Here is a 115,343-nt window from a genome sequence, read left to right on the forward strand (position 1 = left end):
CTCCAGTTCTGCCGGCTCCCAGCCGCTGCGATGCGTTTGGAATTTCTCCCCGTTCAGTCCGAAGTGATCCACATACTGCTGCGGGAAGAAACCTCGCGGCGTATATATGATGACATGGTGCTTGGCAATCATTTCTGCCTTCTGCAGGAGCAAATGGGCATCATGCTTGGTGAAATGCTCGATGGAATCGATGAACGACACCGCTGAGAACGACTTTGGCACAAACAGCTTATTCATCTCCCTGGCATCCGCATTTAAGGGAATAATATGACTGGCATTCGTTGCCCGGTTAACCAGATAAGGCCGATGAATCTCAAGCGCGACAATATGTGCATAGGGAAAAGTGTCCAGCAGGACACAAGGCCCACTCCCGATATCGAGCAAGCTCTCCCTATTCGTAAGCTTCTGATGAAGCATTGCATTGAAATCTCGATCCGTTGTTTCGTATGCCACTTCTGCTACCTCCTTCGCCTGACAGCTCTTCTGTTAGTTTATGAGCATGTCCTTGCAATGTAACGGCACATGTACAAGAATAAAAAAACAGTCCCCGTACACCAATAGGCGCATAGGGACTGCTGTGTAACAGGATTGAGGTGCTAGTATCCGGAACCGGAAGCGGATAAGCCCGAGCCGCAGGACACGCAAAACTTGGCATTCAGCTCGTTCTCGGTTTTGCAGGTGTTGCAGATGACGACAATTTCGCCGACAGTCGTTTCACTCTTCAATTCATCACCCAGTGCAGATCCGCAATCCGGGCAGAACTTCGTATCGAGCGCTACGACTTTGCCGCAGCTGCAAGTTTTCTCGAAACGGATCATCTTGATTCGCTCCTCAAGCTGACCGACTTCTACATGCAGCTCATCTACCTGTAAGCAGCAATTTGACACTTCATGCTCGGCAGAAGCCAAGTCATGCGCTTGATGCGCACGGTAAACCGCTGCTCCGATTGTTGCATACACTTTGTCGATTTCTCTTTCTTTACCGGAAATCTGCGCTTTCAGTTTCGTGATTTCAACGGTTTGCTGTGCTTTCTTCGCCGCTTCCGATGCACCTTGTTTGACTTTATCGAAAAAGGACATTTACGATCGACTCCTTCAACTATTCATCTACTATTGTCATTTTAACATAAACCGCCCTAACTGGTCATGCACATCCAAAGTCCTAATAAACGACAGAACCCTACAATAGGCTATTGCTATAGTTTATGTGCCGGACAAGTGCGCAAGAACATATATCGCATCACATAGCAAAAAAGGACTGCCGAGAAGCATCTCGGTCAGTCCTTTCGTCATATATGCGCGATGTAATGGATATAGACTATTCGGCTGGGTACATACGCTCGCGAATCGCTTTAACTTCAGCGCTCTCGAGGTACTCATCGTAGGACATCATACGATCGATTATACCGTTAGGCGTAATTTCGATAATGCGGTTCGCAATCGTTTGAACGAACTGATGGTCATGCGATGTGAAGATCAGCGTTCCATCGAAGTCGATCAAGCCATTGTTAAGCGCCGTAATGGATTCGAGATCCAAATGGTTCGTCGGTTCATCCATAAGAAGAACGTTCGAGCTGGACAGCATCATCTTGGACAGCATGCAGCGAACCTTCTCGCCCCCGGATAGTACGCTTGCTTTCTTAAGCGCCTCATCACCGGAGAAGAGCATACGGCCAAGGAAGCCGCGGATGAAGCTCTCATCTTGATCCTTCGAATACTGGCGCAGCCAGTCGACCAGGTTCGTATCTACACCGTCGAAATATGCTGAGTTTTCTTTAGGGAAATACGCTTGTGTCGTTGTAATCCCCCATTGGAACGTACCTGCATCCGGCTCCAACTCGCCTGTAAGCAATTGGAATAGGATCGTTTTCGGCAACGTGTTCGGTCCAACAAGTGCGATTTTGTCGCCTTTGTTGATTGAGATCGTCAGGTTGTCGATCAGATTCACACCGTCAACGGCCTTCGTTAAGCCTTCCGTCAGCAGCAATTGTTTGCCTGCCTCACGCTCCGGCTTGAAGTTGATAAACGGATATTTACGGCTCGATGGACGAATGTCATCAAGCGTGATTTTGTCAAGAAGCTTCTTACGGGAAGTCGCTTGCTTGGATTTGGATTTGTTCGCGCTGAAACGTTGAATGAACGCTTGCAGCTCCTTGACTTTGTCTTCCTTCTTCTTGTTGTTATCGCGCATGAGCGTCAGCGCCAATTGGCTGGACTCGTACCAGAAGTCGTAGTTACCGACATACATCTGGATTTTGCCGAAATCGATATCAGCAATGTGCGTACATACTTGGTTCAAGAAGTGACGGTCATGGGATACTACGATGACAGTGCCTTCATAGCGGGAGAGGAAATCCTCAAGCCAGCCGATGGATTGCATGTCAAGATGGTTGGTAGGCTCATCGAGCAATAGAATGTTCGGTTCACCGAACAATGCTTGTGCCAAGAGCACGCGGACTTTCTCGTTACCGGAAAGCTCAGCCATTTTCTTGTCATGCAGATCCGGCGTAATACCGAGACCGTTCAACATACCTGCTGCTTCGGACTCCGCTTCCCAGCCGTTCATGTCTGCGAATTCCGCTTCCAATTCGCCTGCACGCATGCCGTCTTCATCGGTGAATTCCGCTTTCGCATAGATCGCGTCTTTCTCTTTCATGACTTCATATAGCTTCTTGTGACCCATAATAACCGTTTCGAGTACGAGGAAATCATCGTATTCGTAATGGTTCTGCTTCAGGACCGCATAGCGTTCGCCTGGTGTAATATGAACCTCGCCGCTCGTTTGCTCTACTTCGCCGGAAAGAATCTTCAGAAACGTCGATTTGCCTGCGCCGTTTGCACCAATCAAGCCGTAGCAGTTGCCAGGCGTAAATTTAATATTTACATCTTCAAATAGCGCACGCTTACCGAAACGAAGCGTTATGCCGCTTGTACTAATCATTGTAAACAATCCCGTCCTTCACTAAAAGTTCTACTCATCACACCATTATAGCATAAAATCGCGAAGGATTGCCTACTTGTTATCATTTAATCGAACGGTTTCCCCATGAGGCAGGATCATAACGGTTCCTCGCGGCAGCGAAAGCCGCTTGCTCTCTGCCTCCAGTCGATCCAATGCTTCACGCGGTGTGTCATCGGCTAATTTATACGAGCCGTAATGCATCGGAACGAACCGCTTGGCACGCACATCGAGGAAGGCTTGCAGCGCCTCCTCAGGCGTCACATGCTGCTGTCCCATGAACCATTCCGGTTCATAAGCACCGATCGGCATCAGCGCAACATCGATATCGAAACGATTTCCAATTTGTGTAAAACCGTCGAAATACCCGCTGTCCCCGGCAAAATATACCGTAGGCGCCAGTTCAGATTCGATGATGAATCCGCCCCAGTGCGACTTGTTCGTGTCCGTCAAGGTACGGCGTGTCCAGTGCTGTGCCGGTACAAAAGTAAACGTAATGCCGCTGATTGAAGCCGACTGCCACCACTCGAGCTCAATAATGGAGGAGAAGCCTTTGCGACGCAGCTTATTTGCCAGCCCGACAGGTACGATCAACGTTTTGCTGCCTTTGAGCTGTTCGAGTGATTTCATATGAAGATGATCATAATGAGAATGAGAAATTAATACGACATCGATTGGCGGTACATCTTGAATCGCGAGACCCGGCGTAGACAGACGGCGTTGCAACGCAAGCTTCTCGGCCCAAATCGGATCGGTCATTATATTAAGACCAGCGTGCTGGATTAGAAATGTAGAGTGGCCGATCCATGTCAACGATGGCTCAGCCGAATTGGAATGCAAATAAATCAAGTCCGGATCTGCGGTCGGGACGGTATAGGAATAATCTTTGTGCTTGATTTTGCCTGCGCGTTCCCGGCGCCATTGTCTGACTTCCTTGAACGTCTTCGGTACGGCTTCCGAATTCATATTTTCAAACCGCATGGTGCTCACGTCTCCCGTCGTGTTGTCAGTTACCTGTCTCTATACGGCTGCATGATACAACCATTCTCTATTTTCAAAGATACCAAGCTTAAATCGATTACGCAAACAGCGTTCAGCAGTTTGAATTTCAATTGTGGTACCCTTGCCAAATGGTTTACAATATAGTCTAACAATGAACGGGAATGGGGGAAAACCATATGAAATTACTTGGTATTGAACCGACGCCAAGTCCAAATACAATGAAATTGAATGTGAACGAGAAGCTTCCTTCCGGGCAGCGCTTTAGCCTTGCCCTAAGTGATGCCGACAGTGCGGCTGAACCGCTGCGCAGCCTGCTTCGCATTGACGGCGTGCGCGGCTTGTTCCGCACGACGGATTTTATCGCGCTTGACCGGAAGCCGGGGGCGGACTGGGAGCGGATTCTAGCCGAAGCTCGGCGCATCCTCGTGAGCGGCGATGAGGCCGGCTCGGCCGAAGGCTCTGGCGCGGGCACTGGCGCAGCCGTGCCCGGCGCAGAGAGCTTCGGCGAGGCGCACGCGTTCGTGCAGCTGTATCGGGGCATTCCGATGCAGGTGCGCGTACGCACGCCCGGCGGCGAAGCGCGTGCGGCGCTGCCCGCGCAGTTCACGGAGGCGGTGACGCGGGCAGCCGCCTCTTCGATGATTCGCGAGCGAATACTGGAGGAGCTCGGGGTCCGCTACGGCGAGCCCGATGAGATTGCAGCGGAGCTCGTGCGCGAGCTTGAAGCCGCTTATCCGCAGGAGCGGCTCGAGGAACTTATCGCGGCGGCGATCGCGCTCGGCGCCGCGCCTGCCGATGCGCCGGCGGCCCCGGCTGCGCGGCCTGCGCCGCTGTCGGCAGAGCAGCTCGCCGAGCGGCTCGCATCGCCGGAGTGGAGCGTGCGCTACGAGGCGCTCTCGCGCACGGCGCCGGAGCCGGCGATGCTCCCGCTGCTCGCCCAAGCCATATCCGACGACAACGTCTCCATCCGGAGACTGGCCGTCGTCTATCTGGGCGAGCTGCGCCTGCCGGAGGCGATGCCGCTCCTCATCGCGGCCCTGCGCGACGCTTCCGCGTCCGTGCGGCGCACCGCCGGCGACACGCTATCGGATCTTGGCGACCCCGCCGCGATCCCAGCCATGATCGAAGCGCTGCGCGACCGCAACAAGCTCGTCCGCTGGCGGGCCGCACGCTTCCTCTATGAAGTCGGCGACGACTCCGCGGCAGAGGCGCTGCAAGCAGCTGCGGCTGACCCGGAATTCGAGGTCAGCCTGCAGGCGCGCATCGCCCTGGAACGAATCGAGCGCGGCGAGGAAGCTGCCGGATCGGTCTGGCAGCAGATGACAGCACAAAGAAGTAGCAAACCACAACCTTAATTACTTGGTCTGCTAACTTCGGCTTTGGCTTTGGCTTTGGCTTTGGCTTTGGCTCTGGCTTTAGCTTCGGCTCTGGCTTTAGGATAAGCTTTAGCTTTAGCTTTAGCCTTTAACCTTTAGCTTCGGCTTCGGCTTTGGTGTTATTGTTGGTATCGGTTGGTGTTGGTGTTGGTGTCGGTATCGGTGTCGGTGTCGGTGTCGGTGTTGGTGTCGGTGTTGGTATCGGTGTCGGTATCGGTGTTGGTGTTGGTGTCCGTGTCGGTGTCCGTGTCGGTGTTGGTATTGGTATGTGTCGATGTTGGTGTCGATGTCGATTTCGGTGTCGATGTCGGTGTTGGTATTGGTATTGGTATTGGTATTGGTGTCGGTGTCGATGTCGGTGTTGGTGCGGGTATTGATGTCGGTGTCGATGTCGATGTCGGTGTCGGTGCGGGTATTGGTGTCGATGTCGGTGTTGGTGCGGGTATTGATGTCGGTGTCGATGTCGATGTCGATGTCGGTGTTGGTGCGGGTATTGGTGTGGTTGTGGGTGTTGCTCAAATCGTGATTTGGAGACGATAATGTTGCATAAAGTGCAACATATCGACCGATTTAATGCCGAAACTCCGATTATGTTGCATAAACTGCAACATTTCTCAGAAGTTGAGGCCCAAATCGTGATATGGAGACGATAATGTTGCATAAAGTGCAACATATCAACCGATTTAATGCCGAATCTCCGATTATATTGCATGTAATGCAACATTTCTCAGAAAAGGCGCGAGGGCGGCCATAGAGTAGCGCCGATCTAGCGGTAATCTGTCTCAAAAGCGCCAGGAATCTAGCAGCTATCAGTTACCTATTGCCTATTGCCTGTTGCCTATTGCCCGTTGCCTGTTACCCGCAGTCCGCACCAGGCCACGATGGATGCCACAAATAAAAGGAGCTAAGCACTTTCAGATGCTTAGCTCCTTTATTTCAATCAAACGAATTTGCGGTGGGAAAGCCCCTACTTGTTTCTCGCGCTGAACCCGCTATCGCGTCATCGGATACGCTTTATCCCAGCTGTGATCCTGCTTCATGAAGCGATCATTTTTCAAGAAATACGTACGACTGACTTCACCGGGCCGATCCGGAAGCGGATCATCCCAAGTCACGTCCATATGATGCCAGCCGTTATTCAGGCGTACCAAATTCCAAAGATGGCTTCCGGAATTCACCTTGCCTTCCACGATTCTCGACTCCACACCTGCATGCGACAGCATACGGTAGGCAAGCAGAGAGTACCCTTGACAGACGGCCGTACCAGTTTCAAGCGCATCCATCGCCGTGTATCGCTGCAGCGTTGTATCGTACGCCACATGCTTCACAATCCAATCGTGAATGTAGGTCACCTTCTCGAGCGGATCCATTTTGTCCACGACAATCGAAGGCAATGCTTGAGCAATTAATTGATCCACGCGTCTCGTTTGCTCTGCTGTCTCACGATAGGTAATGGTCAGCTTAATCTTCGCATTCGTGCCCCATGTGCGAATCGTATAGAGATACGAATCCACAATATAGGCAATATAATCGTCGGCCGCGAAGGTATCGCGTATAAGCATCGGGAATTGCTCGGACAACGCTGTGCGATTCCCATCGTAGGATATGGAGATTTCCGGCTTCTGCTCGAGCAGCTGCTGCAATATTTCTGCTTTAAGCTCTTGAAGTGTCGTGCTATTCGATGCCGCTTGGACGACTTTAATTTCTCGAAAATCCGAACCAAGTCCCACGAACAGAATCAAAGAGACGAGGGCCAATCGTATCATCAATCGGTGCATGTCCATTTGACTCCCTTCTACCTGCCTCTTGGCTTACCTAAATCCATTATAGCAAAGTGGAATGGATGGAATAAAGCAAAGAAGGAAAATATGGGAAATTAGTTCGATTTTCGATATTACACAACCGTAACTCTATTAAGCGTCAATAAAGCCGATTCTTCAATCTCCAGCCCGCTGAAAAGAATGCCCTCTGTCATCAATTGCTCCCCTGTACGCACTACCGGTTCCTCATGATTCTCGCTGGATAGGTACGTCAGTTGATAGGCTGCAGCCGCGTCCAGTCCCTGCATGTGAATCGAACGAGTCGCTTCTGTGCCGGGCAGACGGAACACGAACAGCAAATGCTCCTCACCGCTTTGTTGACTGTATTGAAAAGCAGACCAGCAATCGCCAAGGCCGCCTCTTACCGGCTGCCCGGTCAACCGATACATATCAGCCGAGCGGACAAAAGGCTTCACCGTTTGTTGGTAGACATCAATGTGATGCGCAAGCCGTTCACTCATCCACTCCGGCATCTGCGGAAGCTTCTGCGAAATGCCGAAGCCGCGAAGCATCGCAATTCGCGTATAATAGTCGAATTGATAGGACTTCAAATCGGGTGAATTCGGGTGAAATTGCTGCTTCTCATAATTCCATAGAAATTCGGAATAGCTCCAGTGCAAGCAGACATCCGCCGCCAGCATCGTAGTTGCTCCCCAGAAAACTTGCAGACTATGCTCCGGCCAATCCGGATCGCTTAAGAAGGTTGTATGGGTATGACTCATCATCCCGAGATCAATACGAAGCCCGCCGGAGGAGCAGTTTTCCAAAATCACCTCAGGATGTTTAGCACGAACGCGATCGAGCATCCGATAGTAACCGTTGTAATGCTCGAATAGTCCGTCTCCGGCACCGTGACCATGGTCGGTACAATTACAGCCCGCTTGCGGATCCAAGTTAAAGTCCAGTTTGATCCACTGACAGTTGTAGCCTTCGATCAAACCATCCAATGTGCTTAAAGCCCACTCCTCTACTTCCGGATTGCCAAAGCAGAGATAACCAAGCTGCTCTCCATCTCTGCGTGCGGGGAAGGATGGATGGCGCTTCGATAAATGCGCGGATTTGCCCAGCGCTTCGATCTCGCACCACAGTCCAAAATTCATCCCGAGCTCATGCACGTAATCCGACAACGCACGAATGCCGCTTGGAAAACGCGTCGTATTCACCATTTCCCAATCACCTCGGTTCTCGAACCATTCTGAAGCTGCTTCAGATGGCCCGAACCAACCGGCATCCAGCGTACAAATTTCAATGCCGAGCTTCGCCGCTTCAGCCGCATTGGCACGGAATACGTCCTCGTTAATCGTCTTGTCCTCGTAGCTCCACCAATGATTCCATTCTGCCGGGAGAGAACGGGAGAATTCATTGCTCACATACCAATGCTTGCGTCCCACTCGAGCAAATTGGATTGACGTACTGTTAAGCTCGCCGCCGCTTCCTGCCGCAATGGCGACATGAATGCCCTCCATGGTTTGTCCCGGCTGCAGCACTTTGGCGAATTCCCAATCATTCAGCCCCCCGCTCACTTCAAAAAGCTTACGTCTTGCGCTTTCTTCGCTCACCTCAGCTCGTTCACAGCGCAAAATCCAATTGCCGGACCACATCGGCGATACCGTTAACAAGTCGCCATCAATCCCTATGAGACTCATCCAAGGGTGCATGTCCTTCGACGAGCGTCCTTGCCTTGTTTGCAAAATAACATCCTCATCCGCCAGCAGCATGCGAACCGGTTCGAACTCGGCTCCCCACTCGCTCTTGTAGTGCATTAGCGTCCACGAATCCTCGGGAAGCCGCAGCCGGAAGGAGTCCACTCGTTCAATGGTCACGGATTCCATTCCTTCATTACGCACCGATACCCAACGCTCCACCAGTGAGGTTTTCTCATAAGCCAACACATGACTTTCTATGACCAAATCCAGCGCGCCGCCATAATGATAGATGGACACGTTATGCAGCGCACCATCTGCCGCAGCTCTCTCTTCTGTCCCTATTGATCGAATACCATCCGTTTGACCATCAATCCTCAGGCTATTCACAACTACCGCAAAATCCGTCCCAGCAATCACTTGCGCCAATCTATTCACCTAGTACACGCTCCTAGTTATGTCATTGCAACAACTGCGCCTATCTCTTCAACCGCAAGCAAAAGGCCGCACCTTAAAGTAGAAATTCTACTTTAAAGCACAGCCTCCTCTTCCCTATTTCTTCGAAATAATTTCGTTCACTTGCTCATCCATTTTCTGCAGCGCTTCGTCGACTGTTATCTTGTTTGCAAAAATTTGATCGACCAGCGGCGTAATCGCTTTATCTTGCGCTTCACGCCATCTGAGGTGATAGATATCGCCGATGTTGCCGTATTTCATCCAGTCGAAGCGAGCCGTTTGGTAGCCTTCCGGCGCCCATGCCGGTGTTTCCACCTTCGAGAGTGCTGTTTTGTTGATTGGAATCCACGATTGCTGCTTCGCCAGCGTTTCTTGGTTCTCGGTCATCGTCCATTTAATGAATTCCCATGCTTGATCCGGGTGCTTCGACTTCTCCGTCATCGCATAACCGCCCATCCAGTATGGAACGACACGTTTGTCTTCCCACTTCGGCATTGGCGCCATATCCCAGTGCAGGTCCTTCTTCTCTTTGAGGTTACCCAGATCCCAGTCACCGCCAACATACATGGCAATTTTGCCTGTCAAGAAGTCGCCGCCAAGGGCACTCGATTGTGCCGCATCCGGCGCAACATGATGCTTGTAGATCAGATCCTGCAAGTATTGCAGCGCATTCTTCGTCTCCGGAGTATTAAATGTCAGCTTCTCCGGATCGTGAATGTTCGGTGCCAATGCCCCGCCTTGCTCTTGGCTAAGCGCCATCCAGCCCCACCATGCGCCAAGGGACATGCTCGTGCCGAACTGCACCGTTTTGTCGCCTTCTTTGATTGTCAGCTTCTGAGCGGCCGCGAGGTAATCATCCCAGTTCCAGTTCTCGTTCGGGTATGCGACATTCGCTTTGTCGAACAAGTCTTTGTTATAGTACATGACTAGCGTTTGATAGTTTTCCGGTGCAACATACATGTTGCTGCCATCAAATTTGAACGGCTCGAACAACTTCTCGTCGTAGTCGGCCATCTTAAGATCGCGGTCGAAGTATGGCTGAAGATTTTTCATAAGTCCTTTTTTGTACCAGGCATAGGCAGGCACATCCCAGTAGAACAAATCTACAGGCGAGTTCGAAGCAAGGGACATCTCGATTTTCTTGAACGTTTCGTCCCAAGGCAGGAGCGTCATTTTTACTTGAATGTTCGGGTGTGTATCGTTAAAGCGTTTCACTTTATCTTTCTCTTCTTCATCTAAAGCGGGGCCGTTCGACCAACGGATGAAATTGAGTTCAACCTTCTCATCCTTGCTGCCTGTGTTGCCGTTGTCATTCCCGCCGCAGCCATACAAGACCGTGGACAGTGCCATGACGAGCGTCATTACTAAAGCCAGCTTACGTTTGCGAAACATACAGATCCCTCTTTTCTCTGTTTTACGTTATGGTTGTCAACCTTTAACGCCGGTAAATACCATGCCCTTGACGAAAATCTTCTGGCAAAGGAAGTACAGAATGACACATGGAGCGATCGCATAAAGCGATGCAGCCATCAGGAGATGAAGATCAGGTGCGCTTCTTGCAGAGCCTTGGAAGTAGGACAGACCCAGCGCCAATGTACGCTTATTCTCATCCGTCAAATAAATGAGCGGCCCCATAAAATCATTCCAAGTCCCCATGAACGTGAACACGCCTACCGTAACAAGCACCGGCTTGCTGAGCGGAACCATGATCCGCGCCCATATGCCATACGTGTTGCATCCATCGATTCGCGCCGAATCCTCGAGCTCGTAGGGGATACCCATGAAGAACTGCCGCATCATGAAGATGAAGAAGGCGCTTCCAAACCATGCAGGAATGATGAGCGGCAGGAAGGTATCCACCCAGCCCAGCTTGTTGAAGAACAGATAAATCGGCACCATCGTTACGGCGCTCGGCAGCATCATCGTCGCCAGCAGCACGAGGAAGATGAAGTTGCGTCCGGGCGCATTCAGCCGCGAGAAGCCATACGCGGCGAAGGAGCAAGAGAACAGCGTTCCGATCATGACGAATACGACAATGAAGAGCGAGTTCTTCGTATATAAGCCAAACGGAAAGGTTGTAAAAGCTTCCACGTAGTTATGCCATTGCATCGGCTGCGGGATCCACTGCGGCGGGAAGATGTAGACGTCCGCTTTGAGCTTCAATGAAGTAGACAGCATCCACGCGAATGGAATCAGAATAATGATGGAGCCGATGCAGAGCAGCAGATAGCTGAATAGTTTGGACATGAGCTCTGACTGACTGCGAGAGAGCTTTCTACGGACAGGCGCATCTGTTTGTGTGATCGTGTTCATTATTTTCCCGACCTCCTGTTCCCTTCGTAGAAGACCCACATCGGCGATGATTTGAAGATGATTAACGTGAACGCCAGAATGATGAGGAAGAGCACCCAGGCCAGCGCGGACGCATAACCCATTTGCAAATAGTCAAAAGCATTACGATATAAGTACAGCACGCTGAACAACGTAGCGTTGTTCGGCCCGCCTGCCGTCATGATGAAGCCTTCCGTAAATACTTGAAGCGCTCCGATAATGCCGGTAATCAAATTGAAGAAAATAACAGGTGAGAGCATAGGCAGCGTAATATGCCGGAATTGCTTCCGTTTGTTCGCTCCGTCAATCTCCGCAGCCTCATAGAGATCCGTTGGAATGCCTTGCAGGCCGGCCAGATAGACCAGCATGCTTCCGCCAACGCCCCATAGTCCCATAATAATGATCGGCGGCAGTGCCCACTGTTCATCGATGAACCATTTCGGTCCCTCGAAACCGATTAAGCTGATGGCCCAGTTGATTAACCCGAAATCCGGATTGAAAATCCACTTCCACAGCAAGGCAACCGCAACACCCGACATGACCGCAGGCAAGTAGAAAATCGTTCGGAAGAAGAAGATACCCTTAATGTTCTTGTTAAGCAGAAGTGCCAGCGCCAAGGAAACGACGAGTCCCAGCGGTACGCTCACGACGGAGTAGATCATCGTTACCTTAAGCGATTGCCAGAACAAGGAGTCCTTGAACAATTCGATATAATTGTCCAGTCCGACCCATCTAGGCGTGCTCAGAATATCGTAGTCCGTAAAGCTGAAGTAGGCAGATGCCGCGATTGGTCCCAGCATGAAGAATAACAAGCCGAGTATCGCAGGACTCATAAACACGTAACCGTCGAGCGCTTCACGTCTGGACCGGGTCCACCATCTTTTCTTTGTGTTCATACTCGTCGTTCACCTCCAAGATCGATTGGAATTAAACTTATTTTCGGTTTTCCGAAACGTTTCGGATGCCCATCTGAAAAAGAGCGCTGCTGCTCTCCTCAATTCGCTCCCTACTACTAGCTTCCTAAGGTATCGCTCTCGTGCTCTCGCGGATAATTAATTCATTTTGCAATACGATTTTGCGGTCCATTTGGCGGTTCTCCATCATATCGATGACGAGCTGCGCTGCCTGGTAACCCATCTCGTATTTATCTTGACGGATAGTTGTCAGCTTCGGCGAGCAGTAGGCAGCTACCGGGATGTCGTCATAGCCGACGATGGACAACGTTTGCGGGACTTGCCGCTTCAGCTTCTCCATTGCGCGGAGCGCGCCGAGTACCATCAAGTCACTCGCCGAGAACACCGCCGTTACGTAGGGATGATTGAGCAGGATGCGATACATCGCCTCGCAGCCGCCGTCTTCTGAGAAGTTGCCGTCGAAGACGAGTTCCGGATCGTAAGGGATTCCGGCTTTCTCCAATGCTTGCTTGTAGCCCTGCAGCCTTCTGATGCTGACTGCCGCTTCGTTATGGCCGTTGATCATCGCGATCTTACGATGCCCTAGCTCAAGCAGATGATTGACCGCAAGCGTTGCCCCGTACACATTGTCCGTTGTAACATGGCCTGCGTTCTTGCTCTCGACCGGAATGTCGATCAGCACACACGGGTAATCGGCTTTGCTCACAATTTCCTCCAGGTACGGATCATTCACCCGTAAGCCGAACACAATTGCACCGTCCACGCCGCGCTCCCTGCACAGATCCGAATAGGATTTCTTCAGCTGCTTCTTCGAGCTCGTGCTGAATAGCAGAATATCGTAATCGAGCATCGTCGAGCGGTCATTAATGCCGCACAAGATCTCGTAGGCGAGCGCATCCTTGACGCCTTCCCGGTTAATATCCGAGATGATGACGCCGATCGTTCTTGATTTCTTCATCACCAGACTTCTGGCAGCAGCGCTTGGTCGATAATTCATTTCTTCGGCAGCCTGCTTAATTTTCTTGCGCGTTTCCTCATTGACGTCGCTGTATCCGTTAAGCGCTCTTGATACAGTCGTAACCGACAATCCGGTTGCTTTAGCCAGGTCTTTAATGGTGGTCACAACTTGCACATCCTCTATCGAAACGTTTCGGGTTGATTATGGACTCAGTATAGGTCAAAATGACAGCGTTTGCAAGAGCAAAATTAGGGGACAAACGCGGGGAACGACCGGCTGCTTGTACGTTAATTCGCCGCTGATGTGTTGCATTGGGAGCTACACATTTGCTAGATTCGGTGGCTTGTCGCTGATGTGTTGCTCTGAGAGCTACTCATTTGCTAGTTTCGCCGACTAACTGCTGATGTGATGTGTTGCCCTGGGGGCTACTCTTTCCCCACTCCCGCAGATTTTCCGCTGGATAGTTACACTTAGAGCCACTCTTTCTCTATATTCACCAACCAACCAATCATGTGGTGCCCTGAGGACCGCACATTGCCGGTTTCCCGCCAATGTGCGGTACCTACTACCTCTCTTGATGCTACTATGCCGATTTCCCGCCAATGTGCGGTACCTGCTACCTCTCTTGGTGCTACTTCCCTGGTATTCTCGCCAGCACGCTCTTCCCCACCGGTTAAACATAAATAAGAGCCATCTCAAAAGTTGCCGTGCACACTTTTGAGATAGCCCTTGAAGGACATTTTATACCTCCTGCCGCCAGTCCAAAATGACCCCTAGGCATGGGCTTTTCGGGGCAGTAATCAGCTCCCAAGCTTCGGCAGCATCTTCTGCAGGAAACCGATGTGTGATCAGCTGTTCAGTCGTCAGCCAACCTTCTCGAATGGCCGCTATCGTAGCTGCCATTCGATCTGCCGACCAGCCTGATGGGGCATGCAGCGTGATCTCCTGCTCGCGAAGCTTCTGGATATCGATCATCCCCGCTTCGCCTAGGTAGCCTGCCGAAACGAGGTGGCTGTCGTGTTTCATATGCGGCTGCAGCTTGCGGAAGGTATCGAGGCTGCCCACCGTGTCAATCACAATGGCGAGCTGCTTGTTCTCACTCTCCAGCACTTGCGCGGGATCGCTGATATGGCCATTGATCGGAGTGGCATAGCCTCCAGCAACGGCAAGCTTCAGCCTCTCCTCCCGATGTCCGAGCAGATAAACCTGCGCACCGCGATGAGCCAGCGTCTGTGCCGCCCATTGGCCAACGAGCCCGTCGCCGATTACAACCGCAATGTCTCCCTCTGAAACTGGCGGCCGCATGCCGCAGTTATAGCCGACCTGCGTCAGCACCGTACCGGAGTAAGCCAGCGGCTCCGGCCCCTCCTCCGATAGCTTCCACACTTGGGAGCCGTCTGTAACGGCCGGATTGATGTGACCGCCAAAATCAAAGTACATACCGTCTACTTTACTGACCGATGCGAATACGCGATCCCCTGCTTTTACATGAGTCACCGCGGCTCCGGTTGAAATAACACGCCCTACCTTCTGATAACCGGGTACATGCGGGAAAGGCCATGGCCCCCCATCCGTGTATGGAACCTCGCCTGAAATACGCTCCCCACGGAAGAAAGACGATTCGGTTCCGATGCTGATCCAGGAATATTCGAGCTCAATGACGACATCACGATCAGTAGGTTCAGGCACCTCTACGGTCCGAACGCTCACCACTTCTTTTGTTTCGAATACGACTGCCAATGCTTTCATATTAAAAACCCTCCTGCAGGTTGAAGCAAATCTTGATTGCTTGCTGCGTTTTAAGAAGCTCGACGCCGCCTTTGTATTCCCTGAAAGAGAGCTCCACCGTTTGCAGACATTCCGTGTTGAAGGCAGGATTGCTTAGTGCATCCAGCAGCAAGTGTCGGTCCCGCTTCGTAACGGGGTGATAGCGGTAAGATTCCAGCTTTGTTCCTTTGAACCAATACGATTCTGGGTACGTAATATTGCCCTTCAGCACGCCGAATATGATCACATGTTCGTCGGTACGATCAAGCACGTTTTGCACCGATGCTGCATAGCCCACGCAATCGTATCCAAGATCGAATCTACGATCTCCGAGATCATCCGCATGTACTGCTTCGCCGTTCAGGGACAGCCCATTTACGAAATCAACGCGCTCTCTATTCACATCGATCGCCGTCACCTTTGCTCCCCAATGTGAAGCGAGCTGCATCGCCAAAATACCTGCAGGCCCAAGTCCTGCAACTAACATCGTCTTGCCTTGCATATCATCAAACTGATCTAGTCCATACATGACGCATTTGAGCAGCTCCGACGAAACCGCGCGCTTATCCGAGATGTTGTCCGGAAGCTTCAACAGGTCGTTTTCCCGGTAAGCCATGTATTCTGCATACGCGCCAAAGCCTGGCGATACATGCTCCAGCGCCACTACGCGATCACCGGGAGCGAAGCCCTGTACGCTCGCGCCGACTGCCTCCACCACACCTACCGCTTCATGTCCAGGGAAGCCCGGGGGCAGCGGATAATCCGGCTGGCGATTCTGGATGAACATATCCTTGCCGCCCATCATATGCAAATCCCAGCGAGGACAGGTTGCTACAAGATGGATGCGAACTAGCAGTTGATCATCCTTGATTTCGGGAACCGGCACTTCAATGGATTCATACTGGTCAACGCCTGTAATCTGTATCGCTTTCATGTGCGTCATCTCCTTACGGACTAGCCATATTTAGCTGGTCCTGCTACTTCTTAGGATAAGCGCTTACAAGAAGGATGTCTTTGCACTCCATAGTGATGGTGGAGGTAATGCAATGAAATTCAACCGTTTACGGGCATTGTGGTGCATGATATGATTTGCACATCATTGACATGTTGAGAACGGGGGCATATGGTGAGGATCCGAAAACATGGCTTAGCTGCAGTTGAAGGCGGTATTGGCAGCCGCGCCGGGGGCGTACATCCGTATGGTGAGCTTCTCTGCATTACAGAGGGTGAAGCTGATTTGGAATGGTCGGGGATGACATATCATGCTGACGGAACTGCCTTATTTGTTATTTTACCGAATACGCCCCATCAGCTGGTTCAGCGATCACATCGACTATGTTATTGGTTTGTTGAATTCCATGAAGAGGATGCCGCTGCGCTGCCGAGTGTTGATCTGATTTATCGCTGGAACAGCATGCAATCGGACATTAGTTGGAGCAGTGCGCCTTATCCGGCGCTTCGTGCTGCTTTTGAGGCAGTCCGGATGCTGATGATGGCGGAAACCTCGCTTGCCCCGGCTATTTTTCAAGAAGCGCTCCTATCCGATCTGCACAAACTGCTTGTGTTCATCCCTAATATCACGGCATTGACGCCGCAGTCTCCCAGCTACTCCTCGGGTGAGATGCTCGTCACAGAGGTGCTGCGTTTCTTGGAATCGGTATTCCCACAATCGATTTCGCTGCAGACAATCGCCGATTATACCCACTACAATCCCTCGTATCTCGTGCGCCTTTTCCGGCAGCATACCGGAAAGACACCATTCAGTTACTTAAACGAGCTCCGGCTTGCGGCCGCCTCCCAGTATCTGCTGCATTCGGATATGACCGTACAGCATGTCTCACAGGCATGCGGTTTCCAGAGCATTCATTACTTCAGCCGGACCTTTAAGAAACAATTCGGCGTGTCGCCAAGCGAGTGGCGAAAGCCGGCGCGGACTTGACTGGGTAAGAATTTGTTAAGGCATTGCTGCTGGGAGTCGGATTCCCGACTCCCAGCAGCCTCGCGCTGACTCATGAGCACCATCAGTTGCCGCTATACCTCTAGATCAGCTACTTTCTCCCATTTCCCCGTATTTCCGCCAATATAGACCTCTAGATCAGCTACTTTCTATTAAGCATCAGTGAGGGTTGTTTGCTATTCCGAATTTTGGTGCGATGTATCCCCACCAGTGAGTTACTTGTCTATCGACCATCTGCGGCGTTTATTTGCTCCTACGAGTTTCGCCCAATTAAAGCCTAGGTTAGCTACTGTTCCGTTCATGAGCGGTACCCAGCACACGCCAATGTGCGGTACGCAGCACCTCTCTTCAGCCCAAACCCACCATTCCACCTCAATGAACGGTACTCAGTATCTCTCTTTCCTCCAAACCTACCTTTCCACGCCAATGTGCGGCACCTCGTACCGCTCTTCGGCCGACAAACGAACAAAAGGCTGCCCCCCTTCATCGATCGAATCAGATAACAGGCGCAGCCTTCAACAGCTAGATTCGCTCCAAGACCAGCACCCAGTCTTGGAAGATTTTAAACGCGCCGGTGCTCCATTTGCCGTCCGCATCTGGGACAATCGTCGGCCCGAAATCATGTTCGTCGCCTGTGGCCGGATCGAACATGAACGCGCGATAAGTCACATCCTGCTCGATGCCGAGCACTTCAACACCGCTGAAAGCGAGCAGGAACGGTGCATAGATGACGCGAACCTGCCCAGGAATGCCCGCCGCATAAGGCCTCGCCGTCACAGGCACGTCCTCTGCCACCGCATTCAGCCACTGCGGCTGCGGCTCGAAGGACCACCACGCGTACCGCTCGAGCAGCTTCCTCCCCAGTCCGACTTGCCGTGAGCCCGGCAGCTGAGCCGCTTCTCGCCAGAACATATGCCCCCATGCCACCCCATGCGGGGACGCGCCGTAAGGTTTATCCTCCGCATTCACCTGCCATATTCCATTCGCGCCATAGGTATGACCGCATGCTCCGCCGAGCATGCACGTCCAGAACGTGAAACGCTGAATATCTTGATAGCTTGTTCCGCCGATGCCCTCGTAGCATACCTCGGAATTGATAACTGGCGTACGCGGCTCCCTGGCAACCGACTCCTGAATCATACGGACCGTCGGCTCAAGCGAGATATAGGCGCCATGCCCGGTTTGCAGCATATCCAAATCCAGAACAGCAGCATCCTCCACCATGTTGTGCCCGTATTGCGTAGGGTGGATTGTGAGCAATCTGCCAAAAGGATCGGTCTCTTTGACATAAGCCGCCATAGCAGTCCATTCCTTGCGCAGCCGCTCCACGTAGAGCTGTTTCTGATCCGGATTCTTGAACGCATCCCACTGATAATACGGCATATCGGCCTCACCGCAGAGGCACCAAGCAACCGGATAAGCACCATATCGGGCGATCAAATACTCCCACTGCTTCTTGATCACATCACGTCCGGCAAAATCAAAATAATACCCCCAGCATGCCACAATACACGGAAGCAGTCCGGATTCCACCATCCACTCAATCTTCGGATCGGCAGCGTCGAAGAACGCCGGATTGATGCGAGCAAAACCTTCCTCCCAAGCCTGCCCGCCTTCATTGCTGCCGCGTGGATCGAATGGTCCCATGTCCGGATAGAGTCCGGCAACGACTTGTATGACGGTGAAGCCTTTCTCTACACGATCCTGTGACAGCCATTTGACATCCTCCGGCCACTTCAGCCGATCCGTCAAGGACATCCACCACGTATCGCCGAGCCAGAAGAACGGCTTGCCATCGGCATGCGCCAGATAGCTGCGACTTGCAGCAGCCCGCGGACTGCCATGCAGATACAGCGGATTATCGCCCGTATAGGCCGTAACCTCAATTGTTCCCTCTTGCCCGTGCAGACTGACATTAGTACTGTCCGAGCAAATCGTACGATACCGATGCACACCGACTTGATCAGAGGAATAGCGAAACTTCCACGTCTGCCCTCCGCCCCAGAACCCCGGCACCGCACGTTCCCTGCCGTTCGGAGAGGTAATAACAACTTGCATGCCGATATCGTTAAAAGGATCCGGATATGCCGTACCAGAGCGATACTCCCATTCCGTCACTTGATTTTGCATGATGCTGCTCGCCATTACCTCGATCAATCCCTTCATCAATTGAATTACCGCTCGATCACTGCTGCCTGTTGATGCGAATCGTCAAATCATACTGGAAATCCGGCAGCCGAATAACGGTTCCTGCCCCGCCGCTTATGCGCACAGATGGAGAATACTGGCCTGTTGCCGGATCGAAGCAGCGAATACGATAACTGCCATCCGGTAAATCAACAATCAGCTCCTCCGATACAAGCGGTGAGCCTGCACCGTCATCTGTCAGCTCTCTCTCGTCTGCCACGTAGATGTTGTACTCTTCGCCCGGAATCCCGAGCGTACATGTAACCGAATGTTTCGGCTCCCCAAGAACAAAGTCCGGCAACGGTCGCGCGTCTGCAAGATCGATAGAATGTACATATGCAGACAAATGCTTCATCCAAATCCGAATATGCCGCTGAGAAGAAGGCGTTCCGGCTTCAACGTAATTGATAATGGAAAAATCGATATAGTCATAATGGCAGCCGCTCATGAGTGTCGCCCACGCGCGCTTGCGATGAATCGTCCAACCGTCCGGATCCTTATACTGGCTGGCAACGTTATCTTCATCGAGATTAAGCGGCTTGCTCTCGTTCCGCGTAGCCAAACAAAAGTCCCGTACCTCGCGCAGCCGAAGCTGCTTCGACATGAACTCACCCATATGGTAGCCGCGTCCCCCGTAGGTCGTGTTCGGCAGCGGATGCATATTGACGATATCGATGCCGAAATCACCAAACGACAAGTCCGACGATTGCTCCCAAGGCTCATAGATGAACGCTTCTTGCCCTGCGATCATATGTTTGTTCGGCAAAAGAGCTTCCGTCTCGCGGATCACCTCGGCAATCGCCAACTGCCACGCATTGACCTCTTGCGACGTTGGCGGCGGATGCTCGCTGCTTCCCGAGAAACTTCCGCCTGGCTCATTGCAGATTTCGTAGAAAATATTATCGTAGCGGTTCGTTTCCTCTACGATCTTCCGAACATGTGCGAGCTGGCGCTGAAACAGCTTCGGTGCGCGCATCGTATTGTAATCGGTCCACGGAATGGACTCCACGTCGCTGATATTGTTCGCGGCGTTAAGCGGATTGAGATTCCAGACGCTGTCCCCATAAGTATTGCTCAGCAGCACAACCTCTACGATAATGCCATAATCGGATGCGAGTGATAGAAAACGGTGAAGGCGATCAAAGAACTCCGGATTCCAGGCATCCAAATCATACTTTGGCTGCCAATCTAACGCTTTCTCCGGCCCCACTCGAGGATAAGGGGCGATATAATCCGGCGATTCCGGCTTGCAGGTGGAATAGGGATTGCAGTGACTTTGCTGCTCACGAAACAGCATGAATAACCTCGTGAGTGTCTGCTGCTTCTCATGAGCATCTGCCAGATATTTGGCGAAGTCGAACGGGCGGTTGATGACCGCGCCGTAATGCTCTGTTGCGCATACGAGAACCAGCGGTTTGCCGCGAAACTCGAACACGCGGCTGTTCCTCGGATGTTGGCGAATCGGAATAGCCACTGCACACACAGCTCCTTTCATCCTCGCTCAAATGTGGAGAATCGTTCCAGCTTCCTTATGAAACCAGGGCGCGCAAGCACTTCTCTGTTCACAACATTGACAGGCGCTGTGCCGCTTGCAGCATCCATAATGGCATTTGTGGTATCCGCCCATAATCCTTCAACCATCTCCTCCGTCCAACACAGACTGTGCGGCGTAACAATCACATTGTCCATATGAAGGAGCGGCGAGTCGCTGATAAACGGTTCTTCCTCGAATACATCCAGCCCGGCGCCGCCAATCCAGCCTTCTTGCAACGCTCTCACCATTGCTTGCTCATCCACGATACCGCCACGCGCCGTATTGATCAGGAAAGCAGATCGTTTCATAGCCCGCAGCTGATCGTATGAAATGAGGCGGAACGTCTCCTTAGATAAGAAACAGTTGATCGTCAGATAATCCGAACGTTCGCATAAGGTCTGCAGGTCAACAAGCTCCACGCCATACGAGGCAGCCACTGCCGGATCAGCATAGGGGTCGTAAGCGATCATCTTCATCTCGAACCCTCGCGTCATACGGAACAATTCCTTCGCTATGTTGCCGAGTCCGACGGAGCCAAGGGTCTGGCCGGTAATGCGGTAGCCCGGATAATCAATTCGATCCTGCCATCGTTTCTCCGCGATCAGCCTGCTCTTCACGGGGAGTCGATGAGCAAGCGCCAGCATATGCGTCATGATGGCATACGCCACCGGCTTGCGAATGCCTTGAGGTGTAATCGTGACTGCGATGTCAGCCTCCGTGCAAGCTTGCACATCCACCATGTCATAGCCGACGCCATAACGCGCAATGACGATCAAGCGATCTGCGGCGGCAGTCAGTGCATCCGCCGTGTAACGAGGCGTCAAGCTGATTACACCATCGTAGTGCTGCAATTGCTCGACAGTCACCGAGTTCAGGTGCTCGTCGAAGTAAGACTGCTCAATATGCTTGATCCGAGAAATTCGCTGTGTACCTTCAAGTCCGAAGGCCGGCTCTCCTCGGCTGTTCAAGAAATCACGCGTGAGTCCGAGCTGAAAGGTCGCCACCTCGCGTCGCCTCCTTCCTACTCCATTTGGAATACGATGCGATCCAGCACTTCCATGCCGCCTGTCGTCACATCTGTCACCAGCACATCCGACATGTACGCTTCCCATCTCGCGGTGTCCGGATTAGCTTGAAACCGCGCCCATGCCGGAGCAAAAGCATCTTCGGATTCGATCGTCGCATACAGCCTGTTTTCCTTCATAAAGGTAATGAAATTGCTGAAGCCTGCCTCTCGCAGGGCGGCGATAACCTCGGGCCAGACAGCTTCATGACGCCGGATGTACTCCTCTTCCATCCCGCGCTTGCACTCGTAGAAGAACATATACTTCGTTTTAGCCAATGCGCTCGACCTTCTTTCCGATTTGGTAAGCAGCCTCGATAATCTCCATCGTCTTCAAATATTCCTCACCCGAGGTAACAAACGGCAATCCGCTCTCAATGCCTTCGATAAAATGCTGATGCAGCCGATTATGCGACTCTTGAAAAGCTTCCTGCGGACGCGGGATCTGTTCCACAGTGCCATCCGTTCGAAGCAAGAGCATTTCGCCGTCTGCGTTCAAGCGAAGCGTTGCCTCGCTCCCCTCGATCACCACGTACTCCATCAAATTCTCGCCGCCCGGCAGCGTATAGCTCCCGTCCCGAAATTCCCGCGAAGCCCATGAAGCTTCCAGCATGCCGGTCATTGCCGCATGATGGAAGATGACAATCGCCAGATCATCGCCTTTAATATGGGGGCTGACCCTCTTCGTGACGGCGGTAATACCATCAGGCTCTCCGAACAACGACCTGTAGCTGTCGATGTAATGCGGCCCCATCTCATATAGCAGCAGACGCTCCATATCGCGGAAGTAGGGCTGCGTCATCTGAGCGGGATCGTCGAAGCGCGGAGTGAAGAACCATTTTGCGCTGATTTTGGCATACGACACCTCACCAAGAACGCCGCTCTCCAGCACGCGCTTCATCGCAAGATAATGGCCCTGCCAGCGCCAGCCTTCGGCTACCATGAGCCGAACTCCGTTCTCTCGGCAGATGGCAACCATCCTGCGGCATTCCTCGAGCGTAGGGGCAAAAGGCTTCTGGCATAACACATGCTTGCCGGCGCGAGCCGCTATCTCCACCATCTCCAGATGCGTGTTGGGGCGTGTGATAACGTCGACAATATCGATACCCGGATGCCGGACGGCTTCGTGCAAGGACGCGTAGAGCTGATCTTGAGATAATCGGTACATCAGAGCTTTCCTCGCCAGCTTCGGCGGATTGCGATCTGCGATTGCCGCAATGCGAACATTGCTTAATGAGCCCCATGCTTGAAAATGAACATCGGACCAGTAGCCCATGCCCACCATACAAACGTTCCATTTTCGCTCCATTTCAACCTTGGCTCCTTCTCCATTCGTTTCGATTTCGCATTAGAACCACAGATGGGGCTTCGGGTCTCGCCCGACTGCGCGCATCGCGCTTTCCATGGATCGGATCATGAGGCCGATGTCGGAGCCAAGCCCCACCATGTTGAAGCCTTGCTCCTGCCTGAGCTTCGCATCCTCCGCGTTCATGCTCATGATGCCTGAAGCGATGCCCAGCTTGGCTGCAGCGGTTCGCACATTCAGAATGACCTCAGCTATGCCGGGTCCTTCCCAATCCCCTAAGTATCCGTAGGATGCCGACAAATCCGCAGGTCCGAAGAAGATGGCTTCAAGCCCCGGAACCTGCAAAATCTGCTCGATGTCGTCCACTGCATCCTTCGTTTCGATCAGCGGGATGATGAGCGTTTCCTCGTTCGCATCCTTCAAGTAATCCTGCATCCCCATTCCCCATTTGACGGACCGTTCGCCTCCGATGCCTCGCACTCCCTCTGTTGGATAACGGCCGTAGCTCATGCCTTCCTCCATATCCTCTCGACTTCGAACAAGCGGAAGCAGCACGCCATGTGCGCCAAGATCGAGTACCCTCTTCACGATACCCTGCTCGATACTCGGTACCCGAACAAGCACTGCTGTGTCCGAACCTCGGACCGTTCTCACATGCTCCATGACTTCCTTCAAGTCCAAATGTCCATGCTCCATGTCCACGCATATCCAGTCCGTGCCCATCATGATTGCCGCCTCGGTGATGGACGGACTTTCAAGCGTTATCCATACACCTGTTGTTGGCTGGTTTGCTTGCAGTTTACGACGTAACGGGTTCCGCGCCGTTCTATTGACCGCCAAACGTACTCCTCCTTACCTTTACAGCAATTCCTCGATTGCTGCGCGGCTTTCTGTGTGTATAATCTAATTGTAGCGCTTTCAACACCGCTGTCAGTGACGATTCTTTACCTGTTATCTACGCTATTTGACTTTAGAGAAGGACGGGGAGCTGCGGTATGCGAACGTCGTATTATTTTGACAATATCGAGGAGCCTGTTATCCTTCCCTTCACACCGCTCGCTGTCTCGCGCAAGCTGCCGTATCAGCTGTGTACGGTGGGGCATGTTCATTTCGCCGAGAAGTTCTACACCGAACGGGAGAAACAGAAAAACTACCAAATCATCTTCACCGATGAAGGCAGCGGCATCCTAACCTATGAAGGCAAAAAGGTTGTGCTGGACCGTGGCAAAGTCGCCTTAATCAACTGTTTCGGCCATCATCATTATCAAACCGGCGATTCCGGCGTATGGAAATATCGGTTTTTACATATCAAGGGCAGCGGCGTGCCTGCCTTCTACGATACGATCAACCCGAGCGGCTTGACCCCGATCACGCTGCAGCATTCTTCGGAGTTTAATAGCTGTTTTGACAAAATCATGCGGTACGTCGAGGCCGGCGATCATCAGAGCGATCTTGCGATTCCGGTGCTTATTATGAGAATCCTGACGGAGCTGTCCTTGAATCGCAATCGCGGCGAAGGCGCCCGGAAGACGGAATATCACCAGCAGGTGATTGAGTCTGCGATCCGTTTCATGGAGGAGCAGCTGAGCCGAGGCGATTTCAGCGTAGCCGAGGTCGCGAGACATGCGGGCTTCAACGAGAGCTACTTCTCCCGCCTCTTCAAACGAATGACCGGCACCTCGACACAGGAGTACCTGATGCGGCTGCGTATAGACCGGTCGAAGCATCTGCTGAAGAAGTCGATGTCCTCCGTCTCCGAAGTCGCTTATGAGGTCGGCTTCGAGAACGTGAACGTGTACATCCGAGATTTCAAGAAATTGACCGGTGTAACACCGCTCAAATATCGATTGTTCGCGGATGGCGTGTAGGACAGGCTGGGTCGCTCACGCTAGTATCCGCCTCCTCCACACCTTTCTCCTTGTCCGATTGTAGGAGCTATCTAGGCCTGTCCTCTCTTCCGGTCTGACAGAGAGCTACCTGCTCCTCCCCTTTTCCAGTCCGACAGAGAGCTACCTGCTCCTCCCCTTTTCCTGCCTTTAAGTAGAATGTTGCATATTGTGCAACATTCTACTTACATTCGTACCAGCTTGAAGGCAAATGTTGCATTTTATGCAACATCATCCCCGTAATTGGCCCATTTTCTGCTCCTATACTGTAAAATTTTGCATTCTATGCAACAATCTGCGATATCAACCTACTTTCACCGTGAAATGTTGCATTCTATGCAACATTCGGAAACTGCTCAACACGTTCATCAAGCAATCCTGACGAACAGCACGCAAAAAAAGCACCCGACCACATGGTCAGGTGCTTCTAGATACTGTCTCGGCTTGAAGCTGCTATTAGTACGGGTTGATGACTTCAGAACCGATTTTCTGCTTGCGAACGAGCTGCTTCGCGCGATCCGAGAACTGATCGTACGTCTCTTGCGGGATTTGAAGACCGCCTTGGTAAGGAGCAGTTGCAGTAGACGAGTAGATCAAAGCAATGTTTGGTCTTGGCTTGTCCGAACGGTTCGGCGTACCGCGGTGCCACATGCGGTCGTCACGAATCATGATGGAGCCGGCAGGCATGTGAGCCTTGAAGGAAAGCATATGCGGAGCAAGCTCAGGTTTGTTCAACACTTTCGAGCTGTACCAGTTATCCGGATGCAGATGCGTACCGCCGGGCCATACTTCCATCGGGCCGTTCTCATCATTGACGTCTACGAGCGGGTAATTCACGACAAGATTGGTAATGGGTACGTTCACGCCAAAGCGGCTGCCGAATCTAGCGCCCATGTCAGCATGAACGTCTTGGGACTTCGTGCCTTTAGGCATCGACGTGTTCGAAGCAAAATAAGTAAGCTCGCAATCGGAGCCTAGAATTTGATCCACAATATCCGTTACAAAAGGGTGCGCAATAAGCGACTCATCGCAGAATGGCTGCTCAAACGGCAAATACATGCCGATATGGTTCGTCCCATCATGGAAGCCTTCTTCGAGGCTGAATCCGTTCTTCTCCATGAACCCTTCGAGGTAGTCACCGATTCTGTTGTTCAATTGATCTATCTGTGTCCGTGGCAGCACTTCTTCAATCAAGACGTAACCATTTACTTGAATCAACTGTACAGCCAGCTCGATTGTCGAGGGCAACAATTTACCGGATGCTAATTCTTCTGCACTAACTTTCACTTTATCCCATCCAATCTGTTTAGCTTTGGTAAGAATGCGCTTGCTAAGCTATAAAATAACAAATTCATTCCCACTTGGAAAGCTTTAATTGGTGAAACGGCGTTCACCAACTTACAGATGAGACATCGAATTGAACTCCTATTACGTTAAAGCCAAGCGAATCTCATCTACTTCTATCGTGCCATCCTTTACTTCAACAAATACTTCACCGCCCCGAATTCCGGCAATTCCGTATCCGGAGGCTGTGCACAAGAAACTGCTATAGTCTCCCGAAACCTTCGGTGAAACGTAGAGTACGCGCTCCACCGCATCGTACCGAATACCGCTCCAGCCTTGGAGGATGCCATAAGAGGCCATTGCTCTAGCATACCAATGCCCGCACTCGTACTCATCGAAAGGATTTCTTACGCTTCCGTCGTAACGGTCGCGGCAAACACGTACAATATCCATCCCTTCCTCCACACAGCCAACCGACATTAAATGCGAGGCGACTTGATATTCGATACCGGTCCAGACTTCGTTGCTATATACGAACGGGAGCGACAGCTGCCCCCCCTTCGGCCACGTGCAAAGCAGCAGTCCGCCATCTCTGCCGAGCGCAAATCCGGATCGCTGCGGATTGGCATGCTCGGACAAGTCGCGCTTAAGATTGTACGTATAGATACTTAGCAAGTGAGACTTGATCATATCGCGATCCAAGATATCCCCAAGCCCGCACATTTCCGCGATCCACGCTCCGATGACCCCATCGGACAAGCAGCCTTTTCCATATTGATATTTCGGCCCTTCCTGCTGCAGCAGCTCTTGTGCCTCCCTGGAGTAGTTGACATTCCAAGCTTCAGGCCCTTCCAATGTCTCGGCCGCCTTAAAGTTATCATTCCCTTGAGGAACCAATCGGGCAGGATTCGGTGCACGAAGCCCTTGCCAAATAATCTTTTGCTCGAAGTATTCGCCGTTGAACAGTTCTTGCTCCATATACGTCCTGCCCTTGCGATATAGCTCTTCGTATTCGTTCGAAGTGTCTCCCAACGCTTCGCCCATGAGCGAAGCTGCTTTAAGCGCGCCAATATAGATGGAAGAGCACATGCCGTCCGGTCCCCAGAATTCGATGTCGTACGTATTGTGATGCGGCTCGATTAGAACGCCAATGCCATCGGGGTCCCAAAGCTCCTTGCAATACGTCAAGCTTTGCTTGATTTGCGGCCAATACTTCCGGAGCCACTCGGTATCCCCGCTGATTCTCCATTCACGATATGCCTTCATGATGCCGCCTAACTGGCCATCCGAAGCCGCGTGATACTTGTGGCTTGCCGGCTGAATGGGCAATGGTACCCGGAAATTCTGATGCCCGCGTTCATCCTGTCCATCCGTAAATTCCGTAACCCGTAAGCTGCGCTCCAAATCCGGAAACAGATGCGGCACCGCTTGCGCGTAGTTCCAGACATGCGTACATGAACCGCTGCAGCTACCTTCATGGAGCTGCTGCCCTTCCCAGCCCCACATCCGGCCATCCGTCTGGCGCAAGACGGTAGGCGACTTCAGAATCGTCAAATTCGCGGTTATGGCATCCTTGGCTTCCGCAGGAAGCGAGGTTCCATAGAACGTATCGCTAAATTTCAAGCTTCTTTCACGAAGCGAATCATAATGGCTGAACCAGTACTCGGAAACTTCCGAAATGGCAGCGAATTTACCGGCGTACCAGGGCTTATGATATTCTCCGGTCCAATCCGCATGTTTAGCTCCTTCTACACCTTCAATTAGGTTTGTCTCCGGCACATACCACGATAGCATGATTCGAACGACCTGCCGGTCATGAGGCGCTAGCGTTAGTGGAACGTACAGACTCCCACCCGGACTTGGCTTCCCTTCCGTTACCTCAGGATTTTCCACACTTTGGCCTTCTTTAATCGCGTTCCAAACCATCGTTAACGAATCAAACCACCCACCTCGGAACCAAGCGCAGTCGGCTGTGGCGTTCGGATGATCCGTGAAGGCACTGAATGATCCTTCTTCCCATGGCTTTCCTTCTGCCGCCGATTGCTCAAGTACAAAACCTTTGCCTGACTTCGAGCTGTATACCCGTTGTTTCGTCGATTTATTAAATGCCATAAAGTTGGATGCATGAAGGGAATACACGAGCTCGACAGGATGATCCGTCCTGTTGGTCAGCGTAACTTCGAGCGCCGCTGCGGGCAAGCTCGAGTCATCTGCATGTAAGGGAATAAACGGACTCCAACCTGTAATCGACGCCTCGACAGGCAGCCGATCATCATGCAGCTGAGCAGTGCCAAAAGGAAACCTTGCATGAAACGTGCTGTAGTCAAAGCGCGGCAAGCCGAAATGTTTAGCGAACAACCCGCTGCCGGGATTCATCGACTCCGCTTTATTGCCGTAGATCTTCCAAGAAGGAACCAGGCCTTCCATGACTCTCGCAATATTGCCCTGCTCCCCTTTGACACATACGGCGGAAAAGATGATAGGCTCGTGCGTGATATCTGGTGCATGACGTAAAGAGAAATGGGACATTGCCCCCGTTCCCTCCAGACAGAACATCCCCGCTCCGATTCCGCCAAGCGGAAAAGCGATATGAGAATTATGACTCCCCGAATACGATTGACTATACGATTGCTGGCTCATACTGATTCCCCCTTAATGAGTCTCCATCCATCATAAGCGCTCTCCTATCCTATGAATACGAGTTTCATGGAACCGATTACAAATCTCACCCTAATTGAATAAAACTTTCTCCTGGAGAGGTCTCTAGACATTTCCCTCGCTATTCTAACGAACCGTAGAGGCCTTATTTGAGAGAAAAGGGCGCCTCAATTATTCTAACGAACCACAGAGACCTTATTTAGTCGAAATAGCTGATATGCACGAGATTTTGTCAAAATAGCGCCTGTACGGTTCGTTAGAATTTCAAACCGCTACTTTATGATCAAATAAGGCCCGTACGGTTCGTTAGAATTAAAAAAGGCCAACCTGTAAATTAAGGTTGACCTAATAATACGAAGAGCGACAACTTTACGGCTCTTTGAGCGTTTCTATTTGCTCATGAGTTGAGTTTTATAAGCGTACTACCGTCTTCGTCTCACTCGCACGGATGATTGCATCCAGCACCTCTTGATTGCGGTAACCGTCCATAAAGCCCGGCAGACCGTTTGGCTCCTTGCCTTCCAGCATCGCTAGGAAATCTGAATATTGGGAGACTTTGCACGAGCTCGGCACATCAAGCGTCGATCTGGACAGCTGACCCGGCTCCTCCTCGCGGATCCAGATCAGTTTATCCGGATTTTCCGTGGAGGCGTGGATGGTGCCGAAGTCGCCATAGATGGATACTTCGTGCTGGTTGCCCGAGCCGATCGCGTTACGCGATGTTTGGAAAACACCCATCACGTCACCTGTCATCCGCGCTTGGAAGCTGGCAAAGTCATCGACTTCGATGGGAACCATCTGTCCTGTCGCCGCATCGGGACGTTCCGTAATAATCGTCTTCAGCTGTGCAGACAGCTCCTCGAACTCGCCGAACAGAAAACGCGCCAAGTCGATCATATGCGAACCGAGGTCGCCAAGCGTACCTGTCCCGGTAATGTTCTTATCGAATCGCCAAACATAAGGAACCTTATACTGCGCCGCTCCCCAGCCCTGCAAATATTGCACAGAGAAGCTGCGAATCGTTCCGAGCTTGCCCTGCAGCACGAGTTCACGGGCGTATCGGAAAGCAGGCGTGTAACGGTACGTAAAGCCAATCATTGCCGCTACCGGCTGCTGCTTATACAGCTCAAGCAGCGGTCCCGCTTCCTCAAACACGCGTGTAAACGGCTTCTCCGCCATGAACGGTTTGCCCGCCTTCAAACAAGCATGAATGATAGCCGCATGAACATGGTTCGGCGTTGCCGATACGATGGCATCTACTTCCGGGTCCTCAACCAGCTTGTTGAAGTCGGCATATCGTTTGCCTTCATCAAGGCCGAGTTGACTGCCGACTCGCGTCAACGCCTCCGAACTTACATCGCTCACAGCCACGACTTCGAACCGCTCGCCTTCATCAGCCAACCAGCGGATATGAGCGTTTGCCATGCCGCCAAGACCTATCAAACCAATGCGAAACTTGCTCATCGCTGCTCCCCCTTTCCCGTAACCACTATGCCTTCACCGAAATCGGCTCCAGCGGTGCCGAATGACCGTATACCGGAGCAGCCGTCGCGCTTGGAGCCGCCCAATGCACGCCATTCTTGATAACACGAAGAATTTCTTCGTTGTAGTAGGTCGGATACGTTTCGTGACCCGGACGGAAGTAGAAGATTTTGCCCTGACCGCGATTGTACGTAACGCCGCTTCGGAACACTTCTCCGCCCTCGAACCACGAAACGAATACGAGCTGATCCGGAGCCGGGATATGGAAATGCTCACCGTACATTTCTTCTTTCTCCAGCTCAATGTACTCCCCGATTCCCGCTGCGATCGGATGCGCAGGATCGATGACCCAGATGCGCTCTTTGTCATCGGCTTCACGCCACTTCAATTGCCCTGTCGGGGTTCCAAGCAGCTTTGCGAAAATCTTGGAAGCGTGGCCGGAATGCAGAACAATAAGTCCCATGCCTTTCAAAACCCGTTCGTATACCCGCTCCACAATCGCATCGTCCACTTGATCATGCGCCAGATGTCCCCACCAAATAAGCACATCGGTATTCGCCAACGTTTCCTCGGACAAGCCGTGCTCCGGCTCCGCAAGTGTCGCTGTCCGAACGCTTATTTGCTCACTGGACAAGCCTTCCGCCAGTGCGCCGTGAATGCCTTTCGGATAAATAGCAGCTACATTGGGATTATTGATTTCATGCAAATATTCATTCCAAACGGTTACTTTAATCATCTATGAACACCATCCTGTTAGTTATACCGGTGAAAGGATTGTATATGACCGGTTTGAAAAGTGAGGGGGTATAATCACTTGGATTATACCCCCCTGGTTGTAATCCTTACTTTCCGTTTGCTGCACGCCATTCGTCTAGCTGTTTTTGCGCCTCGGCAATGATTTTGTCAATGCCTGCGCCTTTGAGCTTCTTGATCAGCTTCGGAATTTCAACCTCCGGATCAAGCTGACCCGATTGCAGACCCGGATCGAATGTGCTTTGTACTTTGCTAACGGCAATCAGCTCGTTCTTCACAGGCTCAGAGTTAAACACGAAACCTAGGATTGGCGAAGGATTGCTCGATACCTTCTGGTTAAATTCTTCATAGTTTTTGTACTTATTCGGATCTTCGCCTACACGAGTGTAGTTAAGCATTTGGTTCCCGATCTGCCACATATTGTCGTGATAGAAGCCGACTGTATCCTGTGTTTTGCCATCTGGCAGCGCAACCTGACCGTCTTTCAGCACATAATGTGTACCTTCCACGCCGAAGTTGAACAGACTCAGCAGCTGCTGATCTTTGTAGAACAGGTTAAGCAGCATCATGGCACGGGCAGGGTCCTTCGAGGTTTGCGAAATCCCTTGCATCGTAGCAGCCAGCTTCGTTGTTTGCAATCTATCGATATTAAGCGGTACTTGAATGATGTCGCTGCCTACGCTGCTTGTTTTGCTTGGCATCAGCTGTGGTAAGCCGATTTCGGTGCCTGCCAGGATATCCAAGTCACTGCCGATGGACGCGAATGCTGTCTTGGCTTGGAACTTTTTCCAGATATCTACGCCAGGCGTTGTTGCATCCTTATTGATGTAACCCGCTTTGAACCATTCACGCGTCAGCTTTGCAAGCTCCATATAACGCGGCGTTGCATAGGTATTCACGACTTTGTACGTGTTGTTCGGATCGGCATCTCTCAGATCAAGCCCGATCGGGCCAACAATATTCGCTGTGCTGCCGGAACCATAGTAAGCGCCGAGTGGGAACGAAGGTCCAACAGCAGGCGTTACGCCGGGCTCATTTTCCTTGATCGTTTTCAAGATAGGCCCGAGATCTTTGAACTCGCCGGATTTCAGCGCGCTTAGATCCAGATTGTACTTATCGACGAGTGCTTTGCTGATTGCGACACCTTGTGGATTGCCCAGCTCTTGATGCACGTGAACGCCGTAGATTTTGCCGTTGCGCAGTGCGCCATCATGGAATTTACCTTCGATTGCCTCAATATCAGGCGCGTTCTGAGCAAGTAAATCATCTAGCGGAAGCAGTCCACCTTTGTTCACCTGTGCATCAAAGTTCATCCAGTTTGCCGTCCAGATCAAGTCGAACTTCTGCCCGGAGGACATCATCAGGTTCGTCTTGTCGGCGTAGGCGCTCCAATCGATCGGGTTCAGCTTAACCGTCATATTCATGTCCGGATAGGTTTGTTTCAAGTAATCGTTCATTGCCGTTTGCACGACGCCAAGGTCATTTTGCTTGCCATCGGGATAAACCATGACAACCTCGTACGGCTCCAGCGCTTTCGGTGCTTCGGTCGTATTAGTGGCGCCCGTGTTGGTGTTCGTGCTCTCTTGAGCCTGATTCGCCGGCTTCTCGTTGTTAGCTGCATTGTTGTTGCCGCTGGAGCAGCCAGCCGCTACGAGTGAGAGCGAAAGGAGCAGCGATGACAGAACGAAGGATCCTTTTGATACACGTTTCATTTTCTGTAACCTCCCATAATGAATGCTCTATATGATGTCTATATACTAAATCGGCTGCTGCCGAATTCAGCCTTTCACAGCGCCTACCGTTAGGCCTTTCACAAAATACTTTTGCAAAAACGGGAACACCATCGCAATCGGCAGCACCGCGATAATCGCCATCGCCATCTGCAGCTCTTCCAGCGGAAGGATTTGCGTGGATGACGCATCAATATGCGCTTTGCTCGCAATAGCCTGCAGATATTGGGCATTCATGAGCGTGTTGTAGAGGAAGTATTGCAGGTTGTACAGCCTGTCATTGTTGATAAACACCAAGCTTGTGAACCAGTCATTCCAGTACGTCACGATGACGAATAATCCAATCGTCGCAAGCACCGGAAGCGACAGCGGCAAAATAATGCTGAAGTACGTCCGATATTCGCTAGCCCCGTCGATCTGCGCCGAATCCACTAAGGATGGCGGGATGCTGGTCGTGAAATACGTCCGCATAATGAACACGTTGAATCCGCCGAGTAAACCGGGGATGATGAGAGCCGGAAGCGTGTCTTGCAAATGCAAGAACTTCGTATATACGAGGTACCATGGGAGCAATCCCCCGCCGAATAGCATCGTGAACAGTACGTAGAAGCTGAGTAAATTGCGGAACGGAAAATCATTCCGCGACAAGGTATACGCTAACGCCGAGGTAACGAACAAACTCACGAGCGTACCGACAACGGTGACGAATATCGAAACGCCATATGCACGAAGGATCGGTTCCGCATCATGCATGAGGAAGCGGTAAGCGGCGAGATCGAAATCTTGAGGCCAGAAGCTGTAACCGTATTTGACTAGTGCATTTTGACCCGTAAGCGACACCATGAGGATGAGCCAGAACGGAAGCAAGCTCGCCAGACTGACAATGATAAAGAATACGATGATGATCGGGTTCGTCCGATTGCTGTTGTTCATGCTCTCCCACCTTTAAAATAAAGCTTTATCACTGCTGACTCGTTTCACTAGCATGTTGACCGACACGACCAAAATAAATCCGATAACCGACTGAAGCAATCCGGCCGATGACGCTAAATCGGTATCTCCGGAGACTAGCAGCGCGTTGTACACGTAAGTATCGATAACCTCTGTGACATCCTTCAACATGCCTGAATTCATGGTCACCTGATAGAACAATCCGAAGTCCGCATTGAAAATTCGGCCAATCGACAGCAGCGTGAGAATGATCATAATTGGGATCAGAAACGGAACCGTTATCTTCGTCATTTGTTTCCACTTCCCGGCTCCGTCAATCATTGCCGCCTCGTAATATTCCTTATCGATTCCGACGATCGTCGCCAAGTAGATGATCGAACCGAAACCTACCGACTTCCAGCTGTTCACGATGATCAGAATATACGGCCAGTACGTAGGTGACATATACCACGAGACGGCCTCATGCCCCGACGGCTCCAGAATCGCTTTGTTAATGAACCCGAGATCCGGGTTGAGGAAGCCGAACACGAGATAGGCCACGACCACCATCGAAATGAAATGCGGCAGGAGCATTGAGCTTTGGAAAAACTTCGACAGCACCTTGCTTCTCACCTCATTGAGCAATAGCGCGAGCAGAATCGAGAGGGCCGTATTGATCACGATAAAAGCGATATTGTACAGCACCGTGTTTGCGATAATGCGCCAAATGTCATTGGTAGCAAACAGAAACTTGAAGTTATCGAAGCCGACCCAGTCGCTGCCCCAGATGCCCTTGGAGAAGTTCAAGCTCTTGAATGCGAGGAATATGCCGAACATCGGCATGTAATTATTAATCAGCAGCAGTAATATACCGGGTAAGGCTAATATCCAGAGCGCGTGATATTTCAGCAGCGCCCGAAACGTATGGCCCGCTCTCCTTTTAACTTTCTTACTTGCCGTCGCCGCTGTAAGCGGCTGATCTGCTCCCATGCTGTTCACCATCCTGTTGCTTGTTGATGTGATCATCATACCGAGAATCCGATTACGCCCCTACCGTTTTTGTCACCCTCGCCTAGTCGATTTGTGACATCTTCACATGGACATGCGAAAAAAACGGCTGATGCCGTTTGGTGTTGGTGCTGCTCATATTTCGGGCTGTAAAAGCCCACTGACATGTTAAATATTGCTTTCTGTGCAGCATTTCCCGGTAATTGGCGCGATATCCTGCGAGTTGTTGCACAATCTGAAACATTTTTGCTTTTTCTCGAATGTATAAGCCCATTGGTGCTGGAAATGTTGCCTTTCGCGCAACATTTCCCAATATCGCGCACGATTCCCGGCCATATGCTGCTTTTCCGGCAACATTTCCACTCGCCCAGCCCCAGCCTACAGCCAAACACATAAAAAAACATGGCCAACATCGGCCATGTCTCTCTAATCCCCTATTTGATTGATCGACCGCTCGCTCTCCACTAAGACTGCTTCCGGTACTCCTGCGGGTTCACGCCGGTATGCTTCTTGAACGTCCTCGTAAAATGCGAGAAGTTCGAATAGCCGACCTGCTGGGCGATTGCACTGACGGTCATGTCCGTTGTATCGAGCAGATGCTTCGCGCGGTTCACCTTCGTTTCGATCAAATAATCGATCAAGTTCCGATCCGTCTCTTTCTTGAAGAGCCGGGAGAGGTATGCCGGATTGAGATTCACATAAGCGGCCACATCCTCGCGGGAGATATCCTCCTCGACGTTCTCGCGCATGAAGTAAATCGCTTTCTGCACGAAGCCGTCCGCTTCCTTATCGCGAAACACGGTATCCATCACTGCGGATACCAGATGGACAGCCCAATACTTAAACTGGGCGAGCGTCCGAATCTGCGCCGTTGACCACATCGTGAAATTCGGGATCTGGCTGACAGCGATACCGCGGCCGTATAGGAAATGATAGATCACCTGCAAAAACGCATGCAAATACGCCTCAAGCTGCTTCGGCGAGCTATTCGGATTTTGCTCCAGCTTCGCCACATGCTGCCCGATTAATGCAATCACTTTATCGCGGTTGCCGCTCGAGATCACACCCATCCACTCGGCAATATTGATGCTCACCGACTCATTCGATGACGAAGCAGCCACCACCGCCGCAACCGCAGCCTTATTATAAAGCAGCACCGAATGCGGTTTTGTCACATTGTTTCGCTCCATATCCTTCAAACCGTCGCACAATCCCGGCAGCTCCTGCAGCGGCGCACGATACCCGATATAGCAGGAAATCTGACAGTAGAAGAAGGACAGGCAAGCCGTTTTGAACCGCTCCGCTGCTTGAACCCAGCCATCCGGACCATCGTCATTATCATTGTCGTTGCCATCTCCGTCACCTTGATCACAGTACACCAACACGAACAGAAATCCATTCCTGTCCATGACCGCATGTCCGCGCCGGCCTTCCAGCAGCATTTCTTCCGCCGCTTTCTTTACCGCATACTCCAGAATTTCCTGATCCCGCTCCGGCAGCACCTTCGTCCACTCTTCCAGGCTGATCAGAATAGGCTGCACATAATCGCCGGATGACAGCGCGACTTGAGCATCCTGCAGCGCCCGATCCAGAAAATCCCCGAAAGACATAATCCGGCGCGATAGCATGTCCTGCCAGAAATGCTCGACCAGCAGCGGCTGCTGTTTGTTATATAACGCGTAATATTTTTGGTACTTCTCGTTATAATCCGACTGCTCTCTTCGTTCTTGGATAGATTCGATCATGCGCTCGACAACCTGCGCCAGCTCATCGCTGTCCACCGGTTTAAGCAAATAATCGAAGCTCCCAAGATGCACCGCCTGCTTCGCATACGTAAATTCACTGTGGCAGGTCAGAAAAACAAATTCCGTCAGCGGGTACTGCTCCTTCACCCAGCGGACCAGCGAAAGTCCATCCTCATCAGGCATCTCGATATCGCAGATCAGAATATCGACCGGCTTTTCCAGCATGAGAGCCCTAGCCTCATCAGCGCTGCCGGCCGTATAAACCGCATCAATGTCGAGCGCCTCCCAATCCTTGCAATTCATAATGCCTTCAATGGCGAACTTCTCATCATCGACAATCAGCATCGTACAACGTTTCACTGCAAACCTCACTCCTCCGCATAGTCAATCGGCAGCAGGAGACGAATCCTTACGCCATTTCGTTCATTCGGATAAAATCCCAACTCAGCCTTGTTTCCATATTGCATCGTTAATCGCTTCTTCACGTTCCATACCCCGATATGATTATCTTCCGAATCCGGGGCGTACCCGTCATCGTTCAATTCAGCTAACTTCTCGGCCGTCATGCCTTTGCCGTTATCTTCAATAGCAATCTCCATCATCTCTTGCTCGCCTTGTACGCGCCGTGCCGACAACTGCAGGATGAACGGCGCGTTCTTCACGCTCATGCCGTGAATCATCGCATTCTCTACGAACGGCTGCACAATTAGAGAAGGCAGTTTAGCGCGCAATAAGTCATCCTGCACGTGAATCTCGAAGGAGAACGAGTCTTGGAATCGCATTTTCTGAATCTCCAAGTAGTTGCTAATATGCTCCAGCTCCTGTTCGAGCGTAATCGCATCGCGCTTCGTCCGCAAACTGAACCGGAAATATTCAACCATGTGCCGAACGGTTTTCTTCACCAGTTCATTGCGCTTCAAATCTGCCAATTGGAAAATGATATTCATTGTATTCAGGAAGAAATGCGGATTAATCTGCGTTTGCAAATGCTTCAGCTCGGCTTGCTGCGCCCGCAGGTTCTCCTCGTACACGTCGATTTTCAAATGGGTAATCTCTTCGACCATGTTGTTGAACGTATGGTTAATGATCGCAAATTCCGCAATTTGCGAATTCGGCAGCCGCGTGCTCATGTCGCCTTCTTTAATTCTCCGAATGGCGCCAAGCAGATGACGAATGGGATTGAATAGTATGTTGCGGAAAATAAATAAGTAGAGCACCAATATCGCAAAAACGAGCAGCGGCAGGAAGTTAATGACGGCTTGAAAGCGGCTCAAACCGCTTAGCAGCTCTGAGTTCGGAACCACGACTGCGTAGCTGATGCCTGCAGTCCCCGAATGCTTGTTCACCGCGAGCAGCTTGGACGCTCCATCCTCCACGGTGAAAGAACCGGTTACCTTGATATTGTCCGGAGGCAGCTTCGTAATCGTAGAAAGCGGTGCGGAAGGGTTCGATAGTACGCTGCCGTCATCGCCTACAATTAAGACGCCTGCGCCGCCTTTTACATCCAAGTTACCCAGCGGCGTCTTCAAGCTGTTGATGTTGATAATGGCGCCGATGTAGGCATTGTTCGTTAAGTCATCGCTGACCAGCCGATACAGGAAATATTGGTCTTTTATTCGAATAACCGACCACTTGTACAAATACTGCTTGAGCAAATCCGGACGCTGGAACGAGCTGTCGATCCACGCCCTGACCGGTTCATAATAACCCGAAGCCGCGCCGACCAGGTTCGTGGAATAAAGAGCAGCATTCGGCATCGAATAAACGAAGAACATATCGACCGTATGATAGTACGATTGATAGGTCGAATTGCGGTGGATCAATTCCATTTGTGCAAAATAATAATCCGAATCGGTTAATCCCGGCTGGCCGAATCGCTGGAACTCATCGCTGTTATTCACGATATCCACCATATTCGTCGTAATATCCTCCAAGCTTCTGTCGATCATATTCAAGTTGGAGTTCACCAGATTCTGATAGGAATTCGCCACCTGGGTGAGCACGACGCTCTTCGCGTAGCTCCCTACGAGGAACAAGATGATTAACAGCGGAATCGTAATCGCGCAGAATAACAAAATAAATCGGGAACCGAGCGTGTTCAATTTATTCATTCCGATGAGTCCTCCTATCCGCAATCACTAGGCATTCTTCCCATAATTACTCTAGGAATGATCATAGCGGCATGCTCCGAATCAAGCAAGACAAATAGAAGCCCACAGTGCAGACCGCAACTGTGGGCTTCATCTTAACCTTCCGTCATCGCCAGCAAGTTGACAGCGATCGCATCCGGCATAATCGCCATCCCGCCATACAAGCCGGTGACCGAATTATGCGTATCCGCGAAGCAATCATCGAGCAAGCCCCGATCGTAATACACCTTCGTATGCTGCAAATTATGCGGCATCCACGTCGCATCCCGGTGATCGATCATCCAGCGCATCGCGGCATTCGTGATCCCTTCCCGGTAACGCGTCCAATCGATGGCCGGATCAATGGCCGCCCAGTCGATGCCGAGTCTATAGGACTCCGCAAACGTTTCCAGCACTTCCCACTGCACATGATCGCGCACCCAATTGGCAAAATACCAATCGCTTGAGCAAAAACACGGCTTCGTGTTGTACAGCATGGGTTTATCCGCAGGCTGCCATAGATGGGTGAAAGGGAGCACAGAACGAATCCAGTACACAGCCTTGTCCCTATAGACTTGCTCGCCTGTTGCCAGATGAGCAAGCCAATTCGCGATAGCGGCATGGCCTGCCGCGAACAGGTTCGGACTATGCAGAGGCGTCTCCCAGAAATCGCCGCCTTCCGGCCTTGTCATCGGCAAGCAATAGTCGATGGCACGCAGCGCGCCTTCCTTTAAGCGCTCATCGCCGGTCGCTTTCCACAGGCGAAGCAGCTCGATCGCTGGCGTAACGCACAGATCAAGCGCCGTATCCCCGGCATGACCCATCGGTTCCAGAAAGGCCCGCGCCACGACAAAATCATCCTTCATATAATGCCGCCCATCCGGATCGAAGGGAAATGCACCGTCTTTCCTTTGATGGGAAAGCAGCTCCAGACCTTTTTGCAATAAACGGTCATCGGCCGACAATTCACTTGTGTCGACCGTACTCCCGTTGCTCCCCGAAGCCGCCGCCTCCATCGCCTTGCATTCGTTGACTTTCTCCTGCAGCGAAGAGGCTATCGCCGTCCCTTTGCGGCGTTCTATGTAAGCTTCTGCGAAACGCGGTACTCGGTGCGAATATCCCTTCTCGTACTGCGGTGTTCCGAAGCCTTGTCCTTCCTGCCAATATCGCGCATTATAGGCTTGTGCGATGCGATCAAGCGTTTCCTCATAGGACCACCTAGGCGTGGCAGGTGCAGGGAGCCCTCCGGAGCGAGTGATCCAATCCGTCATCACATCGAGTGATCGCCCCGGAATGACGACAAGCTCAGCGTTCCAAGCAACCACCTGCTGCGGATGGAGCTCCAATGGTTCTGCAGCATAAATTTGATTCTCCGCATGCTCGGTTTGAGCATCTGGCACCATTAGCCCGAGCAGATGATGATTCCGTCTGTCTATGAAATTCGGAGATGCGAATACAGGCTGCTGCACATGTGTGCGGTAGTTGAACCAGCGGGTTGCATGCAGCGCCGGGTCCCATGACAGGCCAACTGCCGTACCTTCATGACTGACCGCCATCACCGGGAAAGCCACCTTATTCGGATGCGGCGCGACTCTGAGCGCCCACGGGTCCTTGAACCAATCAGTGCCGCTCGACCACTCCTCCCCCTCCAGCCATTCCACGCCGGGGAAGATGGCATCTGTTTTGTTCGCTCCGAAAGAATCCGCACCGACTTTAACCCACGGCCCTCTGACATAACGGACAAACAAGTTATAATGCGAGACAAACGAATAAGCCAGCTTCAATACAGGCTGATCGCGCAATAACGTCAGCTTTACTTCCCCATCCATCAACGCCGCATCGAAAGGATACTGAATCCAAGTATCGAACGAAGTGCCTTTCAGCTTCTGCTGCACGACGAGCGCCTTCACCTGAAACGTCAGCGACTCCCCTTCATCCGATTGTGTCCGCTCGTACGACTCCGATTCCATCCGAATCGGAATCTCCTGATCTCGCAGCAGCACCTCACCGAAATGCTCCAGCACCCCCATAAACCGTTCATCTGCCGAAAATACTTCCGCCCATCCCCATCCGGTCAATCTCTTATGCACGTCAATCCGCATATGCTCGTTAGCTAATCGTATGGATTCTCCACCATAGCTGCCCTGCGTAAATTCCGGCACTTCCGATCACTCCTTCAATGTGAGGAAATCAGGTCGTCCTCTATCCCATCCTATTCGAGCACCGGAAGTCCATTCCTGCCTAAGCAATTGTCCGAATAGACCAACCCTGAGCGCTTACAAACGATAGCCCCGGTTTGACGAAGCCTAGCTTAAAGCATAGTATTAGAGGTGAAAAAATCAGCCGATAGGAAGTGCTACATATGAGTGAACATCAAGCTCTGCTAGAGCAGTTGCAACATCAGGAGAACGAGCTTCAATTCTCCACGTTTACGAACGAAACCGCTTTTGAGATCGGTACTAAGATCATTGAAAGAGCGCAGCAAGAAGACAAAGCGATCGCGGTCACAATCGTAAGAAACGGCGAGCTATTATTCCATAGTAAAATGAACGGAACAAACGCAAACAACGATCAGTGGATTCAGCGTAAACGTAATGTTGTTCATCATTTCGGTCACAGCTCTTACTTCATGCATGTCGAGTTCAAAGCAAACGGTAACTCCATTGAATCCTCTCACCTTGATCCTAAGGATTATGCAGCTGAAGGCGGCTCCTTTCCGCTTATCATCAAGAATGTCGGTGTAGTTGGGACAATCACAGCCTCCGGTCTGCCGGGCGAGCTGGATCATCAGATTATCGTGGATGTATTGGGAGAGTTTCTACTCGGAAAATAATCGCTTCACAAGGAGTGTTACCGCAGTGATTACGCGTATTGCAGCAAGAGACGACGCCCCGGAGGTTATTCCGCTGCTGCTCGAAGCGATCGGTGAGATTGCTTATCTGCTTACAGGCGCATCGGATGAAGTCGAGGCGACAGCGCTGTTGACCGACTTCTACAAGCAGACGGGCAATCGAGTCAGCTCGGGCAATGTCATCGTCGCCGAACAGGATGGCCGCATAGCAGGCATGGTCGTGGCTTATTCCGGTAACGATGCTGCGCAGCTGGACGAGCCTTTCCTGGCGAAGCTTCATGGCATGCCTGGCCAAGAACACAGCGTTATTATCCGTGAGGCAAGAGACGGCGAGTTCTATCTGGACGCGTTGGCCGTAGCGGAGCAATTTCGCGGACAAGGGATTGCCAAGCTTCTGATGGCAGCCGCCGAGCAGCGCGCGGCTCAGCTCGGCTTCGAGCGCGTGGCGCTAATCGTCGAAACCTATAACGAGCGGGCTTACCGGCTTTATCTCGCAAGCGGCTACGAGGAAGACGACATGCTGCGCATCGGCGATAGCGACTACCGCCGCATGGTGAAACGAGTATAAGAAGCAGCTACAAGAGGACCGCCTCAATCGTGCACATGGCACTATTGTGGCGGTCCTTTTTGGTGCATATGTGCAGGCCTGATGCGACTGGTGGTGCCGCCCTTCACCCACTAAACGCAGCCAGCTCAATGACGCGTTTCTCTAAACGAGATGCCTCCGCAGCAAATGCCATCATATGGCTTTGCACCGATTTGGCTGCAGAAGTGAGACTATCGCCCGCACCGCCGCCCGACTTCAGGATTCCGATAAAGTCGCTCATTAAACCATAGTCTCCACCGCCATGACCCGCATGTCCGCCGGGCATTTCAAGTGAAATCTTCTCCGGTGCAAGCGCTCCGAAGCGAATCAGCTCGATCTCATTCTTATCCATAGCTGCACGGATCTCGCCCTTCGTACCCATCAGCTTCAGCGTTCGGCTGCATTCTTGCGTAAATGCACTCATCGTGAAGACAGCGGTCACTTCATTCGCAAACTCCATGTTCACGACCTGGTGATCCACCACATTATTATCGCAATGATACACACAGCGTCCATACGGCCCCTCTTGCAAAGCTCTAAGCCTTGCTTCAGGACTTGGATCATCACTAATGGCCGCCGCCATCCAGCTTTCCGCGTCCCCGAGGTAGACATTAGGCGCATAATATAAGCATTCATCCGCCACCGGGCAACCATCCGTACATCGCTTCGGTGCGCCTTCCGGAGCTTTGGAAGCATTGAAGTAAGAGAGGGAGCCGAAAGAGGACAGGCGTGTACAATCATCTCCAGCCAGCCATAACAAGATGTCCATATCATGGCAAGATTTTGCCAGAATCATCGGACTCGACTCCTCGGCATTGCGCCAATTGCCGCGAACGAAGCTATGTGCCTGATGCCAATAACCTACATTCTCATTATGCTGAATCGACATCAGCTGACCGATCTGACCTTCGTCGAGCAGCCTCTTCACAGTACGGAAGAAATTCGTATAACGAAGCACATGGCAGATCGAGAAGATGAGCCCCGACTGCTGCGCTTTCGCCCCCATCTCCAAGCATTCCTGCAGATCCGGCGACATCGGCTTCTCAAGCAGAACATGATAACCCGCGTCAAGCGCCTTCATCGTCGGCTCGTAATGCATCTTGTCCTGCGTACAGATCAGCACGGCATCCGCAAGCTTCGGCTGCGCCAGCAATTCGCGCCAGTCGTCGTAACCCATGCGCTCATCTACCCCATGACGCTGCATCAAACGACCTCGCCGATCATGGTTGGGGTCGGCTACCGCTACAACTTCCATCTCGTCCGGATGTGCCAGCGCATAATCGACGTAATTTTGTCCGCGCAGTCCCGCTCCGATTAAGGCAATCTTCACTTTGCTCATCAGACGCTCATCTCCTACTCTTTTACACTACCAACCGTAATCCCTTTGATGAAATAACGCTGCAGGAACGGGTAAACCAGCATAATCGGCAAAGCGCCTAAGAAAATTTGCGCAGTTCGTAATGTTTTCTCACTGACTTCTTCGAGCCGCTTCAAGTCGTCGATAGATATCGCTGCTTTATTAATAGATGTCACCAGTGTCGATAAGTATGTCTGAAGAGGATACTTCTCCGGTGAGTTCATGTACAAGATGCCGTCAAACCACGAGTTCCAATGACCGACGATCGTGAACAATAATATAGTCGCAAGCGATGGCAGCGACACCGGAAGATAGACGCGTAGAAGAATGGCCCACTGGCCTGCTCCATCAATGGTAGCCGCTTCTTCCATATCCTTCGGAATGTTACGGAAGAAGTTTAACAGCATCACCATGTTCCATACATTGAGTGCACTGGGGATAATCAGCGACCAGATGCTATTAATCAATCCGGTTTCTTTGACGACAATATAAGTCGGAATCAAGCCGCCGCCGAAAAACATCGTAATCGCGAAGAACCATACATACAGCGTTCGGAAATCAAACTGTTCTCTGCTCTTCGATAACGGATAAGCGGTGATGATCGTCAGAAACATGCTGAGTGCCGTGCCGAGAATAACGCGCTCCAAGGATACTTTCAAGGAACGAATAAACTCCACCTTTTGCGCTAAATATTGATAGGCATCTAATGTAAATCCGACGGGCCATAGCTTAACCTGTGCAGCCACTGCGGCGATGTTAGAGCTTAAACTGACTGAAAGCAGATGGATGAACGGTAATATGCCGAGCAGTGTCACTGCAATCAACACGATCGTATTCACAACCATGAACAGGACTCTGCCCCATGATGCTCGATAAACCATGTCATCTCCCCCAGTCTCTTAGAAGATTCTATACTTGGTGAACCGATAAGCCAAGTAATAGGATAAGCCTACCAATCCTAAAGAAATCGCGGATTTAAACAGTCCGACAGCCGCTGCAGGCGCGTATTGCTGGTTGAAGATTCCGAGCCGGTAGACGAACGTATCGAGAATATCCGCACTCTCATAGACGACCGGGTTGTACAGGATCAGTATCTGATCGAATCCGGCATTCAGAATATTGCCTAAGCTAAGCGTAGCGAGCAATATAATAATCGGCGCCATTCCCGGCAGCGTGATATGGACAACCTGCTTCCATTTTCCCGCTCCGTCCACTTCGGCCGCTTCATACAAATTTGAATTGATCCCGGCAATGGCTGCCAGGAAAATAATCATATTGTAGCCCATGCCCTTCCAAACCTCAGAACCTACAATGATGGCCCGAAACCAATCCCCTTGGCCCATGAACATAATCGGTTCGATCCCCGTGCCGGCGAGCAAATCATTGATCGGCCCTTTCAAGGAAAACAGCTCCAGAATGACACCGCCAAGCACCGTCCACGAGAGGAAGAACGGCAGAAAAATACTCGTTTGAATGATGCGCTTAAACCAGTCTCTGCTAAGCTCGTTAAGCAATAAGGCAAGAATAAGCGGGATAGCCAGCCCAAAAGCGATCTTGAGAACGGATATAACCACGGTATTCCAGATGACTTGATTCATATCCGGCAGGTGAAACATGTATCGGAAGTTTTTCCAGCCGACGAATTTGGATTTCCAGAAGCTAAGCACAGGATCGAACTTCTGAAAGGCCATGACGATTCCGAACATCGGGCCATAGGCATAAATGAGCGTAACGATGATACCGGGTATAAGCATGATATGGAATGGCAATTGCCGTATGAACCGGCTTCTCCGCATTGTCTGCTGTTTCATCAAGGTTCCGCCTCCTGTAAGAAGCAGCGGGGAAGACGCTCGATAGTTCGCTCACGTACCTGCTCACTTGCGTTAGCGTCTTCCGCCGTTTCTGCCATTCTCATTATTTCGATGCGTTGCTGTACCAATCGTTCACTTCTGCCGTTACATCGTCACCGCCGAGCGCTTTCCAGCTGCTGACGAATTTATCGAAGCTGTCGATCGATTCGCCCATAATGATCTTCGTAAACGTTTCATTCATCAGCTTATCCAGCTGCGCGCCGTTCTCGACCTGCGATTCCGTTGCGGAGCCGTAGAACTCGTTGTAGACAAATTGCTGACTATCGCGAATTTGACTCGTAAGACCCCAGCCTCCGTCTTTGGAAACACGGCTGGAATAGAGTCCCCATCCGGTTTTGTCGCCTGCAAGGAATTTCTGCGTGGCTTCGAGCGGCTTCTGAATGTTGACGTAATACGGAATATCCTCACTTACCGAATTCAGCTTGTTTGCAACCGCATTGTTGACTTCATCATGGATCGTTTGAATTTCAACCGGATTGTAAATTCGCGGCACGAACCAGTTATACACGTAGCCATTCTCCGGCTTGTTCGTGTCGTAATGCGCCTTCGTGTTCATCTCGATATAGAAGTTGATCATCTTAATGGCAGCTTCCGGGTTGCTGAACTTGCTGTTTACGACAACGATATGTCCCATGCGCACTTTCGGTACAAGCGACTTACCCGGGGAGCCGTCAAGGGACGGAATTTGTACGCAAATCCATTCTGCATTCGGATCCGCATCTTTGTTCAGATTAAGCGGCCAGTTCGGGAGCCACCATTCGCCGTACAGCATGCCGACTTTACTGCTGACGATATCTTCGACGACCTTGTTCTCGTCTTTGAGCGCGAATTCCTTATCGAGAATGCCGTTCTTATACCAGCTTTGCAGCTTGCTCAGCGCAGGCTTCATCTCCGGCTGAATCTCGCCCGGCACCAGCTTGCCGTCGGTGCCTTTAATCCATCCGCTCGGATACGCATTAAAGCCGAAGAACAGGCCGCGAGTATCGAATCCCCAGTTGACGATGTTCTTCTGCAGCGCCAGGCCGTACGTATCCTTCTTGCCATTCTTATCCGGATCATTATTCACGAAAGCGGTTGCGATTTTCTCTAAATCATCGATCGTCTTAGGAGCTTCCAGGTTCACGTTCTTCAACCAATCGGCGCGAATCCATAGAATCTGCGTCGATAAGAAGGGCTCTTCGAAGCCCGGAATACCGTATAGCTTGCCATCCGAGGTCAGTGACTTCATCGCTTGCCCGCCATCGGATTCCATAAACTTTCTCAGCGTCGGTGATGCATATTTCTCGTAAGCGTCCGTTAAGTCAGCCAGGACACCCTGCGTCTTAAACTTCTCGAAGTTGCGAATGTCGACATCCATGATATCCGGCAAATCCCCGGAAGCAATGGATAGCGAGAACTTCTGCTCGTACTGGTCCGTTGGCACCGTCCATTTGTATTTCAAATCGATATTCAGCTGTTCCTTCAGATCCTTCAGGTACGCATTCTGTTCCGGCGTCAGACCGGATGGTGTCTTCGGATCTTCCGGCGGACCGTACCCGAGTACTTCCGTTACCGTTAATGGTTCCGCATATTTGCCCAGCGGGTCAACGTTCTCCGTAGCTGCATCGTCAGTCTTTTCAGTAGTTGTTGTAGTTGCATTGTCTGTCGCGATTGCGTTGTCTGTCTTGTCGGCTTGATCGTTTGCAGTGTTGCCGTCATTGCTTGAGCATGCGGTCATGGTGGCGATTAATGAGATAATCAGAAAAGAACTTGCCCATCTGTTCATTTTGTTTCCCCCCATAGAAATTGTTGTTCACTGCGTTTGACCTTGCTATTTCATCATAAGGTGAGCGGCAGGGGGCTCGCTCTATAAACATCTTTACATGCTTCTGTTTTCTTTACGATCTCTTCGCAATAGGACCGATTCCCGATATTCTTGCGGTGTGCTGCCCGTCATTTTTCGGAAAAAGGCCGTGAAATACGACGGAGATTCGAAGCCGAGCCGCAGCGCAATTTCATTCACTTTCATCTGCGTTTCCTCCAGCATGTGCTGCGCGGCATCTGCTCTTGTCGCATTCATATAGTCAGACAGCGTCCGTCCTGTCAGCTGTTTATAGAACCGGGAGAGATACGAAGGGTTAAAATAAACCGCCTCCGCTATTCTCGCCAGCGACAGATCACGGCCTAAATGCTCGGCGATAAACCGGTGAATCCGTTCAATAATGAGATGCTCGCCTTTATTCTGCTGTTCCTTCTTCTGCGCACATAGCTTATGGACAAGCGCTAATAGCTGCTCCTCGGACGCGCCAAGGTCAAGTGTCCATGCTTCTTCATCCTGTTCTCCCGAGGGGCGAACCTGCGTCATTTGCGTAATAATAACGAGCACGAATTGATAATATCGTTCCATGCCAATAAGGGAATTCGAAGAGAGATTCACCTCAACATGGGCATAGAGCTCCGAAGTCAGCTTTGTAGCTGTCGCCTCATCACCGATTTCCAAGCTCCGCTGCAAGGCATCGAGCTGCTTGTTGAACATCCCCGTGGACAGCTCCGCTGATGGATGCGGCCGCTCTGCCTGAATGACTTCATCCATATCGCCCAGATGAATAATGGACATGGGCTGACCGAAGAGCGAGCATTTCTTCATCGACGACTTCAATCGTTCGAATTCCGCTGCCGCCCCGTCCCATTCCACCGCTGCGCGGCTGATCGCAAACGATACGTCCGCATTCAATGCGATGCGGCATTGATCTTGAACGGGCTCCAGCATCCCTTTTAGATACTCCGAGATATCTGCCCATTGCGTGAACCCCTCACCGTTCTTAAACATGCCCGCTTCTTCCGCAGGCTGAATAAACCATACGAGTAAAGAGGAGTCATGCACAACCGACTCCACATGAAAGTGGGATGGCAATTGCTGCTGCAGCACCTCTTGAATGGACAGGTGCAGATTTAATTTATCGGTGTAGGTGGGCACGTGATCATAACGATCCATCCTTCCGACGATCATCATCACATTGTCCGGCCTGCTCAATCTCATGGTCAGTCCTGCAAAATAAGGAGCCTGCCAGAGATCGAGTGCTTTCTCCCCGAGCAGCAGCGCTTCAAAAAACTGTTTCTTGAGATGGGGCTCTGCGACCGTTAACTGCTGCTTGGCCTGCTCAAGCGCTGCCTGCATTTGGTTCGCTTGATCCAGCTTGTCGATCGCAGCATGAACTGCGGCCACGATCGTTTCGATGCCTTCGGTTTTCAGAATGTAGTTGTCTATATTCTTCTGAATGGCGCTATACACATAGTCGAATTCGCTATATCCCGTTAACAGGATGATTCGGCAAGCCGGCCAGTAGAAGAGAATATCATCCGACAATTGCAAGCCGCTCTTCCCCGGCATCCGAATGTCGCTGATAACCAGATCGATCTTGGTTTTCTTCACAATGGCGAGTGCTTCAAGAGGCGAATACGCTTTACATACATCGAGCTCTAACGATTCCACATTCTGAAAATGCTGCACAAGGCCGTCAACGATAGCTGGTTCATCGTCTACAATGAGTAATCGATACATGGAATCTCTCAAACTCCCATCTCGTTAAAGTGAATGATAATGTCAGCCTTTAGCCCGCCGAGTGCGCTGCGAGACACAAAGATGCCGCTGCTCTGCCCGAATTTGAGCCGGATGCGCCGGCACACATTGAATAATCCTGTCTTCTCTTGTGTCGCAGAAACATCGTCAAGCCGTTCGCGAAGCAGTTGAAGCGCTTCGTCCGATAAGGCTTCACCGTCATCTTCGACGGAAATGCACAGCGTATTGTCCTCGTATCCCACTGTGACGGCGACATTCCCCCGTCTCATGCCATCCTCGAAGGCATGCTCAAAGGCATTCTCCACAACCGGCTGAATCAATAACCGTGGTACCAACAGAAACTTACATGCCTCAGGAAGTACAGCAGCTTCAATGTTTATACGATTCGAGAACCGAATTCCCTGAATGTCGCAATAATCCACCGCATGCCGATATTCTTGTTCCAGCGTGACCTCGTCACTGCCGCTGCGTGTAATAAATTGATAGTAGCTGCCGAGCCTTTGTGCCAGCGTCGCCGCATTCTCAGCATCACCGCTTCTGCTGATCATGTAGATATTGAAGAAGCTGTTGTATAGAAAATGGGGATTGATTTGGGATTGGAGCTGCTTTAATTCGGATTGCTGCAGGGCGATTTTCTGTTCATAATTTTCTTGAATGGAGCCTCTAAGCTTGTCTACCATACGGTCGAAGCTTCGGTAGAGATAACCGAATTCAATATCCCCTTGCGGACGAATGGATATATTCAAATTATCGGTTTCCAGTATTTTGAAGGCTTGAATCAATCGCTTAAGCGGCCGATGAATCATGACGTTGACCGAGAAGGAGAAGACAATCAGAACGCCTACGGAAACCGTGGATAAGATAATATACCAGAAATTGAACGTCCGAATCGGCCCGAGCACTTCGTTCTGATTGATATAAGTGAAAATCGTCATCCCGAACATCTCAATACCGCTGGATGTAATCAGATACTTGTGCTTGCCGAGCCTCAGCGTATCCGTACGGATGGGATCCGCCAACGTGGTATTGCTGTTGCCAGTACTAGTAACGTGCTTCTGAATTTGGCTGAAAATATCTTGGTCCATTTTCACGGCGATCGTGGTTGTAAAATCATCATTGGTCAGCGCAGCGCCGGAATCCTCATAGTTCTCAACAAATCGGCGCAGCGTCTCTTCAAGCTTCGGCTTCGAAATTTCCATATACGAAACAATTCTGCCGTTGTTGCTCGAAGCAATAAAGTACAGCCTGCCGCCTTTGCTGTAGAATGGTTGTGTCTGATCGGACTCTCGGTATGAAGCTATTGCCTCGTATTCCGCGTTAGGCAGATCCCTAATACCGGCCCTGACTGAAAAAGTCTTATCCAGCGACTTCACGTACACACCGCTGTTTACTAGAAATTCACTTGAGTTCTGAATCAATAACAGCCGCTCCCGCACGTGATTCACGAGCTGAAATTGTTCGTAGCCTTCTAATCTCTTACCAATGAAGCTCAGCTTCTGCAGATCAGAATCATTCATGAACTGAAGCTGCAAATTACGGATAAATGCAATTTGATCATTGAGCTGACGGGAATAGAACTTTACGTTGGAGTTAATCGAGTTCGTATATTCCTTCTTGATGAAGGATGCGCCTGTTGTATTCATACGCAGATTGATTAGGAGCAGGGGAACAATCAGTAAGATGAAAATAAGAATAACCTTCTGATACACATGCAGATTTGCCAATCTAAACTTCGTTTTCATAGGCGACCCATCCCCTCGACTTTCCCCTTCTGCTACTGGATCCTGTTGCCTTTTGTCACATTATCACTCATTTACAAAAATTTTGCACTGCAATTAAGTAAGCTGTATGGATGTAAAAAAAAGCCAGCATGAGAACCATAGGTTCTCAGCTGACTCTTTGTATATCGTAGTATACCTTGTATTATCGGGTATTCGCAGCAGCCCACGGCTGTGTTTCCGTTTGCACCGGCCTGCCTGTTTCGAGCGCTTCATTGATCTTAATACTCAAATAATGATCCTGCGACGCTTCTGCTAAGCTGTAGAAGCTTGGCCCGCCATTCGCATAATCAGCCATCTTCGCAAGTGAGGTTGCAATCGCGATTTCATCATCCGTCAAACGGCCCGGAGTGAACGGATTGCGATAGACCCACTCTTCACCGGCAAGGATGCCTTTGAAATAATAGCCTTCGAGATTCCCGTTCTCCCCTGCATTCTGTCTGCGAAGCTCCATCTCTATCGGTGTCAAATAATCCTTCAAGTAACGGATTTCCTTATTGTTGATTTCACCGGACTCTCCGCGCACCAGCAGACGCTGACTGCGAATCCATGAGAAGTATTGATCCCCTGTGAAATCATAGATTCCTAGTTTGCCATCAAAAGCGAGCGAAGCAATGACTTGGTCGGACTCAATAAGCTTGTGTTCCTTCGGATCGCCATCTCGGCCAGGTCCATTCACCAGCGGTGAACGAAACCGTGAAGCTTGGATGACTGCATTCTCGAACGTAATGCCAAGTAATTGGCGCAATAGGCTAATACCATGATATCCGTGCGCGGCCGATACCTGTGCTTGCGACACCGTTCCGAGCTTACCGGACTGCGCGATTGCAATGCGCGCTGCGTGAAGCGGCTGAAACAGATATTGCTCTGCAACTTGAATGCGGCTGTCGCCAAACTTCTCATTCAGACGAATAAGTGCTTCTACATCCGGTGCCGGCGGCGTCTCGGATAGAACCGGCATTCCTGCCTGTGCTAATTCTTCGATTACGCCCGGGTTCGCATCCCATGGTACCGACGACACGACAAACAGCGGGTCGGCCTGCTCCAGCATCGCGGCAGTGGTGCGGTACACAGGTACTTGCCAAATGGCGGCCAGCTTCTTGGCTTTCTCTTCATTTCGGACTACGACACCGCTTACTTCAAACTGTTCGGGCAGCTCCTTGGCAATGCGCAGATAAAACTCCGTACGCCAGCCGCCGCCAACAATTGCAAATCGAATTCGCCCCATCTATAATCCCTCCGTCGTCACTTCACTAGAGCTTCCTGCCGTCTCGGCCTCCGCCTGTCCCACTGTATGCAATTCCCGGATTCCAATCCGGTTCAACCGGTGCTTCGAATGCATCTACGGGGAACGTAACCTTGCAGCGATGTCTGCTGGATATGTACGCACCTTCCACAATTTCAAGCGCCAGTAAGGAGCTCTCCGGGATCGAATAATCCGTCTCCCCGGTCTCGATTCTACGAGCCATATTCTCAAGATGTGCCTGATGCCCCGTAACGGCCAGCTCTTCGGGAATAATAAGCTCGCCCTTCGGAAACTCGGCGTTCAGAATGTGATAGCCGTTCTCCCAGCCCCAGAATTCAATCTGTCCCGCAGTTCCTATTAGGCGGAATAATGTATCTTTTCCCTCGGTGTTAATCCGCACATGGTCCCCGGTATTCATGACTACCCGAACACCGCTCTGCGTTTGCCCATACGTGACCGCAGTTGTCTCCACCTGCATCCCGTCACGATAAGTACGCGTGCTCGATTCGCAAATGCCCATGACAAAGTCCATCGGTTCATTCCCCGTCAATTGCACGAAGAAATGCAGCCAGTGGATACCGGCATTGATGATATCCCAATTCGTATTTTGAATTTCTACGAGCTTGAGCTCTCCAATCTCTCCGCGTTTCACTCGCTCTATGATTTCCAAAGGTGTCTTCTTCGCCAGCAGACCATGCGGCACAGCCATTGGCAAATCACGCTTCTTAATTTCGTCCAAAATCCGCCGACCGGATGCCACCGTATGTCCAAGGGGCTTCTCCACGAGAATCCCCTTAAGCGGAAGTTTGAGCGCATCCAACGCCACTTCCTCATGAGAAGGCGGGAAGGTGCTTACACATACGACATCTGTGGGACAGTCGTTAAACATCTCGTTATGATCCAAATAAGTGCGGATGCCGGGAAATTGTTTTTGCAGTTTCTCACATACTTCCGGCCGAAGATCTGCGATTGCTACTAACTCGTAATGCTCTGAATTCTGTAAGGCATTCATGCTGAGCTGCCCGCCGGCTCCCCCGCCGACGACTGATGCAGTCATTTTCTTCATGAAGCTCCTCCTCATTTATCCAAGCATAATTTCACACAAACCGTTCCGCTTCAGCTCAATTGGAACCCCTTTCAATTTACCATACTGAATCTCCTAATAAATAGTACTTCTCACATTCAGCTCAAGAAATATGCGGATATCACCCAAGCGCAAATACCCACGACCGCGATGGCTGCCCATATAAGACCGTAAATCCTCCGGAACGAAAGATTCGCTTTAGCAATTCGCAGCAAAATCTCGTTCACGATAATCAGGACGATTCCGATAAGCGAATATCCTCCCCAAATGGAAAGCAGCTTAATAGCTGACTCGTTGGTATCGTTGAATAGAAAAGCGATGGCGAGCAACAGCAGCGCGCCGAGTGTTGCGAGCGTTAATAACGCACGAGTAAAGTATGCCAGCAGCTTCATTTGTACCTCCACAATAAATCGTATTTATCCATAATTTTGAATGCCTCTTTGCCATCCTCCTATGTATCTGACGAATGTACAAGCACGATGGTTGCGCTAAACTTGTTGGAAACTGACCGATACGATTGCGCTCCTAGCTGACCTGGATCGGCCTAAACGGACCGTTTATAAATATCTTTTCAAATTATTGAGAATGACCGTGTAGGCGCTTGGCCATAAATGAATGCCTTCTACGGAGAATTCCGGCTTCAAGTTTCCGTTCTCGTCTGCTAAGCCTTCGTTCACGTTAATAAAAGAAACTCCATGCTGCTTGGCTAATGTTTCGATTGCTTCGTTCGCCTCTAGAAGGTTGGCGTTTGTTCGGGTGGCAAAGATCGATTTCTTCTCGGTGATATCAAGTCCGAAGTCCGCTTGCGCATTGATGGGATAGTAGGCCATCACGAATACTTCGCACAGCGGCAATCGTGCTTTAATCTGATCTAAAATGTTATTGTAGTTCACAAGCAAGGTGTCTTTGCTGTACCCTTCCGTCCCAGCGCCTCCGATATCATTCGAGCCGATATTAATAAAGAGCTTGCTTGGCTCTAAATCAAAAATGCAGTCATCCATCGATTGCAGCAGGTCCGCGGTCGTCGTACCGCCAATTCCACGATTATAGATGATGCGATCAAGACCAAGATTCCATGTCAGCTGCAACTCGTAAATCGGGAATCCTTCCATCAGAGAAGATCCTACGAATAAGATTTGCCCTTTATGGGCGTGCTGGTTCAGCAGGCGGTATTCACTCTGCTTTTGGTTCATAACGATCACTCCTGCTATAGATAATTTGTGGCTTAAGCCACCTTAATAGTGGATCATCAACCCGAGGAAATCTCGAACTTCGTGTCTGCGTCTCCGACGAAAACAATCGTTCCTCCTGCAGGCAGCGCGATCTGATCTTTGGCACCGATGACACTGAAGTAGATGCACGTTCCCTTCGCATCATAAATGGCGATAGACGAGTGCGAATCCATGTTTACCTTAATGCTCTTGCCTCCGTCTTGCTCGCTTATCGTGTACCACTGGGCGTATCCGTTTGATGGAATCATAACGATTGACTTCTTACCGGCATTGACGGTGAAGGGCTTCACTGCGTCTTCGCTCACGAAGATTCTTCCACCTTGCTCCAAATATTCTATGTCGCCTTGCATGAAGAACATTGCATCTGAGAGATCCCGACCGCTCATACCCGGAATTTGCAATTCGGAGACCGCCGTATTCGGACCCGTTATTCGTTTATCCAACACGTATCCCGCCAATTGCTTGGACACATTCAATTGGCTCGGTGGAACAACCAAATAAAGGACTGACGTATACTTTTCGTTCAACAGATAATACTTTTTGCCGTCGCGCTTATTCCATGCTTCCTTTGTCTCTCTCGGGAGATCTTGGGGCTGGAGTTTCTCTGCGGAATATATAGACAAAGCTGTCTGCCCAAGATTCGGCAACGAAACGTATTGACGAAGCCAAAAGTAGGTACGGCCGTTCTCCTCCGTCACGAAGCTAATCATCGTATTCCCATCCGAACTTCGGAACTTGCCGTCCGTCGAATACATGTAGGTCTGGGCCGGGTTATCTGGCGTCTGTTCCGAAGTGATGGACATAGCGCCGTCTTTGGTAATCTCGATGTTAATCGTTCCAATGTACGAGCCATAAATTCCCGAATACTTTAGTACGGACTCCGGCATATCGGCTTGTACAGGCACGCCGTACGTCTTCTCAGCCTTGAATTCGGCAATTGTCCCTTTCTCCTTCAGCGCCTGAAGCAGCATTTCGCTCGCCAGAAGTTCGTCATATGTGCTGTTCCCGCCGGAAGTGACAACAGCTGCCGCCATGTCCTGCTCGGGAAGCACGACGAGTGAGGCGTGATAGAATTGTGTGTCTCCGCCTTTGGTCAGCGCCTTCATCCCGTATTCGCCGAACGGATACAGATTGACGCTGTCCCAGCCAAGACCATATTCGAATGCAGTATCCGCATCGTCGGGCCATAACGGCGTCTTATACTCGTCTTGCGCCATGGCCGCAATCGATTTACCAGATAAGACTTCTTCCGCTTCCCCCATGAAAATCTGCGAGAATCGGGCCATATCTTCCGCCGTGGAATAGATGCCCCCCGTTCCAATCAGGTTGACCGTCTCGTTGGGAAGCTGTCCGGCATAGGTCGGATAGTAGAGCCCCGCCATCTTCGCAGCGTTCGACGGGTCGAGCGGCGTCTCCGTATTGGTCATACCCAAAGGCTGCGTAATATAGCGATGAATATAAGAGGTAAAGTCCATGCCGCTCACACGCTCGACCAGAATCTCGGCCAGCGTAAATCCGTCATTGCAGTAAACGGAGTAAGCGCCAGGGTCCGCCTTCAACCTCTGTCCGGACAGTTGCTTCAGCAGTGTATCGTAGGCGTACGTATCGTTATCTTCGAATAGAAAGGCGTCCGTAAACGACGTTCCGTTCAGTCCGGAAGAATGATTCAGCAGCATGCGCGGTGTAATCTGCTTGTAGCGTTCATCCTTCATCATAAACGCAGGAATATACTGGACGATCGGCGTATCAAGATCGATTTTCCCTTGGTCGACCAACTGCATGACGGCAACCGCAGTAAACATTTTACTCGTCGAGCCGATGCCGTACATCGTGTCTTTCGTAAGCGGCTTCTGTCCCTGCTCATCATTTTTGCCGGTTTGGCCGGATACGACGATATGTCCATGATCGATGATGGCGTACTGCACGCTGTTCGTGCCGTAAGTTGTCGTGAGGAGATTGGCCTTCTCCTCGGCATCTTTCCGGGTTACTTCATACGTAGTAACAGCACTTGGCTTGCTTTCTTCGGATGTAAGCTGGGCCACTGTTATATTTTGCGTCTCTGCAGGTGCTTGATTGTCGTCACAGGAGGTTAGCAGCAGACACCAAGATAGCACAGCTCCCGCTATCCATCGCTTTTTCATCAGATGAATCCTCCTTCCGGAGATTCTATAGTTATATAAAATATACAAACATGAGAGTGGGGATCGTCAGATAGGCTATCGTCGCGACGGCAAGCATCTTTCCGATCGGATTGGCCATATTAATCGTCCAGCCGAAACCGTAAATGTTCGGAACGATCCACGCCGGGTCATCAGGGTTCACGTAAATGCTGCCAAGCCACTTCCAGTGCCTTTCCTCCAGCGACGGAACATCCCTTATCTGATCAAGACCTTTGATTCGCAAGTAAAGCATGACACCGAGCAGCGCCAAGGAGAGCGCAGCACAGAGCGAGATGCCGGAGCGGAAGAGCAGATCTCCCTTCCAACCGTACACCATTATGGCTTGCACCACTCCTAGAAATACAACCATGAGGAGCGAAGCGCCCCAAGCCAGAATCGCATGAATGTTCTTGAGCTTCAATTGTTTTTGCAGCGAACCTTCACGGTCCTCGGGATCCAGCGATGTCCTTGCGCGACTAATCATCAGATGATAGCCGACGAAAAAAACGATATCCAGCGCTTGCAAAACGTTTAACAAGAACACGGTCTGCACGGATTTATTTGGGTAATAAATGCCGAGTTGCAACCATTGCGGAATCTCATCCCACCTCGCAATGGCAAAGAAAATGCATAGCGCCATCAATACAATATGTGCCGAATACCACCAAGAGCTCAGCATCGAGCCATGCGTCCGTCCGACTGCGAGGCTTGCTGCGCGCTTCGTCGGCACGACAACTTGCCAACCTCTGGCTGTCTTTAAACGCTGCGCGGACATCCGGCTAATCCAAATAGCAACGGCCGACGCAATGATTAAAAGCAAGATGGCCGTTATCCAACACAGAAGACTCCGCGCCGGTTGATGATTCACCCATAAGAAGCAAGCTCCTCCGATGACGACCGCCAAACCGCCGGTGAGCAAAACGTAATTCCGGCGAATGCCTCGGACGGTCGCATCCTGCAAAGCCTCGGACGGCAGAGCGATGCCGAACAGCAGGGTCCGTAAGCCGATATAGACCTGTAAGATGAGCATCAGCGCAAGAATCAAATAACTGCCAGACATCATGATCATCACTTCTTGTGTCAAGGCTGTTCCCCTCCGCGATTCGTAATAATATCCCGGTAAACCAACTTGCTCTGCTCCGCGAATGTTTCCTCCGTCATGCCGCGTACCGCAGCTACCGCCGCAAGTGACCGCAGCTGTTGCTTCAGCTTCTCCTCGAACGCCTCCGTCACGCCGGGCATCCCGTCGGGCTGAACGATAACACCTTTCTTCCGGTGTACTTGAAGAAAGCCCTCCTGCTTGAGCAGATTATAGGATTTGTTGACGGTATGAAGATTGATCCCTAAATCCTCCGCCAAGCTCCGAACCGACGGCAGCGAATCTCCCGGTTTCAAGGCACCTGAGGCGATCCCCTCGACGATTTGGTCAACCAGTTGTGCGTAAATCGGCGTTTCCGATTGCAGATCAAGCTCTATGAACATGAATATCTCTCCTTATGGCAACTGCGCTTCACGTGAATAGTGACATCGCGAACAATCAATTGAAGCACGATTTCCTTGAAGATCCCTACGGAGTACCCCCATCACCTGCTTCGTTTACTTATCTGTTATATTACATATATAACACATATAAAAATGACAAGCAAGAATCCGTTACTACAACAAACGAAAAAGGAGCTGCACCGTGGCCAGCCCCTCTACTATCTTCGCCTCTATCCTTCGCAGGTGCCGTTATCAGCCAGCTGAATGAGGTAGTTCATTGTTTTCCCAATGGCATCAGCGGATTGAAATTCTTTGGACAAACGCGAAACGTTTTCTTTGTAGTGTGGTTTGTTCAGCACGTCCCTTACTGCATGCAGGATCTGTTCTTTGTTCGGCTGGCCGGTCTTCAAGTTAACCCCCACGCCTGCCCAATGCACGCGCGCACATACCTCTGGTTTATCCTCGGTTTTCCCGGCAGTGACGAGAGGTACGCCATAATTAATCGCCATCTGTACACCGCCGTATCCGCCATTCGTGACAATTGCATCTACATAAGGCAGAAGCTCATGATGCGGAATAAAGCTTTCTAGCCGCACATTGCTCGGTAACGGGATATTCAGCCTATCCGTTGGTTTGCCGCCGGTAGTTGCTACGACCAGCACATCTTCCTCGGCTAATGCTTGAATTGTAGGAATAAGCAGCTGATGGAAATTTTCGTTAGCGATCGTACCTTGCGTCACATGGACAACCGTACGATGCTTTAATTCTTCCCACCATGAAGGAGGGGTGAATTCGCCTTGCCTAGCCGGTAAGAATGGTCCGACAAACTTCACGTTAGTAGGAATATCACTACGTGGGTATTCAAAAGAAGCGGTTGTCCCCTGAAGGAACAGGTCGCTCATCATTGCCGGCGCATTCATTAAAAAATGCGGCAGCTTGGGAACGCTTAGGCTGTACATTAACTTATCGACATGCTTCTGTACGTCACCAAAGACAAACTTCTCAACTAGACCGCGCAACAGATGATTGCGAATTCTCCCCAATGCGGTTGCATTTGGCGAAAGCCCTAACCCATAAGGCGCAACGTCGCGACTGCTCAGCGTTAAGGGTAGAATTCCGTATACAGCTGTTTTCGGAGCCTTGCCAGCCAGTTGCATCGGGAGCATCCCCGTGAATGCTGAATCCGTGATTACGACATCGGCAGGGAAGTCGTTCAGAATTCCTGATAAATCCTCGTTGTACCCAATCATTTCATCGGTGAAAATATGCTTTAAATCAAACTTGAGTTGATTGATTCCGGAGAAATTAGCTCTTCCGGGAAACCAGTCTTCCAATTGGCTATCATCGTAATCCTTCGCCGCCTGCACCTTAGTAAAGCGGGCGCCGGTCATTTCAATTTTTTGCTGGTATTTCGAGGTACTGTACCACATCACCTCATGACCCAGTTCGACTAATTGACGTGCGATCGGCAATCCGGGACTGATGTGACCATGAATAGGCACAACTGCAAATAAAAATTTAGCCATGATTTCTCTTCTCCAATTCTAGCTACATGCTTATTGATGGAACAATTATTCGAATTAATGGATTTTAATAATAAGATTTTGTATTTATGATCATTTGTTCGCGGTGAAGAACGTCCTTAAAAGCTTTAATAAGAGGCTCTCGGAGTACTCCAGTTCGAATGCGGAATCGAAGTGATCTTCGATCGCTCGTTATTTTTTGATTTATATTCTCCTATCTATTCAAATTATTGATAATTATTTTGAATAATTAGTGTAATATTAAATTTCACATACAACAAATCACAAAATAATGAGTTGAATATAAAATAAATTATATGTTTTATAGAAATCACTTCATAAATTTCCAAATGCAAAAAGGCGATCAGTTTTTCGCCGACCGCCTTCAAAGGCATTATCTCTGTGTAGTTCTTCGAACTATAACATTTCTAGTTTGCAAAAAGATGAATCGTCAATTCTTCCTTAAATCCCACTGAGGGATAAACGCTCATTGCCATCGGAGTAGCGATAATGACCACTTCTTTGACAGCTTGATGTTGTAGATCCCGCAATACATGAGCAAGAGCCGTTCTTGCATAGCCTCTTCTACGATAAGCAGCTGGTGTTGCGACATTATAGATTCCCACAACCCCATCCGCCTCGAACGTCGTAACGGTAGTTACCGGTTCACCTTCCATATAGGCTACATAGTGTTGGAAAGACTTGTCCTGAGCAGGCCCATCAACAAATATTTTACAAAAAATCTCCGCCATGGTACCAGGGATATCAAAACCGGCTAAAGCTATTGTTCTGTAGAATTCAAGTTCCGCCTCTGATCGAACGGGCCGGACTTCAAATCCATCAATAAATAGATCGGAGGTCCAATCATCCAATGATAATCCGAAACCTGTCATCTCTTCTATGGATTGAAACTTGTTAACCTGCAAAGCATTGTCAACGAGTTCATCAGGTTCATGGGAATAAGTCAACCAAATGAGCTTCATTCCTTTTGCGGCATAAGCCTCTTCAATTTCTTTAACTTCGTCAATAGGGTCTTTGGTTTCTGAGCGTTTATAGGTTAATACACTGTTAATTGGACCTAACGCAATATTGGACTCGCAACGCTGAATGCGGTCTTCTTGAACGAATGTAAACACCCCGCTGCTTTTGCTCAACTGCTCATAAGCCTTCACATAATTATCCACGATCGATTCTTTCCTGTTACTAGCCATCAATCAGCATTCTCCTTGGAGTTAAATATAGCGATATTCTCGAAAAGCGGCGGCTTGACCATGATTCACACCACTTTCGTCGATCAGATTCCACACCGTTGCCTGCTGGACATAGAATCTTCTGCCCGTGCTGGAAATCCGAATTCCCGTATAATTATCGACGAATCCATGCTCACCAACATTTGTAAATAAGCGATCCCGCTCCTCCCTATCCGCTTGCTCTGTCGTCCATCTTGACGGCGTGCCCATGAAAGCATTCCAATCCATTTCCCACAGTTCCTGTGCGGCGAGATTGCTATAATTCAGAATCGGATCCGCTTCCGGCCCATGAGTCAGTACGACGAGCGGGGCATGGTATAGCTGATTGAATTCATCGCCTGGCATCGCCTTCTCGTCTAAGAGCATTTTCCCTGTCAGACGCTCGTAACTATCTATGATTAATCGGGCATACTCATTTGTCGCTCCAATTCCAATCAGTTCTTTACTGTTTTTACTAGTATTCTTATGATGTTTACTTAAACATTTAATAAATTCATTGATGGCCAGAACATGCTTGTGCTTGGATTTAATTCCGATCAATAAATCGTTATGAATGGTCATATGATCAAATACTAACTTCCACCTAGGCTTTGTTGTCTTGTGATCCTTCAGCATATGAACCGGAAGCAGGCTTATCCCCACACCTTCTTCAATCGCTTTTAATATTAACGGCATGCTCGGGATGACATGAGTTGGATTGATTAGCGGTCCTTTTTTGAATATTTCTTTCCAATATTTTCTGATAATAGGGAGTTCAAGACCATAGCTAATCCATCGTTGCTCCGAAAGCCAGCTCTCCATATCCTTCAAATGCGTACAATCCGGCACAACGGTTTCATAAGGGGCAACAACGACAAAGCTCTCCTCCATAAGCCGCACGTACTCAATGCCAGGCGTTACAAATTTACTTGGCGTTAATATGATATCCACACGATCTTCTTTTAGAAGCTCCAATAGTTGTTCGGTATCACCGAAATAGGAAACGATATTCCATTCCATTTGGGACAAAGAAGCCATAACGATCTCGCCAAACAACTCAGGTGTCGTACCGATTCTAATCGTGTTCCTTAATGGAGACAAATTATGTTTTAATTCCATCGTTCTCTCGTCTAATGCCTCAATATGAGGTGCAACATGAGCATAAAGCTGCTTACCGCGTTCAGTTGGAACTAATTTTCGCGAAGTTCGAAAGAACAGTTGTTCACCGACTCTGGCTTCAAGCGAGGCGAGGTGCTGGCTCATCGCCGGCTGCGTCATAATCCGGGTCCTCGCGGCCTCTGAAACCGAACTGTGTTTATAAATGGCAATAAAACTTCTGTACCATTCAAAATCAACCATAACTTCTCCTTCCCTATCACACAATACCTTCAATTGTAAGTTTCTCTCACATACCAAACAAATTAATAAATAATGCTGCATGAATAAAATAATTTATAGCTTTTATTTATGCCTTATCGTAATTGCCATAATGTATCATGATATGGCTATTGTTTGTACTATCGTTATGTTAGGCGGGGTATAACAAATGGTTATGAGGAGAAGTTATCGGATGAAATAGCCCGTTTGTTGAGTGGGGGTCAACCTATTCGTTCATAATTAATTCCGCCTTGCTCGCCACGATCTGCGCGACCGCTTGTGCCGTCTTCTGTCCGCTGAAGAACGCCTCGGATTCGGACATGATCACATTGTCGAGGTCAGAAGGCGTCCTAACCCAGTTTGTAGCGTTCACGAGCTTGCTCTTCAGTTGCTTCAACATCTCTGCCTCGACTGCGACGGCAGTTCCTGAGTCCGTCTGAAGCGTGCCGGCAGCCATCAGGGGCAACTCGTCCAGTTCGACCAAATCAGGGCCTTTACCAGCGAGCATCGTGGTATTGGTTACGGTCACGAACTTATCCCTGTACGCCAGCACTTCGCCCAGATCCTTCCCGGACGCCGGCGTAGCCAAGAGGTTGATGTCGACGCTCGGATGCAGCTGCTCGTACTGCTGCACGATCGTTTTCAACTGATTACTCAGAAGATAAGTGACGAATGTCAGCTTGACTGGTTCGGATGCTGCGCCAATCGAGTATGCTTCGTTATCTGATTACATAGTTCGGGCGAATGTACTGCCGCTTAAACCCTGCCCGCTGGTAGTTGCAATAAGACTTATTCTGATTCTCTTGTCCTTCGGACGGTTGTCCGGTTTCCGCAGTGAATCCAATAACACCTGCATCAATCCCATCCGTTATCCGTCGTTTAATGATGGCGTTCTGGGCTCCTCTGCCGCGATATTCGGATACTGTTGCATCAATCCCAAACCAAGCCCAATTATTATCGATAAACATAGCTCCGCAAGCCACTGGAATTTGACCATCGTATGCCACGTAAACGTTCCATTTGGGTCGTCCAACCAATGCCGAGAACCACGGGATAACAGACGCAGGCAGACCGAAACCTGCCTGCACGCTATAACCGAAATCTTCAGCGTGACGCGGCATCATCAGCTTGACTTCAATTGAAGATGGCTTGGGATGACTTTCCGCAGGCCATGCATCCCGGTAGAATTTGGCCAGACCGTTCCCGGTACGATTGAATCCATTTGCTTGAACTTGTTCTTCAAAGGTAACAGGACGCGCAGCCGGTGCAATTTGCAAGGCGTATGACGGAGCCGCGTGTTCATTCATCCATGCAATCGCCAGTTCCAATTCTGCTTGGGTTGCAGGATTATCGATGCCTAATCCCAGAACCCGGTTGAATTCATAAATTGGCGTCCCCGGATCCGAGAGGGCAACGCTAGTACCCAAACGCGTACTGGAGTTCTTGGAATGTCGGACATATTCGTCTGGCGCTGCGGCAAATAAATCAAACCATGCCTCTCGTTCAACTTTTTCAATTGCGATATGAACATGATGATCAAGAGCAGTATTCATTCTGGTATTCTCTCCTTTTATCTATCTCTATCATTGCTTAACTGTTCCTCTTATCGCTTGGCTTGCAGGTAGAGAGTAATTACTACTGCCGCCACGCTATCAAAGATCATCAGATCTGTATATTTAATGTAAGGTTTTATTCCATGCACAACAAATAATAAAATAAGCGGGAACTCATAAAATAATTTATCAAAGCCAGCCCCATCAGATAAAACCGACAAGCCACAATAAAAAGGCACAAGCCTGGTACAATACCGAGCTCATGCCAAAACATATCGATTTTGCTCCATCCTAGCCTCCAAATTTTAACTTTGTAATGTAATTGTAATATTCCCTTCATATTCCTTTCATATTAAGCCCTTATAATAAACACATGACCCCCCTTTATTATATATTTTCTCTTGTGCCTGCGGATATGCCGCAGGCCTTTTTGTTTTTTTAAGAGAGTTTCCGCTGAGAATAGTAGAAATTGATGGAACCGAGTAATTATTTTGTAAGAATTAAATCCGCTTTATGTTGGAGCCAACTTAAGTGAGCTTCCCAGACAGGTGTATATACACTCCACCAGTATTTGTTATAATCAGATGGAATCGCTATTCCTACTTAAGCAGGTGCACAACATGAATTTATATTTAGATGTACGCACGATTATTATTGCGCTTGGAATTGGTTATTTATTAGCGTTATTACTTGCTAGCGCCTATTGGCTGGATCGTACGAATTTAGCATCGATCAAAAATTACCTGTTGGCGAAATGTTTGCAAATTATGGCTTGGTTTAGTATGGCGCTTCGAGGAGACAGCGTACCGGAATTTGTAACCATTAGTTTGGCGAACTCTATTCTATTAGTAGGGACTGCCATTGAAATCGTAACCCTCCTGAATCTTCATAAACCAATTGGGCTCAAGACCAACAAAAGATTAACGACCTTTACTATATGCAGTATTATTGGCTTTCAATTGATCCTGCTTCTGCATAACAAGGAATATATACGCATTGCCTATATCTCTTGGGTCATAGCGGTATTGTTAATTCCTTCCTATCGGCTGCTGGAGCGAGGATCAACTGTGCTTATGAGAGTTACCGGCAGTCTATATATGATTGCAATTGTGATTTTTCTGGCAAGAGGAATAATTGCTTTACAATCCGTGAAATCGGCTAGCTTCTTCGTTCCGGGCATCTTTCAATTGATTTCGATATTGGGGATATTCCTGCTTACGGTTCTGGGGAGTACTTCTTTTGTATTGCTATTGAAGGAGAAAGCCAATCAGGAATTAGTCCAGTTAGCGAGCTATGATGATTTGACGGGTACACTGAACCGCAGAACGTTTACAATCCAAGCGAAGCTGGCTCTTGCTCAGTATGCGAAGAAGGAGAAACCTGTTTCCTATCTGCTATTCGACATTGATTGGTTCAAAACCATTAATGATACCTATGGTCACCACGTAGGCGATCTGGTTTTGCAAAACTTGGCATCACGGGTCAAGCGGCAATTAGGCAGCGAGGATTTGTTCGTCCGGTATGGGGGCGATGAGTTTGGGCTAATGCTCCCGGGAACGAATGAAGCCGAATCCACTGAACTAGCCGAACGAATTAAACAATCACTAAACGACTCGCTCAGCGAGAGTCAGCTGGTACCTTATACGATTAGCATAGGCGTGCTCACCGTAGTGCCGAATAAGCACACGCAGCTGGAGACGTTATACGCAACTTGCGACAAAGCGCTTTACACAGCAAAAAGTAATGGGAGAGATGGTGTGTTTCGCAGCCAATCCGAGCAGCTTCATGAAGCGATTGCTTCGTTTTGACGCACGTAATCGAATTGTAATATTCCCTTCATACTTCTTTCATACTCTCCTCATCTTTTCTTCATAATCGCTCTATATAATAAGTGACATGACCCCCCTTTTAAAATATATGTTTCTCTAGTGCCTGCGGAGATGCCGCAGGCCTCTTTTTTTGCCCTCGGCCTCCGTTCAGACCCATAACCGCCTTCGCGAGAAAGGCGGTTCATGCGCTCATATGATTTTCTGAAGTTCAATTTCGTCATGCAGGGGAATGCCGTAAAATCCTTCAAGCGGGATTGCCGGCTTCCGCTTCCTAGCCTCATCAACTGCGTTTGGGTGAAAGGCTATTATTCGGTACCCAAGCCTCTGATAAAACCGTAATGCATCTACATTATCATTGGTTGTAATGAGCCAAATGTGTTTAAGACCAGCCTGCTTTGCGATTTGTTCCACAACAGCTATCAATTCACTTCCAATCCCGTTGCCTTTGATGACCGCATTAATGCTCGTCAATTCGCAGTCATCATCTGCAAGTTGATAAGTAGCTGCTCCGACTCTTTCACCATCCATCCAAGCAATGACCGCTTCCACATTCTGGAGATGATGTTCCTTTCCTTTGCTGATTACCGTTTCGCCACCAAACTCGTTTACCCAAAGCTCTTTCAGCCATTCCTGATCCTCGTTGGTTGAAGGAGCGAGCACTTGGATAATACTCCTATTATTTCCCATTTAAATCACCCCTTTTAGTTTATCACCGGCCAGGAGAGAAATTGACTGGGTGATAAAAAAAAAGCGCGGCAGGCTGCCACGCTTACATTCTCATGCTACCGGTCGTTTACAGCGCTTTAGCTGCATCAGCAAACTGACGCGCACGCTCCGTCAGCAGGTCAAACCGCCCGCTGCGCACCCAATCCAAATTCACAAGCTTGCTGCCCATGCCTACTGCACATGCACCGGCTTTGAAGTAATCTGCGATGTTGTCCAGATCGACGCCGCCCGTTGCGAGCATCGGGATTTTGTCCAGCGGTGCGCGGATTTCGGATAAGTATTTCCAGCCGAGTGTACCCATCGGGAAGATCTTTACCGCTTCGGCACCGGCTTTCCATGCACGAACAATTTCTGTAGGTGTCATAACGCCGGGCCATACCGGCACACCGTTTGCATACCCATATTCCACCACTGACTCATCCAAGTTTGGAGAAATCAGAAACTGGGAGCCAGCTGCTACGGCTTCCTTCGCCATATCCAGATCAAGAACGGTTCCTGCGCCGATTCCGGCTTGATCGCCGTATTTATCGCGCCAACGGTTAATCATCCCGGCAGCACCTTCGGTATTCATCGTAATTTCCATCAGGGTAATGCCGCCGCTAATCAGCGCTTCGGCCGCCTGGTCTGCATATTGATCCTCGATATAACGAAAAATAGCTACAACCTTCTCTTGCTGCAATCGTTCCAGCATTTGACTCACGTTTAAGCATCCTCCTCATCACTATGGACAATCCTATAGATCATTGTAGAACGAGACCTTTACGAAAATCAATCCAAACCATTCCAATAATCGCGTAAAATACGCAAAAACACGTTCGGGAACGCAAGCTCCTTCATCTGCTCAGGACCGATCCAGCGATAGTTGGCGAGCGCTTTTCCTTCGGGCAGCCCGTATGATGGAGCAGTTTCTGCGGCAAGATGTTCAGTTACATTTGCTGTGGCAGCCTTCGCGTCAGCCTCAGCTTGCTGCTGCCAGAATCCGAATTCCGCGCGGAATACCTGCACGTCCCACACGATGTGGCTGAACACATGCTCCGTTTCGCCCCACCAGCTTGTCGGCCTGACAAGCAGGCCTTCCTCCGCCGATAACACGCGGCTCAGATAGTCGGCTTGGGCCGCGTGGCGGTCCATCAAGCTGCCTGCACCGGCGGTCGGTGCTGGAACCTCGGCGATGGAAGCCGCTGCGGTTTCGAGCTCCGCCGCAGCTGCGGCTGCGGCAGCTTTGCCTCGGCCCTTGCGCTTCGCGGCACCGCCGCTATCCCCGGGCAGCGCAAGCACATGCGGCAGCTCCCACATCTGGGCGAGCAAGCCGCTCTCCGGCCGCTGCCGCACGAGCAGCTTGCCTTCATGCGCGCCGCTGCCTGTAAGAATGGCAGCAAGCCGCGTTTCCGGCCGCGGCGGCTTCGCCTTGGTCTTAATCGGCAGGATATGCTCTTTCCCTGCCATCCTGCCTTCGCAGTGCATCATCACCGGGCAAGTCAGACAGCCCGGTGACTTCGGTGTGCACACAAGCGCTCCCAGTTCCATGAGCGCTTGGTTGAAGTCACCCGCTGAGCCTTCGGGAATCAGCGATGCCGCCAGCTTCTCGATGCCGATCCGCGTAGACGGCTTCGCAATGTCTTCTTCCAGGCAGAAATAGCGAGACAGCACGCGCATGACATTGCCGTCCACTGCCGGCTCCGGTCGATTGAACGCGATGCTCATAATCGCACCTGTCGTATACGGCCCAACTCCGCGCAGCGCAGCTACCGCTTCTTTATTATCCGGCACGACGCCCCCATAGAGGCTAAGCACCTCACGTGCCCCAGCCTGCAAATTCCGAGCCCTCGAATAATAACCGAGCCCTTCCCAACTTTTCAACACCTCAGGCTCCGGTGCTTCTGCAAGCGCGGCTGCTGTCGGGAACTTCTCCATAAACCGTTCATAATACGGAATGACCGTATCCACTCGCGTTTGCTGCAGCATAATCTCCGAAACCCATACCCGGTAAGGATCGCGATTCATTCGCCACGGCAACACACGTTTATTTGCTAAATACCACTTCAGAAGTTCAATACTGAAATAGCGTGAAGCCTCCGACACCATGTTTGTTTCATCCTCTCAGCCATACACGACTTTCATGTTTTGTTCTGTTTTTTGCTCAAATAGATTTGCCGATAGCGGCTCGGCGTAACGCCCGTGTATTGCTTGAACATCCGCGATAAGTAATGATTCTGCATCCCAACCTGCTGAGCAACCTCAGAAATATTGCAATCCGGCTTCTCCAGCAGCTGCTTAGCTCGCTCCACTCGGCGCATGTTCACGTATTGTGTCGGAGCGTAACCGACGATATTTTTGAAATAGCCGATAAAATAATTCGGATGGAGATATGCGAGCCTAGCCAAATCTTCCACGCCGATCTGTTCGGACAAATGATGCTCGATAAAATCCAGTACACGATCGATTTTCTCAAGCGGTTCGACCTGTTGAAGCGACTCTTCGCTAATGCCGCCATATTCCAAATAAATAGCCATAATATCAAACAAAGCCGCCCGAATGCGCAGCTCCCTTGTAATCATCGAAGATCTGTAGACGTCGATCAACCGTTCAAACAATGTCCGCAGGTGAACCTGCTCCTTCGGCTCCACAATAAGCGGAAGCTTAAGCAGATCGAACATTTCCATATCCCCGATGGATGCTCGAAAATTACACCAGTAGACCGCATTCGGCGCTGATCCCGTATTAAACGATTGCTTGCCGGGTGGCATAAGCAGCAACTGTCCGGGTTTGGTATGGTACAAGCGGCCGCTTTGCATCAGCTCGCCTTCACCCTCTATAATAAACCAGAGTCTATAAAATTCTGAAACTTGCTCCATGGCCTGTCCGTTCTTAGGCGCAGAGAATGCTGCTATGGTTACGTCCGCTTGAAATCGGTGAAAATAATTCTGTATGATCGTCTTGTAGGTATGTTTCATTTTCTTTTCACCTGCGTCTCCCACTTTTCAGATTTTTGCGAGTGTCACGCATTTTCCTATTATAACGCACTCTTCGGCCTAATGAACACCTCCGAACGGACGGTGCAATCCGAGAATCTCCTACCAAAGTCTCACTTATTTGCCCATCAACAGAAGGAGGATTACGCTCACCTATGCGCACTTCTACCAGCCAAAACATTGATATATCACGCTTTTTCCCGATGCTTGCTTTGCTTATGGTCATTCTGTTGACAGGGTGCGGCTCGTCTTCACCGACTTCGACGACAGCCTCAAACGTACCCAAGGTATATAAATCCAATTGCATTTCGTGCCATGGATCGGAGCTGCAGGGCCGGATAGGACCTACAACGAACCTTCAGCATGTTGGCAAAAGGATGACGAAGGAGCAAATCACCGCTCAAATTAATAAAGGCGGCGGCGGTATGCCTGCCTTCTCAGGCAAGCTTACACCAGACGAAGTCCAGGAGCTGGCGAGTTGGTTAAGTGCCAAGAAATAATAAAAAGACCCTTCCCGCAGCGGCGTAATGCTTGAGCATGACGTTGCTGCGGCAAGGATCTTTTATCTTTAATTGCGATTGTTTCGCTTACCGATACGCAATTGAGGCAAACCGGAAGTCAACGTACTTTCAAAGGACCATTTGGATGCGCCCATCTTCGGATGAGTCGGAAACAGATCTCCCGCAAGCAGCGGCAGCAAACTGCCCCAAGCATCTCCGTACACGCCGTCTGCCGGAACAAGCTCTCCGCTCTTGTAATAGCGCTTATCGTTTCGTTCAGAGTGAGCCGTCATCCTACCACCGTCCCTCTACCCTGCATACTTCCTATTGGTATATTCCAATTATGGGCTTTAGGTGACGATGTTATGCATCCGTTTTCAATCCAGCTGCTCCACGATCACAAAAGCCGAGGCCAATGACTGATCATGCGTAATCGTGACATGGATGCTCGTCTTCGCTTGCATCAAGCCAAGCCGGTCCCAGGCACCGTCTGTCAGTCGGCAAACCGGCTTCCCGCTTTCATGACGATCCACTTCGATATCATGCCAAGAAAGCTTGTTTCCAATCCCGCAGCCAAATGCCTTAGACACCGCTTCCTTCACCGCGAACCGGCCAGCTGCAAACTCGACCAGCCGTTTCCCGCCTACCGCATCGGCAAGCTCCAGTTCGCGCTCGGTCAGAATTCGGCGCATAAACTTTGCGCCGCTATCGCCTTGTATTATTTTGCCCATTCGCTCGAGCGATGAGATGTCATGCCCAATACCGATAATCACTGCTGTCAACCGCCTTACTTGTGAATGTGGAGTATATGATTGGTAAGCCTTTCACTACACTAGGGCAAAATAAATCCGTACTTCTTCCATACTTTTCCCGCTTCTTCGCTTTGCAGGAAACCTAGCAGCTCCAACGCTTGCTCTTGATGCTTCGTTCCCTTCACTACCGTTGCCGGGTACACGATTGGCTTATGCGTTTCAGAGGCTACCGTTAGCGCAATCGTAACTTTGGCTGATGTCATGGCATCCGTCAAATAGACGAAACCGGCGTCTGCGTTGCCGGTCTCTACGTAGGACAGCACCTGCCTTACATCCTTCGCGTATACCAACTTCGGCTCGATTGCGTCCCAGATGTCCGCTTCTGTCAGCGACTGCTTCGTGTAGCTTCCGACCGGTACGCTCTCTGGTACGCCAATCGCAATTGTCTTATAAGCGGCATCGGTTAATACCGTTAGCTCAGAAGGTGCGGCTACTGTTGAATCATTGGGCTTCTTGGGCACGATCAGAACCAGCTCATTACGCAGCAAAATCGGACTCACACCCACCAAACCCTTGTTCTGGAGGGCATCCATCTGCTTCTGGCCCGCAGAAATATACAGGTCCACCGGTGCTCCCTGTTCGATCTGCTGCTGCAGCGTGCCCGATGCACCAAAATTATACGTGATTCGCACATCTTGATGCTGCTCTTCATAAGACGTTTTCAGTTCGGTGAGTGCATCCTTCAAGCTCGAGGCTGCCGATACGGTTAGCTCGGCCGGTTGCTGTGGCTGTTTGCTGCATGATGACAAGCTTGCGCAGAGCAGTACGATAATGATCAAACTGCATAATGGAATCGATCTGTTCATGTTCATCTCCGATATACATTTACGCACGCTAGCGGATGACGCCGATATGTGCCAACCTGAAGTTCGTCCCTTTGCATTCCGGACCGTCGCCATGCGTGACTTCCAACTCCAATTTGTGAATGCCTTGCGGCAGATCATCTCCTAGGAAGCAGGCTCGATACCAGCCGTCATCCCCGCACCAATCCGGGCGCTCGCGCGACATGGTCACCCAGTCTCCACCGTCAATCCGATAACGAAATTCGGAGGACATTTTGCCAAAATCAAACCCTAACGACAGTCCCCGACCTTCGAACGTGAAGGACAGCTTCGCGCCCACTGCTGCGGTCTCCAGCAGGTCGATCCATTCATAGAACGGCCAGCGGCGGATGACCCATGGGCCCTCGGTTTGTACTTGTGCGAGCGGCAGCAGCTCTGCGGCTCCCCAGTGCTGCGGATGCAGCGGTGCAGGGAGGGACTCGGAAGCGGGCACAGCTGATTTGGCGTTGATCGCCTCACCCAGCAGCTCTTTCTCTAGAAAAGTGATGATGCTATGCCCATAGCTTAAACTGCCTCTATGAGTGGGATGTAAGCCGTCCGGCAGCCACTCTTCCCAGCGCATTCGGCCTTTGCGCACTTCTTCAAGCGCATACATCCCCATCCACACCGAACCGATCCCGTAGTGATCTGCCAGCTCTTCCAACTCGGCGATCGAATCCGGCACACCGCCTTCGCTCATCACCGCATACATATTCTGCATAAACGTATGCGCGAGCACGATATCGCGGTCTCCATCAGCAAGCAGCTTTCGGAGTAACCCTTCTCTTGTTCGCCTTCTTTGATCCGACGGATCGCCATAATCATTCACGGCATAATCGATAAACACGAGCTGGCAGCCGCGATCAATTAGATCTCGTTTGGCACGGAATACGGCTAGCTCGCTGCCGGTTGCTCCGATCGCTGCATTTTCAACCACGACTCTCACACTCGGGTATTGTTCGACCAGCCATGCAATGACGGGCTCCGGCCAATTGTGCCGTGTGCGCGCATCTGTGATTGACCCGCCGATAAAACCAACCGTCAGCTGTCCCTCCGACAGTGCCCTGCGCGTATGTATTAATGGATTGCGATGTTTCCACACTGCTGCATTCATTCGTTGAGCTTCCTCCCCATGAGGTTCATTTGAACTCACACAACTTTGACCTGCGGTGCTGCATATCCATGATGCTTTGCGTTACTTTCCTTATCATACCACTTGTCCTGCGTAGTTTCATGGCGAATTGATTAGAAGGAGTTGCACTTGCACCGAAACTAAAAAACCCGCCCTGCCGGCAATATGCCGGCGGGGCGGGTTTAAACAGCTCTAGATACCCGGAATCGGGTCACGCTTGTGAGCGGTTTTGATGAATTGCTTCTCGAGTTTCTCGCGAATCGCGTCGTCGATTTGTTTGCCTTCGAGGTAGGAGCTGTTGTCATCGTAGGTGATGCCAAGCTCGTTCTCGTCGGTTTGGCCATCCCAGAGGCCGGCTGTCGGCGCTTTGGTGACGACTGCGCCCGGTACGCCGAGTGCAGCTGCCAGCTGGCGAACCTGCCGTTTGTTCAAGGACGTGAGCGGCGTAATATCGACCGCGCCGTCGCCCCACTTGGTGTAGAAGCCGGTGACCGCTTCGGATGCATGGTCTGTCCCGACAACGAGCAGATTAAGCTCGAATGCGAGTGCATATTGAGCCACCATGCGGGTACGGGCTTTCACGTTGCCTTTGCCCCCGCGGCTGATGTGGCGCGAGATGCCGATCGACTTCATGCTGTGCTCCACTTCAATGGCAATCTCATCGACGGCCTCTTGAATGTTGGTCTCCACGCGATATTTCAGATTGAATGCTTCCGCAACCGCGTAGCTGTCTGCAATATCAACCTGATCGCCGTAAGGCTGGAACACGCCGAGAGTCATATATTCTTTGCCTGTCTCCGCGGACAATTCGTCTGTCGCTTTCTTGCAGAGACCTGTTGCTACCGCACTATCGATCCCGCCGCTGATCGCAATGAGCAGCCCCGTCGTGCCGGACTTGCGCACGTATTCCTTGAGAAAATCAACGCGACGGCGAATTTCCTGCTCTGGATCGATTTCAGGCTTAACGCCCAACTGCTTAATGATTTCGTCCTGCAAGCTCATCCCCATGTCCCCTTACACCGCTTAACGGCAGAAGCGCTCGAAAGCAGATGTCAAATCTGCAGCAATATCAGCAGCCGAACGGTTCTCGATTTGATGACGTTCAATGAAATGAACGAGTTCTCCGTCTTTCATCAGGGCGATGGATGGAGAAGACGGCGGGTACGGCGCGAAGAATTCACGCGCTTTGGCAGTAGCTTCTTTATCTTGACCGGCAAATACCGTATACAGGTGATCCGGCGTGATATCATGCTGCAACGCTTGTGCTACGCCTGGACGGCATTGACCTGCAGCACAGCCGCAAACGGAGTTAACAACAACAAGCGCAGTTCCTTTGGAATCCGTCAATTTAGCAGCAACGTCGTCAGGTGTACGAAGCTCCTCAATTCCGATTCGAGTTAAATCATCGCGCATTGGCTGCACCATATCTACCATGTATTTTTCAAAAGACATCGACATGTATAATCGCTCCTTAAAAGTACAATTTTCTTTCTATTATACGCCCCGCTCTATTTGAAAGCAAAGAAAAAGCAACCGGGACCGCGCCCGATTGCTGTTATTTCTCTTTTGACCGATCCGAATCCGCAACATCCTCTGCAATGGCTGAGACGACATTTATGTCCGGATGCATATAAATCCCCCCACGCGGAGGAATCTTTTGTTCGAAATAATCCAGGTTCTCGCTGGTTAGGAAACCGATATCCTTATACGGATGCACCCATTGGTTGCCTGCCATGACTTCAGGGTCCGTTTCTTCCGTCCACTGGCTGAGCGGAGACTCAGGCGACTCATAGTGATGATCGCCGATCACTACGCCGTATTCGTTGACGAAAGGATCATGCGGCCCTCGGCCCGATTGAAATTCCGGTAGAAAATTAATCTCGAACGGATCCAATGACAAGTCGTCTTTACCGGCCGCTGGCGGGAATGAAGACAGATCGACTTGCGAGATAGGCCTCTTTTGTTTCTTCTTGCTCATTCTAATTCCCCCTTAGTCCGCAGGGCGATTAGGGCCGTCTAATTTCTTGTCATAGCCTTCCGATTCCGGTGCTTTACCGCTGCTGCGCTGCTTATTGCTTGCTGCGGCTTCTTGAGCCCCGGCATTGTGCTGCTGTTGTTTATTTCCCAATGCTGGCACCCCCTTCCACCGCTAGTATGCGCGAGGGGCAAGCAGCTTATCCGTTAATCAATACCTTCCGAGGCATGAAAATACCGATAAACGACAACACGATAAAAAGCCATTGCAGCATCGTCAATCCAAAGGTCAATGCAGGTAATGTTCCGGGAGGATATGCCGCAAACAGACTAACGAACAATCCACCTATGCCAGTGCCAAGAAGACTAAGGGAGGCGGATTCCCCGCTGCCGATCCGACTCGAAGCACCGGTCCGAAATAAGATTCCGTATACGCAAGCAAGGAGCAGTGCATAAGGGATGGCATAGGGAAAGTCCGTTAACAACGTCCACACGATGCAACCTGGTATTATCGCATAAGGCCACACATCCAGCAGCTTCTTAAGCGGAATTTTACGTTTCCTGCCTGCGTAAGCAACATAGGCACAAGCGAGAAGAAAACCGAAAGCCGTATCGGTGGCACTGCCGCGAACAAGCAGCAACGCACTTGGCCGTTCCCACAGCAGTTCCGGATCTCGAACAAGGAACGCCAGCTTCCAGCCTATAATCGTACAAATAACAGCATTCAATGCGATGTCCAGCCAATGGGTCTCCCTTTGAAGAGATGATCGCGAGAGCCATATCTTGAACATGGCCAGTCCAACTGCCGCTGATAGAAGACCCGCAAGCAGCATCGCATCCAATCGTAAAGGGCCGAGTTCGATCGCTTCAGACATGTTCTCTTCTCCTTAGTAGCTGCTCAGTGCAGCGGCGGCTTCATTATGATTACGGGATCTGTCGATCTTGACAATGAACGTCGTACCGACTCCCTCTTGGGAATCCACTTGTATACCGCCGCCGTGACGCTCGATAATGCTCAAACATAGCGGTAAGCCAAGGCCGGTACCGCGGGATTTAGTCGTGAAGAATGGTTCGAACAGACGCTCCAGCTTCTCTTTGGGAATACCGCTGCCGTTATCGTTTACTCGAAGCTCCACATAATCGATGTGCGATTCCGTCTGGATCGTCAGCACGCCATGCTGATCCATGGCCTCCATGCCGTTCCGGGCAAGGTTCAAGATCAGCTGCTTCATCTCTTTCTCATTCAACATTAAGGATGGAATCCGCTCCGCCAAACGAAGCTCAATCGACTGTCCGCGCAAATTGGCATCTGCCCAAAGCAGCGGCATGATCTCATTAAGAATATCATGCAGCGAGCAGCTTTCTTTCTCAATAATCCGATTCTGAGCCAGGGAGAGGAAATCGTTAATAATACTATTCGCTCGATCAAGCTCGTCCATCACAATGCGAAAATATTCCTGCTGATGCTCCGGGCTGCGCTCCCGCATTAATTGTACGAAGCCGCGAATAACGGCCATCGGGTTACGGATTTCATGAGTAATGCTTGCCGCCATTTGGCCGACCAAACTTAATCGTTCCATCCGACCGATCTCATCACGGAGGCGACTAAGCTCGGTGATATCATGGGCGATGAGAGCCGCTCCGATGATCTCATTATTTTGCATATCGCGCACGCAGATGCCGGAATTGACGTACATTTTGCCCTGTTCCTGCACATATTCCGTCGTAAGTCGATGCCCATTGAGCGCCTGATAGAGCAGCCTGCCAAGGACATCCTTCTCGATATGATCGTACATAATCGTAAACGGCTGGCCAACCAGCTCGTGGCGTAGCTTGCCGCCTACTTTATCACGCAGCAGGTGAATCGCCATTTCGTTGATATGGGTAATGGTCCCCTGTTGATCCACGAAGATGACGCCGAGCGGCGTTTCATCAATAAATTGCTGCAGCTTCTGGACCTCGATGCGATAGTTGTTGGAAATGCCGTTGAGCTCGTATGCCGTCATTTGCCTGCGGATGAAATTCTCAGCAAAGGTCAGCATCATCCACATAACCAAGAAATAGAGCAGCTCGTGGCCAATCAAGTAGAGGAGGTCAGTAGAGTTCAGGTCTGGTTGTTCGGTCCGCTCATAATAAATGAAGGCGCTTGCGCGAATTAATAGAATGACAGCAGTCGAAGCCATCACGATCTTAAGCTTACGTGGCCTGGAGAAGTTCAGGAAACCTTTATGATACTTATAAATAATGGGGAAAAGCAGCAGCAGCATTCCAATAGCGTCGATCCAGACCGATAGTCCATCCATCATATATAATTCCGATACGATGAATATCGTTGCCAATGGGATCAATACGCCTATACCGCCGTATAACGAACCGATTAGGAGCGGTGCATAATGGTAATCCAAGTAGAACTCTTTGATCTCAACACAAACCTCCAGCCCCAGAAGGACGCAGGCTCCACAAATGAGGATGAGAATGATGGGAATATTTTTGCGCGGTTTCGAATAATCGTACCAAACTTGAAAGGCGAATACTGGCATCAAAGCTACGATAATTTGCAGGAGTATTAGCTTCCACACAAAGACTAGTCCCACCTTCCTACTAGCACCTAGAAACCCAGTATATGTAATAGAAATAATCTGTTAATCCGATTAAAACATAGGTCTTGGAAATTTACAACGTTTCAAAATGGTAGTTTTAAAACTGACCAATGAGTAGACGCCGGATATTCGGGGTAGTATGATAATTAACGGTAAATTGCAGTTTTATTCAGTAAATAATTAGTGAAACTCGTGGATAAGATTCCACTATATAAAGGCGGAATAGTAGAAATGAAACCCTATGATATTATCATCGTCGGTGCAGGCTCTGCCGGTCTGATGGCTGCTGTGGCAGCCGGCAGGCTCGGAGCCAGAATCCTGCTGCTCGACAAAGGGGACAAGCTAGGGCGCAAGCTCGGCATCTCCGGCGGCGGACGCTGCAATGTAACGAACAATAAAGATACCGATGAGCTGATCAAAAACATTCCCGGCAACGGCAGATTCCTGCACAGTGCGCTGAGTAACTTCTCCAATAAACAGATCATCGAGTTCTTCGAGGGACTGGGCATCGCGCTCAAGGAGGAAGATAACGGCCGCATGTTCCCCGTTTCGGACAAAGCGAAGACGGTAGTCGATGCCTTGGTTGGCCAAGTGAAACGGTACAATGTGGACTTGCTGGTCAACTCGCCGGTTGCGAGTGTGCTGTATGATGAAGATAAAGTGCTTGGCGTTAAGCTTGCCAGCGGCAAACGAATTGACGGCAACGCCGTAATCGTCGCTGTCGGCGGCAAATCGGTGCCCCACACAGGCTCGACCGGAGATGGCTACGCTTGGGCTGAAGCTGCCGGTCACACCATTACGCCGCTATTCCCGACCGAGGTACCGCTGACGTCGAAGGAAGATTTCATCGTAAAACGAGAGATTCAGGGACTTGCGTTAAGAGATGTCGCGCTCAGCGTTCATAATGAGAAAGGCAAATCGATCATCACGCATCGAGGCGACATGTTGTTTACGCACTTTGGTATCTCCGGTCCGATCGTACTGCGCTGCAGTCAATTCGTCGTCAAGCAGCGGGTGAAGACCAAAGCTCCTGTTCAGCTGACGATTGACTTTTTCCCGGACTCGAGTGTAGAGGATCTCTATAATCAATCGTTGAGTGCGGCCAAATCGGAATCCAAGAAAGCCGTCATCAATGTGCTCAAAGGCTTTGTGCCTGAACGGATTCTACCGATTGTGCTGGGACGAACAACACTTGATCCCTATGTCACCTACGATAATATTCCAAAACAAGAGTGGCGCGAGCTCAGCCAGCTGATGAAGGCATTCCCGATTTACGTGAATGGAACCTTATCGATTGAGGAAGCTTTCGTTACGGGCGGCGGCGTCAACCTCAAAGAAATCGATCCGAAGACGATGCAGTCCAAATGCAAGGAAGGACTCTACTTCTGCGGCGAGATCCTGGATATCCATGGCTATACCGGCGGCTACAATATCACGGCAGCTTTCTCGACCGGTTATACTGCAGGCAGTCATGCTGCGATGCAGACCGTATAAATAGAAACGGTGGCAACAGGGACTATCCCCGTGCCACCATTTTTTGTGCTTCAACAATGTTGTCATCTAAGCAACATTTCTAGCGACCTGACTCAACCCTTCACTCCGCCGGTAAACAACATCCCCTTCTCCAGCGCACCTTGCGTAATCATAAATACGAGCAGCAGCGGAAGAATCGAGATGACACCGCTCGCGCTGATCCAGTTGGGCCGTGGGTTCTGCCCGCTCTGCATATCGTTCATCGCCACCGTGAATGTCCAATTATGCGGCGACCTTGATACCACGTAAGGCCAGAGGAAATCATTCCATACCGGAATAAAGGTCAGCACAGCCACGATCGTAAAGACCGGAACGGACATCGGGACGACGATACGCAGGAATGTCCGAAGCTCCGAAGCGCCATCTACGCGTGCTGCTTGAAGCAGCTCTTTGGGCAGCTGATCGAAGAACCCCTTGAACAGAAAGATCACGAACCCCCATGCAAAATGCGGTAGAATAATGGCCCAAATATTGTCCACGAGGCCGAGCTTCTGCATGAGCAAATATTGCGGAATGAGCACGGATACGCTAGGGATCATGATCGTTGCGAGGAAATACATCAGGACGATGAATCGAATTCTTCGATTCGGAATGAGCTGTGAGAGCGCATAGCTGGACAACGCCCCGAAGAAGAGCTGCCACGCGATAACTACCAGACAGATAACGAGGCTGTTCATGAAGAAATGATAGAATCCTAGGCTTCCCGCCGATTCCACCGCAAGCAGATTCAAGCTTCGGAAGCTGTCAAACAAACGCAGCCAGTTACGAGACTGCTCCAGTTCCACCACTTTACCATCCAGCAATCCACTTTCGTCGAAGTAGACTCGCAGCTGTTTACTCAGCGCTTCATCTGATAGATAGGGCTTCCCTACATAAGCATCACCTTCCGATATCCCGTACCACGTGAAATCCGATAAGCGGCGCTCGCGGATTTGGCCCAGCTTCGTATTCATGATTTTGTCGGAGAAACGATCGGTGGACACGATAAAAGGCTGCCCCACATAGAACTCCGCTGCGGTTGTCTTCGCCCTATACAGCTCGAGCCCATCCTTAATGCCGGTGACGGTAATCTCCCCGATATTATCCCGCATGAAGGCTCGCCACGGATACCAGATCGCTTTCATCGCATCCTTCTCGTAGAACGTCTGCTCCTGGTTCCCCAAGCCGGAGTAATCCAGTGTCAGCTCGATCGTATGCGGAATTCTCGGAAGAAACTTCGGTGTCGTCGATTCAATCGATTCGTTATCCATGATAGCCGTTACGAGCAGCCAAACGAGCGGAAGAAGTCCCAGCGCGACGAACACGATCGTAACCAGATAGGAAGCGACGTTCAGCTTACGTTCGCCTTTTTCCACAATACGGTTAGGTCTCATCTGCGGTCAGTCGTCCTCTCTTTGCAAGCGGAATTGAATCACGGTCAGTACGGCGATCAAGAGGAACATGAAGAAGGAGAGCGCTGCCGAAACCCCGAATCTTGATTGTTCGAAAGCCGTCTTCTGTATCATGAGCGCCACAACAAGCGAGGCATCTGCCGGTCCGCCTTGCGTCATAACGAATATCGTATCAAACGACAGCAGAACACCTGACATAAACCCGACGAACTGAATGATGATGACGAACGAAATGTTCGGCAAAATCATCAGCATCATGCGCCGCCAGGGCCCGCAGCCGTCAATTTTCGCTGCTTCGAAGAGCTCGGATGAAATGGATTTGATGGCTGCATAGTAAAGCAGCACGCCGATACCGCCGCTGGCGAAGAAGCCGGGCAGCACAATCGCAAGCTTGGTCATGCGAAGGTCATTCAGAAAACCGTACGGGCCAAGCCCGAGCTTACCCAGCAAATAGTTGAACAGTCCACGATCGGGATTGTACATCCACTTCCACAGCAACGCGCCTGCAACAAGCGGCAGTACATTCGGAATTTGATAAAGCACAAGAAAGAGTCCGCTCAACCGCTTCATATGACTGAGAAAGAGCGCCTGCACAATCGGAACCCAGAATACGAGCAGCACCGACAAACCGAAGAATATGAACGTGTTCTTCATCGCAACCCAGAACGTATGGCTGCTGAGAAATTCGAAGTAATTGCCAAGCCCGACAAATTTGCCCGGCGGGGTCATAATATCGTAGTTAAAGAGACTGATATAGACCGCTTTGAACAGCAAGTAATATTTGAATATAAAGAATACAACGACAGAAGGAAGCAGGAACAAAATCGGTGTCCACGGGATCTTCCATTTATTCACCATTTCCTCACCACCTACTTGCTGCACCGCGCTTGACTACCGAATCGCTATGAGGCGCGGTGCAGTAATAAATTGCTTAGACCGGATCCGATCAACTATTTGCCGCCTGCCATAATGTCACTGTTATACTTATCGATCACTTCCTTCTGGGCAAGTGCTTCGGCCGCCTTGAGCTCCGTGGCCGGGTCGGCGCTTGGATCAAGCAGAATCGTCTGAATCGGCTTCACGAGGTAGCTGCTCAGGCTGCTTTTCAGATAGTATTCCAGATGCTTATCCTTCGCCGTTGCTTGGACAGCCGCTACATAATCCGGAGGTAAATCCTTCACCCACTTCGTTACATCGAAGTCTTTGACAATCGACAGCGGATTAATCGCAAAGCCGTTGTCCAAGCAGAATTGCGCCCATGCCTCCATATGCTCCTTCGACAGGAAGAACATCGCATATTCGAATGCGGCTTTCTGCTGCTCCGGCGTCGATTTGGGATTCAGCATCCAGAAATTCCCTCCCACTTGCGAAGGCGCTCTGCCTGATGGTCCGATCGGGAAGGGCGTGAACCCAATATCCTCTGCTTTCATCCCTTGCTTCAAGAAGTTGCCGAAGCTGTCCGAGCTGCCCAGAATCATCGCTGATCGGCCGGTATAGAAGTCTCGCAAATTCTCGTTGTAATCTTGCACGACATTCTTCTGCGTTACTTTATGGGTCCATTTCAAATCTTTATAATATTGGAGCGCCTTCACAGCCGCTTCCGAGCTGAAATTCAGCTTAACGGTCCCGTTAGGTAGAAGCTCCGTCAAGTCACCGCCTGCTTGCCAAACGTAATATTCAAAATGCCAATCCGCCCAGTCCATGCCCAGAATATCGAAGCCGATTGTATCCGGATTATGCTGCTGCACTTTCTTGGCTGCTTCAGTAAATTCATCCCACGTCCTCGGCGGACTGTCGATCCCTGCTTTCTTGAACATCGACTTGTTATAAAGTAATCCGGATGAATACATGAAGCTTGGAATGCCGTAAATTCGGCTGTCCTTCGTTGCCAGATCAAACGCGCCGTCAATGAAACGGTCCTTATCGGGCGAGTTATTCATCAAGTCCGTGATGTCTGCGGCAATCCCCTTCTGCATATAGAGCTGCATGTCCGGAAACGGCTGCTCCATCACATCAGGTCCTTCTCCGCCTGCAACCGCTGTCATAAATTTCTCGCGTACATTCGTCTGGAATGCTTCAACATGCTTAACCTTAATGTTAGGATGAAGCTCTTCGAACCTCTTAAACCGGCTTTCAATGAATGGCTTGCCGGGATCGTCAGGTGCCGGTTGATCCCAAGCGGTTATCTCTATGATTGGCTCCGTCTCATCCAGTGAAGCATTTACAGCAGCTCCGCTATTCTCGGCTGCCACAGCCCCGTTGTTATCCTCACCTGCACCTGCAGCCGAACCTGATAGATTATTATTGGAATTGCACGCGCTAAGCAGTACTGAGCATAAGGCGGCTACCAGCAATCCAGCGGCCGTCCCGTTAGGAATCTTGTGCTCTCTCATTCCTTACCTCCTGAGCATAAACAGCATGGTCACAGTCGCCACCGCCGCCGTTTACAGGTTAATCATAGCTGGATCGGCTGAACACGTTAATGGAAATAACGAACTTATGCACTATTAAAATTTTGATGATACCGCTGCACGGAATTGTACCGGTGTCATGCCGGTAGACTTGCGGAAGACGCTGCTGAAATAAGCGGCATCCTTAAAGCCGACAAGTTCGGCTATCTCTTGGATTTTTAAATTGGAATCTCGCAGAAACTGTTCGGATTTGCGCAGTCTGGCTGCGGTCAGATAGTTTACGAAGCTTTCACCGAATCGTTCTTTGAATCGGCGGGAGAAATAACTGGGATGGAAGTAGAATCGGTCTGCAATGGTTTGTAGGTTAATCGGCTCATGCAGCGAGCTGTCGATAAAGAGCTTCACCTCGTCGATGACGCTGTATTCCGAGGAATGACGCAGTTTATACAAGTGGCCGACGATATTGTGGACCATTTCGCTTAAATGTCCTAGAATGTCCTGCCACTGTGTAAGGCCGTGCAGCCACGTCAGCAGATCATCCAACTCGCCGATAATCCACTCGGGGATACTCGTTTGGGTGAGCAAATATTTGCGCAGCAGGAGATGGAATTCGACGCAGAAGCTTTCCAGATGAGCGAAGTACACCTGCTTGCCTGTAGCAATCAGCCCGACACGTTCATCAATCCAGCCTGTCAGCGCGGAGACGTTGCACTCGCTCAGGAAGCGCAGCAGCAAGGCCTCGTCTTCTCTGGAGATCACGGAATGCAAGCCCGCTTTCACCTGTTCGCCGGCATCGATCATGTAAATACGGCCATTGCCGTGAAGAATGCAATTGCGAAGCGCTTGCTTCGCTTGCTGGTAGGACTGCTGTATGACTTCCATCTGATTGACGGCACCGCCGCATCCGATGGTTGCTTCCAGCTTCAGAAGGCGCTGAATGCCGCCGAGAATTTCTTTAAGCTCAAGGTGGAGCGTATCCGTTTCAACCGGCGAATGGCCGCCGAGCACATAAACAAGCTCATTTTCCAGCATCGCATGTCGGAATAACACGCCTTTGCGCTCTGTGGATTCGAGAACGGTAGAGATCATATTCTGAACAGCGAACGAAAGCAGCTTCTCGTCCCCCTGCCGAAAGGACAGATGCGGCAGCTTGACCGCCTTAAGCACGAAAACAACCGCGACAAAATAGCTGCAGTTCCGGCGCAGCGCGAGCAGCTGCTCGTCTCTCTCCGCTTGGGGCACGCCTCCGGGTCCGTATTGGATGAGCTTGCTAAGCATCCGCTCCCGAATCGACTCTTCCGCGCTGCTTTGCAAATGCTTAATCTGCTCGCCTGCTTCGGATTGCTCCAGGCGCTGCCGGATTTTGTCTAAGACCCGCATCAAGCTCTCCTTCAACTCTTCCTTGTCGACTGGCTTAAGCAGGTAATCGGTCACCCCGAATTGAATGGCTTTGCGGGCGTAATCGAACTCTCCGTAACCGCTAATCACGATGAACTGCAGCTCGGGCATTGCCTGCGCCGCTTCCTTCAAGAAAGTGAGCCCATCCATAAGCGGCATGCGAATATCCGTAATTACGATATCAGGCCTCAACTCGTGCAACACTCGCAAAGCTTCCTCGCCGTCTCCCGCTTCGGAGATCGATGTGATCGGCAGGCCGGACATCTGGATCTTCTTCATAATGCCCTGCCTCATCAGCTGTTCGTCATCTACGACTAGCAATTTCATAGGAAGGCTCCTCTACTCGCGTTTTTTTGATCAGAACCGTTACCGTCGTCCCCTGATCTTGGCTGCTTTGAACGGTTAACCCATAGCTGCTGCCGAAGACTAGCTTGATGCGGTAAAGCACATTGAACAGGCCGATGGATGAAGCCGTATGATCCGAATAGTTAAGCTGCTGGCATTGCTCCAGCTTCCCTTGCAGCAACAATAGTTTCTGCTTTTCAATCGCAGGGCCGTTATTCCAAATCGTAATAGCCGCGTCTGAATCGGAGAGACTGTAAGCTCGAATACGAATTTCCCCGCCTTGTGTCAGATGGTCTATTCCGTGAATGAAGCTGTTCTCGACCAGCGGCTGCAAGAGCAGTTTCGGCGTCAGCGTAGCATGAAGCCCTTCCTCAATCTCGATGGAATAACGAAGCCTCGCTCCGAAACGAATTTGCTGAATCGACAGGTAGATTTCGAGCTGCCGAATTTCGGTTTGCAGCGTGGACATATGGCCGCCGCTGATGTTGTACCGGAACATTTTGGCAAGGGAGGAACTGATCAGACTGATGCGGTCATCCTCGTGAAGCGAGGCCAGACTGTCGATCATCCCAAGCGTGTTGTACAGAAAATGCGGATTGATTTGGGATTGCAGCGATTTGATCTCCGCATCCTTCTTCACCAGCTCCGTCTCGTATACTTTCACGATGAGCGAGTTGATCTCCTTCGCCATCTGATTGAAATGTCGGATAAAGTATCCGATTTCGTCCTTAGAGGTAACGGGCACAGAAACCTCGTAATTGCCTTGTTCGATGGAAATGATCCCATTCTTCAACAGCTTAAGCGGCGTAATGATACGACTGGCGAGGAGACTTGCGATCACCATTGCGCCAAGCAGACAGATCATCCCGATCACAAGCGTGCGGAGAGCAAACGTATTCAACTGCTTCAGCAGTACCTGCAGCGGAACTTTCCCAATAAGCGCCCAGGACGTATTGTTAAGCTCGTTGGAAACGAACAACGTCTCTACGCCGTGGTCATCGCCGAACATGTATCGGGAAGATATGCCATAGCTGAACCGAAACAGCCCGTTTAGGCCTTGCAGCTGCGCGTCCGTCCGCTCATGATCCGAGAGCATCACTTGCCCGCTTGCCGAGTCGACCAGCATATAGTTGCCCTGTTCGTCGCTGGCAATATCGCCGAGCCACTTCTTCAGATATTCCGGCGAGAGCCGGATATAGATGACACCGACGATAGGAGTGTCGATATTGAAATTGATGATTTTGACCGCTTGCGCGAACATCAGGGTGTTAACTTGTTGATTCGTCGCCGCGTCGATTGTATGCGTCGGGACCCAAATCCCTTTCCCGTCCTTGGCGACAGCGGCCTTCTCGATCGGCTCGAAATCAAAGTCCAGCTCGTTGCTTTCATTCATTCTGCCGCTAGAGAGCATATAACCGTCCAATTGGCTGACCATAATATAGTCCACCACCGGGTTATCGGTCAGAAACTGGCTGAATTTCGCAGAGTAGTGCGAGTACGCATCCGGATCGGCCCCCATTTTGCTGACAAACTGTTGGAAATCCTTATTGCCAAAATAATCCCACGCGAAGTTCTTCACGTTCAGCATATAGGATTCCAGTGTGGCGGCTGATTGATTGCTGATCTGTTCCATGTTGCCGACCGCACGCTGCTTGATGTCCGAGGAGGTTTGGATATAATAATCGAGCCCCAGCGCCGAGACGGTAATTGAGATGGTGATGAAGAAGCAGAACCATATCTTCCGATAGAGCGACTTTGTTATCCAATGGTAAGGAAATAGCAGCACCTTTGTCCGCATCTTCTGCATCCTAAAACACCTTCTCACCTTAATTACTTAAATTATAGATGGAGCAGGGCCTTTCTATCATTAGTTTTTAGATTTCCTTCTACTAAAATCGTGATAGATTTCGCGGTGCACAGCACAAACAGTCCATCCCTGCCACTCGGGAACAGACTGTTTACGGCAGATTAGAGCGCTGCTGCCCGCTTCATGCTAATAGGGAAACTCGATCATATTCACCTCGGACACTTCTTGATCCGGGTCAGCGGGAATGCGGAATGTCTTAATCTCGCATTGACCGTAACGCAGCGTCCACGTTCGCTTCAGCGCCGGCACCTCGATCACGGCTTCGCCGCCATGCCCGCACGCTTCATAACAACGCAGCACGTAACCGTCGCCATCCTCTGCGGGTTTAAATGCCGTAACGATCAGATTATCTGCGGACACTCGGATTCCCTCTGACGACTGAGGAAGCGAGCCTTTATGGTACGTTTCCACGATATGAATAGGCGGGACATTCAGCTCGAGCGCCCGCTTGGTCACCTGCGCTTGCTGCCAACCACCCTCGTGTGGAAGGAGCATATAGCGGAATTGCTGCAGCCCTTGATCCATAAATTCGCAGTATTCGTCTCGTTCGCCATAGTGGTCCGCGTAGATCGGGCTGCGAACGACCGTCATCCGCAGTTCGTTGTCTTTCACATCCGAGCTGTACTTCGAATCGTTCAGCAGTGTGAGACCATATTGCTTGAGACCGGGAACATCGGGAGATCCGCTTACATCAAGCCACTGCTGGCCCGGTTCTTCCTCGCCGTTCACCGGACGCTCGATATAGCCGTACGGAATTTCGTATGTCGCCTTAGGCTGGCTGACGCGTACAGGGAAAGAAAGCTTAAGCATCTTATGCTTCTCCCGCCAATCCAGCTTCGCTCGCACTTCAATGCCCGGCTTGTCGCGGTATAAGATGAAATCCTGCCGCAGCTCGGATTGACCGCTGCGATTCGTTACTCGCATGACAGCGCGGAGCGGCCCCGCTTCCAGCAGCTTCACCTGGGCATCGCCGAATCTCGCAACCTCGTCCCGAAACTCGAATACGCCATGCGCCCAAGTATCGCAATGATGCTCGTCAATAACAATCGGCACAGCGCCGTTGCCGCTTAATACTTCTATCGCATTCTTCTTGTCATATAATCTGCGGATATGACCGGTATGCGGTTCAAATTCTACGCGATGCCAATCGTTCTCTAAGGCTGCCGGTTCTGCGATTAACTGATGCTCTGGCGAAGCGGCCTCTCCGAGCATTTTCTCCTTATAGATCCAATACACTCGGTAACCCAGTGCCGGAACACGCGCCATGAACGCTGTATCGAACTTGTCATCACTGCCATTGGTCCGCGAGCCACGGACGATCTGATGCTGGATGACTTCGCCTTGATCATCCGTGACGCTCGTCACTTTCTTGTTCACTTGGATCAGCGCATCCACTTCCCAAGACAACGGATTAAACACGACGACCGGAACGCCTGCATCCTTCTGCTCCCAGAGCACCCAGTCCATATCTTTGCTGAGCGACTGGATTTCGTCCTTCATCGTATCAATCGACCACGAGATTCGCTGCAGCGCCGCATTCAGCGTCACGGCCGCGATATTCAGCGATTCCCCATAGGCTTCCCTCGCATCTGTAAAAGCCTCCTGGACGGAGCAGCCGCCCATAATGTCGTGGAACTGATTGAACATGACATTCTTCCAGCCCCGCTGGATGTCCTGTGCGGCGTAATCGTAGCCAGCAAGCAAGTGTGCGAGTGTACCGAACTTCTCTGCCGTGATCAATCGGTGCTCCGCTTTGCGGTTCAACGCTTTGGACTCGGAATGGGTGGAGTAGCAGCCGCTCGCATGATGCTGCAGATCGTCCTCGAATACCGGGAACTGCACGCCGCTGTGCATCATTTCTTCAAAATAAGCATTCGGAGAGCTAAACCGGAAACGTTCGCTGCCTAGATCCGACTGCAGTCGGTGAATGGACTGGATGTTAGCGATGGTCGGACCGCCGCCGTGATTGCCCACGCCATAGAAGCCCATGAAATGGTGCTCATGCTGCTCGGCCAGCTCCATGACCTCCAGTGATTTGCCATAGACGGGATCGTCATGTTGAATAGAGGAGGAATTGTTGTAGCTGATCGGATTGCGGAAGGCCAGCACTTGGCTGCCATCGAGGCTCTGCCACCAGAACACGTTGCGCTCCATGCTCTTCTCCTGCTCTTGCGGACGCATATAAACATAGCTGTCCATGCCGCTCTTCTTCAGGATTTGCGGAAGCATATTGTGATGACCGAAGGAATCGACATTGTAGCCGACCTTCGCCATCACGCCGAATTTCTCTTGATAATACCGCTGGCTGTACAAACCATGCCGAACGAACGATTCCCCCGAAGGCAGATTGCAATCCGGCTGTATCCACCAGCCCCCTACGATAACCCAGCGCCCTTCGCTCACTCTGGCGCGAATTTCTGCAAACATCTCCGGCGCATTTTGCTCAATCCACTCGTAGTAAGCAGCCCCTGCACAAGTAAATATAAAGTCCGGAAACTCAATCATCCGATCAAGTGCGGAACGAAACGTCGCCTTTATCTCTGCATAACCTTCCTGCCACTGCCACAGCCATACCGGGTCCAGATGTGCATTGCCGATCATATGCAGCTGAATGCTGTTATTCATCGATTCAATCCCTCTTCTCCATGAGATTCCGGGCAACGGATAACGCGGCATAATCGCCGACATGCTCTCCAAGTCCGGCAGTAACGATTTCACAAACGGCTGCGGAACCGCTCAGCGCTTCACGGCGCAGCTCTTCAAACATATAGGGATCAAGCAATTCTTGCTGCCTGGTATAAATACTGCCAATGACGATGCGCTGCGGATTGATTATATCGATCAGCACAGCGATGCCCCGCCCAAGCATACGTCCAACTTCTGCGAAAATCTGCAAAGCCTGCGAGTCCCCTTGCCTTGCAGCTTCCGCGACAGCTTTCGTCGTAACCTGTTGCTGTGGCTGGTTATAGGATGGCAGCGCAGCGCCTGCTTCAAGCCGCTCAACTACCTTAGACTGCGCAAGTCTTGCAATCCCGCCTCCACTGCAAAATCCTTCGAAGGACCCTGCCTTGTTGTACCCAACCGGCCCTTCTTCCGCAAGTCTTATATGCCCAACCTCGCCTGCATTATCGTTCGTTCCGGTATACAGGCGGCCATCCAGAATGAGTCCGGCTCCCATGCCGGTGCCGAACGTGAGGAAGATCATGTTCCGCGTCCCTTGCCCCGCTCCCCACTGCCATTCGGCCAGCGCGCATGCATTGGCATCGTTCTGCAAGCCGACCGGGACGCCGAAGTGTCGTTTAATAGGCGTGATGACATCGACGCGATCCCAGTTCGGTAGATTCGGCGGCGATAGAATCAGCCCATTGCGGCTGTCCAGTGGACCGCCGCAGCTAATGCCTATTGCCTTGAGCCGTTCTCTCTCCGCCGGATGCCGATTAAGGAGCAGCTCCAGTTGTGCTGATAGCTTGTCTAGTGTGGCTTCGGGAGTCGATTCGGTCGGAAAAGCTACCTTATCTACCAATTCGATTTGCTCACCTGCCGCCCCTGCTGCATGCCCCAGCGTAACCGCGCATTTCGTGCCCCCGATATCAAGCCCGGCATAGGTCACTATACTCATCCGAAGAACGCCTCCTCCAGCATGATGCACAGCGTGTGATAGATGGGCAGATGGCGCTCCTGGATGTCCGGCGTTACGGCATGCGGGACAACGATCGTGCAATCGTTAAGCGCTTTCATTAATCCTCCTGAGCTTCCGGTTAATCCGACGCAGATCATCCCTTTCGCCTTGGCTACTTGAATCGCTTGGATAATGTTGCGAGAATTGCCCGATGTGCTGATCCCGAGGAATACATCCCCTGCCCGGCCATATCCGTACACCTGCTGGGCGAAGACCATATCAGAGGCTACATCGTTAGCGAATGCCGTCATAAGTGCGCTGTGGCTGACTAGCGAGATTGCGGGAAGCGCGCCTTGCAAGCTATTGCAAAGTGCGTCCCCTTCTGCCGGGAACAGCTCTGTTACCGATTCTCGAAAAGACTGCGGAACCGGACGCGGCAGCATGAATCCTTTCATCAATTCCCCGACGATATGCTCGCTGTCGGCAGCACTGCCTCCGTTGCCCGCTACCAATACTTGCCCGCCCTGCCGGTAGCAGGCTTCAATCAGCTCGAAGCTGCGCTGGATATCCGCGAGGCATCCTGCAAGCTCCGGGTATTTGCTTTGAAGCACATTCAGATGCGGATTCATAAGCAATCGATTCCTTTCGCGGCGGAAACTTATTAATATAATATTAAGAAGTAGTGATTATAGGATAGATTTTACAACTGATCTACTAATGCGTCAATGGGTTTTCTCCACCTTATGAATATGAATTTAAGAAGTCGGCATTATAAAAGCCGCCCTCAACGTAGCAGCGGCTTCATGTCTATCCATTCGCTTACATCTTTTTGAAAAAACTGCTCCAGCACCAGCGTCCCCGCACCGATTGCCCCGCCTAACACACCTAATTCGGCTTTGTACATATGAATATGGTCGGCAAAGGAAGCGAAAATCCGGCTCATCGCAATTTCCTTCGTTTGCTCAAAATATGGAGGGTACGCATGCGTAAGCGCTCCTCCGATAATAATGATCTCCGGCATAAGCAGATGAATGACATTGCCAACCGCAATGCCGACATAACGTGCCGATTCCGTTAGCAGCTGCTGCGACAATGGATCTCCGTCACGCGCTGCATCCAATATTCCAGCAATCGAAACGGACTTCTCGTCTGCAAGGTATCGTTCTCGATACGATGTCTCTGCACCTCTGCGAATCTCCTCGCCTGCTCGCCGCTCAAGAGCAAGACCCGACGCCACCGCTTCAAGACATCCATAATTTCCGCAATTGCATCGAGGGCCATCAATGTTGATCGTTCCGTGACCTACTTCACCTGCACCATAAGGCGATCCATAGTGCAGCTTACCGCCAATAATCAATCCACTTCCGATCCCAACGTCAGCATCGAGATAGAATACATTTTGCTTTCCCTGAGCGGCCCCATGCCAATATTCGCCTAGCGCGATCAGGTTCGCATCCTTTTCGATAAAGCTCTCGATTCCAAAATGGTCCGTAATCAGCTGATTAAGCGGCAGACCCGCCAGACCCTTCATGTTTGGCGGCGACAGTACGACACCTCCGAAGGAATCAAGCGGTCCGGGAATCGCCATGCCAATACCGAGTATTCGAGTGCGATCTACGTTCGACTTCACGATTGCTTCTTCGATGCAGCTGATCAACTGTTCGACGATGGCGTTGGTTTGAAGCGTATCCGGATTCGTTTCCGTCTCGTAATGAGCATGAACGCCGCCTGATAGATTCAGAACGACGACATGAATGCGGGCGACACTGAGATGAAGACCTACCGAGTAGAATCGGTCTTCCTTGAGCTTATATAAGAGCGGCTTCCTGCCGCCTGTTGATTCATCGTAGCCTACTTCGCAGATAAACGAATAAGAGAGCAGCTCATCAATGATATTCTTAACCGCTGTAAAACTCAGATGCGTTTGCGCCGCGATGTCGGCTTTAGACGCTTGTCCCTGCTTGCGGATATATTGAAGCACCGTGCTGCGATTAAGGCTTTTAACCCGCCTGTTGTTGGCTCCCCTCATTTGATTCACTTCCACCAACGCTCCTTAGGCTAACATCGTTATGGGAATTATAGCATAAAAGATGCTTTATTGGAGGAACCGCTTATCACCCTATCCCCACCAACCCGATATTCCGCAACTAAAATCCACGGCACACTAACTTCCCACCGAACGAGAACAAGTCCACGACATCATCGTGGACTTGTTCTCATCATGAAATCCTAAGAATGCTCCAGCGATCACCACTCATTCGGATGTTTCTAGTGAATCGCTTTCTCATTTAAGCACTACTTCACCAATGTTTGAATCACTCAGTTATGGTGGCTTGGGCGATTGTCCAGATCTACAGAGAGCAAGTATGGCTTCTCAAGTGCGATAGTAAAATTACTTGTATCCACGGTGCTGCCATTAATCAACTCACGCGCGTTACCTACTGCTTTACCATTTACTTCAATTTTAATCGTCTTGGAGGCTGTAGTAGGGTCATAGTTAGCAATGTTGATAAGCAATTTACCTTCAAAACTTGTGCTCAGCCACTCCACACCGTCAATTACTTCACCTGTTACCTTATCCTTCAGAACAACATTCAATAACCGTAGATCAGTCAAACTCGCTCTGATTGATTGTTTTAAAGCGGCGTTGTCGATGTCGCTGGCGAGTACCTTCGAACCTGCAAGAACCGCGCTTCTGATTGAGCTATTCAGCGGCTTATTGTTCTCATCAGCGCTCATTGAGTTGTTGCCGATCATAATGACCTTCCCGCCTGCTTTAATGAAAGCTTTAACAGCTTTCAGCGTGGATTCCGATACATTAGTAGCTTGCGGAACGATAAGCAGCTTGTAATCATCTAATCCACCATCTTGCGATTGTTTTTCAGAAACAAAGCCTACTCTTTGACCACTAAATGTCAGTGCTTCATAGGCCCGATCCATCATATCCAAATACGAATTCGAGTAGACCATGGAAGGAAGCGAGTAGAGAATAGCTGCCTTCGGTGCACTGTTTTGCAGAGCAGTCACTTGATAAGCCAGTCGGTTCAAATCCAAATTCACTTTACCTATCGTTTGTACCACATCCGGACGCTGCAGAACACTGCCATAGAAATCACTATTAGAATCATAGGATCTCTCCCATACCCATATCGTAGAAGCGTTCTTGCCATGTACAGCGGATTGCCATAGTGATGTTTCGACATGCTTAGCTTGTTCTGGTGTATAAACGGTATCTCTGTCCGCAATAACATGTGTTTCCGAGTTAAAGATTGGCGCTTTTCTAAACGAACCTTGCAAGTCATAGAACCGGTTCTCGCGGATAAAGCCGCCAATGCCATTACCAAGGTAATTCCAATTGTCATTACCGTTCATATCCGAGAATTCGCTAAAATCCTCCGGATCAACGCCATAGGTTGTTGCACCAGTCAAGTTAGCCATGATTTTGGCGCTGACAGGCACATTTGGCGCAAGCTTCTTCACTAGCTCAGCCATCCATTCGTGCCACGATGAGAAGTACTCATTGTTGAAAACAGTCCAATCATAGTAATACGGCGTTGCACTACTGGATGCAGGCATTGCAACATCGTTAAATGTACTGAAATTCGAACCATAATTAGTATTTAAACTTCCGATTTTCTTATATTTTTTCTTAAGGAATTGGTGCCATGGCGCCACTGCATAAGTATCCGTTCTCGTATCATACTTCGGCTCATTGCTTATGATGATACTGTGCAGCGCTGATGAATTCTTCACCAATGGGATCAAAGCTTTGATATAGGCTTCGATAATTTTGCGTGCTTCCGGTGCATTAACGTTGAATTTCAGGAAGCCCGAATTGTCGGTATTCACCACATTCGGCCACTTATCTTTCGCCCACTGCGGGAAATAATGCGGTGAGATGAGCAGGCTGACCGCGATATTATGATTCTCTGCATTTTTAAGAGTTGGAATAACGCTGTTCTTAATAAGTTCTGTGGAAATGCTGAACTCGTCTTTGCTTCCTGTTGCAGGCGGCAGCACCGTACCATCCGGTCCTAGCTCCATCTGAATGATATTCGTGCCATAGTCGCTAAACTGCGGGATATCGGCTTTCGCTTGATTGAAGTGGCCGTATCCCGTGAAGAAAATCGGCCGGTTGTCGACTTGATTCGATGTGGCTGTTTTTGTTGGGCCGATAAACGAGAAGCCTTTCAGCTTCGAACGAGCAGAGACGTATCTCGGAACGCTTAACGCTGTCTTCTTACCGCTCAAGTAAGCCTGCACATTCGTGATCGCTTCATTGTAGAGGCGATCCAGCTCGTTTACGACATAATCTGCCCGCGTTAAGAGACCGTTCGTAATGTCGTCTTTGCCGTATTGAATAAAGTTCTTGATTACAGTGTAATTCACCGTTTCGTAGTCTACCGGGATGCGCCGCGCCTTAGCTGTCGCAAGCAGACCCTCCAGCGCCGGCAGCTTCTCACTCAATTCATTCAGCAAGCTTAACAATGCATCTGCATTCCGTTTTACGGATACGGCAATCGTTTCTTCCTTGGACTCGCCTGTATCTTTATTAATGATGATTACCTTGAATTGCTGATTCCCAACAGTAGGGAACGATACCGGAATTGCTTTCTTAAGCACTTTCCCTGCTGGTACGGTGACTTCCTGGAGCTCTGAACCGCCGACATTCGGAAGGGAAATCTGGAATGTCTCAGCTTCCTCGCCGAAGTTAGCTACAGCTATTGAATAGTCATATGTTGTATTCTGAAGAACATCCTGCGGCCCATGCATCCAAGTGCTCCAGGTTTGGTCTTGATCCAGCAGCATCAAGGAACCAAGACTTGTTGCATCCTTGCCGTTACCGATCCCCGGCGTCCATTCGATGTAGCCTCTTCTGCCGGAACCATCATTATCATTAATCAGCAATGTAAATGGAACCTTATCCCCTGGTGCTGCAGGCAACGCGGCCAGCCACGGAATAACCAAATCATAGGCGGTTACCTTATTCGTATTGTCACGGCTGACTTTCAACTTGATCGAATCTACTCCAAGTTTAGCGCTCCCGCTATTCCAGCTGAATTTGCTTGCCGTTCCGCCGCCGTAAGAGAAGCCGTATTCCGGTCCGTAAACTGCGCCATCCTTGGAGAAAGCAACCTGAACACTATCGCCCATCCAAATATCGCCGCCTGAAAAATCAAACTGATCGGCATCCTTCACATTAACTTGCATGTAGAGATTATTATCATCGTAGGCAAGTACCGCATTTGCTGACGAATCGTTAACACCGCCCCAGCCTGATATTTTTACTTGTTTACTGGCATTAGACGGTAAAGTGAAAGAAGCCTGCCCGCTCCAATCGTTCACAAAGCCATCTGCACCGAAATTGCTCGTGCGTTGGATGCCTGCAAGCATCCCGTTTCCGATATCCGCTACATTCGACTTTATCCCGTAGAGCTCTTCTCCCGACACACCGGTTCCAATTGTGTAGTCGAAAACGGAAACCGCACTCTTCGGCTTATCCGTAATCTCCGCATAGGCCTTAATTGTGGTGACATCCGAGATCGTAATGGGGCCAGTATACATAATGGAGGTAGTAGAAGTCTTTGGATCAGATCCATCGAGAGTGTAGAAGATGTTAGCTCCCACAGACGGTGTAGTAAGGGTAACCTTTGTGCCCGGCGTTACGGCCGAAGAATCCGGAGTTGCCGATACACGTTGAACCTGACTCGTAAGAATTCTCATATTGTCGAGCTGATAGTGCAGCGTGCTTCTGCCCGCAATAGAGGTATCGCCATTCCAAATATAAAAGATGATGTTCGTAATATGAGAGCGATTCGCTGCTGGGATATTGTTTAGATCTAAAGTGAACGTATTCCACTGTTCCGCTGTCTGAACCGGGAGTGGCTCTTCATAGATTACACTGCCTACCGAATCCATCAGCTTGAAGCGGAGCGGCTCGAAATCACCTGCCGTTTGACTACCTACGGGACGAATGTCGAACTTCAGCTTCGTAGCCGGAGATAAGTCGAGTGGATTTGCATTCAAATCCCAGTGATACTCGACCCACGCATTTCCATTATCCAGACTCGGGACGGAAAATATAACATCGGCTGCTTGTGTTCCCTCAGTTTTAGTTACTGTATTTGCTGTAGCCGTTGTGCCCTGCCAATCGTTCAAGTTCTCGTATCCGTTAATGACACTCTCCATCAACGAATCCACAGGCTTTATTACTCTTAAATTATCAAACTCATATTGCAGTGTCGTTCTGCCGCCAATATTAGAATCCTTGTTCCAAATGTAAAAGACAATATGGCTGATTGAAGCCTTATCCGCCGCTGTCATATTGCTTAAATCCAGCGTAAATGTATTCCACTGATCCGCCGTTTCCTTCGGCAATGCGTCTTCAAACAAAACCTTATTCGCCGTTTCGTTATACAGCTTGAACCGGAGCGGTTCGTAATCACCTGCTGTTTGACTACCTACGGGACGAATATCTACCTTTAGCTGCGTTGCAATAGATAAGTCGAGTGGATCTTCTTTTGTGTTCCATAGAATTTCGCGCCAAGCATTGTCGCCTAGCGGATTCGGTACCGGATAGGTGACAATGACTGATTGTGCGCCTTCCGTCTTATTCCCTGTATCTGCTGCAACTGACATAGCGCCGTCATTAGACTTCCAGTCCGCGATTTTCTCGAATCCGTTAATAACCTCTTCTTGGGTAGTCGGATTTGCCGATACAACCGGATCATCAGCAGCGTAAGCCCGGCTAGCAGGTGGTGAGCCGAATCCTATTAAACCAAGCAGCAATGCGCCTGTAAGAATAATGGCATTTATTCGTCTGAACATGCTCATATAACCTCCCGTTTGTTTGCAACATCTAACTGTCTATCTTTGAAGCATAATGCGTTACCGGACACTCCCTGTCCTCTCTGCAACGCCTCCTTTGATGATCTCTGTAACTCCTTAAGTGAAAGCATGTATGTATTTTCGCTGATTGAAGCGCTTTCAAGTTTTCACAGCTATTGTACTGCGATTCGCAGAACGCATTAATAGAATATCTTTACTTGTGTCTGTTGTTATTTTGACATCTGCTATTTTTCTATAGAGCAACACGCATCCTACGTATCGGCCGAACCTGAGAACTCTTGTCACCTCTGTACAGCAAAAAAAGCCAACCAGCAGCAGCCGGTCAGCCTGTCAAAATGAGCTCGCATCCAATGCGAGCAATTCCTTACGTATGTACATCGCCGGAGAAGTACCCGTACGAACCGTCGTCCGGGAAGAAATCATCCTGCTGGGGGGCGTCGTCGTCCCAATTGGTTAATCCGGCTTGCGATTCTTCTTGAGCGATCAAATCTTCGTTGACCACATGCGCCGGTATCGTAATATTTTCCATATTGTAAGCGTCATTCGTGAGCTCAATATCCGGTATGGAGGACTGAACCGCAAGCTGTCCGCCATGCGCTTGCGCAATTTCAAGTGCGGAAGTAAGATCGCTGCCATGCAAATGAATATGCACGCCCCCACCCTGCTGAATGACAGGTTCGTAACCTAGCTCTTGAAGCGTGCTGCACGCGAGCGCGGCGGTATTGCTATCACCGAATTGAAAAAATAACGCAGTATCATTCTGCATCTTTCAGGCACACCCTTCTCCGGCAAAATAGTCCATTCCCGTTTAGAATGCCCATTTCCCAAGAAGTCATTCCTACCCTTTGCCAATTCCGTTCGCCGCAAGAACAATCTGCCACTTGCCCCACTCGATCGGATGTTCTGCAGCATACCCCGGCAGCGGCTCGTCTCCATCAATGATAATTAGCGGAAAATTACCTGCCGCCATCCGATTGAGCACGGCCCAATAAGACAAATCACCCATGCCGAGCATCGGAATTGCCGTAGAAACGGAACCAAATAACTTATCCGGCGTGAGCGGCCCTTGCCTCTGCTCTAATACCTCCAGCGTTAATCGCTCCACAATACCTACTTCACCATCATCCTCGGAAGGAATCCGCTGAAGCTGGAACTGCAGCGCTGCGGCCATCACTGGCAGAATAGCAGCATCTTGGCTCTTTAGCCACGACTTAATCGGTTCCCTGCCACCTGCAGCATAAGCTTCCCATGCACGAGCACCTGCAGCGAGCTCATCACCGGAAACCAGCTTGCGTTCCCGCCATAAGCCGCTAAGCTGCTCCGGTGTCAGCTGACCCAGGCCGCGGAAATCTGTAACGCCGGCAACCTCTTCGGCGATAACCCAGCTAAGCTTCGGAGCTTGTCCAAGCCGTACTGGTGCACGCCACAGCCAATAAAGCAAAGCCGCAAGCATCGCTTGATCGAACAAATCATATTCGAACCAGAGCACGATGTCCTCGCCTTCACGTACCGCGCTCGTCAATACGGCTAACTGCGACTCACACTCTCGTCTGTAATGCTCGCTCGGTACGCCACAATCCGTTTCAAACCATACGGCTCGTTCAATTATCTCGGCTAACCCCCACCATTCCAGAGACGCCGGGCCATCGATCCAGCTCTCTCTCCAAGGCAGAATACGGTCTGATTCGAACAACCCGGTTCGTGCTAACAACGCGGCAGCATGATCGCCATTTGTGATATGAAGCATGTTTATCCATTCCCTTCCATTAATTATATGTTATAATAAACGAACAACAGGAGCAGGGGGGCATAATAATGGATGATTTATTTACGTATTATACAGATGCAATCATGATCATTCATGAGAATCAAGGTGTACGTACAATACACACGATTAATAATGCCTTCTCAACTATAACAGGCTTTTCCTCTGAGCAGCTGGTCGGGCAAGATATTGCAACGATACAGCCTGATACTGCCAGCACGCTATGGGGGCTTATTGACCGGCTTTGCGCTACCTTCTCGAATCAGAAGAGCAGCGCATACGCGGAATGCAATCTTACTATGCAGTCAGATAAACATATTTTCGCTGAAGTGTTTGTTCAGCAGCTCGAAATTATTAATGCCGTCTATTACACCGTTAAGCTTGTTGACCGCTCTGAGCACAAATGGATTGAAGAAATGGTGATGAAACAGAATGTTGTGTCTTCGGTCATCTATACGAGCGGTGGATTAATGACGTCGCTTCGCAGCTATCGCAGCTCGATTCCCTATGACAGGTACAAGCTTTCCCTGAAACAAAACAAAGAGTTTGTTGTAGAAGAAGATCAGGCTCGTGTCCACAGCTTCTTTAATTCACTTCGTGAAAGCCGTCAGTCGGGTCAAATCACGTACACACTACGGCTTTTTGAAGAAAGGTACCTCACAACATCTCTCATTCAACCCTTCTACAATGCGGATGACAGCTTTAAATGTTATGCCATCCTTACACTTGCCATGAATGCCATTCACCTATCCAAGTTTGGACAAGCCATCCGTAAACAAACCCAATCCTTTAAGAGCGACATGCGTGATGCGGATATCGATCCGGCCTATAAGCTCCGTTTGCTTATGGTAGAGAAGAAGCTCTCTGTCACCCAGCTTGCCGAGAACACCCAAATCTCATTAACGACCATTTCCAATATCCGAAACGGCAAAATCAAGAAGCCGCAGCGCCTAACGGCCCATTTGATTGCGGCCGAGCTCGGCGTAGAGCCCGGTGAAATTTGGGGCGACTGAGTCGATGTAGACTACGATTACCTGCATAACACATAACAAAGAACCGCTCTCACAAGTCGTATCGCACACTTCTGAGGCGGTTCTTCTGCTGCTTGTTACAATTTAAACTTCGCTGTCAATGCGTTCATCTCAAGCGCAATATCGCTCAGCGAACGGGATGAGTTGGCGATTTGCTCTGCGGAAGCGGTCTGTTCCTCTGCTGTAGCTGCCACAGTCATCGCCGTTTCGGAGCTGTTCCTTGCAATCTCCTGCAAACGCTGCATCGAGCTGATGACCTGTTCTGAGCCTGCTGCCATTTGCTCCGATGCTGCTGCCACCTCTTGCACTTGACCTGATACACGCTCCGATGCTGCTGCAATGCCAGCGAAGGATGCACCTGCTTCACGCACACTGCGCAGACCGGCTTCCACTTCAACGGAGCTCGAACGCATCGTTTCCACGACGGTAAGCGTGTCGCTCGTGACATGTTCAATCACTTGCTCAATCTCTTCGATGGCTTCCGAAGTTTGAAGCGCCAGCTTCCGAACCTCGTCGGCGACTACCGCAAAGCCGCGGCCGTGCTCGCCGGCGCGTGCTGCTTCTATCGCTGCATTCAGTGCGAGTAAGTTCGTGTGCTTCGACACTTCACCGATCAGCTTCGAAATGCCGCCGATGTTGCGGGTATGCATTTCCAGTCGATTGACCTGCTCGGTTGCTTGCAGCACGGTTTCGTGAATGGCCGACATCCGTACCATCGCCTGCGATACCGCTTCATGCCCAATCGCTGCCTGACGACTCGCATCTGCCGATAAGCTGGCGACCAGCGAGGTCGACTCCGCAATACGATTGATCCCTTCGCCAAGATCCTGCGTCGTCTTGCTTACTTCCTCGAAACGCTGCAGCGTAATCTCCGTTCCGGCAGCCATATCCGCAACCGATTCCGCGGCTTGCTGCGACGACCCTGCGTTCTGCTCCGAGATCGCCAGCATTTGCTGAGAAGAAGAAGCAATGCCTGCTGAAGCTTCTTGTACACCCTGCATAGCAGCGCGCAACTGCACGATCATGCCGGAAAGCGAGTTATACAAAGCGCCGATCTCATCCTTATTGCGAATCTTCGGCACTTCCGTAACCAAATTGCCGCTTGCGACTTCATTCACAACGACAGCCGCCTGCTTAATTGGTTTCGATATCGTTCTGCGTACATACCAGGTCAAGAAAATAACCAGAATCGTACCGACAACCAGTGCGATTTGACTTGTCCGCTGCGATTGCGAATTGATCGTTATGTTTTGCACCTTCGCCTCTTCTGCGCCGGTATGGTTGTTACGGACCAAATAATCAATGCTGCTTTGAATCGCCGCATAGGAGTGCTCCGAATCCTTCATCAGCGCAACAATTTCTGCCGTGCTCAGCGCTTGCTTATTGTTCGCTGACACCTTCTTCGTAACATCCTGATACCCTTTCCATGCTTCCTCAAGCTTCGTGAACAGCTCTTGATCCGTCTGATCCCCCGCTGTCATAATTGCTTTATACGCTGCGAGACTATCATCTACTTTCTTAATCGTTGCATCCGTATCGGAAACATATTGTTTCTTCAAGCTTGCATTGGTTTCAAGAAGAATTTTGTACTGCAGGGTCAGCACATGATCCGCCATGTAGTTGATGTTGTTGATCGTCTCAACGCCTACAAGCCATTTGTCCGCGATCATCTTCGTGTTGTCATTAATTTTGGTCATCATGAGGGAGTTCAACACCCCATTCACAAGCAGCAAAAGCAGAACGCTGATAAAGGAAATCATCAGCTTGGCACCAACCGTAAATCTAACCTTTCCATTCATCTTCCCCATGTTGATCTCCGCCTCTGCCCCAATATTCCAATTATACTTGGAAATTCGTCACTTTAATAATTACATTATTCGACATTTCGCGTGAATTGGAAATGTCAATAAAACCTCCATTTTAGCGCCATTTGTCTATTTTGCTAATCTACCATATTTTTGCTGAAAGTTAAATATTTAAAGAAAAATTTATCGTACAGACACAAAAAAGCCACTTCTCTCGACGTTCGAAAGAAGCGGCTTTATATTAACTTCATCTAATAGCGATACGGCTGCAAGCCTGCGTTCAACGCTTTCGACTGCGCGTAAACGTCCTGGTAGACGCGGAACAGCCCTGCATATGCGCTGACAGCAGCTGGGTCTGGATGATAAACCGCGGCGCGTTTCACGAACAATTCTGCGCACGCCTCCAAACTTTCGAACCATCCGCAGCCATATGCTGCAAGCATCGCCGCACCAAGCCCCGGACCTTGCTCATTCTCCAAGGATACGACATCGGCACCGAATATATCAGCCTGCATCTGAAGCCACACCGGATTCTGAGCGCCGCCGCCAATGGAAATAATTGTATCTACCATTTTGCCGGCTTGTCTGAACAGATCCACCGATTCATTCAGAGAGAACGTAATGCCTTCCATAACAGCACGGGCAAAATGAATCCGCTCATGCGAACCATCGATCCCGATAAAGCTGCCGCGAATAACCGAATCGGCATGCGGCGTACGCTCGCCAACCAGATAAGGCGTGAACAGAAGTCCGTTAGCGCCCGGCTTCACATCGCCGATACCGGCAAGCAGCTCGTCGAACGATTCACCCTTAGCAAACGTATTCTTAAACCAGCTGAGACTATAGCCTGCCGCGAGCGTAACGCCCATCGCGTAGAACGCATTCTCTTTACCATGGTTGAAGAAATGCACTTTACCGCGGAAATCATTGCCGCTGCCCTGCTCGAACGAAAGAATAACGCCGGAGGTGCCGATGCTGCACATCGTCAATCCCTCTTGCAGAATGCCGGAGCCAATGGCTCCGCAAGCATTATCCGCACCGCCCGCGAACACCTTTGTGCTCTCGGATAGTCCGGAAGCTGCTGCTTGATCAGGCAGCAATGTGCCAGTCAAAGCATGAGATTCCACAAGCGGCGGCGCGAAGGAAGCCGGAAGACCGACCGCTTCGAGCACTTCGCTGCTCCAGCATTTATTCGCTACATCAAGCAGCAACGTGCCTGCTGCATCCGAGTAGTCCATATGCAGCGCGCCTGTAAGGCGATAGCGAACATAATCCTTCGGCAGCAAGAACGAAACCGCCTGCGAGAAGACTTCCGGTTCGTGCTTACGCACCCATAGAATCTTCGGCAGCGTGAAGCCTTCAAGCGCTGGATTACGGGTTACCGTAAGCAGCAGCTCTTGGCCCACTAGTGCTTCGATCTCACGGCATTCCGCCGTCGTGCGCGTATCGTTCCATAGAATGGCTTTGCGAACCGGATCTCCAGCCGCATTCAGCAGCACCAAGCCATGCATTTGACCGGAGAAGCTGATGCCTTCAATCGCATCAGCCGGTACGCCGGATTGCTCCACTAGCTCGCGAAGCGCGCCGATTGTTCCTTCCACCCAGTCATCCGGCGTCTGCTCGCTCCAGCCGGAGTGTTCATGATACAGCGGATAATCACGGGAAGCTTCAGCAGCTACAGTTCCGCTCCGATCAAGGAGAAGCGCTTTGACCGCGCTTGTACCCAGGTCAATTCCGATAACATAGGACATGCTTGACTGGCCTCCTCGAATTAAACGCTGTAGATAACTTCGTTCAGTACCAATTTGATCCGCTCAAGACGGCCGGACTCGTTCTTGATCGTGTTGTTTTGCATCGCGTATTGCTCAAGGGATTGCAGCGTAGCGCGGCCTGCAACGATCTCGGCACCGATGCCGTCTTTGAAGCTGCGGTAACGGTTGTCTACGATGTTGTCGATGATTTTCTCGTCGATCAGCTTCGCAGCTGCCTTCAGACCCCAAGCATACGTATCCATACCAGCGATGTGAGCAAGGAACAGATCCTCGTCTTCGAAAGAGCCACGGCGAACTTTCGCATCGAAGTTTACGCCGCCTTTGCCAATACCGCCTGCTTTAAGCACTTCATACAAAGTAAGTGTTGTCGAATACAGGTCTGTCGGGAATTCATCTGTATCCCAGCCCAGAAGCAGGTCACCTTGGTTCGCATCCAGCGAGCCAAGCATGCCATTGATGGCAGCAACGCGGATTTCGTGCTCGAATGTGTGGCCGGCAAGCGTAGCATGGTTCGCTTCAAGGTTGAGCTTGAAGTATTCTTTGAGATCATATTTCTGCAGGAAAGCAATTGTCGTTGCCGCGTCAAAGTCGTATTGATGTTTAGTCGGCTCTTTCGGCTTAGGCTCGATCAAGAACTGAGCGCCGAATCCGATTTCTTTGGAGTATGCAACAGCCATGTGAAGCAAGCGAGCCAGGTTGTCGAGCTCAAGCGCCATATCTGTGTTCAGAAGCGTTTCGTAGCCTTCTCGGCCGCCCCAGAATACATAGTTCTCTGCGCCGAGACGTTTGCCCACTTCAAGGCTCTTCTTCAATTGTGCACCGGCATAAGCGAATACATCCGCATTGGACGTAGTAGCTGCACCATGTACGAAACGCGGGTTCGTGAACATATTCGCCGTGTTCCAGAGCAATTTCGCGCCGGTAGCTTTCATGTTCTCTTCCATCAAGTCCACGATAATATCCAGGTTCTTGTTCGTTTCAGCCAGTGTTGCGCCTTCCGGAGCAATGTCGCGGTCATGGAAACAGAAGTAAGGAATGCCGATTTTGTTCAGGAATTCGAAGTTCGCTTCAACGCGGGCTTTCGCTTGATCCATCTCATTAGCGGAATCCCAGCCGCGAACCGCAGTGCCTACGCCGAACGGATCGGAGCCGGCACCAGTGAATGTATGCCAATATGCTACTGCAAAGCGCAGATGCTCTTCCATTGTTTTGCCGAGTACAACTTCTTTAGGATTGTAATGTTTGAATGCTAGCGGATTGTCCGAGCCTTTGCCTTCGTAAGCGATTTTACCGATATTTTGAAAATAAGCCATGAATAATTCCTCCTAGAATGGATGTATTGAAAACGCTCTTACAGCTATTCTAGCATCATTAAACTTAGTTTGTCTACTAAACAAAGTATGTTTTTTTTATAACATCCCCCATCCAAATACAGGCATACATCCCGGCTTGCTCGCATACATTGTACATAGTTTTTCTTTCAACACACAGGAGGCGAGTTTGGATGGCCTGCGGTAATTTAGGCGTAGCGAATGATTTTAACGTTTTCGTGCTGGGGAACCACACGCAATCTTTCGTTGATTCCGGCGGACGTGTGGCCGTTGGTGGCAATGCAACCTACAACAGCTACGGAATTGGCAATGCACTCCCCACATCAACTACGCGTGCCGACTTGATCGTTGGCGGCAATATGAACATCATCGGCGGCACCAATTTCAGCGGGAACAGCGTCATAAGCCCTACCGGAACCATTATTAATTACACGATGACGAACAATAACGGCGTTGCCGGTCAGCCTTTCCGCGCCACGCCGGTCGATTTTGCGGCAGCAGAGCAATATTTGACCTGTGCCTCAAGCTCGTGGGGCTCACTTGGTCCAACCGGAACCGCCTTTGTTAACTTCGGCCAAATCGTATTAAGCGGCAACAGCCCTACCCTCAATATATTCAACATCAATGGCAATAACGTTGCGGGCTCCGGTGTTTCGCTTGCCACCGCAAACGGCATTAACATTATCACACCGCCCGGCTCCACTGTGCTTGTGAATATTTCCGGGACCAATGTCGGATTCGGCAGCTATGCGATTTTCATCAACGGCGGTCAATCCACCCCAGCGAACGGGGCCGTCATTCTATGGAATTTCTTTCAAGCGACAACTGCATTCAACCTTAATCTGTCGATCAAAGGTTCCGTGCTTGCCCCATTCGCAGCTTGGAGCGCATCCGGCTTCGGGAACATCGACGGCACGATTGCGGTCGGATCGCTTACCAATACGACCGGTTCCATTGAAGAGCATCACGTCCCTTTTACGGGCTGTTTGCCGGAAGTCTTCTGTACACCGAGGCTGCAGCTGACGAAGACCGTCAATGGCGGAAGTTCCGTAAGCGGCCCTCCGGGAACACCGCTGACGTACGTCATCACGGTCACGAACACAGGTGCCGGGACGTTAACGAATATTGTCGTCGACGACCCTGAACTAAACTTTAACCAAACGGTCATGGTGCTGCCAGCCGGACAGTCCGTACAATTCACGATTAATTCCTCCATCAAATCCGGCCCGCCTAACAGCAGCTATCAGAATATCGTCACGGCGAAGAGCAATCAAACGCCTTTGCAATCCGCGGCTGTCACCATTAATATTGTCGGCCCGATTGTAGCGGAGCTGATCAAGACCGTTCAACCTACCACTGCAGAACCCGGAGATACCGTTACTTACACGTTTACACTTGTGGTTCAGAATGGTGCCACGCTCTTAAATGTGCATCTGGTCGATCCCGTGCTTGGTCTGGACTTGTCGTTTCCATCAGCGACCAGCGGTGAGCTGGCTTCTGTTCCCTTCGTCATTCCTGCGAATACGCCAATTGGCAGTAATTTCGTCAATACCGCAACGCTAACCGCAAGCAATTTGCCTCAGCCCTTAACCGATTCGGCAACCGTCCTGATCACGGAAACGCCGTCTGTCATCTTGACCAAGTCAGCAGATAGCGCCACCGCGATCCCCGGACAAACCATTATCTACACCCTTACCGTCAGCAATGAATCCAAAGCCACGACGCTGTTCAACCTTGTGCTGACCGATCCGCTGCTTCATGTCAATCAAACGATCGCGAAGCTCGATCCGCAAACTTCCGTCGTCTTTCATGGCATGTATACCGTTCCCGCCGGAACGCCCGCTGGCACAATTATTCACAATACCGCGACTCTCGTATCCTCACTTGGCACGCAAACAGCGAGTACAGACGTTACCATCCTCGCAGCCCCAAGCATCACGATTACCAAAACACCAAGTGTGACGCTTGTAGCGCCGGGCGAAACCATCTTCTACGACATTACGGTAACCAATACGGGCAACATCCCGCTAACCGATGTCTTTATTACCGACCCGGTATTGTCCTTCTCCGTTACGGTGCCTATTCTCCCGGTAGGCGGGCAATATGTCGCTAACGCCTCTTTTTCGGTTCCGCTCGGAACGCCCGCAGGGACGAAAATCATCAACACCGCATCGGTAATAACCGATCAAACACCGGCGATTTCGGCAATGGCAGAAGTCGTCGTCGCAGCAGTATACGGATTGTCGCTGGCTAAGACAGCGGATGCGAGTACGGCCGTACCCGGTCAAATAATTAACTACACCATTACGGTCACGAATACTTCCAATGCCAATTTGACGAATGTCACCATTACGGACGATCTGCTGTCTTTTACGGAAACGATCGCCACCCTCCCTGCCGGCGCCACGATCATGTATGACATTGAATACACCGTTCCCGCCGGAACACCAGCAGGAACCATTCTGACGAACACCGCGACAGCCGACTCTGACCAAACGGAGCCAACCACGGCAACGACGATGGTTATTATCACGGCCGTGCCATCGCTTAGTTTAACCAAAACCGTTGCACCGACCAGCGGACCGGCCGGTACTCCACTCACCTATACCTTCACGGTAACCAATACCGGTAACACCAGCTTGACACAGGTGCGCGTCCAAGATCCGCTCCTTGGCGTGGATACGATCATTCCGCTAATCGCGATAGGCGGGCAGGCCGTGTTCAACGTCCCTTCGGTTATTCCGGCCTTGCCGCCGGGAACGATCATTCATAATATCGCGAACGCAACCTCAACCGAGACGCCGACTCCGGTGTTCGCCGATGCCTTTGTAACCGTTGGAACCCCACCGACCCTATCGTTGACTAAGTCCGTAAGCGAACCTTCCGCTCTTCCGGGTGAAACGGTAACCTTCACGATTACGCTGACAAATACATCCGTGGTTGTGTTAACGAACGTATTGCTTGTCGATGAATTTTTCAATCTAAACTATACGTTCGACAGCCTTGCACCGGGCGAGTCCCGGACTATCAATGCCGATTTCACGATACCGCTCGATTCATTCGGGGGAACTGTCTATGTGAATACCGTAACAGTCTCTTCCGACCAGACGCCGCCTGTCTCAGCATCGGCTTCCGTCACCACCGAGAATGTTTTCGATATGACGATTACGAAATCGGTCAATTTCGCGACAGCGCTGCCGGGCCAAACCATCACGTACACGATTAAGGTCGAAAATACAGGAAATGCCTCCCTCTTCAATGTGTTGGTAACGGATCCGATTCTTGGTCTGCAAACGGTGATTACGGAGCTTGATGCTAACGCTGTTCAAACGTATATGATTCCGTACACCATTCCCGTTGATGCTGTTCCCGGCTCTATCATTGCGAACACAGCTACAGCGAGCAGCATGCAGACCGGTGATCGTACGGCAAGTGCCAGCGTCGAAATACTGCCGATTCCTGCCGGCGATATTAAAGTGCAGAAGCTTGTGAGCACCTTGACTGCGGATCCGGGCGATACGGTCTTTTATACGATTATTGTGTTTAACGACTCCACCGCGCTCGTCACAAATATTCAAATTACGGACCCTGTCCTTGGGATCAGCGAGACAGTGGCCGAACTCCCGCCGCAGAGCTCCTATACACTGAGCGTGCCATATACAGTTCCGCTTGGCACACCCGGAGGCACGGTAATTGTCAATACCGTCTTCGTCGATGCGCTCGGTGAAACTCAGACAGCCACTGCAACCGTCACTGTGAATGGAATTGCTGCGGTCACGTTGACGAAGACGGCCAGCCAGTCGACTTCCCTGCCAGGCGACATTGTGAACTACACCATTACGGTCACGAATACCGGCAACGTGCCGCTGACGAATGTTACGGTTACCGACCCGACGCTTGGCTTTGCGGACGTGATTCCGTCACTTGCAATCGGTCAAAGCGTGCCATTCGTTGTGCCATTCGTAGTTCCGGCTGTTCCTGCCGGTACGATCATTACGAATACGGCCTCAGTAACCTCGGATCAGATTCCGACGCCTGTAACTGCGTCTGCATCGATCAGCGTAGATACACCGGCAAACATTTCAATAACGAAGACGGTCACCCCGGCTTCTGCCGCTCCGGGCGAAACCGTTACATTCACCATTGAAATCATTAATACCTCAGCGGTTATTTTAACGAATGTGGAGATCACGGATGAGCTGCTTGGTTTGCTCATAGATGCGCCGGTTATTCCTCCGGGTGTGACTCGAACAATTACGATCGATTACACGATTCCACCTCAAACGCCTGCCGGCACAGTGATTAACAATGTCGCAACCGTCACTTCCGATCAAACGCTGCCTGCTTCCGCCGCAGCCGCCGTAACCGTGACTGCTGCTCCTTCCTTAAGTCTGGAGAAGCGTGAAAGCTCAAGAACCGCGATCCCTGGGGATTTCGTCACTTATTTGATCACGGTCACCAATACGGGCAATGTGGCCTTAACAGGCATTCGGTTAACGGATAACTTGCTGAATCTGAACGAAGTCATTTCACTGCTGGAACCTCAGCATACGTTTGTCTTGAACATCCCGTTTCAAGTGCCTTTCGGATTACCTGCCGGAACCAGCATATTCAATACCGTTGTGGCCGTCTCTGATCAGACCACCCCGCAAGAGGCGATGACGAATCTGGATATTCTGCCGGTCTACTCGATTGATGTTCGGAAGACGTCCGCACAAACCGAGGTACTTCCGGGAGGAACGATTGCGTTCGAAACGACCGTAACGAATACGTCCAACACGATCTTGACAAATCTCGTGCTGCACGACCCGCTTGTTGCTGTTGACGAAACGATCAACTCTTTGGATATCGGCGATTCGTTCACGCTTCATTCCGACTACGTCGTACCACTCGGCACTCTGGCTAACACCATTATCACCAACGTGGTAACGGTAACGACAAGCGAGACACCGCCTGCCGTTGCGGACAGCTCGGTGCTCGTTCTTCCGGATCCACGGCTTGAATTGACGAAGAAACTGCCGGTCATCGGTGTTCCCGGCGGCAGGCTAAGAATGGGATTGTTCTTCGTCAATAGCGGTAATGTCACCTTGCATAACATTCATTTGGTTGATGCGGCTGCGCGGTATGATTTCCACTTGGATGAACTGACGCCGGGGGCGAATCAACGAGGATCACTGTGGTTCATCCTCCCTCAGGATGCGCAGATTGGTTCGCAAGTCGTCAATACGGCTGTCATCAGCTCGAATGAAACGGCTCCGTTCGAAGCGCGTGCGAACGTTACGGTTGTCGGCCTGCTCATTGAGAAAACATCAAGCGCCATATCTGTCGTTGTCGGCGACCGCATCACCTATTCCTTGGTCGTTCGGAATCCGACTTCATATGCTGCACATAATGTTGTACTGAGGGATCCGCTTCCGATGGAAGCCGCCTTTATTCCGGGCAGTGTATCGGTCAACGGCGAACGGCTGCCTGATGCGACTCCGGGCTTCCCGGGTATACCGATTGGTACCATCCCTGCCGGCACATTCGCGACGGTGTCGTTCAAGGCTAGAGTAAAACTGGAGCCGCCCGGTCACAGATTAGAGAATCAAGCGCACGCCAGCTTTACGTTTACAGAAGGCGGACATACGGTCAGCGGCACTGCGGAGTCGAACGTATGGATCGTTGAGGTATACGACGACGAGGAATAAATAAAGTGCAACTTCACCTTCCGCGTGGTAAAATCGTACCCAAATCATCCGCGAGGCGGATTCGGGGGACGTTATGGCCATTAAGAAGACCGGAGATTTGACCTTAGTCAAAAAAATGAATACAGCAATCGTGCTGGAGGCGGTGCTTCGTCACGCGCCTCTTTCACGTGCTCAAATATCGGAGCGGACCGGACTGAACAAGGCGACGGTCTCGAGTCTTGTGCAGGATTTAATCGACCGCCATCTCGTGCTCGACATCGGCCCGGGTGAATCGAGCGGGGGACGCAAGCCGTTTCTCCTCTTGTTCCATGCCCGTGCAGGCTACGCAATCGGCATCGATCTTGGGGTTAATTATATACGCGGCATCTTAACGGATCTGGAAGGCGCCGTCGTATTGGAACGTGAGCTGCCGATTGATAATCATGAGATCGATATCGTGCTTCCGAAGCTGATGGATTGCATCGATGAGCTGAGGACATCCATGCCTGCGAGCCCTTATGGTCTGGTTGGCATTGGGATAGGCGTGCCGGGTATCGTCAATGGCGAGGGCACGATCTTGTTCGCGCCAAACTTATCTTGGCCGCAGGTTCCGCTTCGGGCCATGATTGAGGAACGCTTCTGCGTGCCGGCTACCATCGACAACGAAGCGAATGCCGGGGCGCAAGGCGAGCAGAAATACGGCGCCGGACGCGGCATTGCCAATCAAATTTATGTCAGCATCGGGATCGGAATCGGAACGGGGATTATCCTGAACAAGGAGCTGTACAAAGGGGCGGCCGGCTTCTCCGGAGAGCTTGGTCATCTGTCCGTGATGGCGGATGGTACGCCATGCCGCTGCGGCAATCGCGGCTGTTGGGAGCTGTATGCCTCCGAGAACGCATTGCTTGAACAGGCGGAGCCGCTGGGGTATACGGATTTGGATGCCCTAATCGGCGCAGCCGAACAAGGCGATGAGAAAGTCATCGCCCTGTTTCATCGGATTGGGGAATGGATCGGAACGGGGATTGCAAACATCGTGAATGTATTCAATCCGAATGTTGTGATTATCGGCAACCGGATGCGGCGTGCGGAACCGTGGATTCGCGAAGCCGTCGCCGCTACGGTCGGCAGTCGCGCACTCGCTTATCACCGGGAACAATTCCGCCTGCTCTATGCGGAGCAAGGTGACAAGTCCGCTGTGCGCGGGGCAGCTCATTACGCGATTTCCGCGTTTCTGACCAAGATGAAGGACAGCTAGCACACTGCTAAACGTTGTTAAATGCGATTCGCCTAGACGGCGAGAATGATTTTGCCGTATTGAATTTCGCCTTTCACAAGCCGCTGGAAGCTTCTCGGTCCTTCCTCCAGCGGTTTTTCTGTTGTCCAGCCTTCCTCGGTCACTTTCCCGTCGGTCAGCAGCTCCAGTGCATCGGCGAAATCTTGCGGCGTATAGCAGAACGAGCCAAGTACATTCGTCTCGCAGCGAATCATATCGTTGATCGGAAGCGGTGATTCTGCGCTGCCAAGCCCGATGTTCATAATCGTACCGCCGGTATTGACGATTGTTTTGGCGAGACTTCGCGTCACGCTGAACCCTGCCGCATCAATGACGATGTCAATGCCTTTGCCATTCGTCGCCTGTTTCATAGCAGCAAGTGATGCATCGCTTGTGCTGTCTACCGCGCCATCGAAGCCCATTTGGGAGACAAGCTCCAATCTTAGCGGATTATTATCAAGCACGAACACCTTGCCCGCTCCAAGCAAACGTGCCGTAAATGCGCAGAGCAACCCGATCGCGCCTGCTCCAATGATGGCCACATTGCCGAATGGAACGGTCGCCATCGCACGCCTGGTTGCGCGCAAGGAGCATGCTAACGGCTCGGTGAGCGCTGCTCGGCGATAGGAGAGCGCATCTTGAATGCGTACCACTTGTCCAGCAGGTACCGTAATTTGCTCCGCATAAGCACCGGGCCGGTGGATGCCGATAATTTGCCTGCGATCACAGAGGTTATATTGCGCGCGAACGCAGCGCGGGCATGTGCCGCAGTGAATCAGCGGATTCACAACTACTCGATCACCAACCGCTAAGCTCGCGGCAGCGCCGATAATATCACCGGCGAACTCATGGCCCATCAGCAGCGGCGGATGCCGCAGGCTGTTATGACCGAGATACCCTTCCAGGTCAGAGCCGCAGATACCGGCATGGCTGACTTTGATGACCACTTCCTGTTCCTTCGGCTCCGGTAATGCCAAATCTATGAATGACATTTGCTCCGGTCCTGTCCACATCACTGCTTTCATGGCTATCTCCTCTTTCCCCAATTACATGATCAGTGCGCCCCCGTCGACAGCGAGCAAAGCACCGGTTACCCATTCCGCATCCGGCGATGTCAGATAGACAATCGCCTTACCGAGATCGCTTGGCCTTCCCCCGCGTCCGGCCGGTAAGTGCGACGCCCATTCATCGACCTGAGCTCCCGCTTGCTTGCGCTGCTCGAGATTAATGTCAGTCGCCACGCCGCCGCATAAGATTGCATTGACTCGGATGCCATATTTGCCAAGTGCATTAGCCATGGACGAGGTCAGCGCGTTCATGCCGCCTTTGCTCGCCGCATAGTGAACTTGCTCGGGTCCGCCCCTCATCGTCGTTACGGTGCTGATATGAACGATAGCCCCGCTCCCTTGCTCACGCATGACAGCTCCGGCTGCCTGCGAACAGAAGAAAGCGCCTGCCAAATTGACGGCGATCGTCCGGTTCCACGTCTCTTCCTCGATAGCGAAGAAATCGCGAAATGGACAAATGCCTGCGTTGTTCACAAGAATATCAATGCGGCCATAGCGCGATTTCACTTCGCTGACCATGCGATCGATTTCGGCCTTCACCCCAATGTCCGCGCCAATTGCTTCTGCTTGCCCGCCGCGCTGCTTGATCTCGGCAACTACCTCAAGTGCAGCTTCTTCGCGACTGGTATAGTTCACGATTACAGTGGCTCCCGCGCTGGCGAGCTCGCCACAGATCCCCCTGCCAATCCCACGGCTTCCGCCGGTTACAATGGCAACTTGCCCCTGCAACTTCCCGCTCAAGCACGATTCCCCCTTACCCATCCATCCGGATAACGATCCAAGATCGCCGCATCATGACCAGGCAGCAGAATATCCGCTTCCCGCTTCAACCGGCGAATCGCATACACACTTTCCTCGGCGCTGAACCCGAATCCGATCGGATGCTCTCGCTCCAAATTCTCGTACAGAAAAGCGACATCACCGGTAATGGCGGCTATGCCGTCCTCCATCTGTATCAATACCGCTTGCGAGCAGCGAGTATGTCCGCCTACATGGATAACCCGAATACCAGGGACAATTTCGGCCTCGTCCGGTACGAGTGTAAGCTGCTCTTTCATTTCCTTGTCCATGTAACGAAGGAGTGCGTGCGGGAACGTATCGAAGATCGGTACGCCGCGTTCGACCGCGAAATCCCAGCCTCTGCGATTCACGTAAATCTTGGCGTTGACGAAGAGCGGAATGTTGGCGATATGATCATAATGCAGATGCGTTAGAATGACTGCATGAATATCCTGCGGCTGTAATCCATTCGCAGCGAGTAATGACACCGTATCTTCGCCTTCGGCGACCGGGAACCCGGCATGACTGTTCTGATCGAGTCTATGAAACTCTTCGCCATACTCACCGCCGTAGCTGCGTTGATGCGTTCCGCCCATCCCTGTATCAACCAGGATGTTCTGCCCGGCACCTTGGATCAGCCAAAAATAGCAATTCACATGCACTTGCTCCCCGAACCCTTCCATGAATAGAAAAACCGGCTTCGGCGCGCTGTGCGTCGCGGTTCGCAAGCATTTGATTGTAAAGACGCTCATCTGAGTTGCCTCCTATCTAGTCAGCTCATCCAGCACTTCAAGTGCCCCTTCGCGCAGCGAAAGTCCGGTTCCAATGCATTCCGGCAGCGTAAACCAACCGTCTTGCGGCAGCTGGACGCCTTCAAACACGACATCATAATTGGTTTTATCCGCACCCTGATAATAAGCAAATTCGGCATACGGAATGTTCACCTGCGAGAAAATCAGGTGCAGCGCCCAAGGCTGCAGCCCGCCTGCATGCGGAATCACTTCGAGATTGCATGCGGAAGCCATCGTGCATATTTTGCGCGCTTCCGACACCCCGCCGACCCAGCAAATATCCGGCTGTAGAATTTGAGCCCCGCGCGCTTGGATCAGCTGTTGGTAGCCGTATCGCGTATATTCATGCTCGCCTGTCGCGATCGCGGACGTGATGACTTTGCGGTTGAGCTCCGCGTAACCGTCAATATCGTCCGGCGGCAGCGTCTCTTCGATCCACTTGACGCGGTATGGCGCGACCAGCTCCGCCATCCGAATTGTATACTCCACGTTCCATGCCATATAACAGTCGAGCATAATTTCCATATCCGGTCCCAAAATACCCCTTGTTTCCGCAACCAGCGCCACATTGCGCTTCATGCCTTCCCAGCCCGAGGACGGTCCGTATGGCATCGCGAGCTTCTGGCCCATGAAGCCGCGGTCTTTGATCTTCGTCGATTCGTTGCCGGTGACATAAGCCTGCACTTTATCCTTCGTCGCGCCGCCTAAGCTGACATAAAGCGGCTCTTGCCTGGCCTTCGCAATGAGATCCCACAACGCCAAATCTACCGCGGAAACGGCCATGATCGGAATGCCTTTGCGACCGTAAGGAAGCGTGATTTTGAACATCATGTCCCACAGCTTCTCGATTTGAAACGGATCCTTCCCCAGCAAGATGCGGCTGATATGCTCGTTAACGATCGACGCCGTCGCCATGCCCCCCGTGCTCTCGCCATACCCCTCGAGTCCATTATCGGCGATGATCTGCACGATCACGCGGCCTCCCATGCCAAGCCAGCTGGACCTGCGATCGAAATATTCCGGGTAATTGGACATCGGATTCGCGATTACCGTTTCCGACAACCAAGAACCCTCCGTATTGACGCTCCCCTGCCTCACTTGCTGGGCATGAGCTTTCTCACCATTCACAATAAAGACGCGTACATGCTCGATTTTCATTCAAGCAGCCTCCTCTTGATCTGTTAATTGGGGATTCTAGCACCTGGCAGTTGCGTACATATAAGCGCTTACAAAAGCATGGCATGCCAAAAACATCAAGCAGCCTATGGTTTTCCGCTTGAGTGATTCCTTTGGGGTACGGTGTTTGTTTGATGAGATGCAGGAGTCTGATTTGCTGTCGGTTGGTTGATGATGCTGGTGATCAGTGAGGTGACTTGAGGTAGGAGAGTAGAGGCAGCGCTGGTCTCCTAAATAGGTGGCAGCCCAGCGCCGCTTTCGAATTAAGTATACAATGTAAGTTATTTCGTTTCAATATTTGTTTTACATTGTATATAGGTATACTTTTATTGATTTG

General features: G+C 50.7%; 92 protein-coding genes (2 of these 92 only partly in view). 12 read left to right on the forward strand and 80 right to left on the reverse strand.

All coding sequences use genetic code 11. From position 1 onward, the window contains the following. The 4 genes from AC0YNS_RS17295 to AC0YNS_RS17310 form a co-directional block, all read right to left on the reverse strand. Positions 1-453: the 5' portion of a class I SAM-dependent methyltransferase gene (locus AC0YNS_RS17295; protein WP_475782210.1), read on the reverse strand. Its footprint begins 126 nt before the window's first position; 453 of the gene's 579 nt are visible here — the first part of the coding sequence; its start codon is at positions 451-453; its stop codon lies off the left edge, out of view. A 143-nt stretch (positions 454-596) separates the two neighbouring features. Continuing rightward, positions 597-1,079 (reverse strand): double zinc ribbon domain-containing protein, encoded by a 483-nt coding sequence (locus tag AC0YNS_RS17300; RefSeq protein ID WP_475782211.1) that lies wholly within the window; start codon positions 1,077-1,079, stop codon positions 597-599. A gap of 238 nt (positions 1,080-1,317) precedes the next feature. Next, entirely contained in the window at positions 1,318-2,940 is a 1,623-nt protein-coding gene (locus AC0YNS_RS17305; RefSeq protein ID WP_475782212.1) for an ABC-F family ATP-binding cassette domain-containing protein, read from the reverse strand. A gap of 72 nt (positions 2,941-3,012) precedes the next feature. Next, positions 3,013-3,939 (reverse strand): MBL fold metallo-hydrolase, encoded by a 927-nt coding sequence (locus AC0YNS_RS17310; protein WP_475782213.1) that lies wholly within the window; start codon positions 3,937-3,939, stop codon positions 3,013-3,015. A 197-nt stretch (positions 3,940-4,136) separates the two neighbouring features. Between AC0YNS_RS17310 and AC0YNS_RS17315 the strand changes: the two genes are divergently transcribed. Both AC0YNS_RS17315 and AC0YNS_RS17320 read left to right on the forward strand, forming a co-directional pair. Next, a complete protein-coding gene (locus tag AC0YNS_RS17315) occupies positions 4,137-5,315 on the forward strand; it encodes a conserved virulence factor C family protein (RefSeq protein ID WP_475782214.1) in 1,179 nt (392 codons plus the stop codon). A gap of 171 nt (positions 5,316-5,486) precedes the next feature. After that, entirely contained in the window at positions 5,487-5,876 is a 390-nt protein-coding gene (locus AC0YNS_RS17320; RefSeq protein ID WP_475782215.1) for a hypothetical protein, read from the forward strand. 452 nt (positions 5,877-6,328) lie between these two features. Here the strand turns inward: AC0YNS_RS17320 and AC0YNS_RS17325 are convergent, their stop codons facing one another. From AC0YNS_RS17325 to AC0YNS_RS17360, 8 genes are all read right to left on the reverse strand, one after another. After that, positions 6,329-7,114, reverse strand: coding sequence for a transglutaminase domain-containing protein (locus AC0YNS_RS17325; RefSeq protein WP_475782216.1), 786 nt, complete (start codon positions 7,112-7,114; stop codon positions 6,329-6,331). A gap of 116 nt (positions 7,115-7,230) precedes the next feature. Further along, positions 7,231-9,237 (reverse strand): alpha-galactosidase, encoded by a 2,007-nt coding sequence (locus tag AC0YNS_RS17330; protein WP_475782217.1) that lies wholly within the window; start codon positions 9,235-9,237, stop codon positions 7,231-7,233. A 114-nt stretch (positions 9,238-9,351) separates the two neighbouring features. Beyond that, on the reverse strand, positions 9,352-10,647 hold the full coding sequence (locus AC0YNS_RS17335) for an ABC transporter substrate-binding protein (protein WP_475782218.1): 1,296 nt from the start codon (positions 10,645-10,647) through the stop codon (positions 9,352-9,354). Between the two features lie 36 nt (positions 10,648-10,683). Further along, on the reverse strand, positions 10,684-11,568 hold the full coding sequence (locus AC0YNS_RS17340) for a carbohydrate ABC transporter permease (RefSeq protein ID WP_090986908.1): 885 nt from the start codon (positions 11,566-11,568) through the stop codon (positions 10,684-10,686). Continuing rightward, positions 11,568-12,482, reverse strand: a complete 915-nt coding sequence (locus AC0YNS_RS17345; protein WP_090986906.1) for a carbohydrate ABC transporter permease — start codon at positions 12,480-12,482, stop codon at positions 11,568-11,570. Before AC0YNS_RS17345 ends, AC0YNS_RS17340 begins: the two co-directional genes overlap by 1 nt. A 124-nt stretch (positions 12,483-12,606) precedes the next feature. Continuing rightward, the gene (locus AC0YNS_RS17350; RefSeq protein ID WP_475782219.1) at positions 12,607-13,623 is read right to left on the reverse strand and encodes a LacI family DNA-binding transcriptional regulator; all 1,017 of its coding nucleotides are present in this window, start codon (positions 13,621-13,623) and stop codon (positions 12,607-12,609) included. Between the two features lie 576 nt (positions 13,624-14,199). Beyond that, entirely contained in the window at positions 14,200-15,207 is a 1,008-nt protein-coding gene (locus AC0YNS_RS17355; RefSeq protein WP_475782220.1) for a zinc-binding dehydrogenase, read from the reverse strand. A gap of 1 nt (position 15,208) precedes the next feature. Then, positions 15,209-16,159: a zinc-dependent alcohol dehydrogenase gene (locus AC0YNS_RS17360; protein ID WP_475782221.1), complete on the reverse strand. Its 951-nt coding sequence runs from the start codon at positions 16,157-16,159 to the stop codon at positions 15,209-15,211. Between the two features lie 189 nt (positions 16,160-16,348). Between AC0YNS_RS17360 and AC0YNS_RS17365 the strand changes: the two genes are divergently transcribed. Then, entirely contained in the window at positions 16,349-17,164 is an 816-nt protein-coding gene (locus AC0YNS_RS17365) for a helix-turn-helix transcriptional regulator (RefSeq protein WP_475782222.1), read from the forward strand. Positions 17,165-17,704: 540 nt separating this feature from the next. Here the strand turns inward: AC0YNS_RS17365 and AC0YNS_RS17370 are convergent. From AC0YNS_RS17370 to AC0YNS_RS17395, 6 genes are read right to left on the reverse strand one after another with little or no spacing between them, the layout of a single operon-like run. Further along, a complete protein-coding gene (locus tag AC0YNS_RS17370; protein ID WP_475782471.1) occupies positions 17,705-19,348 on the reverse strand; it encodes a glycoside hydrolase family 140 protein in 1,644 nt (547 codons plus the stop codon). Positions 19,349-19,367: 19 nt separating this feature from the next. After that, the gene (locus tag AC0YNS_RS17375; protein WP_475782223.1) at positions 19,368-20,843 is read right to left on the reverse strand and encodes a cellulase family glycosylhydrolase; all 1,476 of its coding nucleotides are present in this window, start codon (positions 20,841-20,843) and stop codon (positions 19,368-19,370) included. Between the two features lie 17 nt (positions 20,844-20,860). Beyond that, complete coding sequence (locus tag AC0YNS_RS17380) at positions 20,861-21,907, reverse strand: NAD(P)-dependent oxidoreductase (protein WP_475782224.1); 1,047 nt, start codon at positions 21,905-21,907, stop codon at positions 20,861-20,863. A gap of 17 nt (positions 21,908-21,924) precedes the next feature. Beyond that, positions 21,925-22,245, reverse strand: a complete 321-nt coding sequence (locus AC0YNS_RS17385; RefSeq protein WP_475782225.1) for an L-rhamnose mutarotase — start codon at positions 22,243-22,245, stop codon at positions 21,925-21,927. Continuing rightward, the gene (locus AC0YNS_RS17390; protein WP_475782226.1) at positions 22,238-23,275 is read right to left on the reverse strand and encodes a Gfo/Idh/MocA family protein; all 1,038 of its coding nucleotides are present in this window, start codon (positions 23,273-23,275) and stop codon (positions 22,238-22,240) included. The genes AC0YNS_RS17385 and AC0YNS_RS17390 overlap by 8 nt, the downstream gene beginning before the upstream one ends. 39 nt (positions 23,276-23,314) lie before the next feature. Beyond that, a complete protein-coding gene (locus AC0YNS_RS17395; RefSeq protein WP_475782227.1) occupies positions 23,315-24,112 on the reverse strand; it encodes an HpcH/HpaI aldolase family protein in 798 nt (265 codons plus the stop codon). Positions 24,113-24,267: 155 nt separating this feature from the next. Between AC0YNS_RS17395 and AC0YNS_RS17400 the strand changes: the two genes are divergently transcribed. Then, positions 24,268-25,140, forward strand: coding sequence for a helix-turn-helix domain-containing protein (locus tag AC0YNS_RS17400; RefSeq protein ID WP_475782228.1), 873 nt, complete (start codon positions 24,268-24,270; stop codon positions 25,138-25,140). Between the two features lie 474 nt (positions 25,141-25,614). Here the strand turns inward: AC0YNS_RS17400 and AC0YNS_RS17405 are convergent, their stop codons facing one another. The 10 genes from AC0YNS_RS17405 to AC0YNS_RS17450 all read right to left on the reverse strand — a co-directional run bounded on the left by AC0YNS_RS17405 (position 25,615) and on the right by AC0YNS_RS17450 (position 41,039). Then, positions 25,615-26,445 (reverse strand): phytanoyl-CoA dioxygenase family protein, encoded by an 831-nt coding sequence (locus AC0YNS_RS17405; RefSeq protein ID WP_475782229.1) that lies wholly within the window; start codon positions 26,443-26,445, stop codon positions 25,615-25,617. Between the two features lie 141 nt (positions 26,446-26,586). After that, positions 26,587-29,082 carry a GH116 family glycosyl hydrolase gene (locus tag AC0YNS_RS17410; protein WP_475782230.1) on the reverse strand — a complete coding sequence of 832 codons (2,496 nt, stop codon included), beginning with the start codon at positions 29,080-29,082 and terminating at the stop codon, positions 26,587-26,589. A gap of 429 nt (positions 29,083-29,511) precedes the next feature. Continuing rightward, positions 29,512-30,564, reverse strand: coding sequence for a Gfo/Idh/MocA family protein (locus AC0YNS_RS17415; RefSeq protein WP_475782231.1), 1,053 nt, complete (start codon positions 30,562-30,564; stop codon positions 29,512-29,514). A 25-nt stretch (positions 30,565-30,589) separates the two neighbouring features. After that, positions 30,590-31,318: a ThuA domain-containing protein gene (locus tag AC0YNS_RS17420; RefSeq protein ID WP_475782232.1), complete on the reverse strand. Its 729-nt coding sequence runs from the start codon at positions 31,316-31,318 to the stop codon at positions 30,590-30,592. 106 nt (positions 31,319-31,424) lie between these two features. Next, positions 31,425-33,047, reverse strand: a complete 1,623-nt coding sequence (locus tag AC0YNS_RS17425; RefSeq protein WP_475782233.1) for an ABC transporter substrate-binding protein — start codon at positions 33,045-33,047, stop codon at positions 31,425-31,427. A gap of 66 nt (positions 33,048-33,113) precedes the next feature. Further along, positions 33,114-33,998, reverse strand: a complete 885-nt coding sequence (locus AC0YNS_RS17430; protein WP_475782234.1) for a carbohydrate ABC transporter permease — start codon at positions 33,996-33,998, stop codon at positions 33,114-33,116. Between the two features lie 12 nt (positions 33,999-34,010). After that, a complete protein-coding gene (locus AC0YNS_RS17435; protein ID WP_475782235.1) occupies positions 34,011-34,985 on the reverse strand; it encodes an ABC transporter permease in 975 nt (324 codons plus the stop codon). A gap of 482 nt (positions 34,986-35,467) precedes the next feature. Further along, entirely contained in the window at positions 35,468-37,108 is a 1,641-nt protein-coding gene (locus AC0YNS_RS17440; protein WP_475782236.1) for a response regulator, read from the reverse strand. An 8-nt stretch (positions 37,109-37,116) separates the two neighbouring features. Beyond that, positions 37,117-38,859, reverse strand: a complete 1,743-nt coding sequence (locus tag AC0YNS_RS17445; protein ID WP_475782237.1) for a sensor histidine kinase — start codon at positions 38,857-38,859, stop codon at positions 37,117-37,119. Positions 38,860-38,993: 134 nt separating this feature from the next. Beyond that, the gene (locus AC0YNS_RS17450; protein WP_475782238.1) at positions 38,994-41,039 is read right to left on the reverse strand and encodes a hypothetical protein; all 2,046 of its coding nucleotides are present in this window, start codon (positions 41,037-41,039) and stop codon (positions 38,994-38,996) included. 200 nt (positions 41,040-41,239) lie between these two features. Between AC0YNS_RS17450 and AC0YNS_RS17455 the strand changes: the two genes are divergently transcribed. Both AC0YNS_RS17455 and AC0YNS_RS17460 read left to right on the forward strand, forming a co-directional pair. Then, a complete protein-coding gene (locus tag AC0YNS_RS17455) occupies positions 41,240-41,710 on the forward strand; it encodes a heme-degrading domain-containing protein (protein WP_475782239.1) in 471 nt (156 codons plus the stop codon). A gap of 25 nt (positions 41,711-41,735) precedes the next feature. After that, positions 41,736-42,296: a GNAT family N-acetyltransferase gene (locus tag AC0YNS_RS17460; RefSeq protein ID WP_475782240.1), complete on the forward strand. Its 561-nt coding sequence runs from the start codon at positions 41,736-41,738 to the stop codon at positions 42,294-42,296. Positions 42,297-42,399: 103 nt separating this feature from the next. Here AC0YNS_RS17460 and AC0YNS_RS17465 read toward each other — a convergent pair whose 3' ends face one another. The 18 genes from AC0YNS_RS17465 to AC0YNS_RS17550 all read right to left on the reverse strand — a co-directional run bounded on the left by AC0YNS_RS17465 (position 42,400) and on the right by AC0YNS_RS17550 (position 63,764). After that, a complete protein-coding gene (locus AC0YNS_RS17465; protein ID WP_475782241.1) occupies positions 42,400-43,653 on the reverse strand; it encodes a Gfo/Idh/MocA family protein in 1,254 nt (417 codons plus the stop codon). A 14-nt stretch (positions 43,654-43,667) separates the two neighbouring features. After that, positions 43,668-44,552 carry a carbohydrate ABC transporter permease gene (locus AC0YNS_RS17470; RefSeq protein ID WP_475782242.1) on the reverse strand — a complete coding sequence of 295 codons (885 nt, stop codon included), beginning with the start codon at positions 44,550-44,552 and terminating at the stop codon, positions 43,668-43,670. An 18-nt stretch (positions 44,553-44,570) separates the two neighbouring features. Continuing rightward, the gene (locus AC0YNS_RS17475) at positions 44,571-45,482 is read right to left on the reverse strand and encodes an ABC transporter permease (RefSeq protein ID WP_256209026.1); all 912 of its coding nucleotides are present in this window, start codon (positions 45,480-45,482) and stop codon (positions 44,571-44,573) included. A gap of 103 nt (positions 45,483-45,585) precedes the next feature. After that, entirely contained in the window at positions 45,586-47,307 is a 1,722-nt protein-coding gene (locus AC0YNS_RS17480) for an extracellular solute-binding protein (protein ID WP_475782243.1), read from the reverse strand. A gap of 93 nt (positions 47,308-47,400) precedes the next feature. Continuing rightward, a complete protein-coding gene (locus AC0YNS_RS17485) occupies positions 47,401-49,083 on the reverse strand; it encodes a response regulator transcription factor (protein WP_475782244.1) in 1,683 nt (560 codons plus the stop codon). A gap of 8 nt (positions 49,084-49,091) precedes the next feature. After that, a complete protein-coding gene (locus AC0YNS_RS17490; RefSeq protein WP_475782245.1) occupies positions 49,092-50,843 on the reverse strand; it encodes a sensor histidine kinase in 1,752 nt (583 codons plus the stop codon). A 181-nt stretch (positions 50,844-51,024) separates the two neighbouring features. Next, entirely contained in the window at positions 51,025-52,107 is a 1,083-nt protein-coding gene (locus AC0YNS_RS17495) for a Gfo/Idh/MocA family protein (protein WP_475782246.1), read from the reverse strand. A gap of 25 nt (positions 52,108-52,132) precedes the next feature. Next, positions 52,133-53,191: a Gfo/Idh/MocA family protein gene (locus tag AC0YNS_RS17500; RefSeq protein ID WP_475782247.1), complete on the reverse strand. Its 1,059-nt coding sequence runs from the start codon at positions 53,189-53,191 to the stop codon at positions 52,133-52,135. 116 nt (positions 53,192-53,307) lie between these two features. Continuing rightward, positions 53,308-53,601: a hypothetical protein gene (locus tag AC0YNS_RS17505; protein WP_475782248.1), complete on the reverse strand. Its 294-nt coding sequence runs from the start codon at positions 53,599-53,601 to the stop codon at positions 53,308-53,310. Between the two features lie 165 nt (positions 53,602-53,766). Continuing rightward, positions 53,767-54,402: a GDSL-type esterase/lipase family protein gene (locus tag AC0YNS_RS17510; protein WP_475782249.1), complete on the reverse strand. Its 636-nt coding sequence runs from the start codon at positions 54,400-54,402 to the stop codon at positions 53,767-53,769. Between the two features lie 56 nt (positions 54,403-54,458). Continuing rightward, positions 54,459-56,582, reverse strand: a complete 2,124-nt coding sequence (locus AC0YNS_RS17515; RefSeq protein ID WP_475782250.1) for a serine hydrolase domain-containing protein — start codon at positions 56,580-56,582, stop codon at positions 54,459-54,461. Between the two features lie 31 nt (positions 56,583-56,613). After that, a complete protein-coding gene (locus AC0YNS_RS17520) occupies positions 56,614-57,684 on the reverse strand; it encodes a DUF5808 domain-containing protein (RefSeq protein ID WP_475782251.1) in 1,071 nt (356 codons plus the stop codon). Further along, positions 57,681-58,082: a GntR family transcriptional regulator gene (locus AC0YNS_RS17525; RefSeq protein WP_475782252.1), complete on the reverse strand. Its 402-nt coding sequence runs from the start codon at positions 58,080-58,082 to the stop codon at positions 57,681-57,683. Before AC0YNS_RS17525 ends, AC0YNS_RS17520 begins: the two co-directional genes overlap by 4 nt. A 230-nt stretch (positions 58,083-58,312) precedes the next feature. Then, complete coding sequence (locus tag AC0YNS_RS17530) at positions 58,313-59,608, reverse strand: glycosyltransferase (RefSeq protein ID WP_475782253.1); 1,296 nt, start codon at positions 59,606-59,608, stop codon at positions 58,313-58,315. 425 nt (positions 59,609-60,033) lie between these two features. Continuing rightward, positions 60,034-60,816 carry a GNAT family N-acetyltransferase gene (locus tag AC0YNS_RS17535; protein WP_475782254.1) on the reverse strand — a complete coding sequence of 261 codons (783 nt, stop codon included), beginning with the start codon at positions 60,814-60,816 and terminating at the stop codon, positions 60,034-60,036. Positions 60,817-60,837: 21 nt separating this feature from the next. Next, on the reverse strand, positions 60,838-62,274 hold the full coding sequence (locus tag AC0YNS_RS17540; protein ID WP_475782255.1) for an MEKHLA domain-containing protein: 1,437 nt from the start codon (positions 62,272-62,274) through the stop codon (positions 60,838-60,840). A gap of 163 nt (positions 62,275-62,437) precedes the next feature. Next, positions 62,438-62,857 carry a hypothetical protein gene (locus tag AC0YNS_RS17545; RefSeq protein WP_475782256.1) on the reverse strand — a complete coding sequence of 140 codons (420 nt, stop codon included), beginning with the start codon at positions 62,855-62,857 and terminating at the stop codon, positions 62,438-62,440. A 73-nt stretch (positions 62,858-62,930) separates the two neighbouring features. Beyond that, entirely contained in the window at positions 62,931-63,764 is an 834-nt protein-coding gene (locus AC0YNS_RS17550; RefSeq protein WP_475782257.1) for a hypothetical protein, read from the reverse strand. Positions 63,765-64,384: 620 nt separating this feature from the next. On the opposite strand from AC0YNS_RS17550, the gene AC0YNS_RS17555 reads away from it, so the two are divergent. Further along, positions 64,385-65,572, forward strand: coding sequence for a GGDEF domain-containing protein (locus AC0YNS_RS17555; protein WP_475782258.1), 1,188 nt, complete (start codon positions 64,385-64,387; stop codon positions 65,570-65,572). 210 nt (positions 65,573-65,782) lie between these two features. Here the strand turns inward: AC0YNS_RS17555 and AC0YNS_RS17560 are convergent, their stop codons facing one another. From AC0YNS_RS17560 to AC0YNS_RS17575, 4 genes are all read right to left on the reverse strand, one after another. Further along, a complete protein-coding gene (locus AC0YNS_RS17560) occupies positions 65,783-66,280 on the reverse strand; it encodes a GNAT family N-acetyltransferase (RefSeq protein WP_475782259.1) in 498 nt (165 codons plus the stop codon). Between the two features lie 106 nt (positions 66,281-66,386). Then, on the reverse strand, positions 66,387-67,019 hold the full coding sequence (locus AC0YNS_RS17565; protein ID WP_475782260.1) for a bifunctional 4-hydroxy-2-oxoglutarate aldolase/2-dehydro-3-deoxy-phosphogluconate aldolase: 633 nt from the start codon (positions 67,017-67,019) through the stop codon (positions 66,387-66,389). Between the two features lie 68 nt (positions 67,020-67,087). Further along, positions 67,088-68,404, reverse strand: coding sequence for an A/G-specific adenine glycosylase (gene mutY / locus AC0YNS_RS17570; RefSeq protein ID WP_475782261.1), 1,317 nt, complete (start codon positions 68,402-68,404; stop codon positions 67,088-67,090). A 32-nt stretch (positions 68,405-68,436) separates the two neighbouring features. Further along, on the reverse strand, positions 68,437-69,273 hold the full coding sequence (locus AC0YNS_RS17575; protein WP_475782262.1) for an AraC family transcriptional regulator: 837 nt from the start codon (positions 69,271-69,273) through the stop codon (positions 68,437-68,439). A 173-nt stretch (positions 69,274-69,446) separates the two neighbouring features. On the opposite strand from AC0YNS_RS17575, the gene AC0YNS_RS17580 reads away from it, so the two are divergent. Next, positions 69,447-69,791, forward strand: a complete 345-nt coding sequence (locus AC0YNS_RS17580) for a c-type cytochrome (RefSeq protein ID WP_475782263.1) — start codon at positions 69,447-69,449, stop codon at positions 69,789-69,791. Between the two features lie 68 nt (positions 69,792-69,859). Here AC0YNS_RS17580 and AC0YNS_RS17585 read toward each other — a convergent pair whose 3' ends face one another. The 10 genes from AC0YNS_RS17585 to AC0YNS_RS17630 form a co-directional block, all read right to left on the reverse strand. After that, on the reverse strand, positions 69,860-70,084 hold the full coding sequence (locus tag AC0YNS_RS17585; protein WP_475782264.1) for a hypothetical protein: 225 nt from the start codon (positions 70,082-70,084) through the stop codon (positions 69,860-69,862). A gap of 84 nt (positions 70,085-70,168) precedes the next feature. Next, positions 70,169-70,564, reverse strand: a complete 396-nt coding sequence (gene acpS / locus AC0YNS_RS17590) for a holo-ACP synthase (RefSeq protein ID WP_475782265.1) — start codon at positions 70,562-70,564, stop codon at positions 70,169-70,171. 59 nt (positions 70,565-70,623) lie between these two features. After that, the gene (gene modA, locus AC0YNS_RS17595) at positions 70,624-71,409 is read right to left on the reverse strand and encodes a molybdate ABC transporter substrate-binding protein (RefSeq protein ID WP_475782266.1); all 786 of its coding nucleotides are present in this window, start codon (positions 71,407-71,409) and stop codon (positions 70,624-70,626) included. A gap of 28 nt (positions 71,410-71,437) precedes the next feature. Next, positions 71,438-72,538 carry an SGNH/GDSL hydrolase family protein gene (locus AC0YNS_RS17600; RefSeq protein WP_475782267.1) on the reverse strand — a complete coding sequence of 367 codons (1,101 nt, stop codon included), beginning with the start codon at positions 72,536-72,538 and terminating at the stop codon, positions 71,438-71,440. A 210-nt stretch (positions 72,539-72,748) separates the two neighbouring features. Then, positions 72,749-73,558 carry an ammonia-dependent NAD(+) synthetase gene (gene nadE, locus AC0YNS_RS17605; RefSeq protein WP_475782268.1) on the reverse strand — a complete coding sequence of 270 codons (810 nt, stop codon included), beginning with the start codon at positions 73,556-73,558 and terminating at the stop codon, positions 72,749-72,751. 21 nt (positions 73,559-73,579) lie between these two features. After that, complete coding sequence (locus AC0YNS_RS17610; protein WP_475782269.1) at positions 73,580-74,014, reverse strand: BrxA/BrxB family bacilliredoxin; 435 nt, start codon at positions 74,012-74,014, stop codon at positions 73,580-73,582. 97 nt (positions 74,015-74,111) lie between these two features. Beyond that, positions 74,112-74,534, reverse strand: coding sequence for a DUF3905 domain-containing protein (locus tag AC0YNS_RS17615; RefSeq protein ID WP_475782270.1), 423 nt, complete (start codon positions 74,532-74,534; stop codon positions 74,112-74,114). Between the two features lie 12 nt (positions 74,535-74,546). Further along, the gene (locus AC0YNS_RS17620) at positions 74,547-74,684 is read right to left on the reverse strand and encodes a hypothetical protein (protein ID WP_177186857.1); all 138 of its coding nucleotides are present in this window, start codon (positions 74,682-74,684) and stop codon (positions 74,547-74,549) included. A gap of 46 nt (positions 74,685-74,730) precedes the next feature. Then, positions 74,731-75,405: a hypothetical protein gene (locus AC0YNS_RS17625; protein WP_475782271.1), complete on the reverse strand. Its 675-nt coding sequence runs from the start codon at positions 75,403-75,405 to the stop codon at positions 74,731-74,733. Positions 75,406-75,417: 12 nt separating this feature from the next. After that, positions 75,418-77,109, reverse strand: a complete 1,692-nt coding sequence (locus AC0YNS_RS17630; RefSeq protein WP_475782272.1) for a two-component system sensor histidine kinase NtrB — start codon at positions 77,107-77,109, stop codon at positions 75,418-75,420. A gap of 222 nt (positions 77,110-77,331) precedes the next feature. On the opposite strand from AC0YNS_RS17630, the gene AC0YNS_RS17635 reads away from it, so the two are divergent. Continuing rightward, positions 77,332-78,624: a BaiN/RdsA family NAD(P)/FAD-dependent oxidoreductase gene (locus AC0YNS_RS17635; protein WP_475782472.1), complete on the forward strand. Its 1,293-nt coding sequence runs from the start codon at positions 77,332-77,334 to the stop codon at positions 78,622-78,624. Positions 78,625-78,716: 92 nt separating this feature from the next. Here AC0YNS_RS17635 and AC0YNS_RS17640 read toward each other — a convergent pair whose 3' ends face one another. The 12 genes from AC0YNS_RS17640 to AC0YNS_RS17695 all read right to left on the reverse strand — a co-directional run bounded on the left by AC0YNS_RS17640 (position 78,717) and on the right by AC0YNS_RS17695 (position 98,290). Further along, entirely contained in the window at positions 78,717-80,036 is a 1,320-nt protein-coding gene (locus AC0YNS_RS17640) for a carbohydrate ABC transporter permease (protein WP_475782273.1), read from the reverse strand. Between the two features lie 6 nt (positions 80,037-80,042). Beyond that, positions 80,043-80,912 carry a carbohydrate ABC transporter permease gene (locus tag AC0YNS_RS17645; protein ID WP_475782274.1) on the reverse strand — a complete coding sequence of 290 codons (870 nt, stop codon included), beginning with the start codon at positions 80,910-80,912 and terminating at the stop codon, positions 80,043-80,045. Positions 80,913-81,004: 92 nt separating this feature from the next. Next, positions 81,005-82,447 carry an extracellular solute-binding protein gene (locus AC0YNS_RS17650; RefSeq protein ID WP_475782275.1) on the reverse strand — a complete coding sequence of 481 codons (1,443 nt, stop codon included), beginning with the start codon at positions 82,445-82,447 and terminating at the stop codon, positions 81,005-81,007. A gap of 114 nt (positions 82,448-82,561) precedes the next feature. Further along, on the reverse strand, positions 82,562-84,190 hold the full coding sequence (locus AC0YNS_RS17655) for a response regulator (RefSeq protein WP_475782276.1): 1,629 nt from the start codon (positions 84,188-84,190) through the stop codon (positions 82,562-82,564). Then, the gene (locus AC0YNS_RS17660; protein WP_475782277.1) at positions 84,168-86,015 is read right to left on the reverse strand and encodes a cache domain-containing sensor histidine kinase; all 1,848 of its coding nucleotides are present in this window, start codon (positions 86,013-86,015) and stop codon (positions 84,168-84,170) included. Before AC0YNS_RS17660 ends, AC0YNS_RS17655 begins: the two co-directional genes overlap by 23 nt. A gap of 186 nt (positions 86,016-86,201) precedes the next feature. Further along, on the reverse strand, positions 86,202-88,700 hold the full coding sequence (locus tag AC0YNS_RS17665; RefSeq protein WP_475782278.1) for an alpha-mannosidase: 2,499 nt from the start codon (positions 88,698-88,700) through the stop codon (positions 86,202-86,204). Between the two features lie 4 nt (positions 88,701-88,704). Next, complete coding sequence (locus tag AC0YNS_RS17670) at positions 88,705-89,694, reverse strand: ROK family protein (protein WP_475782279.1); 990 nt, start codon at positions 89,692-89,694, stop codon at positions 88,705-88,707. Continuing rightward, positions 89,691-90,323, reverse strand: coding sequence for a D-sedoheptulose-7-phosphate isomerase (locus AC0YNS_RS17675; RefSeq protein ID WP_475782280.1), 633 nt, complete (start codon positions 90,321-90,323; stop codon positions 89,691-89,693). Before AC0YNS_RS17675 ends, AC0YNS_RS17670 begins: the two co-directional genes overlap by 4 nt. A gap of 155 nt (positions 90,324-90,478) precedes the next feature. After that, positions 90,479-91,723 carry an ROK family protein gene (locus tag AC0YNS_RS17680; RefSeq protein ID WP_475782473.1) on the reverse strand — a complete coding sequence of 415 codons (1,245 nt, stop codon included), beginning with the start codon at positions 91,721-91,723 and terminating at the stop codon, positions 90,479-90,481. A 290-nt stretch (positions 91,724-92,013) separates the two neighbouring features. Beyond that, on the reverse strand, positions 92,014-96,522 hold the full coding sequence (locus AC0YNS_RS17685; RefSeq protein ID WP_475782281.1) for a beta-galactosidase: 4,509 nt from the start codon (positions 96,520-96,522) through the stop codon (positions 92,014-92,016). Between the two features lie 385 nt (positions 96,523-96,907). Beyond that, positions 96,908-97,309 carry a hypothetical protein gene (locus tag AC0YNS_RS17690; RefSeq protein WP_475782282.1) on the reverse strand — a complete coding sequence of 134 codons (402 nt, stop codon included), beginning with the start codon at positions 97,307-97,309 and terminating at the stop codon, positions 96,908-96,910. A gap of 72 nt (positions 97,310-97,381) precedes the next feature. Next, positions 97,382-98,290: a DUF1835 domain-containing protein gene (locus AC0YNS_RS17695; protein ID WP_475782283.1), complete on the reverse strand. Its 909-nt coding sequence runs from the start codon at positions 98,288-98,290 to the stop codon at positions 97,382-97,384. Positions 98,291-98,358: 68 nt separating this feature from the next. Between AC0YNS_RS17695 and AC0YNS_RS17700 the strand changes: the two genes are divergently transcribed. After that, positions 98,359-99,321: a helix-turn-helix domain-containing protein gene (locus tag AC0YNS_RS17700; protein WP_475782284.1), complete on the forward strand. Its 963-nt coding sequence runs from the start codon at positions 98,359-98,361 to the stop codon at positions 99,319-99,321. A gap of 95 nt (positions 99,322-99,416) precedes the next feature. On the opposite strand, the gene AC0YNS_RS17705 is transcribed toward AC0YNS_RS17700, so the two are convergent. The 3 genes from AC0YNS_RS17705 to xylA all read right to left on the reverse strand — a co-directional run bounded on the left by AC0YNS_RS17705 (position 99,417) and on the right by xylA (position 104,229). Next, complete coding sequence (locus AC0YNS_RS17705) at positions 99,417-101,147, reverse strand: methyl-accepting chemotaxis protein (RefSeq protein ID WP_475782285.1); 1,731 nt, start codon at positions 101,145-101,147, stop codon at positions 99,417-99,419. Positions 101,148-101,395: 248 nt separating this feature from the next. Continuing rightward, positions 101,396-102,895 (reverse strand): xylulokinase, encoded by a 1,500-nt coding sequence (gene xylB / locus AC0YNS_RS17710; protein ID WP_475782286.1) that lies wholly within the window; start codon positions 102,893-102,895, stop codon positions 101,396-101,398. Between the two features lie 20 nt (positions 102,896-102,915). Then, complete coding sequence (gene xylA, locus AC0YNS_RS17715; protein ID WP_475782287.1) at positions 102,916-104,229, reverse strand: xylose isomerase; 1,314 nt, start codon at positions 104,227-104,229, stop codon at positions 102,916-102,918. 191 nt (positions 104,230-104,420) lie between these two features. On the opposite strand from xylA, the gene AC0YNS_RS17720 reads away from it, so the two are divergent. Together AC0YNS_RS17720 and AC0YNS_RS17725 are read left to right on the forward strand one after the other, a co-directional pair. After that, positions 104,421-109,937 (forward strand): DUF7507 domain-containing protein, encoded by a 5,517-nt coding sequence (locus tag AC0YNS_RS17720; protein ID WP_475782288.1) that lies wholly within the window; start codon positions 104,421-104,423, stop codon positions 109,935-109,937. A gap of 73 nt (positions 109,938-110,010) precedes the next feature. Beyond that, positions 110,011-111,174: an ROK family protein gene (locus AC0YNS_RS17725; protein ID WP_475782289.1), complete on the forward strand. Its 1,164-nt coding sequence runs from the start codon at positions 110,011-110,013 to the stop codon at positions 111,172-111,174. 32 nt (positions 111,175-111,206) lie between these two features. Here the strand turns inward: AC0YNS_RS17725 and AC0YNS_RS17730 are convergent, their stop codons facing one another. The 5 genes from AC0YNS_RS17730 to AC0YNS_RS17750 all read right to left on the reverse strand — a co-directional run. Further along, positions 111,207-112,217, reverse strand: coding sequence for a zinc-dependent alcohol dehydrogenase (locus tag AC0YNS_RS17730; RefSeq protein WP_475782290.1), 1,011 nt, complete (start codon positions 112,215-112,217; stop codon positions 111,207-111,209). A gap of 21 nt (positions 112,218-112,238) precedes the next feature. Continuing rightward, on the reverse strand, positions 112,239-113,000 hold the full coding sequence (locus AC0YNS_RS17735) for an SDR family NAD(P)-dependent oxidoreductase (protein WP_475782291.1): 762 nt from the start codon (positions 112,998-113,000) through the stop codon (positions 112,239-112,241). Further along, a complete protein-coding gene (locus tag AC0YNS_RS17740) occupies positions 112,997-113,791 on the reverse strand; it encodes an N-acyl homoserine lactonase family protein (protein ID WP_475782292.1) in 795 nt (264 codons plus the stop codon). Before AC0YNS_RS17740 ends, AC0YNS_RS17735 begins: the two co-directional genes overlap by 4 nt. Positions 113,792-113,803: 12 nt before the next feature. Further along, entirely contained in the window at positions 113,804-114,988 is a 1,185-nt protein-coding gene (locus AC0YNS_RS17745) for an enolase C-terminal domain-like protein (RefSeq protein WP_475782293.1), read from the reverse strand. A gap of 344 nt (positions 114,989-115,332) precedes the next feature. Then, positions 115,333-115,343 carry the 3' end of a GntR family transcriptional regulator gene (locus tag AC0YNS_RS17750; protein WP_475782294.1) on the reverse strand. It continues 1,120 nt past the right edge of the window, so 11 of the gene's 1,131 nt are visible here — the last part of the coding sequence; its start codon lies off the right edge, out of view; it ends in the stop codon at positions 115,333-115,335.

The organism is Paenibacillus sp. J22FR21, assembly GCF_056269135.1.

Excerpts from the sequence above, each read along its gene's own strand:
- AC0YNS_RS17700 (WP_475782284.1), top strand. The coding sequence starts at position 98,359 with ATGGATGATTTATTTACGTATTATACAGATGCAATCATGATCATTCAT.
- AC0YNS_RS17650 (WP_475782275.1), bottom strand. The coding sequence starts at position 82,447 with ATGAGAGAGCACAAGATTCCTAACGGGACGGCCGCTGGATTGCTGGTA.
- AC0YNS_RS17505 (WP_475782248.1), bottom strand. The coding sequence starts at position 53,601 with ATGAAGCTGCTGGCATACTTTACTCGTGCGTTATTAACGCTCGCAACA.
- mutY (WP_475782261.1), bottom strand. The coding sequence starts at position 68,404 with ATGGTGTCGGAGGCTTCACGCTATTTCAGTATTGAACTTCTGAAGTGG.
- AC0YNS_RS17685 (WP_475782281.1), bottom strand. The coding sequence starts at position 96,522 with ATGTTCAGACGAATAAATGCCATTATTCTTACAGGCGCATTGCTGCTT.
- AC0YNS_RS17655 (WP_475782276.1), bottom strand. The coding sequence starts at position 84,190 with ATGAAATTGCTAGTCGTAGATGACGAACAGCTGATGAGGCAGGGCATT.
- AC0YNS_RS17725 (WP_475782289.1), top strand. The coding sequence starts at position 110,011 with ATGGCCATTAAGAAGACCGGAGATTTGACCTTAGTCAAAAAAATGAAT.
- AC0YNS_RS17345 (WP_090986906.1), bottom strand. The coding sequence starts at position 12,482 with ATGAACACAAAGAAAAGATGGTGGACCCGGTCCAGACGTGAAGCGCTC.
- AC0YNS_RS17705 (WP_475782285.1), bottom strand. The coding sequence starts at position 101,147 with ATGGGGAAGATGAATGGAAAGGTTAGATTTACGGTTGGTGCCAAGCTG.
- AC0YNS_RS17720 (WP_475782288.1), top strand. The coding sequence starts at position 104,421 with ATGGCCTGCGGTAATTTAGGCGTAGCGAATGATTTTAACGTTTTCGTG.
- xylA (WP_475782287.1), bottom strand. The coding sequence starts at position 104,229 with ATGGCTTATTTTCAAAATATCGGTAAAATCGCTTACGAAGGCAAAGGC.
- AC0YNS_RS17675 (WP_475782280.1), bottom strand. The coding sequence starts at position 90,323 with ATGAATCCGCATCTGAATGTGCTTCAAAGCAAATACCCGGAGCTTGCA.
- AC0YNS_RS17470 (WP_475782242.1), bottom strand. The coding sequence starts at position 44,552 with ATGGTTTATCGAGCATCATGGGGCAGAGTCCTGTTCATGGTTGTGAAT.
- AC0YNS_RS17640 (WP_475782273.1), bottom strand. The coding sequence starts at position 80,036 with ATGAGACCTAACCGTATTGTGGAAAAAGGCGAACGTAAGCTGAACGTC.
- AC0YNS_RS17305 (WP_475782212.1), bottom strand. The coding sequence starts at position 2,940 with ATGATTAGTACAAGCGGCATAACGCTTCGTTTCGGTAAGCGTGCGCTA.
- AC0YNS_RS17480 (WP_475782243.1), bottom strand. The coding sequence starts at position 47,307 with ATGAACAGATGGGCAAGTTCTTTTCTGATTATCTCATTAATCGCCACC.
- AC0YNS_RS17540 (WP_475782255.1), bottom strand. The coding sequence starts at position 62,274 with ATGCAGCATTATTTATTAATTTGTTTGGTATGTGAGAGAAACTTACAA.
- AC0YNS_RS17370 (WP_475782471.1), bottom strand. The coding sequence starts at position 19,348 with ATGAAGGGATTGATCGAGGTAATGGCGAGCAGCATCATGCAAAATCAA.
- AC0YNS_RS17560 (WP_475782259.1), bottom strand. The coding sequence starts at position 66,280 with ATGGGAAATAATAGGAGTATTATCCAAGTGCTCGCTCCTTCAACCAAC.
- AC0YNS_RS17315 (WP_475782214.1), top strand. The coding sequence starts at position 4,137 with ATGAAATTACTTGGTATTGAACCGACGCCAAGTCCAAATACAATGAAA.
- AC0YNS_RS17530 (WP_475782253.1), bottom strand. The coding sequence starts at position 59,608 with ATGGCTAAATTTTTATTTGCAGTTGTGCCTATTCATGGTCACATCAGT.
- AC0YNS_RS17740 (WP_475782292.1), bottom strand. The coding sequence starts at position 113,791 with ATGAGCGTCTTTACAATCAAATGCTTGCGAACCGCGACGCACAGCGCG.
- AC0YNS_RS17445 (WP_475782237.1), bottom strand. The coding sequence starts at position 38,859 with ATGAATAAATTGAACACGCTCGGTTCCCGATTTATTTTGTTATTCTGC.
- AC0YNS_RS17600 (WP_475782267.1), bottom strand. The coding sequence starts at position 72,538 with ATGAATGCAGCAGTGTGGAAACATCGCAATCCATTAATACATACGCGC.
- AC0YNS_RS17495 (WP_475782246.1), bottom strand. The coding sequence starts at position 52,107 with ATGGGGCGAATTCGATTTGCAATTGTTGGCGGCGGCTGGCGTACGGAG.
- AC0YNS_RS17310 (WP_475782213.1), bottom strand. The coding sequence starts at position 3,939 with ATGCGGTTTGAAAATATGAATTCGGAAGCCGTACCGAAGACGTTCAAG.
- AC0YNS_RS17465 (WP_475782241.1), bottom strand. The coding sequence starts at position 43,653 with ATGAGCAAAGTGAAGATTGCCTTAATCGGAGCGGGACTGCGCGGACAA.
- AC0YNS_RS17300 (WP_475782211.1), bottom strand. The coding sequence starts at position 1,079 with ATGTCCTTTTTCGATAAAGTCAAACAAGGTGCATCGGAAGCGGCGAAG.
- AC0YNS_RS17335 (WP_475782218.1), bottom strand. The coding sequence starts at position 10,647 with ATGTTTCGCAAACGTAAGCTGGCTTTAGTAATGACGCTCGTCATGGCA.
- AC0YNS_RS17340 (WP_090986908.1), bottom strand. The coding sequence starts at position 11,568 with ATGAACACGATCACACAAACAGATGCGCCTGTCCGTAGAAAGCTCTCT.
- nadE (WP_475782268.1), bottom strand. The coding sequence starts at position 73,558 with ATGAGCTTGCAGGACGAAATCATTAAGCAGTTGGGCGTTAAGCCTGAA.
- AC0YNS_RS17535 (WP_475782254.1), bottom strand. The coding sequence starts at position 60,816 with ATGGCTAGTAACAGGAAAGAATCGATCGTGGATAATTATGTGAAGGCT.
- AC0YNS_RS17420 (WP_475782232.1), bottom strand. The coding sequence starts at position 31,318 with ATGATTAAAGTAACCGTTTGGAATGAATATTTGCATGAAATCAATAAT.
- modA (WP_475782266.1), bottom strand. The coding sequence starts at position 71,409 with ATGAACAGATCGATTCCATTATGCAGTTTGATCATTATCGTACTGCTC.
- AC0YNS_RS17475 (WP_256209026.1), bottom strand. The coding sequence starts at position 45,482 with ATGAAACAGCAGACAATGCGGAGAAGCCGGTTCATACGGCAATTGCCA.
- AC0YNS_RS17610 (WP_475782269.1), bottom strand. The coding sequence starts at position 74,014 with ATGTCGATGTCTTTTGAAAAATACATGGTAGATATGGTGCAGCCAATG.
- AC0YNS_RS17400 (WP_475782228.1), top strand. The coding sequence starts at position 24,268 with ATGCGAACGTCGTATTATTTTGACAATATCGAGGAGCCTGTTATCCTT.
- AC0YNS_RS17550 (WP_475782257.1), bottom strand. The coding sequence starts at position 63,764 with ATGAATACTGCTCTTGATCATCATGTTCATATCGCAATTGAAAAAGTT.
- AC0YNS_RS17425 (WP_475782233.1), bottom strand. The coding sequence starts at position 33,047 with ATGAAACGTGTATCAAAAGGATCCTTCGTTCTGTCATCGCTGCTCCTT.
- AC0YNS_RS17390 (WP_475782226.1), bottom strand. The coding sequence starts at position 23,275 with ATGGAGCGAAAATGGAACGTTTGTATGGTGGGCATGGGCTACTGGTCC.
- AC0YNS_RS17730 (WP_475782290.1), bottom strand. The coding sequence starts at position 112,217 with ATGAAAGCAGTGATGTGGACAGGACCGGAGCAAATGTCATTCATAGAT.
- AC0YNS_RS17510 (WP_475782249.1), bottom strand. The coding sequence starts at position 54,402 with ATGAACCAAAAGCAGAGTGAATACCGCCTGCTGAACCAGCACGCCCAT.
- AC0YNS_RS17660 (WP_475782277.1), bottom strand. The coding sequence starts at position 86,015 with ATGCAGAAGATGCGGACAAAGGTGCTGCTATTTCCTTACCATTGGATA.
- AC0YNS_RS17695 (WP_475782283.1), bottom strand. The coding sequence starts at position 98,290 with ATGCTTCATATCACAAATGGCGATCATGCTGCCGCGTTGTTAGCACGA.
- AC0YNS_RS17575 (WP_475782262.1), bottom strand. The coding sequence starts at position 69,273 with ATGAAACATACCTACAAGACGATCATACAGAATTATTTTCACCGATTT.
- AC0YNS_RS17690 (WP_475782282.1), bottom strand. The coding sequence starts at position 97,309 with ATGCAGAATGATACTGCGTTATTTTTTCAATTCGGTGATAGCAATACC.
- AC0YNS_RS17485 (WP_475782244.1), bottom strand. The coding sequence starts at position 49,083 with ATGTATCGATTACTCATTGTAGACGATGAACCAGCTATCGTTGACGGC.
- AC0YNS_RS17515 (WP_475782250.1), bottom strand. The coding sequence starts at position 56,582 with ATGAAAAAGCGATGGATAGCGGGAGCTGTGCTATCTTGGTGTCTGCTG.
- xylB (WP_475782286.1), bottom strand. The coding sequence starts at position 102,895 with ATGTCCTATGTTATCGGAATTGACCTGGGTACAAGCGCGGTCAAAGCG.
- AC0YNS_RS17435 (WP_475782235.1), bottom strand. The coding sequence starts at position 34,985 with ATGGGAGCAGATCAGCCGCTTACAGCGGCGACGGCAAGTAAGAAAGTT.
- AC0YNS_RS17585 (WP_475782264.1), bottom strand. The coding sequence starts at position 70,084 with ATGACGGCTCACTCTGAACGAAACGATAAGCGCTATTACAAGAGCGGA.
- AC0YNS_RS17455 (WP_475782239.1), top strand. The coding sequence starts at position 41,240 with ATGAGTGAACATCAAGCTCTGCTAGAGCAGTTGCAACATCAGGAGAAC.
- AC0YNS_RS17555 (WP_475782258.1), top strand. The coding sequence starts at position 64,385 with ATGAATTTATATTTAGATGTACGCACGATTATTATTGCGCTTGGAATT.
- AC0YNS_RS17490 (WP_475782245.1), bottom strand. The coding sequence starts at position 50,843 with ATGAAAACGAAGTTTAGATTGGCAAATCTGCATGTGTATCAGAAGGTT.
- AC0YNS_RS17665 (WP_475782278.1), bottom strand. The coding sequence starts at position 88,700 with ATGAATAACAGCATTCAGCTGCATATGATCGGCAATGCACATCTGGAC.
- AC0YNS_RS17355 (WP_475782220.1), bottom strand. The coding sequence starts at position 15,207 with ATGAAAGCATTGGCAGTCGTATTCGAAACAAAAGAAGTGGTGAGCGTT.
- AC0YNS_RS17680 (WP_475782473.1), bottom strand. The coding sequence starts at position 91,723 with ATGAGGGGAGCCAACAACAGGCGGGTTAAAAGCCTTAATCGCAGCACG.
- AC0YNS_RS17360 (WP_475782221.1), bottom strand. The coding sequence starts at position 16,159 with ATGAAAGCGATACAGATTACAGGCGTTGACCAGTATGAATCCATTGAA.
- AC0YNS_RS17580 (WP_475782263.1), top strand. The coding sequence starts at position 69,447 with ATGCGCACTTCTACCAGCCAAAACATTGATATATCACGCTTTTTCCCG.
- AC0YNS_RS17745 (WP_475782293.1), bottom strand. The coding sequence starts at position 114,988 with ATGAAAATCGAGCATGTACGCGTCTTTATTGTGAATGGTGAGAAAGCT.
- AC0YNS_RS17615 (WP_475782270.1), bottom strand. The coding sequence starts at position 74,534 with ATGAGCAAGAAGAAACAAAAGAGGCCTATCTCGCAAGTCGATCTGTCT.
- AC0YNS_RS17415 (WP_475782231.1), bottom strand. The coding sequence starts at position 30,564 with ATGAGCAAGTTTCGCATTGGTTTGATAGGTCTTGGCGGCATGGCAAAC.
- AC0YNS_RS17625 (WP_475782271.1), bottom strand. The coding sequence starts at position 75,405 with ATGTCTGAAGCGATCGAACTCGGCCCTTTACGATTGGATGCGATGCTG.
- AC0YNS_RS17525 (WP_475782252.1), bottom strand. The coding sequence starts at position 58,082 with ATGTTCATAGAGCTTGATCTGCAATCGGAAACGCCGATTTACGCACAA.
- AC0YNS_RS17645 (WP_475782274.1), bottom strand. The coding sequence starts at position 80,912 with ATGGTGAATAAATGGAAGATCCCGTGGACACCGATTTTGTTCCTGCTT.
- AC0YNS_RS17410 (WP_475782230.1), bottom strand. The coding sequence starts at position 29,082 with ATGAGCCAGCAATCGTATAGTCAATCGTATTCGGGGAGTCATAATTCT.
- AC0YNS_RS17430 (WP_475782234.1), bottom strand. The coding sequence starts at position 33,998 with ATGAACAACAGCAATCGGACGAACCCGATCATCATCGTATTCTTTATC.
- AC0YNS_RS17325 (WP_475782216.1), bottom strand. The coding sequence starts at position 7,114 with ATGCACCGATTGATGATACGATTGGCCCTCGTCTCTTTGATTCTGTTC.
- AC0YNS_RS17670 (WP_475782279.1), bottom strand. The coding sequence starts at position 89,694 with ATGAGTATAGTGACCTATGCCGGGCTTGATATCGGGGGCACGAAATGC.
- AC0YNS_RS17365 (WP_475782222.1), top strand. The coding sequence starts at position 16,349 with ATGGTGAGGATCCGAAAACATGGCTTAGCTGCAGTTGAAGGCGGTATT.
- AC0YNS_RS17500 (WP_475782247.1), bottom strand. The coding sequence starts at position 53,191 with ATGAAGAAAATGACTGCATCAGTCGTCGGCGGGGGAGCCGGCGGGCAG.